This is a genomic window from Thermus sp. 2.9, assembly GCF_000794385.1.
Classification (GTDB): Bacteria; Deinococcota; Deinococci; order Deinococcales; family Thermaceae; genus Thermus; species Thermus thalpophilus.
In genome coordinates this window covers 1-111,061 of the sequence record NZ_JTJB01000034.1, presented here as the reverse complement: position 1 = coordinate 111,061, position 111,061 = coordinate 1, and the positions used below count along the sequence as shown (strand labels likewise).

The window sequence follows — 111,061 nt, the reverse complement described above, 5'->3', positions numbered from 1 at the left end:
GGTGATGCCCATGGCGGCGAAGACCACGGCGAAGGGCTCCTCCTTCTCCCCTTCCCCGGAGAGGTCGGGGCGCACCGTGGCCTGGCGGGCGATCTGGGCGGCGATCTCGTTGGCGGGGAGGCCCGAGCCGGAGAAGATGGGAAGCTTCTGCCCCCGCACCAGGGTGTTCATCACGTCAATGGTGGAGATGCCGGTCTGGATGAACTCTTCCGGCTTCCTGCGGGCCACGGGGTTCAGGGGAAGGCCCACGATGGGAAGCCGCTTCTCCGGGGTGATGGGGGGCAGGCCGTCAATGGGCTTGCCGATACCGTTGAAGCGGCGCCCCAGCATCTCCTTGGAAACCCCAAGCCGGGCCACGTCCTCCACCAGGCTCACCGTGGTGGTGGCCAGGTCCAGGCCCGTGGTCTCCTCAAACACCTGGATGACGGCATACTCCTCGGAAACCTCAATCACCTGCCCGCCGCGCACCCGGCCCGAGCCGTCCTTGATGTCCACGATGGCGCCGTAGGCCAGGTCCTTGGCGTTCTCCACGAAGAGCAGGGGCCCGGAGATATAGGTGACGCCGGTGTACTCCTTCTTCAAGAGGTCCATCTTCCCTCCCTAGGCCAGGGCCTTGAAGGCCCCTTCAATCTCCTTCATGGCTTCCTCAAAGTAGCGGGGGAACTCCTCCTCGCTCACGTAGCGGGCGCGGCCGATGCGCTCAATGACGGGAAGCCCCAGGATCTCGTCCATGCTCACGCCCCGGCGGATGGCGGCCTCGGCCTCCTTGTAAAAGGTGAGGATCATCTTCATGATGCCGTAGGCCTTCCGCATGGAGCAGTAGGCGTCCACCTCGTGGTAGGCGTTTTGCTGCAGGAAGTCCTCGCGGATGATCCGACCCACCTCAATCACCAAACGCTCGGCGTCCTGCAGGGCGTCGGGCCCCACCAGCTGGACGATCTCCTGTAGCCCCGCTTCCCGTTGCAGAAGCTCGGAGATGGCGTCGCGGAGCTCGGGGTAGTCGGGGGCCACGTTCTCCCGGTACCAGGGGTCCAGGGCACCGGTGAAGAGGGAGTAGGAGCCGTTCCAGTTGATGGCGGGGAAGTGGCGGCGGAAGGCCAAGGACGCGTCCAGCCGCCAGAAGGCGCCCACGATGCGCAGGGTGGACTGGGTCACGGGCTCGGACATGTCGCCGCCCGGCGGGGAAACCGCCCCCACGATGGTCACCGCCCCCTCCTCGCCCCCCAAGGTCACCACCTTACCCGAGCGCTCGTAGAAGGCGGCCAAGCGGGCGGCCAGGTACGGGGGGTAGCCCTCCTCCGCGGGCATCTCCTCCAGGCGGCTGGAGATCTCCCGCAAAGCCTCGGCCCAGCGGCTGGTGGAGTCGGCCATGAGGGCCACGGAGAAGCCCTGGTCGCGGAAGTACTCGGCGATGGTCACCCCCACGTAAATGCTCGCCTCGCGGGCGGCCACGGGCATGTTGGAGGTGTTGGCGATGAGCACCGTGCGGTGCATGAGGGGGCCCCCCGTCTTGGGGTCGGTGAGCTCGGGGAACTCCACCAAGACGTCCGTCATCTCGTTGCCCCGCTCCCCGCACCCCACGTAGACCACCACGTCGGCGTTGGACCACTTGGCCAGGGACTGCTGGGTCACGGTCTTCCCGCTGCCGAAGGGTCCAGGGATGGCGGCGGTGCCCCCCATGGCCACGGGGAAGAGGACGTCCAGGATGCGCATCCCCGTGAGGAAGGGGGTGTTGGGGTCAAGCTTCCGCTGCACGGGACGCGCCCGGCGCACCGGCCAGGTGTGGTACATCTTGAGCTCGGTGCCGTCCTCGAGGACCACCACCGGCTCCTCCACGGTGTACTCCCCGGCGGGCTTCACCTCCTTCACCCGGCCCTTCACGTCCGGGGGCACCAGGATCTTGTGGGTGAAGGCGAACTCGGGCACGGTCCCCAGGACCATGCCCCCCTTCACCTCGTCCCCGGGCTTAACCCGAGGGGTCCAGGCCCACTTCTTCTCCCGGTCCAGGGCGTGGACCACCACGCCCCGGGTGATGTAAATCCCCGTCTTCTCCCGAATGCGCTCCAGGGGGCGCTGGATGCCGTCGTAGATGCCGTTGAGCATCCCCGGACCCAGCTCCACCGCCAAGGGAAGCCCGGTGGAAACCACGGGCTCCCCCACCTTGAGGCCCGAGGTGTCCTCGTAGACCTGGACGAAGGCGGTATCCCCATCCAGGCGGATGATCTCCCCCACCAGGCCCTCGTTGCCCACCTTGCAGATGTCGTACATGCGGGCCCCGAGCATGCCCTTGGCGATCACCGCCGGGCCCGCGATCTTTTCAATCACGCCTTGGATCATCTTCCCTCCATCCTACAACTTGATGTCAAAGCCGATGGTGCGCCGCACCAGCTCGCGCATGTAGCCTTCCACGTCGGGGTTTTGGAAAGCCTCCTTCAGGCCCGCCATGGGCAGGAGGACCGGGAGGTCCTTCCCCCGCATGAGGCGCTCCACCGCCTTTTCCGGCTCCGGCAAGAGGCCTTGGTCCACCGCCACCAGGGCGTAGCCCCCTTGCCCCACCAGCCTTTCCAAGAGGGCCTTGGCCTCCTCCGCGCTTTGGGCGGCGTAGGCCTCCAAACCCGCCAGCCGGAAGCCCTGGGCCGCCTCGGCGTCGGCGATCACGGCGATCCTCATGCGCAGGCCACCTCCTCCTCCACCTGGGCCCGGGGCAGGCCGAAGTAGGCCCGCCGGGCCAAGAGCCTAAGCCGCATGGCCTCCCACTCCCGCTCCTTCACGTAGGCCAGAACGAGCCCCGCCCCCAAGGGGTCGGAGGCCCCCTTCTTGGCCTCCTTAAGGAGGACGCACCTTAGGCGCTTTTCCACCTCCTTCAGGTTCCGCGCCCCGGCCAAGGGAGCGAAGGGGGTGCCGGCAAGCTCATCCAAAACGGCGTAATCCCCCTCCAAAAGGCGGGCGAAGCGAACGCGGTCTAAAAAGCGCCCGCCCCGGATGAAAAGCCCCTCCGGGGCCACCCCCTGCCCCTGGAGCTTGAAGGCGGTGCGCAGGTTCTCGGCGTCCACCTCCAGGGCCAGGTAGTCCCGCAGGAAGGACGCTTCCAGGGCCTTGGCGGTCTTGGCCACGTCCTCGTAAAAGCGCTTGGCCAAGAGGGCCTCCACCCGGGCCAGGTCCTGGGTTTCCCGCAGCACCGCCCGCAGGGCCCGGGCTAAGGGGTGGCCGGGGACGGAGAGGACCTGGGCCATGCCGGGAAGGTCCTGGGCCTCGTAGGCCTGGCGCCAAAGAGCCTCCCTGAGCGTGCCCGGCAGGAGGAGGACCTCCTCAAAGGGGCGGCCCGTGGCCTTGGCCCTCAAGATAGCCTGCAGGTTGGTGAGGTCGTTGCGCAGGAGGAGGAGGCGCACCGCCTCCCGGGCCTCCCCGGTGACCAGGCCCGGCAAGTCCCCCACGAGCCGGGCCAGGGTACGCCCCACCGCCCGGTCCACGTCGGGTAGGCTCTGCCCCGTGAGCTCCGCCCCGTAGACGCTTTCGGAAAGGAGGCGGAGGAACTCGGGGTAGGCCAGGTCCAAGGCCTCCTGGAAGAAGCTCTCCTTGAGAAGGCTCTGCCGCCTGGCCCGCACCCGGGCGTTTAGGTAGGCGAAGTCATCCGCCATGGCCTAGCCCCACAGCACCGCGGCCACCTTGGCGGAAAGGGCGTCCCACGCCCGCTCCAGGCGGCCTTCCAGGGTGTTTTCCACCTGGGTCTTGCCCTCCTTCCCAAGGGCCCGCACCCCAAGCGGCAAAGCGGGGTCGGCCCGAAGCTCCAGGCCCCGCTCCCGGGCTAGAGGCTCCAGGTGGGGCAGGTTGTCCGGGTGGGAGGCGAGGGCCGCAGGCTCTGTCAAGGCGGAAAGCGCCTCCAGGGCGAGCTTCCTCAGGACCTCCGGCCACTCGGGCTTTTCCGGCAGGCCCGCCAAGGCCTCCCGCACCTTGGCCTTCACCGCCTCCAGCACCTCCCCCTTGGCCTCGGCCCGGGCGGTGGCGAGGAGGAGCTCCCCGGCGCTTTCCGCCCGGCGCAAGGCGGCTTGGTACTGCGCCTCGAGGGCCCGCCGCCTTGCGGCCAAAAGGGCCTCCGCCTTGGCCTCCGCCTCCTTGCGCAGGGCCTCCGCCTTGGCCTTGGCCTCTTCCAAGAGGGTGCGGATCTCCGCCTCCACCTCCTGGCTCAAAATGGCTTCCAGTTTAGACATCTTCCCTCCTTGGGAAAAAGCCCTGCCCCTTTTGGGGCAGGGCCCAAGAAGCCCCTTAGAGCTTGCCGTTCAGGATGAAGGCGATGAGGAGGCCGAAGATCACCAGGGTTTCGGGCAGGAGAAGGAAGATCAGGGCGGTACCGAAGTTGCCCCGGTCCTCGGCGATGGCCCCCACGCCGGCGGCCCCGATGCGGGCCTGGGCCACGCCCGTGCCCAAGGCGGCTAGGCCCACGGCGAGCCCCATGCCCACGGCGATGAGGCCCCGGTCCAAGCCCCCGGAGGCCGCCGCCTCCTCCGCCGCCAAAGCCAACGCGCCGAACACCGCCACCAGAACCAGAACGAGAAGCTTCTTCATCTCTTTCCCTCCCTTTACTGCGTCTCGCGGACGCTTTTGAACGGCCGGTAAGGCCTGCCGTTCTCCTCGTAGAAACCGAACTTGGTGAAGAACTCCACCCAGATGAGACGGATGGGCTGAAGCATGTGCCCCAGGGTGGTGAGGAGGAGGATTAAGAGGTGCAACACCCCCGCCACCGCGATGCCCAAAAGCGCCCCCACGAGGCCCATCCGCTCCGCCATGGCGAAGCCCACATCGGTGAGGAGGCCCGCCAGGATGCCGCCCGCGGCCCCCACGGCGTAGATACGGATGTGGGAGAGGATGTGCCCCGCCTGGGTGAAGATCTCCGGGATCATGAGCCAAATGCGGCTCATGAGGACGGCCAAGAAGAAGACGCCAAAACCGGCGTACATGAGGCCCGCAAGCCACCCCGCCTGCAGGTTGCCCAGGTAGGAGGCGGCCAGGGCGAGAATGCCCACAAGCCCGCCCAAATACCCCACCCCCTCCCAGAAGTGGGCCATGTGGCGGTGCTTGAGGCCCAGGTACGCCCTAAGGATGAGCCCCCAGAAGACCATGAGCACGCCAAAGGCCACGGAGAGGAGGATGAGGAGGTTGGCGGTCTTGGCGGTGTCAATCCGGGGAATGAGGATGGGGATGAGGCCGGGGTGCTCCGGGGTGCCGAAGACCCCCAGGTGCTCCAGGAAGGTGCCGAAGAACTCCCCGTAAACCACGCCCCAAAGGACGGTCCAGAAGACCATCCAGTTCAAGATGTAGACCAGCTTGCCGATCACCTGGGGCTTGAGCCGAAGGGCGAAGAGGTCAATGACCAAGGGCTCGTTCCGCTTTACGAAACCGGAAAGCCAGCGCCCCAGGAGGAGGAAGAGGAGGGCGTAGCCAATGTCCCCCACGATCATCCCAAACCAGAAGGGGAAAAAGATGGGGACCACGGGGGTGGGGTCAATGGAGCCGTACTTGGGCGTGTTGAGGAAGCTCACCAAAAGCTCAAAGGGCTTCACCCAAGGGGGGTTGTCCAGGGTCACGGGAACGCGGTCCGCCTCGTGGTGCTCGTCCACCGGTTCAAAAGCATAGACCACGCCCTCCTTGTGGCGGGCCAAAGCCTCCTCCACCTTGGGCTTGGCCTTCACCGGCACGTAGCCCAAAAGGGCGAAGCCGAAGCGGCCCGAGGCCAGCTCCTCCAGGGCCTTGAGCCGGGCCACCTCGTCCTTGGCCCGGGTCCAGAGGCTTTGCAGGGTGGAGGTGGCCTCCTTGGCCAGCTTGGCCAGGCTCTGGCGCACCTCGGACAGCTCCCTGGGGGCCGCCTCCGCCCGCTCCTTGAGCCGCTTGGCGGCCTGGGAAAGGGGAAGCTCCCCCAAGGCCCCGGGAAGGCGAAGCTCCGCCACCCCCGCCCGGGACAAGGCGGCCTTGGCCGCCTCCAGGTCCCGACGGTGAACCACAAGGAGGGCGGCAAGCCCCTTGGCGTAGGGCTCATGGGCCAGGAGGAAGCGGTCTTCCAGGGCCTTCTTAAGCGCCTCCTCCACCAGGGGAAGCTCCTTTCCCGTAAGGAGGAAGGGGACCACCCGGAGGAAGGGGCTTTGGTCCAGGCCCTGGGCCAAAGCGGCGAGCTTTTCCAAGGGCTCCAGGTAGGCCTGGGCCAGGGCGAGCTCCTCCTCCAACTCCTGCTTTTGTCGGGAAAGCCCCTCGGCGTGGCCCTGGATGGGGGCAAGGGCCTTCTCCGCCGCCTCGAGGCCCTCCGGAAAGGGCCTGGAAGGCGCCGCCTCCTGGCCCAGAAGGGTGAGGGTGTGCTCGGCCCCCGCCGCCACCCCTTCCCAGCGCCTCAGCTCCTCCCTTTCCTCGGGGGAGAGCTTGTACTCGCCAAGCTCCGCCACCCTCAGGGTTTCCAGGTGCACCACCCCCGCCTGCTGCAGGCTCTGGAGAAGCTCCTTGGCCCGGCCCTTAGGCCCGGCTAGGACCAGCTTCTCCATGGGGGCGATCACGGCAAGACCTCCCGGAGCACCAAGGCCACCGCCTCCTCCAGGCGGGCCTGTCCCTTTTCCTTCACCGCCTGGGCCTCGGCCTCGGCCTGCTTGCGGTACCGGGCCAGGAGGGCCTCGGTTTCCCTGGCCTCCTTCTCCTTAAACTCCCCTTCCAGGGCCTTGGCCTTGGCCTCCGCCTCCTCCAGGAGGGCCTTGGCCTCGCCCTCCGCCCGCTTCAGGAAGTCTTCGGCCTCCCTCTTGGCGGCCTCGAGGCGGGCAAGGAGCTCCCTCTCCTTCTCCGCTAGGGTCTTGATAAGTCCCAGGCCTCCCATCGCCCCTCCTTATGTGAAAAGATGCGCAAAGTGCGCCCGCCGGTCATGATACCGGCCGCGGGGGCAAGCGTCAACCAACCCCGCCTAAGTATACTGAAGCGGTGAGGATTCTCGTCAACGAACGCGGGGCCGCCCGCCTTCTTTCCCGCCACCTATGGGTCTTCCGCCGCGACGTGCTCTCGGGCCCGGATGCGCCGGGCCTTTACCCCGTCTACTGGGGCAAGCGCTTTTTGGCCCTAGCCCTCTACAACCCGCAAAGCGACCTCGCGGTGCGGGCCTACCGCTTCCGCCCGGCGGAAGACCCGGTGAAGGCCCTCTTGGATAACCTGGACACCGCCCTCCGCCGCCGCCTGCCCCACCTAGAGGGCGAGCCCGAAGGCGGCTTCCGCCTGGCCCACGCCGAGGGGGACTTCCTGCCCGGGCTGGTGGTGGACTACTACGCCGGCCACGTCGTGGTCCAGGCCACGGCCCACGCCTGGGAAGGCCTTCTGCCCCAGGTGGCGGAAAGGCTTAAGCCCCTGGCAAAAAGCGTCCTGGCCAAGAACGACGCCAAGAGCCGGGAGCTAGAGGGGCTACCCCTTTACGTCCGCCCCCTCCTCGGCCCGGTACCCGAGCGGGTGGCGGTGCGGGAAGGAGGGGTGCGCTACCTGGTGGACCTCCTGGAGGGGCAGAAGACGGGGGCCTACCTGGACCAGCGGGAAAACCGCATCCTCATGGAGCGCTTCCGGGGAGAGCGGGCTTTGGACGTCTTCAGCTACGCCGGGGGCTTCGGCCTGCACCTGGCCTTGGGCTTCCGGGAGGTGATCAGCGTGGACAGCTCCAAGGACGCCCTGCAGCGGGCCGAGGAGAACGCCCGCCTAAACGGCCTAAACCTCAAGACGGTGGAGGCCAACGCCTTTGACTACCTAAGAAGCCTGGAAAAGGCGGGGGAGCGGTTTGACCTCATCGTCCTGGACCCCCCGGCCTTCGCCAAGGGCAAGAAGGACGTGGAGCGGGCCTACCGGGCCTACAAGGAGGTGAACCTCAGGGCCATCAAGCTCCTGAAGGAGGGGGGGATCTTGGCCACGGCGAGCTGCAGCCACCACCTCACCGAGCCCCTCTTTTACGAGATGCTCCGGGAAGCCGCCCAGGACGCCCACCGCAGCCTGCGGGTTTTGGAGAAGCGAGGCCAGGGCTTTGACCACCCCGTCCTCCTCAACCACCCGGAGACCCACTACCTGAAGTTCGCCCTTCTAGAAGTGCTCTAAGGCGCTCCGCCAGGGCCTCGGGCTCGGATAGGGGCAAGGGAAGCCTCTCCCCGTTGGCCAAGAGGAGGAAAAGGGCACGTCTCCCCCTCGCCAAAGGCCCGGCGGGCCAAAAGCCCACCTCCACCCCCTCCACCTGCGCCAAGGGCACGGCCCGGGCCAAGCCCAAGGGTGGCTTCAGGATGAGGCGCCCCGGGTACAAGTAGGCCCGCCACCCAAGGCGAAGCCGCCACCAAGGGTAAAGGCAAAGCCAAACCCACCCCGGGGCCTCCCCCAGGGCCCAAAGCCCCGCCAGAAGCCCCACCCCTCCATAGAAGGCAAGGGGGGAAAGCTCGGCGAAGGCCGCTTCCCAAAGGGGCTTTTCCCCCACGGCCTAGCCCTCCTGGTGGAGCCTGGCGTAAAGCGGGGAAAGGTCTTCCGGGCGGAAGCGGGCGGTGTAGTTCTTGGGCGGCACCGGCTCCTCATAGAAGAAGGCGGGCAGGCGGTCGTCCTCGTGGGTGAAGCCCGCTTGGTGGTTGAAGCGGTGTTCCAGGCGCAAAACCCCCTCCCCAAGCTCCCGCCAGAAGCCCGGGCCCAAGCGGGTGCCCAAGGCGGCGTTCACGCTCTCCACGATGAAGGCCACCTCCTTGTTGGTGACGCTCCCCCCGAAGACGCAAAGCCCCAGGCTGTCGTTGGCGGCGGCGTTGACCTGGGCTTGGTAGCTGGCCTCGAGGATCTCCTCGGGCTTCATGGCCCGGGTTTCCAGCCGGGGCGCGTTCCCGGCGGTGTGGTCCGCCCCTTGGGCGGTGACCATCATGGTGATGCCCGTGGCCTCCACCACCCTTGGGTCGTAAGCGCTGATGGCCTGGCGCTTAATCACGGGAACCCTTCGCACCCCCAAGGCCTCCCCAAGCCGGGCCGTGCCCTGGGCGAGAAGCCGCGCCTCCTCGCTTGGGGTGTAGAGGGACTTTAGTTTGGCTTCCATGAAGGCGTAGTCCCCCCAGTCCGCCAGGCCCTTTTCCATGTAAAGGGCGAGGCTCGCCCCCGTCTCAATGGTGTCAATCCCCAGGTCGTTGGCCAGGCGGTTGAGCCGGGCGAGCTGGTCCGGGTCGGTAAGGCCGCAGTTGGTGCCCAGGAGGCCGATGGTCTCGTACTCCAGAGGGGAAACCACCTCCTCCCCCTTCTCGTCCACGATGACGTTGGAGCACTGGATCACGCACCCCGGCATGCAGGCGTGGGTGTGCTTGCCCCCCCGGGACTTGTTCAGGGGGGCGATGTGCTGCCCGCCCATGCGGAATTCCTCCGGGGGAGCCAGGCGCCCCTGGCGGAAGTTCCTCACGGGAAGCCCGCCGAAGGCGTTTTGGAAGTCCGCCATGCCCATGGTGCCGATGGCGTTGTAAAACTGCATGACCAAGGGGTCTTCCCGCAGGAGCTGGGCGTAACGGCGCACCCCCTCCAGGACCTTGGGCTTGTCAAAGACCTCCACCTTCCCCGGCACCTCCACCACGATGGCCTTCACCCGCTTGGACCCCATCACCGCCCCCACACCCCCCCGGGCGGCGAGGCGGGAAGGGCGCCCATCTGTGTCGGAAAAGGCGATGCCGGATAAGAGCCCTAAATACTCCCCCACCGGCCCCAGAAGGGCGAAGGCGATCTTCCGGCCGTAGGCGGCGAAAAGCCGCTTCGCCGCCTCAAAGTTTCCCAGGCCCAAAAGCCCCTCCGCCGGGTCAAAGAAGACCTCCCCTTCCTTGGTGAGGCGCACCACCACCCACTCGGGGCTTTGGCCCTCGAGGACCAGGTGGGCCACCCTCATCTGCCCCAAGGCGTAGCCGAAGGTCCCGCCCCCGTTGGCCTCCTTGATGCCCAGGGTGAGGGGGCTCCGGGTGCCCACGCTGGTGCGGTTGGCGTTGGAAAACCCCGTGCCCGCCAGGGGACCGATGGCGAAGACCAGGGGGTTTTCCGGGGATAAGGGGTCAAAGCGGTAGGCCTCCCGCTCCCAAAGGAGGTGGGCCGTGCGGTAGCGCCCGCCCCAGGCCACCGCTTCGGGTGGGATCTCTTCCCAATGGGCCTTTTTCGCCGCCAGGTCAAGCCGTATAGACCGCCACATACTCACCTCCGCCTCTTAAGGAGAGTCTACACACAAGGCCTTTTGCCCCGCTCTAACGCCCCCACGTTTCAGCGCCTTACACACCCGAGCCCAAAGGCGGGGTAGGCTAAAGGGGTGGAGAAGGACCTCCTAGACCTCCTCGGCCAGCACCTGGTGTGGCGCATCGGGCGCGCGGAAGAGGAGGACGTGCTCATCGTGCGGGTGGGCCTGGCCTCGGCCACGCCCCGGTTCCGCGAGCTTCCCCGGCTCCTCAACGTCCCCGACGCCGAGGTTTCCCGCCTCCTCAAGGAAGGCCGGGTGCGGGTGGAGTGGGTGGAAGGATGAAGGCCAGGCTCCAGCTTCACCTAAACGGCAGCCTGCCCCAAGGACTTCCCCTGGAGGTGCATCTTCACGGCCGTGAGCTCCGAGGGGTGCTGCGCCAGGAAAACCCCGTGCTGGGGGAGCTGGTCCTCCCCTTCGCCAGCCGGCTGGAGGGCGAGCGCCTCATGGCCCTGCCCCTACCTCCCCCTTCCTTGCGGGTGGAGGGCCAGGCGCACCGGGTTCAGGAGGGATGGGAACTGGAGCTGGAGCTCACCTTGGTTCTGCCCGAGGGAAGGAGCTGGGGCGAAAAGGCCTTCGCCAAAATCTTGGAAGCCCTATTCCACCGCTACTTAGAACGTGCCCTTTCCCCCCAAGCCCCTTCTCCGGTATAGTGCCTTCTAAAGGAGGTGCCTATGCTGGAGATCCGTTACCTGGGCCACTCGGCGGTCTGGCTTTCCGACGGCAAGACCAAGGTGGTCATAGACCCTTTCCTCACGGGAAACCCCCTGGCGGCGGCCTCCGTGGCGGAGGTCCAAGCCGACCTCATCCTGGTAACCCACGCCCACGGGGACCACTTCGGGGACGCCGTGGCCCTTTCCAAGAAGGGCGGGGTGGTGGTCTCCACCTTTGAGATCGCCACCTACGCCGAAAAGCACGGGGCCAAGAGCATCCCCATGAACATCGGGGGCACCCACCGCTTTGAAGGGGGCTGGCTAAAGTGGACCCCCGCCTGGCACTCCTCCAGCTTCCCCGACGGCACCTACGGGGGCATGCCCATGGGGGTCATCCTGGAGCTTGGCGGCAAGCGCATCTACCACGCCGGGGACACCGCCCTCTTCTCGGACATGCGCCTCATCGGGGAGGTGGGCCTGGACCTCGCCTTCTTACCCATCGGGGATCACTTCACCATGGGGCCGGAGGACGCCTTAAAGGCCCTAGACCTCCTCAAACCCAAAAAGGTGGTGCCCATCCACTACAACACCTTCCCCCCCATACGGCAAGATGGGGAGGCCTTCGCCCAGAAGGCCGGGGAGCGGGGGGTGGAGGGGCACGCCCTGAAGCCGGGAGGGGTCTTGGTCCTTGAGTAGCTTGAAGCGCAAGGACTTTCGCCTCCTCATGCTCCTGGGCCTGGGCCAGACGGCCCAAGTCTACCTGGCCGAGGCCCCGAGCCTGGGGAAGGTGGCCCTGAAGCTCCCCAAGAAGGAGGTGCGCCAAAACCCCAAGCTGGCGGAGCGCTTCGCCCGGGAGGTGACCCTATCCCTCTCCCTCAAGCACCCCCACCTGGTGCGGGGCCTGGCGGGGGTGCCCTTGGGGGAGGAGGCCTTCTTGGCCCTGGAGTACTTGGAGGAAGGCACCTTGGAGGAGCGCCTCCACCGGGACCCCCTGCCCCGGGAGGAAGCGGTGAAGGCGCTTTTGGAGGTGGGAGAAGCCCTTTTATATCTTCACGAGAAGGGCTTTCTGCACCAGGACGTGAAGCCCTCCAACGTCTTTATTGACGGGGGCCACTACAAGCTGGGGGACCTCGGCACGTTACGCTCCTTGGTGGAGGGCAGCCCCGAGTACGCCGGAAGCCCGCACTACCTGGCCCCAGAGCTCTTTTTGGGAGCCCTGCCGAGCCCGAAAAGCGAAGCCTACGCCTTCGGCGTCATGGCCTACGAGCTCCTCACCGGCAAGCGGCCTTTTCGGGGGGAAAGCCTGGAAGAGCTCCGCCAGGCCCACCTCCTCCTCCCCCCGCCCCCCACGAGCCTACCCCCAAGGCTGGACAAGGCCCTCAGGCGCCTCCTCGCCAAGCGCCCGGAAGAACGCCTGGACCTCAAGGGCTTCCTGGAGGTGCTCCGCCACCCCCAGGGCCCGCCCACGGAGCCCCAGGAGCCCAAGAAACCCAAGCGCTTTCCCTTTTGGAGGAAGTGATGGAACCGGTCTGGTACCCCGAAGAGGAAGCCCGAAACACCCGGCTTTACCGGTTCATGGAGGCCCTGGGCTTCCATGACTACGAGGCCTTCTACCGCTACAGCGTGGAGGAGGCGGAGGATTTCTACCACCAGTTCTTGGGCCACTTGGGCGTGCCCTGGCGCAGGCCCTACAGCAAGGTCATTGAGGGAGGCTTCCCCTTCCCCCGCTTTTTCGTAGGGGGAAGGCTCAACCTGGTGGAGGCAGCCCTGCGCCACCCGGAGGACCGCCCAGCCCTCCTCCACGAAACGGAGGACGGTCAGGTGCGCGCCCTCACCTACGGGGAGCTTAGGAGGGAGGTGGCCCGGGTGGCGGCGGGGCTTAGGGCGCTCGGGGTGGGCCGGGGGGAGCGGGTGGGCATCTGGATGCCCATGGGCCTCGAGGCCGCCACCCTCCTCCTCGCCACTGCCTGGCTCGGGGCCATCGCCGTCCCCATCTTCTCCGGCTACGCCGCCGAGGCCGCCGCCATCCGCCTAAAAGACGCCGAGGCTAGGCTCCTCGCCGTCCAAGACGGCTTCCTGCGGCGGGGAAGGAGGGTGGAGCTCCTCGGGGAAGCCCGCAAGGCCTTAGCCCTTTCGGGCACGGAAGGCCTTTTGGTGGTGCGGCGCTTGGGCCTTCCCTTAGTGGCAGGGGAGGTGGACTACGCCGCCCTGGGGGGCGAAACCTCCCCTCCGGAGGAAATGGAAAGCATGGACCCCTTCATGCTCATCTACACCTCCGGGACCACGGGCCGGCCCAAGGGCACGGTGCACTACCACGCGGGCTTCCCCCTCAAGGCCGCCTTGGACATGGCCCTCCTCTTTGACCTCAAGGAGGAGGACCGCCTCTTCTGGTTCACCGACCTAGGTTGGATGATGGGGCCTTGGGCCATCCTGGGGGGGCTCATCCTGGGGGGCACGGGCTTCCTCTACGACGGCGCCCCCGACCACCCTGGCCCCGAGAGGCTTTGGCGGATGGTGGAGGCCCACCGCCTCACCCACCTGGGCCTCTCCCCCACCCTGGTGCGGGCCCTCATCCCCTTTGGGGAAGCCCCCGTGCGGGCCCACGACCTCTCCTCCCTCCGGGTCCTGGGCTCCACGGGAGAGCCCTGGAACCTCGAGCCCTATCTTTGGTTCTTCCGGGTGGTGGGGGAGGAAAAACGGCCCATCGTCAACTACTCCGGGGGAACGGAGGTTTCGGGGGGCATCCTGGGGAACGTCCTCCTGAAGCCCATCAAACCCATGGGGTTCAACACCGCCGTGCCCGGCATGAAGGCCGCGGTTTTGGACGAGGCGGGCAGGCCCGTGCGGGACCAAGTGGGGGAGCTCGCCGTCCTCGCCCCCTGGCCCGGGATGACCAAGGGCTTCTGGCGGGACGAAGCCCGCTACCTGGACGCCTACTTCGCCAAGGTGCCCGGGGTGTGGGTCCACGGGGACTTCGCCCTTTTGGACGAGGAGGGGCACTTCTTCATCCTGGGCCGAAGCGACGACACCCTAAAGGTGGCGGGCAAGCGGGTGGGCCCGGCGGAGGTGGAAACGGCGGCCTTGGGCCACCCCGCCCTGAAGGAAGCGGCCGCCATCGGGGTGCCGGACCCGGTCAAGGGGGAGGCCATCGTGCTCTTCGCCGTCCTCAAGCCGGGGGTGGAGGCAAGCCCCGCCCTCGCCGAGGCGGTGGCGGAGAAGGTGGCCGAGGCCCTGGGTAAACCCTTAAGGCCCGAGCGGGTCCTCTTTGTGCCCGACCTTCCCAAAACCCGCAACGCTAAGGTGATGCGCCGGGTGGTGCGGGCCGCTTACCTGGGCCAAGACCCCGGGGACCTCTCCGCCCTGGAAAACCCGGAGGCGGTGGAGGCCATCCGCCAAGCGGCCCATGGTGGCTAGGCTACGGCTCCCCGGCCGCCAGCCGTTCCCTTCCTCTTTGAGCCCCACCGACGCCGCACGGGCCGGGACGGCACCGACTACCCCAGGGTGGTCTACGAGCTCGGGGCGCTTAAGCAGGGCCAGGATCCTCCTGGAGCGCGGGACCCCCAGGCGGACTCTACGGAGGCTCAAGCCCCTCTACTTCCGCTTGCAAAAGGCTTGGAAAGGACATCCCGAAGGGGCAGGCCCAGAAGAAAGCCCACCAGGACAAAAAGCCCAACCCCCGCTCCCCCGCCCAGGACAAGGGGCCCTAGGGCGGCTAGGGGATCCTCCACCCGGACCAAGAGCCCGGGCAAAGCGGCTACAAACCCCGCCAGGTAGACCTTTCCCAGATAATGGGGCAGGAAGCCAACCCTCACCCCTTCCCGCGCGAGAAGCCGAAGGTAAAGGGCAAGGCCAAACCACCCCGCCAGGGCGGTGGCCAGGTTGAGGGCGAAAAGCCCGGCGTCCCTCAGGAGCCAGTAGCCCAAGGTGTTGGCGAGGAACACCAGGGCGCTCGCCCCCACCGCCTGCCGCACCCGCCCCAGGGCGTAAAGGCCCCGGAGCAGAAAGGTGTTCACCCCCCAAGGAAGCACCGCCAAGCCCATGGCGGCGAGGACCTGGGCGCTGTAGGCCCGGTTCTCCGGGGTAAGGGGCCCGAAGAGGCCGAAAAGAAGCACCACCACATAGGGCGCCAACCCCAGGAAGAGCCCCCCCGCCAGGGCGAGGAGGAGGGAGAAGCGCTTGAGGGGTCTTTCCAGGAACCGGGCGAGCTCCTCCCCCTTTAGGGCGCTCATCCGGGGAAAGTAGGCGATGGCCGGGCTCGTGGCCAAAAGGCCCAAGGCCATCTGGAACACCACCTCGGCGTTGTAAAAGCCCGTCACCGCCGCCGGAGGGTAGCGGGTGAGGATGTTGGTGAGAACCAGGTTCAAGAACTGCCGCAAGGAGGTGGTGAAGGCGAAGGGTCCAATGCGAAGAAGCGCCGTGGCGAAGGCCGGGTGCCAACGCCACTCCAGGCGAAGCCCCTTTAGGAAGGGAAGCTGAACCGCCGCCTGCAAAAGCCCCCCCAGGGCCACGGAAAGGCCCAAAAAGGTGGGGTCCCCAGGGAAGAGGGCCATGAGGCCGATGGCGGCCAGGTTGAAGGCGATGGGGCCTAAGGCGTAGGGCAGGAAGCGCTCCTCCGCCTGTAAGAGGGCGGAGAAAAGGGCGGCCATGGAGATGCCGAGGAGAAAGGGCAGGAGGAGCCGGGTGAGGTGGACCACCTGGGCGAAGGCCTCTTCCTCCCGCAGGTGGCTTCCCTCCGCCACCAAAAGCCCCACCGCCCAGGGGGCGAGAAGGTAACCGAGGCCCAAAACGAGGAGGTTCACCCCCAAGAGGAAGGCGGCGAAGCGGCGGGCGAAGGACCTGGCCTCGGCCTCGGGCAAATTTTTCAGGATGGGGATTAGGGCGTTTTGCACCGCCCCTTCCGCCAAAAGCTCCCTGAGGAGGTTCGGCACCCGGTAGGCCACGTTGAAGGCGTCCTTTAGGGCGTCCGGGTAAAGGGCGTTGAAGACCGCCTGGCGCAGGAGGCCCAAGACCCTCGAGGCCAAGGTGCCCCCCATGACCAGGAGGACCTTACGCAGCATTGCCCTCCAGAACCTCCTGGAAGACCTCTATGAAATTCGCCTGGTTCACCACGGTGAGGCCGTGCAGGGCGGAAAGCTCCTTGGCCCTGGCCTTGTCCATGCCCAGGAGGACCAAGAAGCTTTCCCGGGCGGAAAGGCCCAGCACCTTCTTGAGCCCGGCGTACTTGGCGATGTGGGCTTGGAAGTCCCCAGTTTTGGCCTCAAACCAATACACCCGCTCCCCCACCCGCACCAGGACGTCCAGCTCCATGGCCTCGCCCCCCGGGAGGGTCACCTGGTAGCCCACCGCCACCTCGTGGGGCAGGTTCTTGGAACGGAGGAGCTTCCGAAGCCGCTCGGCCACGTAGCGCTCCAGCCAACCCCCGGTGAGGAAGTTCTGCACCCAGCCCTCGGTGCTGGCCTTAGCCCGGATACGCCGCTCCTCGCTCTTGTAGTGGTAGCTGGTGAGGAGGGCGTACTGCTTGAGCAGGGTGCAAAACTGGGTGGAGTTGGCGATCTCCTCCTGGCTCGCCTCCGCCAAGGAAAGCTCAAACTGGCGCTTGGTGGATAGGCTCTGCTTCAGGCGCTCATAAAGCTTTTCCAGGCTGGGGTAGCGGTCCCCCAGGAAGAGGGACAGCCGGGTCAGGACCTTCTCCTTCTCCTCGTCCTCCTCGGGCTTCTTCACCACCTGGATGCCGAGCCCTTTGAGCCACTCCTCCACCGAGGTGAGGCGTTTGGCCTTCGGCGTCTCCTGGGGCTTCGGGGGTTCTTGAGGTTTGGGCGGCTCTTGCGGCTTGGCAGGGGCTTGCGGCTCGCGCAAAAGCCGCCACATCTCCCCCGCCAGGGCGAAGAACCGGGCCCGCACGGGGTCTACCTCTTCCTCCAAACCGGGCGGGGTGAGCCCGGAACGCAAGGCCTGTAGGAGCCAAGCCTCCAAGGCTTCCCGCAGGGCCTCCCGGGCGGCCTCGAGGTGGGAAGCCTCCACCTTCAGCCCAAGCTCCGGGAGCTCCGCCAAAAAGCGCCCCGGGCCCAAGAGGTCGTACCGGGCCTGGGCCATGGTCCTTTCCAGAAAGCGGGTGAGAACGCCCACGGGCCTTAGCATAAAGGAAGGCCCCTCTTCCGGGGCCAAAGGTGGTGCCGGGGACGGGACTCGAACCCGTACGGGGGTAACCCCCCAGCGGATTTTAAGTCCGCAGCGTCTACCGTTCCGCCACCCCGGCGGGCGAAGTCCATCCTACTCAAAAAGGGGCGTCCCCGCCAAGCCGCAGGGTGAGGTGGGCGCCAAGCACCGCCTCCCCCGAGATGCGGTGGGGCACGCCTAAGGCTTCCCCTAGGGCCTTGGCCAAGAGGCCAGGGCCGTTTTCCAGCACCTCTGTGCGGGCCGGGGCCAGGTCCACCGGGTGGCGAAGCACCCTCAAGCCCAAGGCGTGGAGGCTTTCCTGTGCCCTTTCCGCTAAGGCCTCTTGCCCCGGGCCGTAGACCAAGGCCACCAGCTTGCCGCTCAAGGAAGCTTCCGCCTCCTGGGCCTCCCCCGCAAAGTAGAGGGCGAGAAGCTGCCGCATGGCCCCCTCGTCCACCTCCCACCCACCCCCGAAGCGCCCGGGAAGGAGGAGGCTAACGAGTTCGGGCCGCTTCATGGCGAAGCCCAGGATGGCCCCCCGCTCCCCTCGGGAAAGGTCCGTCTGCACATAAGGCTCCACCGCCGCCACCACCCGGGGCAAGCGGAGGAGGCCCTTTGGGGAGAGGAGCTCCTCCTTTAGGGCGTGGAAGAAGGCCTGCTGCCGTTGCACCCGGCCGATGTCGCCTAGGGCGTCCTTGCGGAAGCGCAGGTACCCTTCCACCTGCACCCCGTTAAGCACCTGGCAGCCGGGCTCCAGGTCAATGGAAAGCCCAGCGGCGGTGTCCCGGTAGCGCATGGGCTTTTCCACGCACACCCGCACCCCCCCTAGGGCATCCACGCCCCGGCGCAGCGCCTCGGTGCTCACCACCAGGTAGCGCTCAGGCCGCACCCCGGTGAGGTGTGCCACCGCCTCCTTCATGAGCTCCGGCCCCCCCAAGGGGCTATAGGCGTTGATCTTGTGCCAGCCGTAGCCGGGCACGTTCACCCAAGTGTCCCGGGGAATGGAAAGGACCACCACCCGGTGGGCCAAGGGGTCCAGCCGCACCAGGAGGACCGTGTCCGCCAGGCCCCGGAAGCGCTCGGGCGCGCGCCTGTGGTAGCCGGAATACTCGGGGCTAGAGCCGTAGACGAGGAGGGTGAGGGGCTCCTCTAGACCCGCCGGGGAGGGCAAAGCCCCCTGGCGCGCCACTGGGCCCAAAAGGGGGTAAACCCAGTAGAAAAGCGCCGCAAGAAGCCCCAAGAGAAGGACGAGTAGGAAGCGCCGCACAAAGGCCTAGTGTACACCCCGCCCGGTGAGGCGGATTAAGGGAAGCAGTGGGTGAGGTCCGCCATCACCCGGTCCGCCCGCACCAGGCCGAAGCCGTACTCATCATCTCGGCCCGAGGGTCCAAGGTCTTCAGCGGTGGCGGTGAGGCACTGGTAAACCTGGTCCGGGGTGGGCCACACCTTGCGTTCGCTGGCGTACTTGCTCATGTAAAGCGCCACCACCCCGGCCACAATCGGGCTGGCGAAGGAGGTGCCGCTTCCAAAGCCGTAGCCATTGTTGGGAAGTAGAACCGTTACCCTCTCCCCTGGCGCCACCAGGTCCAGCTCGGGACCGTAGTTGGAAAAGTAAGATTTACTCTTGTCGTTGCTTACCGAGCCAACAGCGATGACGGAGGGTGAGGAAGCGGGATAAAGCACACCGTCAATGCCGTCGTTCCCCGCCGCCGCCACCAGGACCACACCCTGGGCCCTAGCAGCGCTTAGGGACTGCTCCAGCACGGGGTCACTACCAGGAGCGCCCAACGAGAGGTTGATCACCTTGGCACCCAGCTGAACCGCTAAGTCCACGGCCTCCCTCACATAGGCGGTGCTCATGAGCCCGTCGCTGGACCTCGCCACCTTCAGGGGCAGGAGCTTCCCCCGCCAGGTAACCCCAGCCATGCCCAGGGCATTGTTGGTCTCCGCCCCGATCACCGAGGCCACCGCTAGGCCATGCCCCCGGTCTTGGGATGCTATGTCGTCCGTGGGATCTTGGTCGTTGTCAGCCACATCCAGGCAACCTTGAGGACGATACCACCTGCTACCCATGTCTTTGTGAGGGAGATACCCGGTATCCACCACAGCCAAAATCAGGTCGGGGTCCCCCGTGCTATTTGCCCAAGCGGCCTCGAGGCCCACAAGCCCGCTAAGCTGGGGCTTCTGGTAAGGGGCGTACAAGGGGTCGTTGGGAGGAAGCGCCAAGGGCTCGTAAATGTAGTTCGGCTGCACCCACCGGGCCCCCGCCCGCAGGAGGGCCTCCGCCTTAGCCCGTTCCCATCCTGGAGGCACCCGCACATGTAGAAAGCCCCCTTGGAATACCTTCAAGGGGACCACGCCTTCCACCCGGTTGGCTAAACCCTGGGGCGTAAAGCCCTCGGCAAAGACCAAAAGCTCCCCGGGCACGTGAGGTGCGGAGAAGTCGCCCAAACCCCGCGGCACCTGGAACCCCGCCCCCACTCCCTGGGCCTGGAGGGACTGGCCGGTGGCCTGCGGCGTACAGGTGGCTTGGGAAGGAGGAGAGGAAGATGGCGGAGGGTTCTGCACGCAGGCCGATAAGAAGAACGCACCCAAAACCAGTCCCCAAAACCCTCGCTTCATAGGCCCCACTATACCGCCCGCCCATCCGGAACGCCTTAAGCCTCCCCTAAGGTTTCCACCACCCGCGCCGCCAACTTCTCCAGGAAGCCAAAGAACATGGGCCCGTAGTGGGCGAGCTCGTCCCCGTCCGTGGCCGCAACGGGGAAGTCCCACCCCCGCTCCCGCGCCAGGGCCCGGGCCTTCTCTAGGGGGTTCCTACCCCACGGCTTGGGCTCGTAGAGGAAGAGGTCAGGCTTGCGCCGGGCCACCTCCTCCAGGTCGGGGGCGAAGTAGGCCTGGGGAACGTCCAGGAAGATGGGCTCCAGGCCCAGGTGCAAAAGGGCTTGGGCGATGTAGCTTCCCCGCCCCACGGTGATGGGCCCGCCCAGGTCCATCTCAAAGTAAACCCTTAGGCGAAACCGCCCCTTGAGGGCGGCGTAGCGGACCGAAAGCTCGTGGGCCAAGGCCACCGCCTTTTCCTCCAGGTCCAAGAGGTGGCCCAAGGTGGAAAGGTTCTCCAGGATGCCGTAAGGGCTTGTGGGCAGAGGCACGGCGTAGACGGGAAAGCCCGCTTCCTTAAGCTTGACTGCCTGCTCCCGCTGCACCCCGGTGGAGAGGAGGACCAGGTCGGGCTCTAGGCTCCTCAGAAGCTCCAGCCGGGTCTTGGTGTAGGAGGCCACCACGGGCAGGGAAAGGACCTGGGCCGGGCGGTGGCAGAAGGCGCTCCGGCCCACGAGCCTCTCCCCCACCCCCAGGGCGAAGAGGGCGTCCGTGAGGTTGGGGGCCAGGCTCACGATGCGCGCAAAGCGGTCGGGTAGCTCCAGTGGCCCTAAGAGCTCGTGGAAAAGCCTCATCGCCTAAGGTCCAAGGAGCGGGCGTGGCCCTCGAGGCCCTCCGCCCGAGCGAGCACCGCCCCCTTGGCGGAAAGCTCCCTCACCGCCTTCTCCCCTAGCCCTATCACGGGGATCACCTTGAGGAAGTCCCGCACGCTAAGCCCCCCCTGGAAGCGTGCGGTGCCGGAGGTGGGCATCACGTGGCTCGGCCCGGCGATGTAGTCCCCCAGGGCCTCGGGGCTTCCCTCCCCCAGGAAGACCCCGCCGGCGTTTTGCACCTTGCCGAGCCAAGGAAGGGGGTCGGCCAGGGCCAGGCAGAGGTGCTCGGGGGCGTAAAGGTTGGCGAGCTCAAAAGCCTCCTCCAGGTCCCGGGTGAGGACGAGCCCCCCCCGCTCCAGGGCCCTTCGGGCGGTCTCCGCCCGGGGAAGGTCGGAAAGTTGCCGGTAAAGCTCCGCCTCCACCCGCTCCAAAAGGGCCTGCTCCGGGGAAAGAAGCCAGGGCTCGGAATCGGGGCCATGCTCCGCCTGGGCCAGGAGGTCGGCGGCGAGGAGCCGGGGAGAGGCGGAGCCGTCCGCCACGATCATGGTCTCCGTGGGGCCGGCGAGGCCATCCAGGCCCACCACCCCGTAGACCAGGCGCTTGGCCGCCACCACGTAGGCGTTCCCCGGCCCCACGATCTTGTCCACCCGGGGTATGCGCCCCGTGCCGTAGGCCAAGGCGCCGATGGCCTGGGCCCCGCCCATGGCGAAAAGCCGGTCCGCCCCCGCCACCCAGGCGGCGGCCAGCACCCCGGGATGGACCTTGGGGGGGCTCGCCACGATCACCTCCGCCACCCCCGCCACCTTGGCGGGCACCACGGCCATGAGGAGGCTGGAAAGAAGCGGGGCGCTCCCCCCGGGAACGTAGACCCCCACCCGGGAAAGGGGCCGCACCAGCTGGCCCAAAACCCCCGCCTCCTCCGCCCGCAAAAACCCTCCCCGGGCCTCCTCGCGGTAGAAGGCCTCTATGCGCTCCCTTGGCGGGTCTCCAAGGCGTCCCTTAAGCTCGGCGTCCAGGTCGTCGTAAGCCTCGCGCCAGGCCTTCTTGGGGGATCTCCTCCACGGGGTGGCCGTCCAGGTCCAGGCTCAAGCGGTCCAAGGCGGCGTCCCCCTCCTCCCGGACCGCTCGGAGGATGCCCCGGACGATCTCCTCCACCGTGGGGTCAAAGGAAAGCCCCCGGCAGGCGAAGCGCTCCCGTACCTCCTCGGCGCGGTAGATCATGGCTCCACTATACCCAGCGGCGGCGCCTTTTCGCCTCCTCCACCCCCTCCAGCACCGCCTCAAACACGTGGTCCCCCACCTGCTGGGCCAGGCGCACGGGTAGCCCCTCTTCCAGCTGCACCAGGCTTAGGCCCGGGCGCAGGCGGAAGTGCTGGCGAAGCCGCCCTTCCGCCTCGAGGTCCGAAAGCCGCTCCACGTAGACCCGCCCCCCTGGCATGGGAAAGCGGGCCACCTCCCCCGGCACCAGGAACAGCCGGGGAAGGTAGAGGACCAGGGAAAGGGGGTCGTGGTAGGGGACCAGGTAGGGCAGAGCCACGCTTTCCTTGCCCTGGCTCACCAGGACCACCCCTTCCTCCTCCAGGCGCTCCACGGTGAAGACCCTGGCCTCCCGCCCCTCCACTCGCTCGGCGAAGTAGCGGGAAAAGCCCTCGGGGTCGGTTTCCGTCTGCCAGCGAAGGCGGGTTTTGGGTAGGGGAAGGGTTAGCTCGGCGGTCAAAACAGCCCGCACCCCTTCCTCCCCCGGGCGCACCTCCAGCCGCCCTTCCCCCGCGGGCTCCCCGGCGAAGAAGTAGCGGTAGCGAAAGAGGGCTGGGCGCTCGGTCATGACCTTAGCGTACCTTGATGGTGAGGGGTGGGCCCGGGACCTCCAGAAGGTAGTCCACGGGGTCGCGTCCCGGCACCCGGATGCGCAGGCGGTAGACGCCTTTTTGGTCAAACTCCACCCGCCCCGGGGCCACCAACAGGAGCTGCCCCGGGGCGAGGCGGGAACCAGGGGGGGCCTCCAGGAGGAAGACCTCCGCCTTTTCCGTGGCGGGTTCCGTGCGAAACTCCATCACGTAAGCCCTTTCCGCCCCCCCACGGGGACGGAAGAGGAGAACCCCCGCCAACGCCACCAGCAGAAGCAGGGCAAGGAGCAAAAACCCTCGCCGGGAAGAGGGCTTTGGCGGCTCCACCACGGGGAAGGGGGGCTCTTCCCGCTCCTCTATGCGGATCACCTTGGGGCGGCTCGCCGGGGGCTCTTGCCCGCTTTCCGCTCCGTTCGCCTTTGGCACCGCCTCTTCCCCGGCCTTCTCCCCTTCCGGCTCCACGGGGAGGCGCTTGCGCCCCTGGGGGTCGGGCTCGTGCGGCGGCTCTGGGGACGGGGAGGGCCCAGGCTCCTGGAGAAGGGCGCCCAACCCCACCTCCTTCCGCCTTAGCCGCTCCAGGGTTTCCCGCAAGGGAAACTCGGCATAGCGCTCCCCCAAAAGCGCCTGGGCCAGGGCCACCAAAGCCTCTTCCGGCGCTCCCGCCAACGCCTCCATCCCCGCTCCGCCGAGCCAGATGCGCTTGCCCTTGACCAAGAAGAGCTCCGGGGGCGGGGCCAGGGAAACCCCTTTTTCCTCCAGGGCGAGGAGAAGCCGCGCCACCTCCTTGAGCCAGTGGGCGGCCCGCTCCGGGTCCGCCACCCCCAGGTACTGGGAAAGGGGCACCGCCCCCAGGGGCCACTCCAAGACCCACACCTCCGGAAGGACCTCTAGAACCGGCAAAAGCCCCTCCCCCACCACGGGGTTTCCCTTGGCTCCTTGGATGACCATCACCGGCATGCCGGTGCGGGTGTCCTGTCCCTCGTAAACGGTAAGGGCACCAATACGGGCGAGAATACGCCTCAGCCAATACGCGCCCAAAACCTCCATCCCCCCAAGTATACGCACCCTCCCGTGAGGAGGCTTATAATCTGCCAAAGAAGGACGGGCCTTTGGCCGGAAAGGAGCGGGGATGGAGTTCAAGATCACGCTGACCACGGAGGAGATCGTTCGGGGCTTGAAGCACTACCGCCGCATCGCCAAGCAGGACGTCCTCCGGGCGCCGGAAACGCCCAACCCGGAGGTCTTCCGCCGCCACGCCGAGGCGCGCCGCGAGGTTTACGCCAAGCTGGCGGAGGTGGCGGAGGCCGAGGGGCCGGAGGCGGTGGTCCAGTACGCCCTGGAGCTCTACAAGTCCCTGCCCTTCGTCACCGGCACCCCGGAGGACGCCTATCCCGAGATCAAGGGCCAGGAGAACGCCCTGGAAAACTTCTTCCTCATGATCGGCCTGGACCCCAAGATCCGGCGCGAGGCGCGCAAGGCCCGTAAGTCCCTGCAATGACCCTGGAACTCCTCCGGGCCCAAGCCCAGGCCTGCACCGCCTGCCGGCTGGCGGAGGGCCGCACCCAGGTGGTCTTCGGCGAGGGCAACCCCGACGCCCAGCTCATGATCGTGGGGGAAGGCCCCGGGGAAGAGGAGGACAGGACGGGCCGTCCCTTCGTGGGCAAGGCGGGGCAGCTTCTAAACCGCATCCTCGAGGCCGCCGGCATCCGCCGGGAGGAGATCTACATCACCAACATCGTCAAGTGCCGCCCCCCGGGCAACCGCGCCCCCCTGCCGGACGAGGCCAAGATCTGCACGGACAAGTGGCTCTTAAAGCAGATTGAGCTCATCGCCCCCCAGATCATCGTCCCCTTGGGGGCGGTGGCGGCGGAGTTCTTCTTGGGGGAAAAGGTTTCCATCACCAAGGTGCGGGGCCAGTGGTACGCGTGGCACGGCATCAAGGTCTTCCCCATGTTCCACCCCGCCTACCTCCTCAGGAACCCAAGCCGCGCCCCGGGGAGCCCCAAGCACCTCACCTGGCTGGACATCCAGGAGGTGAAGCGGGCCCTGGACGCCCTCCCCCCCAAGGAGCGCCGGCAGATCAAGGCGGTGAGCCAGGAGCCCCTGCTATAGAATGTTCCCCGCCTCCGAGCCCGGCGAGACCCCCTGGGCCTTCCGGGCCGGGCCTTAGGGCCCCGGGGTGGTGGGGGCAACCCCGCCGCCTGCCGCGGTGGCAAAGGAGGTGGTACATGGCCTTTTTGCTATGGCTCCTTTTTGGTTTGGCGGGCGCCTTGGCCCAGAGCGTGCGGGTGGTGGCGGCAAGCGATCTCACCTACGCCCTGCCTGAGATCGCCCGGGTCTTTGAAGCCCAACACCCCGGCACCAAGGTTCTCCTCTCCTTTGGCTCTTCGGGCAAGCTGTACACCCAGCTCACCCCAGGGCCTCGAGGCGGACCTCTTCTTCTCCGCGGAAAGCCTTTACCCCAAGCTCCTGGAGGAAAGGGGCCTGGCGGAGCCCGGCACCCGCCGCATATACGCCCTGGGCCGTCTCGCCCTCTGGCTAGACCGGAAACTCGGCCTAGACCCCAAGCCCGAGGCCTTGAAAGACCCAAGGGTGACCCAGCTCGCCCTGGCCAACCCCGTCCATGCACCCTATGGCCGGGCGGCCCTCACCCTTTTGGAACGCTACGGCCTCCTGCGGCGAAAGGATCTCACCCTACCCGGAACCGACAAGCCCTTCCGAGCCCTTTCCTGGGCGGAGATCCCTTGGGAACGCCTCACCCAGGGGGTGGAGGCCTACTGGGACACCGCTCCCCTCGCCCGGGGTAAGCCCCGCTTCCAGTTCGTCTACGGGGAAAACATCGCCCACGCCGCCCAGCTCGCCACCTCCGCCACCGGGGCGGGGATTTTGGCCCTCCCCCTGGTGCTCCACGAAAGCCTCGCCCAAAGCGGGGTCTACTGGGTGGCCCCCTGGGGGAGCCACCTGGCCCTGGAGCAAAGCTACGTGGTCCTCAAGGGGCGGGCCAGGCCCGAGGTCCTGGCCTTCCACCGCTTCGTGGCAAGCCCGGAGGGAAGGGCCATCCTGAAGCGGTACGGCTTCCTGCTTCCCGGAGAGTAATGCCCGAGCCCGAGTTCTTCCTAGCCCTTCGCCTTTCCCTCCTGGTGGCCTCCTTGAGCGCGGTGCTTCTGCTCCTTTTGGGAACCCCTCTTGCCTGGGCCCTCGCCTTCCGGGACTTCCCGGGAAAGGCGCTTCTGGAGGCGGTCTTCCTCCTTCCCCTCGTCCTTCCCCCCACGGTCCTCGGCTTTTACCTCCTCCTCTTCCTGGGCCCCGAGGGGCCTTGGACCAAGCTCATTGGGGTCTCCTGGGCCTTCCGCCTGGAAGGGCTTCTTTTCGCCAGCGTCCTCTTCAGCCTGCCCTTCGCCCTCACCGCCTACCGGGAAGCCTTCTTAAGCCTGGACCGGGACCTCCTGGAGGTGGCCCGCACCCTGGGGGTGCCCCGGCGCAAGGCCTACGCCCGGGTGGTCTTTCCCCTGGTCTGGCCCGGCCTCCTATCCGGCACCCTCTTGGCCTTCGCCCACACCCTGGGGGAGTTCGGGGTGGTGCTCATGGTGGGGGGTTCCATCCCCGGGAAAACCCAGATGGTGAGCATCTACCTCTACGACCTGGTCCAGGCCCTGCGCTTCGCCGAGGCGGCCAAGGCCTCCTCCTTCCTCCTCCTCCTTAGCCTCCTCATCCTGGTTTCGGTACGCCTTTTGGAAGGGAGGTGGCGGGCGTGGAGGTCCACTACCGGGTGAGGCGACCCATCCGCCTCGAGGCCCGCTTCCGGGTTCAAGGCTTCACCCTGCTCCTCGGGGAAAGCGGCGTCGGCAAGACCACCCTCCTTAAGGCCCTGGCGGGCCTCCTCCCCGCGGAGGGCACGCCCTACGGGGGCCTTCCCCCGGAAAAGCGGCCCATCGGCTACCTGCCCCAGGACCTGGCCCTCTTCCCCCACATGACCGCCTGGGAAAACGTGGCCTTTCCCCTTCACGGGAAGGACGCCAAGGCCAAGGCCCTGGCCCTCCTGGAGCGGGTGGGGCTTCTGGACCACGCCCACAAGCGCCCTAGGGCCCTATCCGGGGGGCAGAAGCAGCGGGTGGCCCTGGCCCGGGCCCTGGCCCGAAGCCCGGAAGTCCTCCTCTTGGACGAGCCCACCAGCGCCCTGGACCCCCTCACCAAGGACCAGGTGCTGGCGGAACTCATCGCCCTCATCCGCCAAGAGGGCCTCCCCGCCCTGGCGGTGAGCCACGACCCGGCCTTGGCGGGGATGGCGGACTGGCTGGTGGTGCTGGGGCGGGGGCGGGTGCTCCAGGAAGGCCCCCCGGATGAGGTGATGGCCGCCCCCGGAAGCGTGGAGGTGGCGCGGCTTCTCGGCTACCAAAACCTCTTCCCCGCCCGGGTGGTGGAAGGGGGGGTGGTGGTGGAGGGGGTCTTCCTGCGGCTTCCCCTCCCCCCCTGGGCCAGGCCGGGAAGGAGGGCTTGGCTTGGGGTGCGGGCGGAGGAAGTGATCGTGGTGCGGGAGGACCGCCCCCTCCCGCGGAAAACGTGCTGGAGGGCGTCCTAGAAAGCCTGCACCCCCAGGGCCTGACCTACCGGGGGCGCTTCCTCGGGCCCATTCCCCTGGTACTCCTCCTGCCCCGGCACGTGCAGGAAAGGCTCCGCCTGAAGCCGGGCCAAGCCATCCGGGTGGCCTTGAAGCCCCGCTACCTGCACCTGATGCCGGGCGAGGCGGAGGAGGTCCGGGAGGGCTAAGCCGAACTTGTTGAGAAGCCCCTTGAGGTAGAAGCGGGCCCGGTGCCGGGGCGCCCCCAAGGCCTGGGCCAAGGCCCCCACCTCGGGGGGCACCCCTTGGCCCAAGGCCCAAAGGGCCGCCCTTTCCCCCGGCAAAAGCCCAAGGCCCACTCGCCCCCTAAGCCCCTCGGCCAGGGTCTCGGGCCGATCCTGCCGGGTGAGGAAGGCATAGCGCTTCGGGTCGTAGGCCCGAAGGCCGAAGGGCGTGGGCCAGAGGAGAACCTCCCCCTGGGCCACGTGGTCCAAGTCCGCCAAGGCCAATCCTTCTCCCTCCTTCCAAGCAACCCGCCAACCGGCTTTGCGAAGCGCCTCCGCCACCAAGGCGTAAAGCGCCAGGTTTTGCGTGAACACCACCGCTTGCATGCACCCTCCTTTCCACCCGAGGTCCGAAACGCCCTTTGCCGGACTAGACCTGGGGGAAAGGAGGGGCCCGCGGGCTCTGGACCTGGGGAAGGGGGGCGGGGTGGCCTGGGGCCGCCACAGGACGCACCCGGCCCAGCGCCAGGGGCTGGGGCGAGGCAGGGGCCTCCACCACCGGGCCGCCCGGGGCCACCTGAAGGCCGCACAGGGGGGAGTGCTCCACCTCCACCTTTTCCCCGGGGCTTTGGCAGAGGTCAAGGCGAAGCCCCGGGTTTTGCACCTGCATGAGGTAAAGCTGCAGGGCCACCCCGGTGGAGGCGGTGAGGGCAAGGAGGACGTAGAGGAAGACGAGAACTCCCCTCCCCTTCCCGGTCATGAGAAGAGGATAGCACCCAAGGCCCCTACGCCGTAAAGTGGAAGGGTATGGCCGTCCGGGGCACCAAGGACCTTTTCGGCAAGGAGCTTAGGCTCCACCAACACATCGTCGCCACCGCCCGGCGGGTCCTCGAGGCGGCGGGGGCCTTAGAGCTCATCACCCCCGTCCTGGAGGAAACCCAGGTTTTTGAAAAGGGGGTGGGGGCCGCCACGGACATCGTGCGCAAGGAGATGTTCACCTTCCAGGACCGGGGAGGGCGCTCCCTCACCCTGCGCCCCGAGGGCACCGCCGCCATGGTGCGGGCCTATCTGGAGCACGGGATGAAGGTCTGGCCCCAACCCGTGCGGCTTTGGATGGCGGGCCCCATGTTCCGGGCGGAAAGGCCCCAGAAGGGGCGCTACCGCCAGTTCCACCAGGTGAACTACGAGGCGCTGGGCTCGGAAAGCCCCATCTTGGACGCCGAGGCCATCGTGCTCCTCTACGAAAGCCTCAAGGAGTTGGGCCTAAGGCGCCTCTCCGTGAAGCTTTCCTCCGTGGGGGACCCGGAGGACCGGGCCCGCTACAACGCTTACCTGCGGGAGGTTCTGGCCCCCCACCGGGAGGCCCTCTCCGAGGACTCCAAGGAGCGCCTGGAACTCAACCCCATGCGCATCCTGGACTCCAAGAGCGAAAAGGACCAGGCCCTTTTGCGGGAGCTCCAGGTGAAGCCCATGCTGGACTTCCTGGGGGAAGCCGCCAGGGCCCACCTCCAAGCGGTGGAGCGCCACCTAAGCCGGCTTGGCGTGCCCTACGAGCTGGAGCCCGCCCTGGTGCGGGGCCTGGACTACTACGTGCGCACCGCCTTTGAGGTGCACCACGCGGAGATCGGGGCCCAGTCCGCCCTGGGGGGCGGGGGCCGGTACGACGGCCTTTCCGAGCTGCTGGGGGGGCCGAAGGTGCCGGGGGTGGGCTTCGCCTTCGGCGTGGAGCGGGTGGCCTTGGCCCTCGAGGCCGAGGGCTATGGCCTTCCCGAGGAAAGGGGCCCTGAACTCTACCTCATCCCCCTCACGGAGGAGGCGGTGGCGGAAGCCTTCTACCTGGCGGAGCGCCTGAGGCCCAGGCTTAAGGTGGAGTACGCCCTAACCCCCAAAAAGCCGGGCAAGGGCGTGGAGGAGGCCTTGAAGCGGGGCGCCCTCTTTGCGGGCTTCCTGGGCGAGGACGAGCTAAGGGCGGAAGAGGTGACCCTGAAGCGCCTCGCCACCGGGGAGCAGGTGCGGCTTCTCCAGGCGGAAGCCCTGGGCTTCCTCCTCGCCGCCTTGGCATGAGAACTTGGTAAGCTTGGGGGGATTATGCGCCGCACCCACTACGCCGGAAGCCTTAGGGAAGAGCACGCGGGGCAGGAGGTGGTCCTGGAGGGCTGGGTGAACCGCCGCCGGGACCTGGGGGGCCTCATCTTTTTGGACCTCCGGGACCGGGAGGGCCTGGTTCAGCTGGTGGCCCACCCGGATAGCCCCGCCTACGCCACCGCCGAACGGGTGCGCTCGGAGTGGGTGGTGCGGGCCAAGGGCCGGGTGCGCCTCCGCCCGGAGCCCAACCCCCGCCTGCCCACGGGCAAGGTGGAGGTGGAGCTGGAAGGCCTCGAGGTCTTAGCGGAGGCCAAAACCCCGCCCTTCCCCGTGGACGCCGGCTGGCGGGGGGAGGAGGAAAGGGAAGCCTCCGAGGAGCTCCGCCTCAAGTACCGCTACTTAGACCTAAGGCGCAAGCGGATGCAGGAGAACCTGCGCCTGCGCCACCGGATCATCAAGGCCATCTGGGACTTCCTGGACCGAGAAGGCTTCATCCAGGTGGAAACCCCCTTCCTCACCAAGAGCACCCCGGAAGGGGCCCGGGACTTCCTCGTCCCCTACCGCCAGAAGCCCGGCCTCTTCTACGCCCTGCCCCAGTCCCCCCAGCTCTTCAAGCAGATGCTCATGGTGGCGGGGTTTGACCGCTACTTCCAGATCGCCCGCTGCTTCCGCGACGAGGACCTCCGGGCGGACCGCCAACCCGACTTCACCCAGCTGGACCTGGAGATGAGCTTCGTGGAAGTGGAGGACGTCCTCGCCCTAAACGAGCGCCTAATGGCCCACGTCTTCCGCGAGGCCTTGGGCGTGGAGCTCCCCCTCCCCTTCCCCCGCCTCACCTACCAGGAGGCCATGGAGCGCTACGGCTCGGACAAGCCCGACCTGCGCTTTGGCCTGGAGCTTAAGGAGGTGGGGCCCATGCTCCGGGAAAGCGCCTTCCAGGTCTTCCAGCAGGCGGAAAGCGTGAAGGCCCTCGCCGTTCCCAAGGCCCTTTCCCGAAAGGAGATCGCCGAGCTGGAGGAGCTGGCCAAGCGTCACGGGGCGGGGGGTCTCGCCTTCGCCCGGGTGGAGGAGGGAGGCTTCTCTGGGGGCGTGGCCAAGTTCCTGGAGCCCGTGCGGGAAGCCCTGCTCCAGGCCACGGGGGCCAAGCCGGGGGAAACCCTCCTCCTGGTGGCGGCAAGCCGCAAGGTGGCGGCGGAGGCCCTGGGCCAGGTGCGCTTGGCCCTGGCCGAGCTTTTGCCCTTGCCCCGGGAGGGCTTCCGCTTCCTTTGGGTGGTGGACTTCCCCCTCCTGGAATGGGACGAGGAACGGGGCGGCTGGACCTACATGCACCACCCCTTCACCAGCCCCCACCCCGAGGACCTGCCCCTTTTGGACACGGAGCCGGGCCGGGTGAGGGCCCTGGCCTACGACCTGGTCCTGAACGGGGTGGAGGTGGGGGGCGGGTCCATCCGCATCCACGACCCCGCCCTGCAGGCCAAGATGTTCGCCCTCCTGGGCATCGGCGAGGAGGAGCAGAAGGAGAAGTTCGGGTTTTTCCTCGAGGCCCTCACCTACGGGGCCCCGCCCCACGGCGGCATCGCCTGGGGCCTGGACCGCCTCCTAGCCCTCATGACGGGAAGCCCCTCCATCCGCGAGGTCATCGCCTTCCCCAAGAACAAGGAGGGCAAAGACCCCTTGACCGGGGCCCCGAGCCCCGTGCCCGAGGAGCAGCTCCGCGAGCTCGGCCTCATGGTGATCCGCCATGACTAGGATCCCTTACGTTCTCGTGGACGCCTTCGCCCCCGCCCCGGGGGCGGGCAACCGGGTAGCCATCGTCCTGGACGCCCGGGGCATGGGCCCGGAGGAGATGCGAAGGGTGGCGAGCCGGTTCGCCGAGGCGGAAACCGCCTTCCTCACGGAAGCCCAGGGCCACGTCTTCGCCGTGCGCTTCTTCACCCCGGGGGGCGAGGTGGAGTTTTCCGGCCACGCGGCGGTGGCCTTAGGCCTGGCCCTGGTGCGCTTGGGCCTCGCCCCAGAGGGGACCGAGCGCCTCATCCTCCACACCCCCGCCGAGGCGCTCCCGGTGGAGATCGTCTACGAGGCGGGGGAGCCCAAGAAGGCCTGGGTGCGGGGGCCAAGCCCCCGCTTCCGCGACCTGCCCCCCTTCCAGGCCCTCAAGGAGGTCCTGGAGGCCTTGGGCTCCGACGAGCGTTACCTGCACCGGGGCCTGCCCTACGGGGTGGCCTACACCGGGCTATGGAGCCTCTTTGTGCCCCTGGTGGCCCCGGGGGTGGTGGACGCCTTGGAGCCGGACATGGCCCTTTTGGCCGAGGTTTCCCGCCGCCTAGAGGTGGCCACGGTCCACGCCTACGCCCCCATGGGGCCGCGGAGCTTTTACGCCCGGGACTTCGCCCCCCTTTTGGGCATCCCCGAGGACCCGGTGACGGGCTCGGCCAACGCCGCCTTGGGGGCGCTTCTGGCCCGGGCCGGGGTGGTGCCCAAGCGGGAAGGGAGGGTCTACCTTTCCATTTACCAAGGCCACCGCCTGGGGAACCCGGGGGTGGTGGAGGTGGAGGTGGCGTATAGCCCCACGGGCGTGCCCCTTGCGGTGCGCATCGGGGGGGAAGCGGCCATTGTGGCCTCGGGCGAGCTGTAGATGGTACGCCTTTGCTTCGTGGACGTGGACGGCACCCTGGTGGGGAAGGAGGGGGTGCCCGGGTGCGTCTGGCCGGCGGTGGAAGCGGCCAAGGCCAGGGGCGTGCGCCTCGCCCTCCTCACGGGGCGGCCGGGGCGGGGGGAGGCGCTTCGCCTGGCCAGGCGGCTTGACCCCGAAGGCCTTCACGTTTTTGAGTCGGGGGCGGTGGTCCTCTCCCTCACCCAAGACCCCCACGAGCCCGGGGCGCGGCCCTTTTTCGTGGCACCCCTGCCCGAGGAGGCGGCCAAGGAGGTGGTGCGCCTCGCCCGGAGGCTTTCCCTGCCCTTGGAGGGCTACACCGCCGACGGGGGTTTCTTTGTGGAAGGGGATAGTCCCCTCCTGGAGGCCCACCAAAGGCTCTTGGGCCTCGAGGCGGAAGGGGCCGACCTCCTGAGGCTACAAAGCCCCTTGGTGCGCCTGCAAGTGCTGGCGGACCCCAAAGCCCCCCTGGGCGCCCTTTTGGACGCCCTACCCCAGGAGCTTTCCGCCCACGTGGCCGAAAGCCCCAAAATGCCCGGGGTGCGCTTCGTCTCCCTCACCCAGAAAGGGGTGGGCAAGCTCTTTGGGGCCCGGCTGGTGGCGGAGGCCCACGGGCTAGACTTGAGGCAGTGCGCCATGGTGGGGGACGGAGAGAACGACCTGGAAGTGATCCAAAGCGTGGGCCTCGGCATCGCCATGGGCAACGCCCCCTTAAGCGTGAAGCGGGCGGCCAAAAAGGTGGTGGCCCCGGTGGAGGCCTGCGGGCTAGCGGAAGCCCTGGCCGCCCTCGGGTAAACTCCAGGGCGTATGCGGGTCTTCGTTGACGAGATCGCCAAGCATAGCGGCCAGGAGGTGGAGCTAAGGGGTTGGCTCTACCAGAAGCGCTCCAAGGGCAAGATCCACTTCCTGGTCCTTCGGGACGGCACCGGTTTCCTCCAGGCCACGGTGGTCAAAGGGGAGGTGCCGGAGGAGGTCTTCGCCCAGGCGGACCGCCTGCCCCAGGAAACCGCCCTGAAGGTCTACGGCCTGGTGCGGGAAGACCCCAGGGCCCCGGGGGGATATGAGCTCGCGGTGAGGGACTTGGAGGTGGTGAGCCTTCCCCAAGGGGAGTACCCCATCGGCCCCAAGGAGCACGGCATTGACTTCCTCATGGACCACCGCCACCTCTGGCTCCGCCACCGCCGCCCCTTCGCCGTGATGCGCATCCGGGACGAGCTGGAGCGGGCCATTCACGACTTTTTTGCCGAACGGGGTTTCTTGCGCTTTGATGCCCCCATCCTCACCCCAAGCGCCGTGGAGGGCACCACGGAGCTCTTTGAGGTGGAGCTTTTCGACGGGGAAAAGGCCTACCTCTCCCAGTCCGGCCAGCTCTACGCCGAAGCCGGGGCCCTGGCCTACGCCAAGGTCTACACCTTCGGTCCCACCTTTCGCGCCGAGCGCTCCAAGACGAGGCGCCACCTCTTGGAGTTCTGGATGGTGGAACCCGAGGTGGCCTTCATGACCCACGAGGAGAACATGGCCCTCCAGGAGGAGCTGGTGAGCCACCTGGTGGCCCGGGTGCTGGACCGGCGCGCCCGGGAGCTGGAGATGCTCGGTCGCAACCCCAAGGCCCTCGAGCCCGCCGCCCAAGGAAACTACCCCCGCCTCACCTATAAGGAGGCGGTGGCCCTGGTGAACCGCTTGCACCAGGAGGACCCGGAGGTGCCCCCCCTCCCCTACGGCGAGGACCTCGGCGCCCCCCACGAGGCCGCCCTAAGCCGCCAGTTTGACCGCCCCGTCTTCGTGGAGCGCTACCCCGCCCGCATCAAGGCCTTTTACATGGAACCGGATCCCGAGGACCCCGAACTCGTCCTCAACGATGACCTTCTGGCCCCCGAGGGCTACGGGGAGATCATCGGGGGAAGCCAGAGGATCCACGACCTGGAACTCCTAAGGCGGAAGATCCGGGAGTTCGGCCTTCCCGAGGAGGTTTACGGGTGGTACCTGGACCTCCGCCGCTTCGGGAGCGTGCCCCATTCGGGCTTCGGGCTCGGCCTGGAGCGCACCGTGGCCTGGATCTGCGGCCTGGCCCACGTGCGGGAAGCCATCCCCTTTCCCCGGATGTATACCCGTATGCGGCCCTAGAGGCCAGCGAGTTCCAAGAAGTAGCGGTGAATGCGCAGGTCCGGGGTGAGCTCGGGGTGGAAGGCGCTGGCAAGGATCTTTCCCTGCCGCACCAAGACGGGGAGGCCTTGGAGTTCCGCCAGCACCTCCACCCCCTCCCCCAGCCGGCGGAAGACCGGGGCGCGGATGAAGACCCCGTGGAAGGGCTCGGAAAAGCCCCGGATGAAGAGGTCCTCTTCAAAGCTCTCCACCTGGCGGCCAAAAGCGTTCCGCTCCACCGCCACGTCCAAGACACCCAGGCGGGGTTGCTCGGGGTAGCCTAGGATCTCCCGGGCAAGCCAGATGGCCCCGGCGCAGGTGCCAAAAACCGCCAGGCTCCCCTCCGCCACCCGTTGCCGCACGGCCTCCTCGAGGCCATACTCCCGGGCCAGCTTGCCGATGGTGGTGGACTCGCCCCCAGGCACGATGAGGGCTTTTAGGCCCTCTAAGTGCTCGGGCTTGCGCACCTCCTTGGCCTCCACCCCAAGCCGCCTGAGGGCCTCCTTGTGCTCGCGGAAATCGCCTTGTAGGGCCAAAACGCCAACCACGCCCCTCATCCTGGCCCTAGGCGGTGGGCCTGTCAAGCGCCGTGCGCACCAGGAAGAAGCCCAGGGCCCCGGCCACCAAGGAGGCCCCAAGGACCCCCACCTTGGCCTGGTCCAGCATCTCTTTAGAAAAGGCCAAGCCGGCGATAAAGAGGGCCATGGTGAAGCCAAAGGCCAGATCGAGCCACCCCCTACACCCGTGCCCAGAGGAGCCTGAGGCTATTCAGGGTCACCAGGAACAGGGCCCCGTTGTCGGCCAAGACGGCGGGCCAAAGCCCCGTAAGCCCCAGGAGGGTGCTCAGGAGGAAAACCCCCTTAAGGCCCACCGCCAGGGCGATGTTTTGCCGCACCACGGCCATGGTCATGCGGCTTAAGCGGAAGGCTCGAGGCAGGGCGTCCAGTCCCAACAGGCCCACATCCGCCGCCCGCAAGGCCGCCTCCGTCCCCTCCACCACCGCCAGGCCCACGGTGGCCCGGGCCAGGGCGGGGGCGTCGTTCACCCCATCCCCCACCATGGCCACCCCGCCTTCCTGGGCCAACGCCTCCACCACCCGAAGCTTGTCCAAGGGGGAAAGCCCTGCCCTAATCTCTTCAGGCTTTAGCCCTAGGGCCTTGCCCAGGGCCAAAGCCGCCTCCTCCCGATCCCCCGTGAGGAGGTGAAGCCTTAGGCCCAGGGCGCGCAGCGCCCGTAAGGCCGCCTGGGCCTCTTCCTTAGGCGTGTCTTGGAAGGCAAAAACGGCCAAGGCCCTCGTCCCTTCCACCAGGAGGGAAAGGCTATGGCCTTCTTGGGCCAGCTCCCGCACCACCTCCGCCACCTCCTTGGGGAGGGGCACCGCCTCGGGGCGCACGAGCCCCACCTCCCTCCCCTCCACCCAGGCGAAGGCACCCAAGCCGGGCTCCGTCCGGTGTCCTTCGGCCAAGGGTGCCCTCACCTCCGGCGCGGCCTCCCGCACCGCCCGGGCCAGGGGATGGCTCGACCCCTCGGCCACCGCCTTGGCCAGGGCCAAGGCCTCCTCCTCACTTATCCCAAGGGGCACCACCCGCACCAGCCGGGGCCGGCCGAGGGTTAGGGTACCCGTCTTGTCCAGGGCCAGGTGGCGCACCGAGGCCAGCCGCTCCAGGGCCGCCCCGCTTTTGAAGAGCACCCCTGCCCGGGCACCCCGGGCCACCCCGGCGGCGATGGCCGCGGGCACCGACACCACCAGGGCGCAGGGGCAGGCGATGAGGAGGAGGGCCAAGGCCTTGTAGAGGTGGCCCAGGAAATCCCCCTGAAAAAGGGGAAGCACCAAGGCCACAAAGCCCGCCAAGAGGAGGACGGCGGGGGTGTAGCGGCGGCTGAAGGCGTCCACCACCCGCTCCGCCTGGCTCTTTTTAAGCAAGGCCTCCTCGGCAAGGCGCTCCATCTCCGCCAGGAAGCCCGCCTGGGGGTGGCGCTCCAACTGGAGCACCAGGCTCCTCGGTCACCAGGCTACCCCCAGGACCCAGTCCCCCGGGCCCTTGGCTGGGGGAGAGCCTCCCCGGTGAAGGCGCTTTCCTCCACCAAGGCCTCCCCCTGGAGCACCCGGCCGTCGGCGGGTACCCGCTCCCCGGGGGGTACCCGCACCCGGTCCCCCACCCGCAGGGCCTCGAGGGGCACCTCCTCCACCCCCATCGCCCCCAGGCGGTAGACCCGCCGGGGCAAAAGCTCCCCCAGGGCGAAAAGCGCCCCCCGGGCCTGGGCCACAGCGTAGGCCTCCAACACCTCCCCCACCAGGAACAGGAAGACCACCACCGCCGCCTCCGCCTGGGCGCCGATGGCCAAAGCCCCCAGGGTGGCCACGCTCACCAGGGTCTGGATGCTAAAAGGGTTCTGCCGGAAAGAGCGGAGGGCCCGCCGGAAGAGCGGGAAGACCCCCACCAAGGCCGCCAGGGTGTAGGCCAAGGCCCCCAGCTGGGGCAGGAGCTGGGAGAACCCAAAGGCCCCCAGGAGAAGCCCACCGGAGGCCAAAGCCCAGCGCCAGGGCCCAGGTAACCCCCCTTTCTCCTTCCCTTCCGGACGGAGGCGGTACCCCAGAGCATTCTCCTCCCCTTCCGGACGGAGGCGGTACCCCAGAGCAGAAAGGGCCCGGGCGGCCTCCTCCTCCGCCTGGGGGACCTCCAGTTGGAGGTAGGCCTTGCCGCTTTGGAAGCTCACCTCCGCCTTGACCACCCCAGGGACCCGGTTCAGGGCATCTTCCACCTTCCTGGCGCAATCGGCGCAGTCCATGCCCTCCACACGAAAAACGCGCACCTTAGGAGCCTCCATGCCCCTAGGGTAGCATCATTTGAGCTAATGGTCAAGTGTTTTCTTCTGCGTGCTCCAAGGCCAGCTCCAACAGGCGGGCCACATGGGCGTCGGCCAGGCGGTAGTAGACCTGCTTCCCCTCCCGGCGGAAGGCCACCAGCCGGGCCTGGCGCAAGCGCCTGAGCTGGTGGCTCACCGCAGAAACAGAAACCCCCGCCAAAAGGGCCAGGTCGCACACGCAAAGCTCCCCCGCCGCCTTCAGGGCGAGGAGGAGGCGCATGCGGGTGGGGTCAGAAAGGGCTTTGAGGAGGAGGGTGGCCTCCTGCAAAACCTCCTCCTTGGGCAAGGCGGCGCGGGCCACCTCCACCCGCTCGGGGTGGACCTCGTAGACCCCGCAAACCGCCCGGGCCATGCCCTCACCAGCCCCGCTTGGCAAGCCGCTCCTCCTCCTTGAGCTGGTCCAGGTTGATGCCCACCATGGGCTCACCCAGGTCCTCGGAAACCTCGGCCAGCACCTCGGGATCGTTGTAATGGGTCACCGCCCGCACGATGGCCCGGGCCCGCTTCTTGGGGTCCCCGGACTTGAAGATGCCCGAACCCACGAAGACCCCGTCCATGCCCAGGTGCATCATGAGGGCGGCGTCCGCGGGGGTGGCGATGCCGCCGGCGGCGAAGTTCACCACGGGAAGCCGGCCGTGCTCGTGGACCCACTTCACAAGCTCATAGGGAGCCCCGATCTCCTTGGCGTAGGCCACGAGCTCGTCCTCCCGGAGGGACTGGACGTAGCGGATCTGCTTCCACATGGTGCGGGCGTGGCGCACCGCCTCCACCACGTTGCCCGTGCCCGCCTCCCCTTTGGTGCGGATCATGGCCGCTCCCTCAGCGATGCGCCTTAAGGCCTCCCCCAGGTCCCGGGCCCCGTTCACGAAGGGCACCTTGAACTTCCATTTGTCAATGTGGTGTTCCTCGTCCGCGGGGGTAAGGACCTCGGACTCGTCAATGAAGTCCACCCCGATGGCCTCGAGGATCATCGCCTCCACGAAGTGCCCGATGCGCACCTTGGCCATCACGGGGATGGACACCGCGGCCATGATCTCCTTGATAACCTTGGGGTCGGACATGCGGGCCACGCCCCCCTGGGCGCGGATGTCGGCGGGGACCCGCTCTAAGGCCATCACCGCCACCGCCCCCGCCTCCTCGGCGATCACCGCCTGCTCCGGGGTGGTCACGTCCATGATCACCCCGCCCTTGAACATCTCGGCGAAGCCCGTCTTGATCTGGAAGGTTCCCTTCTCCATCCCGCCCTCCATCCTCCAGCTTACCGCCTGCGGGGTCAAGCAACCTTCGCCACAAAGCCGGGGGCCCCACGCCCCCGGCTCGGAAAGCCCTGCCTTAGGGCAGGTAGCTCAAGGGGTTGCGCGCCACCCCGCCCACCCGCACCTCAAAGTGCAGGTGGGGCCCCGTGGACCAACCCGTGGAGCCCACGTAGCCGATGACCTCCCCCGCCTCCACCCACTCCCCGGGCCGCACGGCGATGCGGGACATGTGGGCGTAAAGGGTTTCCACCCCGCCCCCGTGGTCCAAGATCACGTGGAAGCCGTAGCCCACGGAACTCCAGCCCGCCACCTCCACCTGGCCGCTCTTGGCGGCCACGATGGGGGTGCCGTAGGGAGCCGCCAGGTCTATGCCCGTGTGGTAGCGCTGGAAGGCCCCCCGCTGGCCGAAGTAGGTGGTGATGCGGAAGCCCGAAAGGGGCCAGCGCATCCCCCCCTCCTGGTAGCTCACCCGGCGCACCTGGGGCCTCGCCACCTGGGCTTGTTGCCGCCGCGCCTGGGCCTGGGCCAAGGCCTGTTGCCTCCTCCTTTCCTCCGCCAGGCGCCTAAGCTCTTCCTGGCGGCGCCGCTCCGCCTCGAGGCGGGCTCGCCGCTCCGCCTCCTGCTTGGCCAGAAGGTTCTGGTAGGTGGTCTTGGCCTGGATGCCGGGCAGGAGGACCAGGTCCCCAGGCCTCAGCTCCGCCGGGTTTTCCACCCCGTTGGCCTTGGCCACCTTCACCGGGGAAAGCCCAAAGCGGCTCGCCAGGTCCACGAGGGTTTCCCCCTCGCCCAAGGTGAGCAGGAGCCCTTTGGCCCCCCTGGGCACGTAAAGCACGCTCCCCGCCACCAGGCGGTCCAGGCTCTCCAGGGAAGGGTTGGCGGAAACCAGGTCCAAAACGCTCACGCCAAAGCGGCTGGCGATGCCCGCCAAGGTGTCCCCGGGGCGGACCCGGTACGCCTCCACCCCCGGGGGCACCCTAGGGGGCCTCTCCTCCCCCGCCACCAGGGGAATGAGGAGCCTTTCTCCCACCTGGAGCCGATGGTCCTGAAGCCCGCTGGACCACAGGATGTGCCGGGGGTCCACCCCATAGCGGCTGGCGATGCCCGCCAAGGTGTCCCCAGGGCGCACCTCGTAAACCACCCACCCCTTCCGCGCCGAAGGCCCCACCTCCACCTGGGCCTCGGGGAGAGGAACGGGGCTGAGGGGCTTGAAGGAAAGGGCCAAGGCGGGAACCGCAAGAACACAGCAAGCTACCCATATTCCCCGCAACACGCACCTCCCAAAAACCCGCAAACCCCAACCTCGGTCGGGATTATACCAACCCCCATCCCCGAAAGCGCAAGGGGCAAAGGTCTTGGGGGGCGGGTTTTCCCGCCCCCCAAGAGGAAAAACCGCCTAACGGGCCGCCAGGGAGGCCAAGAACTCCTTGTTGCTCTTGGTGCGGCCCAAGCGGGCGAGGAGCATCTCCATGGCCTCGGCGGGGTCCATGTCCGCCAGGACCTTGCGCAAAAGCCACATCTTGTGCACCACCTCCTCGCCCAAAAGGAGCTCCTCCCGCCTCGTCCCCGACTTCAGGATGTCTATGGCCGGGAAGATGCGGCGCTCCTCGAGGCGGCGGGAGAGGTGAAGCTCCATGTTGCCCGTGCCCTTGAACTCCTCAAAGATCACGTCGTCCATCCGGCTTCCCGTCTCCACCAAGGCGGTGGCCAAAATGGTGAGGCTTCCCCCACCCCGGATGTTCCGCGCCGCCCCCAGGAAGCGCTTGGGGAAGTAAAGGGCGGCAGAATCCAGACCGCCCGAAAGCGTCCGCCCCGTGGGCGGGGTCACCAGGTTGTTGGCCCGGGCCAGGCGGGTGATGGAGTCCAGGAGGATCATCACGTGCCCCCCTTCCTCCACGATGCGCTTGGCCCGCTCGTGGACGAACTCCGCCACGCGGATGTGGTTCTGGGGCGGCTCGTCAAAGGTGCTGGCGATGACCTCGGCCCCCTGGACGCTTTCCCGGAAGTCCGTGACCTCCTCCGGGCGCTCGTCAATGAGGAGGACGATGACCTTGATGTCGGGCTCGTTCTTGAGAACGGCGTTGGCGATCTTCTTGAGGAGGGTGGTCTTCCCCGCCTTGGGGGGGGCCACGATGAGGCCCCTTTGGCCCCTGCCGATGGGGGCGAGGAGGTCAATCACCCGGGTGGAAAGCTCGTCCGGGGTGGTTTCCAGCCGGATCTGCCGGTCGGGGAACTGGGGGATGAGCTCGTCAAAGCGGGGGCGGTTCTTGGCGGCCTCGGGGTCCAGGTCGTTCACCGCCTCCACCTTGAGCAGGGTGCCGTAGCGCTCGTTCTCCCGGGGCGGCCGCACCCGGCCCACGATGTAATCCCCGCTTCTTAGGGCGTACTGGCGGATGAGCCCGGCGGATACGATGGCCACCCGGGACTCGAGGTTGTACAGGTTTTCCGTCAAGAAGCCGTAGCCGTCCGGGCTGATCTCCAGGTAACCCTTGACCAACTGCAGGCCCTCCCCTTGGGTCTGCCGCTCCAGGAGGGCCATGATCAGCTGGTCCTTCTTCATGCGCTTGTAGTTCTCAATCCCCGCCTCCTGGGCCAGGAGGTGCAGCTCGGGCAGGATCTTGCTGGCCAGCTCCTGGTAGGTAAGCGGGGTTTCAGGGGTTTCCGCTCTTCTCCTCATGGCTTAACCTTCTCCCAATCCTCCATAAAGCGCTTCAGGCCGATTTCCGTTAGGGGGTGCTTCAGAAGCTGCTTGAAGACGGCGTGGGGCATGGTGGCGATGTCCGCCCCCAAAAGGGCGGCTTCCGTCACATGGCGGGGATGGCGGATGGAGGCGGCGATGACCTTCACGGGCAGGTCCTGCACCTGGATCATCTCCACGATCTCCCGCAAAAGCTCCCCCCCGTCCCAGGAGATGTCGTCCACCCGGCCGAGGAAGGGGCTCACGTAGGCCGCCCCGGCCCTGGCTGCCAAAAGGGCCTGGTTGGCGGAGAAGATGAGGGTCATGTTCACCCGGATCCCCTCGGCGGAAAGGCGCTTGCAGGCCTTGAGGCCCTCCTCGGTGGTGGGAAGCTTCACCACGATGCTCTGGTGGATGGCGGCCAGGCGCCTGCCCTCCGCCACCATGGCCTCGGCCTCCAAGGCCGTCACCTCCGCGGAAACCGGGCCCCCTGCGGCCTCGGCCACCGCGCGCAGGTGCTCCGCTAGGCCCTCCCAGCTCAGGCGCTCCCCCCGGGCGGCGAACTCCTTGGCCACCAGGGTGGGGTTGGTGGTGACCCCCGAGAGGACCCCCCAAGCGGCGATCTCCCGTATTTCCTCCAGATTGGCAGTATCCAGGTAAAGCTCCATGACGCGCTCCTTGTGTGCGGGAAAAGGACCGGCTTAGCCTGAGTCTAGCAGACCTCTTCGGGGCGTTGTCAAGGGAGGGGAAAGGCTGCTAGCATGGCCTTAGCCGCCAACGGGGGATTTTACCCCAGGGGGCACAGGTTGTAAAGGCGAGGATGGGGAGAGTACCCCTTCCCAATAGCCCAAAGCGAGCCGGGGAGGGTGGGAGCCCGGCGGTGCGGGAAGGCGGGAAGATCACCCCGGAGCCGCGGGAGGAAAGGGGGCATCCCCGAGTAATGCCCGCCGGGTGGCGCCCGTGATCGCGCCCTAACGAGGGCCTGGGAGGCTTCTCCCAGGAAGCGCGGTGGTACCGCGGAAGCCTAAGCGCTTTCGTCCGCGCCTTGGGGCGCGGGCGTTTTGTTGGGAGGTGGGCATGTTCAAGGAAGTGGGCGAACCGAACTTTCCGGCGCTGGAAGAGGAAATCCTGGCCTTCTGGAAGCGGGAGAAAATCTTTGAAAAGAGCGTGGAAAACCGCAAGGGCGGGCCCCGCTTCACCGTCTACGAAGGCCCACCCACCGCCAACGGCATGCCCCACGTGGGCCACGCCCAGGCCCGAAGCTACAAGGACCTCTTCCCCCGCTACAAGACCATGCGGGGCTACTACGTGCCCCGGAGGGCGGGCTGGGACACCCACGGGCTTCCCGTGGAGCTGGAGGTGGAAAAGAAGCTGGGCCTCAAGAGCAAGCGGGAGATTGAGGCCTACGGGATTGAGCGCTTCAACCAAGCCTGCCGGGAGTCCGTCTTCACCTACGAGAAGGAGTGGGAGGCCTTCACCGAGCGCCTCGCCTACTGGGTGGACCTAAAGGGGGCTTACGCCACCCTCCAACCCACCTACATTGAGAGCATCTGGTGGAGCCTCAAAAACCTCTTTGACCGGGGGCTCCTCTACCGGGACCACAAGGTGGTGCCCTACTGCCCCCGCTGCGGTACCCCCCTCTCCTCCCACGAGGTGGCCCTGGGCTACAAGGAGATCCAAGACCCCTCCATCTACGTGCGCCTCCCCTTGCAGGAACCTGCCCGGCTTGGCCTTTCCCAAGCGAGCCTCCTCGTTTGGACCACCACCCCCTGGACCCTACCCGGGAACGTGGCGGCGGCGGTCCACCCCGAGTTCACCTACGCCGCCTTCCAGGTGGGGGAGGAGGCCCTGATCCTGGAAGAAGGCCTGGGCCGGAAGCTCCTCGGGGAGGAAACCCCCATCCTCAAAACCTTCTTGGGCAAGGAGCTGGAGGGCCTGGCCTACACCCCCCCTTACCCCCAAGGGGTGGAAAAGGGGTACTTCGTGGTCCTGGCGGAGTACGTGAGCCGGGAAGACGGCACGGGCATCGTCCACCAGGCCCCCGCCTTCGGCGCCGAGGACCTGGAGACGGCCAGGGCCTACGGCCTCCCCCTTTTGAAAACCGTGGACGAGGAGGGGAAGCTCCTGGTGGAACCCTTCAAGGGCCTCTTCTTCCGCGAGGCCAACCGGGCCATCCTCAAGGACCTGAGAGCCCGGGGCCTTCTTTTCAAGGAGGAGCCCTACCTGCACAACTACCCCCACTGCTGGCGTTGCTCCACTCCCCTCATGTACTACGCCACGGAAACCTGGTTCATCCAAAACACCCGCTTTAAGGAGGCGCTTCTCCAGAAGAACCAGGAGATCAACTGGGTTCCCCCCCACATCAAGGAGGGGCGGTACGGGGAGTGGCTCAGGAACCTGGTGGACTGGGCCCTAAGCCGCAACCGCTACTGGGGCACGCCCTTGCCCATCTGGGTCTGTGAGGCCTGCGGCAAGGAGGAGGCCATCGGGAGCTTCGCCGAGCTCCGCAAGCGGGCCACCAGCCCCCTTCCCGAGCCCTTTGACCCCCACCGGCCCTATGTGGACCGGGTGGAGCTCGCTTGCGCCTGCGGGGGCACCATGCGGCGGGTGCCCTACGTGATTGACGTCTGGTACGACTCCGGGGCCATGCCCTTCGCCTCCTTGCACTACCCCTTTGAGCGAGAGGAGGAGTTCAAGGAAAGCTTCCCCGCCGACTTCATCTCCGAGGGCATTGACCAGACCCGGGGCTGGTTCAACTCCCTCCACCAACTCGGGGTCATGCTCTTCGGCTCCATCGCCTTTAAAAACGTGATCTGCCACGGCCTCATCCTGGACGAGAAGGGGCAGAAGATGTCCAAGTCCAAGGGGAACGTGGTGGACCCCTGGGACATCCTCCGGGAGTTCGGGGCCGACGCCCTGAGGTGGTACATCTACGTTTCCGCCCCGCCCGAGGCCGACCGCCGCTTTGGCCCCAACCTGGTGCGGGAGACGGTGCGGGACTATTTCCTCACCCTGTGGAACGTGTATAGCTTCTTCGTCACCTACGCCAACCTGGACCGCCCGGACCTCACAAACCCGCCCCCGCCCGAGGCCCGCCCCGAGATGGACCGCTGGCTTCTGGCTCGGCTCCAGGAACTGAAGCACCGGGTGACGGAGGCCCTCGAGGCCTACGACCCCACCACCTCCAGCCGCGCCATCCGGGACTTCGTGGTGGAGGACCTCTCCCAGTGGTACGTGCGCCGGAACCGCCGCCGCTTCTGGAAGAACGAGGACGCCCTGGACCGGGAAGCGGCCTACGCCACCTTGTACGAGGCCCTCCTCACCGTGGCCAAGCTCACCGCCCCCTTCACCCCTTATTTGGCCGAGGAGCTCTGGCAAAACCTGGCGCGGAGCGTGGACCCCATGGCGCCAGAAAGCGTTCACCTCACGGACTGGCCCGAGGTGGAGGAGGCCCTTTGGGACCGGGAGCTCGTGGCCAAGATGCGGGCGGTCCTCAAGGTGGTGGAACTCGCCCGCGCTGCCCGGGCGAGAAGCGGGGTGAAGACCCGCATGCCCCTTCCCCTCCTCCTCGTCACCGCCCCCACCCCCTTGGAGCGGGAAGGCCTCAAGCACTTCGCTGAGGAAATCGCCGAGGAGCTCAACGTCAAGGAGGTGCGGGTTCTGGAGCCGGGGGAGGAGGTGCTTACCCACCGGGTCCTCCCGAACCTAAAGGCCCTGGGCCCCAAGTACGGCAGGCTCGTCCCCAAGATCCGGGAAGCCCTGGAGCGGGAGGGAAATCGGGTGGCCGCCCTGGCCCTCAAGGGCGAGGCCATCCCCCTCGAGGTGGAGGGCGCAACCCTCACCCTCCTGCCCGAGGAGGTCCTCCTCGAGGCCCAGGCCCCCCAAGGGTACGAGGCCCTGGAGAAGGAGGGGTACGTGGCGGCGCTAAAGGTGGAGGTGACCGAGGCGCTTCGCCTGGAAGGCCTCGCCCGCGACCTCATCCGCCACCTGCAACAGGCCCGCAAGGAGATGGGCCTCAAGGTTTCCGACCGGATCCGCGTGGGATACGAGGCGGAAGGCCCCTACCGAACGGCTTTAGAACAGCACGGGGCCTGGATCGCCGAGGAGGTCCTGGCCCGGGAGTTTGGGGAAGGGCTATTCCCGGGGCACACCACCGAACTGGCGGACGAGGAGGGCAGGGTACGCTTTAGCCTGGAGCGCCTGGGCTGAGGGTGTCCCCCGGGGGCGGGAGTGGTATAGTACCCCCCGTGCAGGACCTAAGAAGCCTCCTTGCGCCCTTGGGGCTTGACGCCCTCTACATCACCCGGCCGGAGAACGTCCGCTACCTTTCCGGCTTCCCCCACCCGGAAGACGCCCAGGTCCTCATCGCCGAGGAAGGGGCCTTCCTCCTCACCGACCCCCGCTACCCCGAGGCGGAACGGGAAAGCCGCATCCCCGCCAAGGTCCTTCGGCGGGAGGAGAAGGAAGCCCTCCTCCAGGGCCTAAAGGGGCGGGTGGGCTTTGAGGCGGAACACCTCCCCTACGCCGCCTTGGAGCGCCTCCGGGAGCTCTCCCCGGCGGAATGGGTGCCCACCAAGGGGGTGGTGGAGCGCCTCAGGCTCAAGAAAACGCCGGAAGAAGTGGCCGCCATCCAGAGAGCCCAAGCCTTGGCGGAGGAAGCCCTGGCCCACGCCCTCTCCCTCCTCAAGCCGGGGGTGGAGGAGCGGGAGGTGGCCTTGGAGCTGGAGTTTTTCCTAAGGCGGCGGGGGGCCGAGGGCGTGGCCTTCCCCCCCATCGTGGCCTCGGGGGTGCGGGGGGCCCTTCCCCACGCCGGGGCCTCGGAAAAGCGCCTGGAGGCGGGGGAGCTCGTCACCCTGGACCTTGGGGCCAAGGTGGCGGGGTACCACTCGGACATGACCCGCACCGTGGCCCTGGGCAGGGTGGAGGGCGAGCTCAAGCGCGCCTTCCAGGCGGTGCTTTCCGCCCTGGAGCGGGCCTTGGAAGCCTTAGGCCCTGGCCGCACCGGCAAGGCAATAGACGCCCTGGCCCGGGAGGAGCTTGGGCGCTTTGGCCTGGACCGCTACTTCGTCCACTCCTTGGGCCACGGGGTAGGGCTTGCCGTGCACGAGGGACCCGCCCTTTCCCCTTACACCGAGGAGGTCCTGGAGCCAGGCATGGTGGTCACGGTGGAGCCAGGGGTTTACCTCCCGGGGGTGGGCGGCGTGCGGATTGAGGAGCTCGTCCTCATCACCGAGGACGGGATTGAGCTTCTTTCCCGCCACCCTCGAGGCTGGCAGGAGGTCTAGGTGCGGGTTCTTCCCTTGGCCTTTCTCCTCCTCCCCGCCCTGGCCCAGACCTACACCGTGCAAAAGGGGGACACCCTCTTCCGCATCGCCAAGGCCCACGGCCTCAGCGTGGCGGAGCTCAAGCGGCTAAACGGCCTCTCCTCCGACCTCATCCACCCCGGGCAGGTGCTCCGTTTAAGCGCCAAGGAAACCCCTCCGGGCCACCCCTACCAAGAGGGCCTCGCCGTCTGGTATGGCCCCGGCTTCCACGGCAAGCGCACGGCGAGCGGGGAAATCTACGACATGCACGCCCTCACCGCCGCCCACCCCACCCTTCCCTTCGGCACAAGGGTGCGGGTGACCAACCTCAAAAACGGGCGGAGCGTGGTGGTGCGCATCAACGACCGCGGCCCCTTCGGCGGACGGTACATCATTGACCTCTCCTACGCCGCCGCCAAGGCCATTGGGGCGCTCTCCGCCACCCGGGTACGGCTGGAGGTGCTCCCATGAGGCGCTACGGGTTCCACCTCTCCATCGCCGGGAAAAAGGGAGTGGCGGGGGCGGTGGAGGAGGCCATGTCCCTGGGGCTCTCCTGCTTCCAGATCTTCGCCAAAAGCCCAAGGTCCTGGAAAACCCGCACCCTCTCCCCCGGCGAGGTGGAAGCCTTCCGAGCCCTGAAGGAGATGGCGGACCTTCCCGCCGTGATCCACGCCTCCTACCTGGTGAACCTAGGGGCCGAGGGGGAGCTTTGGGAAAAGAGCGTGATGAGCCTGGCAGACGACCTGGAAAAGGCCCGTCTCCTGGGGGTGGAGTACGTGGTGGTCCACCCCGGCTCCGGGGACCCCAAGCGGGTGAAGGAAGGTGCGCTTAGAGCCCTCCGCCTGGCCGGGGTCAAGGACCGCCCCACCCTCCTCCTAGAAAACACCGCCGGGGGCGGGGAGAAGGTGGGGATGAAGTTTGAGGAGCTGGCGTGGCTCATCGCCGACACCCCCTTAGGGGTCTGCCTGGACACCTGCCACGCCTTCGCCGCCGGCTACGACGTGCGGGAAAATCCTGAGGGCGTTCTCACCCTCTTGGACCGGGCCGTGGGCCTGGACCGGGTGCCCGTGGTCCACCTGAACGACTCCGTGGGGGGGCTAGGCCGCCATGTAGACCACCACGCCCACCTCCTTCAGGGGGAAATCGGCGAAGGGCTAAAGGGCGTCTTCCTAGACCCCCGGCTAGAAGGCCGCCTCTTCCTTCTGGAAACCCCAAGGAGCCCGGAAGAAGACGCCCGGAACCTTAAGGTCCTCCGCGCCTGGCTAGAGGAGGCCCCCGCCCAAAAGGAGGCGTAAAGCGGAAACCGCCATGACCAAAAGGCCCAGCTTGAACGCCCGCTCCTCCCCGCTCAACACCCCAAGCCCCGCCCCCAGAAGGGCTAAGGGCAGGACCATCCAGTTGAGCCAACCCAAAAGGGGCAGGAGGGCGGGAAAGAGGAGGAGCAAGGCCAAGACCACGAGGACCAGGCTCAGGACCCGCATGGGGGAAGTTTAGCCGAAGAAAAACACGAAAAACACCCGCCGCGCCCAGCGCAAGACCTCCTGCACCGGTCCCCGGAGCACGGTGAGGAGGAGGAGAAAGGAAAGCCAGGCGTACTGCTCCAGCCGCCAAAGAAGGGGGTGCCAGGAAAGGGGCAGGAGGCTTTGCAGGATCTTGGACCCGTCCAAAGGCGGGATGGGCAGGAGGTTGAAGACCGCCAGGACCAGGTTGATGGAGCTGGCGTAAAAAGAGGCCAGCGCCAAGACCCCCACCACCCCACCCCCCTCCCCCCGGAAGGCCAGGGCCACCGCCCAAGGGTCTAGAGCAAAAAACCCTCGCACCAAGAGGGCAAAGAGCACGGCGAGGAAAAGGTTTAGGACGATTCCCGCCACCGAAACCACGAAAAGGCCGAACCGGTAAGCGCGAAAGGCCACGGGGTTTATGGGCACCGGTTTGGCCCAACCAAAGCCCACCAGAAGGAGGAGCAGGGTGCCCCAGGGATCCAGGTGCTTTAAGGGATTCAGGGTGAGCCGGCCCAAGCGTTCGGCCGTGGGGTCCCCAAAGCGGAAGGCGGCGTAGGCGTGCCCCCACTCGTGCAGGGCGAGGCTTAGGAGGAGGGCAAAAAAGGCCAGGAAAAAGGCCAGGGGGTCTTGCTCCAGCAGGGCAATCATAAGCCAAGCGCCCGGTAGAGGGTGCCCAGGAGGCCCCCAAGCCCCTGGACCACCGCGCCCGTCACCCCGGTGTAGGAGAGGACTAAGAAGACGAGGATAAAGCCCAGGGGCCCGTAGCCAGCCAGCTGGTCCAAAAACCGCCGCGCCTCCGGCCCGCCCACGGCGTAAAGGGCCTTGGCCCCGTCCAAGGGCGGTACGGGAAAAAGATAGATGGCGGCGTGAAGGAGCATTAGCTGTTCCCCCACCATGAAACCCTCGCCAAAAGGGTACGGGAGGAAGCGGGCCAAAAGCCCGTATAGGAAAGCGGCCACAAAAAAGCCCAAGGGCCCCATGAGGGCTACCCAAGCTCCCTTCCGCCCGGGAAGCCCCGTGGGCACGAAGCGGGGCCAGCCGAAGCCCAAAAGGACCAGGAGGACCAGGCCCAAGGGCTCGAGGTGAACCCGGGGGTCCAGGGAAAGAAAGCCGTAGCGCCTGGGGGCCACCTCCCCGTAGCGGTGGGCGAGCCAGGCCTGGAAGAGGTTGTGGAGCATGAGGCCCAAGGCCCCCAGGAGGAAGGCCAAAACGAAAACCGGCGGGTCGTTAAGGAGCGGAAAGAGTCCCATCCCCCACCAGTTTACGGGCAAGCTCAAGCTCCTCCTCAAAGGTCTTTACCTCGCCCCGGGCCCGGGCCTCCGCCACCCGGCGGAGGATCTCCCCCACCTTGGGCCCTGGCTTCAAGCCAAGCTCCAAAAGGTCCCGGCCCCGGAGGATCCTGGGCCTTTGCAAAAGCCACTGGGCCCGCTCGGGAAAGAGGGCAAGGAAGGCGCCCTTTAGGGGTTCCTTGGCCAAAGCCTCCCGCTCCACCTCCTCCCCCCGCCCGGCCCGTAGGAGGAGGGAAAGCCCTTCCTGGACCCGCTTGGGAAGGCCCAGGGTCTCCGCCCGGGCCAGGGGTTCTTCTTGGAAATAAAGGAGGACGAGAAGCCTGCTTTCCACCAGGTGGCGCTCCTGATCCTCCTCCGGCGAAGGGCGAAGCCTCCCAAAGGGCTCCTCCGGAGGCAGGGCAAGCCCGTAAAGGGGCTTCAGGGCGCTGAGCCCTTCCAGAAGGGCCAGGGCTTGGTAAAAGGTCTCCTCCTTTAGGGTGAGGAGGAGCTCGTCCTTTAGGCGGCTTCGGCTCGCCGTCTTGAGCACCTCGGGCAACAGGGCCGGGGGCAAGGCCTTTAGGGCCTCCTCGGCGAAACGGAAGGAAAGCCTCGCCGCAAGGCGCGCCCCCCGCACGATGCGGCTTGGGTCTTCCACGAAGGAAAGGGGGTGGAGGGGGCGGAGGAGGCGGGCCTCCAGGTCCTTTAGCCCCCCATACGGGTCCAAAAGCTCCCCGGTGGCCAGGGAAAGGGCCATGGCGTTCACCGTGTAGTCCCGCCGCTCCAGGTCCTTCGCGATGGGGGCCGGGCGCACCTGGGGCAGCGCCCCGGGATAGGGGTAGACCTCCTCCCGGCTTTCCGCCAGGTCCACCACCAGGCCGAAGGGAAGCCGCACCCGTCCCGTCCCAAAGGCGTAGTGAAGGGCGAAGCTTCCCCCAAAGCGCTCCACCAAGAAACGGGCCACCGCCTCCACCCGGGCCCCCGGCTCCAGGACCAGGTCTATGTCCGGCCCCGAGCGCAGCAAAAGGGCGTCCCGCACCGCCCCTCCCACCAGGTAGAGACCTTGGGGAAAGGCCTCCTTGAGGGCCAGCAAAACCCGTCGGGCCCCCTCGGGCAGGGCTTCCAAAATCCTCTCCCCAAGGGGCTTTTCCTCCCCACCGCCCCCCATGGGCCGCTTGCGGTAAAGGTCCGTGCGGGTGAAGATGCCAAGGAGCCGCCATCCCTCCCCCACCCGCCCGCCCACCAACACCCGCCCCCCACCCTCCTTCAGGTACGGCAACACCTGCGAAAGGGGCGTTTGCGGGGGTAGGACCACGGCCCGGGCCAAAAACCCCTCCACGGGGTGGTCCCCCAGGCCCAGACGCTCCGCCTTTTTTAGGTCCCGCCGTCGGGCTAAGCCCAAGACCCTCACCCCTTCCCCCCCGGGCACCACCACGGGCATGGCCCCGTAGCCCCTCTCCTCCAAAAGGCGGAGGGCCTCCCTCACCGAGGTGGGGGCTAGGGTTTCCACGGGGGCGGTCATGGCCTCGCCCAGGGTGGGCTCCGGCTCCAGGTACCGGAGAAGGCTTTGGAGGAGGCGCCGCACCGCCCCCTTAACCCCCCGCACCCGGGCGAAGGCCGCCCGGGGATGCCCCCCGCCCCCCACCTCCCCCAACCAGTGGGCCACGTCCAGCCGGGCCTTGCTCCGGGCGATGAGGAGGGTTTCCTTCCCCAGGCGGAGCACCAGGAGCACCCCTTCCGCCTCGTGGAGGTCCAAGAGGGTGTGGGCCAAGGGAGCCAGGGCGGGCACGTACCCCTCCTCCTTGGCCTCCGCCACGAGGAGGCGGAAGCCCTCCCTTTCCACCACCCGGGCGCTCCTAAGGAGGGCCTTTAAGACGCTTCGGGCCTCCTCGGAGAGGTGGGGCCTAACCCACTCCCTCACCCGCCAAGCCTCCGCCCCCATCTCCAGAAGAAGCCGCCCCGCCTCCAGATCCAGGGCCGTGGTGGACGGGAAGCTAAACCCCCCCGTGTCCTCCCACACCCCGGCGTAGGCCAAGGTGGCCTCCAAGGGGGTGAGGCTGAGCCCCCGCTCCAGGAGGAGGGGAAGGAGAAGGCTAACCGTGGCCCCCACCGCCTGCACCCTCCCCCCCACGGCGGGCACGTCCCCCGGGGCCTTGGGGTGGTGGTCAAAGACCAGGAAGGGAACCTTCCCCACCAAGGCCTTGAAGGGCCCGATGCGCTCGGGGCGGGCGTTGTCCACCAGGACCACCTCGGACACCTTGTCCAGGGAGATCTCGGCGGCGGGCACCAGGTCCAAGCGGTCCTCCAGAAGGGGCGCGAGGTCCTTCAGGGGACCCTCGAGGCCCCCCACCAGGGCGAGGAGGCTTCCCGGGAAAAGCTTCCCCGCCAGGACCATGGAGCCCAGGGCATCAAAGTCCAGGTTCTCGTGGGCCACCACCACCCGCACGCCTTTAAGATTACTTGACGCTAGGAATGGGCCTTGCTAGACTCAAGGTCGGCGCTTGGAGAGGTGCCCGAGCGGCTGAAGGGACACGACTGGAAATCGTGTAGGCGGGCTTAAACCTGCCTCGCGGGTTCGAATCCCGCCCTCTCCGCCACAAACCCCGGCCCCAAGGCCGGGGTTTTAGCTTCGGAAAAGCTCTCTCAGGAACACAAAAAGACTTGCAAACAACCAGAAGGTCAGGGCCGCCACCGCACCATACCGCAAAGGTGGATGCTTTGAGGGCTCCTTAGGCGTTTGCGCAGGTTGCAGGAGCACGAGGCTCGAGGCCATGGTTTCCTCCGCCAATGCGTCCAAGGCCTTATCCTCCTGATAGCCCTTCAACTGCCGAAGCCGAAGTTCCATGAGCGAGACCATGGTACCAAGTCGCTGGCGCAAAGAGGGATCGCGGTCCTCCTGAGCCAACACCCGAAGGGCCTGCTCCAAATCCCGCACCCCTCGGTAGAGGACCATCTCCTCGCCGCGAAGGTAGCCTTGCCAAAAGGCCCTTACCTTCTCCTTTAGCCTTTTCTTGACGAGCTCATAGGCCTCGAGGGCTCTCCTTCGCGCCCCCTCAGGAGTCCGCCCATAACCGGATACGCGTACCAGCCCATTCTGAAATGCCGCATCAAACCCCTCGCCGCTGGCTAGGGAAGCCTTAACCCAATCCGACCACGGAAACAAAACCGGATGGGGAAAAAGCCAACCCCCAGCCTCTTGCCACAAGATCCTTGTTTCTAAAAACGCCTTCTCTGCATTTTCACTTTCACCACTAATCCGAAACACCACCTCGCTAACGTAGCGGGGCGGTAAAAGGGTACTAGCCCATCCCACCAACGCTCCTAGCACTAAACCGCCCCCTAAGAGCCAGCGCCAACTTCGCCGCAAGGCCCTAAGGAGGTCCAAAAGCGTCACCTCCGGCTCACCATTCATACCTAACTCTCAACGCGCCCCGAAGCCAGTTCCAATGACCCAAAGGGTTTTCACAAGTATCCGAAGGTCCAGCCAAAAGGAGAGATGCTTGATGTAGTAAAGGTCATAGCTAAGCTTTACCTGAGTCCCCTCCACCCCTTCCGCGTATCCCTGCTGCACCTGGGCCCACCCCGTAAGCCCCGGGCGCACGGCATGGCGTAAAGGATAAAGAGGGATCTCCTTGGCGTACACCTCCGCCAATACCCGTTGTTCCGGCCTTGGGCCGATCAAGTTCATGTCTCCCTTTACCACATTCCAGAACTGGGGCAACTCGTCCAAGCGGTAGCGCCGCAAAAACCGGCCCAATGGGGTTATCCGGGTTTCCTCCGCCCCAGCATACACCCCTTCCCGTGGCGCACCCCGCATGGTGCGAAACTTGTAAGCCCTAAAAGGGCGCCCACCCAACCCCACACGTTCCTGAGCAAAGATCACGGGCCGCCCAAGGTCCAAATAGACCAAGAGGGCCACCACGAGCCCCAAGATAAGGAGCAGGGGGGAGCAAACCAAGACCAAACCCACTTCCCATACCCGCTTGAACCAAGGGTAAAGCCCTCGGTCCGTCTCTGCCAGGGCCATGAGCCCCTCGTTGAAGTTCGGTCCTAAGGGCACCCTGCCCGTGTACCCTTCGTACACACTCGCCGCATGAAGGATGGGTATACCCCTTAAGGAAGCCTCCGCTAAAAGGGGTAAGGCCTTCGGATCCAGGTGGTGGAGGTCCGCCACCACTCCTTCCACCTCATCCAAATAAGCCATAGGCAAGAGCCCCTCCTTAAGATGAACCTGCAGCCAGTCTGCCACCCCACCGGGGATCAAGGCAAGCCGCACGGGAGGTATGCGGTTTAAGTAGAACATCAAGAGGGGAAAGGCAGCCAGGGTAGCCCCTAGGAGATAAGCCCGGGAGTAGTAAAGTCTGCCTAGAGCCAAGACCGCCACTAAAAGAAGAGTAAAGAGGAAAAGGTTAAAAGCAGCCAGGCCCCAGGACTCTTTCCCGGGATAGCGGGCCATTCGGTCCGTGGCGAAAAAAGCCAGGAGGTGAGCCAAGGCGGTGAGGAACACCAGCGTACTCACCTCTACCCCCCACGGGGGTAAGCCGAAGAAGAAAACGCCCGCCAAAAGCGCAGGAAGTAAGCCCAGGGCGAGCCAGGGACTGGGCCAATTCCTGGGTTTGATAAGCCTGTAGGGCAACCTTAACTCCAACACGCCCATAGCCTCCATGCTACCCTATAGGTCCCTGAAAAGGGGATGAACGCCTTGCTCCCAGTTCCTCGTAGGCTGCCCAAACCTCGCGAAGCATCCTATCCAGGGTGAAGTGGGCCTCATACCTCCTCCGCCCCTCCCCCCCTAGCGCAACCCTCAGGCCTGGATCCTGAAGTAACAGGGCAAGGCGTTCCCGTAGAAGCACTATATCTCCCCGGGGTACCAGGAAACCTGTCCTGCCCTCTAGCACAGCCTCCCGCACACCCCCCACATCGCTCGCCACCACGGGAAGCCCAGCCCGCATAGCTTCTAGCACCGAAAGGGGTAATCCCTCCCAATTAGAAGCTAGGACAAAAACCTGGGCGTCGGCCAGGATCCGGTCCACATCCAACCGCTTCCCAAGGAAACGAACCCGCTCCCCCAAACCCAAACGTTCCGCCAAGGCCTGTACCTCAGGCAAAAGAGGCCCTTGGCCCACCAGGTCTAAGTACCAAGGAAGCTCCCTTAACCCCGCAAGGGCCTTCAGCACGAGAGCGTGGTCTTTTGGGGGAGCAAACCGCCCCACCATGACAATCCTGGGCGGATCGCGGGCCGGATCAGCCCGCAAAAGGGTGTCCGGAACCCCGTTCCACACGACCCGAATTCTCTCTGGGGGAACCACCCGGTAGCGCAGGGCAAGCTCCCGGTCTCTCTCGGACACAGCCAGGACCAGGTCCCCGGCTCGGCCCGCCAAGCGCTCCAAGGTGAGCGCCAAAGTCCTCCGCGCGGGGCCCACTCCATCGGTAAACGCCCATCCATGGGCAGTAAAGACACTTTTTACCCCTAGCCTCCTCGCCGCAAGCCGGCCTAGGAAACCCGCCTTGGAGGAGTGGGCGTGAACCAAATCAGGGCGCAACCTCCCAATTAACTCCGTTACCTCCCTAAGCCCCCGCCAATCCGAGCTAGGCTTTATAGGTTGAACCATGTGGCGAAGAAGGTAAGTCTTCACCCCGAGTTCTTGGGCAGCCTTCACCAAGAAATCTTCGCGGTCCTGCCCTACAGCCAGATGAAGATCGGCCTTGCCCCGAAAAGCTCTAAGGAGTTCCAGAAGGTGCATCTGGGCTCCCCCCGGCTCGGCTCGGGTGATGAGGTAGAGTATCCGCACCGCTTCCTCCCAATCGCACCGCCGCATAGATTATAAGAGCACCCCACACCAAGAGCCGAAGGCGGGTGTTAGCCCCAAGGTTGTCGCTGAAAATCCCTATTCCAAAGCCTAAGATCAGCGCGAATAGGAGCAAGAGTTCCGGCGGTCCCGGGTTCCTTAGGTGACGAAGGCCTAGCAACCAAACCGCCACAAGGGGCCATATATAGATAACCTCTAGAAAGGCGATCGCTTCCATCAGCCCGTCCACCTGCCATGGAAAAGGACCCAGGAACACCGTAGCCGAGCTATATAGCCAGCCAAGTAAAAAACGAAAAGGATGGGTGGGGTCCAATTCTATCCCCAAGGAACTTCCCCCTATCCCATACACTTCCGCACGGAAACGCGCTAATCGTTCGGGGCTAAGGAGCGGGCTTAGGTACTTCCAACCGAAAGGCCCCCACCCAAGAAGCCAGGGAATAACAAGAAAGAGTACACCCAGCACTACCAAATTTCTAAGCCCGGTTCCCCGAAAAAGAATGTATAAACCTAAGGCTCCTACTAGCGCTAAGGCAACATAAGGACGAAAGAACCACAGAAGGGCCACCACCATGCCAAGGCCTAAATAATAGGCTACACAAGGATTTGTGACCAATCTTATAATCAAATAGAGTCCCAGGAACCCGAGAAGCCATACAGAAGCATCTTTTAAAAGCTGAGTGCTGTAAAATACAGCAGACGGGTACAAGCTTAAAAATAGCCCTGCCACGTTGCCTGGGCGAAATAACGACCACCTGGGCTGTTTTGTCACGGTTAGCCGTTCGGCAATACAAACAGCAATCCCTACCCCCAAAGCGCCAGCAAGAACATTTATAAGTTTGCCAAAGAATAAGCTCGGACCCCAAACATGAAAGAGAACAGCGAGAATTAGCGGGTATAGATTTGGCAATGAAGGTACCGCTTCACCGTTGAGAAGCCGAAGAGATATTTCGTAGTATAAGCGATCGTCATGTCCTGAAAATAAGGGATTAAAGCCACCCAACCCAACATCTGTAGAATAGAAGTGCGTCACGACCAACGCAATAAAGCGAACTCCAAAAGCCACCACGAACCAAGCCCAACAAAGAAAAGATACATCATCACCCCTCTTTTTCAGACACGCTTTCTCAAAAATCATAAAGCCCCCAAACTCTTTTCACTTATGCCACCGCCATGCTGCCCTTAAATTATCGCTTTGGATCGAAGCAGCTTAAGGTATAAATTCTCCCACTCTTTTATCACTTTCTCAAAAGAAAACGCTTCCTCAACCCAACGCCGACCGCGTGCACCCATGTCCTCTCTTTCAGTAGGTGTTAACATCATTAGTCGGTACATAGCCCTAGCCAAAGCCGGGGCATCTCCCGGAGGAACTAAAAAACCGCTAACACCATCACGTACTACCTCTGGATTGCCACCCACTTTTGTTGCCACAACCGGCAAACCACTCGCATGGGCCTCAAGAAGAACCATTGGCATCCCTTCCCAAGCCGAAGACATTACATAGGCATCCGCCATATTCATCAGCTCGGGCACATCGCTACGAGAACCAAGAAGAAAGACCTTATCTTCCAACCTGTGCTTTGCAATAAGCCTCCTGAGTACTCCTTCCAAGCTGCCTTGACCTACGATTAAGAGGCTGTCGTAAAAGTCCTCCACGGCCAGCTACGCGGCCCTAGCCAGCCGCTTCACCAACAAGCGTAGCATGCCCAGATACACCCAGGCCTCGCTCACCCGAGGGTTAGCTTCGTAGTCCTTGGCAAGCCGCCGATTCCGCCCAAGCCAGGCGAAGGTCCGCTCCACCACCCACCGCTTGGGCAAGGGCTTGAACCCCCTCTCCCGCGGAAGCTCCGGCGCCTCCTCCCCCTCCCGCACCCAGACCCCACGCACCCCCGCGTAGGGACGGGCCACCACCTCAAGCTCCAGCCCCAGGGAAGAAGCGAGCCCCTTGAGGCCCCTGTACCCCCAGTCCACAAAGAGCTTCCGCACCCTTGGCCAAAGGGAGAGGTCCATCCCCAGGAGCAAGGCCTCCCCACCCCGCTTATCGTGCTCGTTGGCCGGGTGCACGAAGGCCTTCAGCAAGCGACCCCCCGTGTCCGTCAAGATTTGGCGCTTTCTCCCCTTGACCTTTTTCGCCCCGTCGTGCCCTCGGGGCCCCCTTTTTCCGTGGTCTTGACGGACTGGCTATCCATCACCAGAGCGCTGGGCGAAGCTTGCCTCCCTTCTCGCTCCCGGTCCTGGCGGGCCAGGGCTTGGACGGCCTTCTCCCAAATGCCTTCCTTCTGCCACTTGCGGAAGTAGTGGTAGACGGTGGACCAGTGGGGCAAGTCATGGGGCATAGCCCGCCACTTGATGCCGTTTTCCAGGACGTAAAGGATGGCGTTAACGATTTCTCTCCTCGGCACCTTGGCGGGTCGGCCGCCGGGCTTGGGGGCTGGGATGAGGGGCTCCAGGAGGGCCCACTCCGCATCGCTGAGGTCGCTGGGGTAAGATCGTCTAGAGCTCATCCCTCAAGAATACCACCCTTTTACGACAGCCTCTAAGAGAGTAACCCTCTGTTCATTAACTAACAAGTCATTAACCAGCAAAGAGAATGCTTCTAGGAGAGTAGGGTAGTCCTTCGCTTCCTCCAACCTGCCCACTGCAAGCCAGACGAATTCCCCCTCCTCAAGAGCCAACTCGCGGCGTTTAACCTGTCTTGTAGCCACTCGAGGAGCAAGCGCTGGGTATCAACTCCGTTAGGAATATAGGTGGCCTTTTCCGGCCTTACAGCCTTGCGTTGTAAAAAACGCCTCATGCTATTTTGTGATACAAATGTGGTTGCATCGGCTAACCGATCTGTTAATCGGTAAGCTAAATGTGTGCTGGCCTCGTTCTTGAAAAAGCGGCCAATCTCCAGAGTGCTATGCACCGTGGAAATCAAGACAGGAACAGGGGCTAGAAGGCGTGTTATGCGGGCCAACAGGTTAGCATGTACCATATGGCTATGAATCACATGGGAACCAAAATGGCGAATTATGCCCGCCAACTTTGACACTCCCCGAGGATCCGGGCAGCCCCTTACCATGTTAAGCGAATGCACGTAGACCCCCGCTTCCTTTAAGACATCAGCGTATGCTGCGGGAGGTAGCATAGACACTACAACCACTTCCCACCCCCGCTGCCTCAAGCGAATAGCAAGTTGCACCAGCTGATTTTCTGCCCCACCTTGGGCTAAACCAGTGGTTACTTTAAGCAAGCGCATGTTGCCATCTTCCACTAGCAAACCTATCTAGTTGCCCAGAAGCACCTCTTCATAATTAGCTACTATTTTTTCCAAAGAAAAGCGCTCTTCAACCGAGGCCCTCATTCTATTTACCTCCTCCTCACTTCGGAAGTTATACAAGGCCTTAGCCAAAGCCTTAGCAAGCTCTTCCTCATTTCCAACAGGCACCAAGTAACCCCATCTGCCATCCTCCAAAATTTCCCTCGGACCGTACGGACAATCTGTGGCAACAATTTCTTTCCCCAAAACCATTGCTTCTATCAGAACTGTCGGGAGAGCCTCCCACCTTGAGCTTAAGGCGACAACCTTAGCCAGACGCATAAAGGGATATGGGTTATTAACAAAGCCAATAAGAGAAACGTCCGTCTCGACACCCAGCTCATGAACAAGTTCCTGTAGCTTAGCACGTTCCGCCCCTTCTCCCAAGATCACCAGCCGCGCCTTGTGCTTTCTACGCAGCCGAGCAAAAGCCTTGATAAGTAGATAAAAATCTTTTTCTTCAACCAGACGACCAACACCAAGAACTACTGGGGGTTCGCCAGGTTTAAACCAGGGGTGATCCAGAAATTCTTGGCTTTTCCTCAAAATCTCCTCAACGCTTATTGGATTATAAATAACCTTAACCTTATCTGCGTCTAATCCAAAATTTTCTATCAGCTCCTGAGCAACCCCCTCCGAAACTGCAACCACTGCGTCAGCCTTACGATAAAGAAGCCGGATTAAAGAAGGGACCATCCTCTCACGAAGAGTTCTAGCCCCACGAAGACTTGGGATCACAGCAGTGTGTTCTGCAACCACAATGCGTATAGGAAGCCCAAATACGGTTTTCGCAAGCAAGGCTATAATATTGCTATGACTTAAAGCAGAAAGCAAGACGTCAACTTTCTCTCTAACTAAATACTTCCCAAGTGGTATCAAGGCTTTCAGCACTCGGGATGCTTTCAAGTCAACTAACCTCAATCCTTCCGGAAAATCGGATAGAAATACCCCTTTAGCTGAAGCCAAAACGAGGTCTACCTGATAACCCCGCTGCACTAACCCCTGCCCTAAGGTCAAGGTAACTCGCTCCGCGCCTCCCCCATCTAAGCTAGGAAGAAAAACGGCGATTCTTCTAGTCATCGCACTTCTTTCCTCTCAACTCAGACAATTCTACCAAGACGCCCCCAGATACCGTCCCACAGGCCTCTAACCCGATAAAAACAACGCTCCATATAGTTTTTCTCAAAAAGTACGTCACCCAACATCCATCTCACCGTGTAGACCAAATAAACTAGCCGCTCCAGATATCGGCGAAAGGGGGGAAACAAACCTAGCATCACCCAAGTATTTCTTGTACTATAATAATACTTCCAAGCAGGTTGTTTAGGACGGATGCTCGTCCAACCAAACCGCTTGACTTTGAAAAACTCACCTCCATACTCGTGGAACACAACTGCACAAGGGGTCCATAGCGTGCGCATCCCCTGCAAATGAACTCGCAAGAAATACTCCCAATCATCTGCCCAAATAAAAAACTCAACTCTGGGAAAACCTACGCTTTCAACAACCCGCCGACTTATCAAGGGCCCCACAAAAGAAACCAACTGCACGGGGACAGCATACCTCGCATCTTTCAAGATAAAAGGAACCCGTAGGGGTCTATAACCCAAAAAGTAGTTACCTGCTCCATAAACAACACCCGCCCTGTTCACGAGACCAGGTGCCACAACATCCGCTTCTTCTGAAAAGAGAAGCAGTTCTTCCAATGCGGTCCTACTCGGCAAAGCATCATCATCCATCAACCACATCCACTCGTATCCGAGCTCATACGCCCGCTTCATTCCCTCGTGGAAGCCCCCAGCCCCGCCCTGGTTTTCAGGAGCCTCAAGACCTCCACCTGCGAGAACTCCTCCCGGAGCATATCCGCCGTCCCGTCCGTGGAGGCGTTGTCCACCACCAAGATGTGGTCCACGGGCCGAGTCTGGGCAAGCACCGCCCGCAGGCACTCCCTTAGAAGCTCCTTACGGTTATGCGTGACGATCACCGCGCAGACCCTATCCACGCGCCACCTCCTCAAAAAGCTTCAGAGCCCTGGCCACCGCCTGGTCCATGTTGTAGTAGCGGTAGTCCCCCAGACGCCCGGCAAAGTATACCCCCTTGAGCTTCTTCGCCTCCTCCAAGTAAAGCTGGTACCGCGCCTCGTTTTCCTCCTTGGGCACTGGGTAGTAGGGCTCGTTCCGCCCAGGCTCGTAGCCTTCGGGGTACTCGTAGCACAGGGTGGTGTGGGGCAGGTAGGCCTGCCCCGTGAGGTGCTTGAACTCCGTCACCCGGGTGTAGGCGTGCTCGTTGGGGTAGTTCAACGTACCCACCTCCTGGGCCCAAGGTATCGGCTGCCCCTCTAGTCGGAACCGCAGAGAGCGGTACGGCAAGGGTCCATGAAGGTAGCCGAAGAACTCGTCTATGGGCCCGGTGTAAATGAGGTACCGGTACCGCACCTCCCCCTCCACCTCCCGCCAGTCCGCTTGAAGGAGGACCTTGATGTTGGGGTGGGAGAGCATCCGCCGGAAGAGCGCCGTGTACCCCTCCTTGGGCATGGCTTGGTAGGTGTCCTGGAAGTAGCGGGTGTCGTAGCTCACCAAAACCGGCACCCGCGCCGTCACCGAGGGAGAAAGCTCCTCCGGCCGCATTCCCCACTGCTTTAAGGTGTACCCTTCAAAGACGTTCCGGTACACGTAGTCCGCCAAGAACCGCAAATCGGGGTCTTCCTCCTCCCTCAGGCGCAGGATGGGCACCCGGGCCCCGTAGCCAAACCGGGCCATAAGCTTCTCCTCTAGCCGGTCCGCCACCCGCTCAGAGAAGAGGGCCCGCAGGGAGGCCAGGCTGAAGGGCAGGGGGATCTCCTTCCCCTCCACCACCGCCCGCACCCGGTGGAAGTAGGGCCGCCACTCGGTAAAGCGGGAGAGGTACTCAAAGACCTTCCTGCTCTGCGTGTGGAAGATGTGGGGGCCGTAGCGGTGTACCAAAACACCCCGTTCGTCGTGCTCGTCGTAGGCGTTACCCCCGATGTGGCCCCTGCGGTCCACCACCAAAACCCGCTTACCAAGTTCACTGGCGATCCGCTCCGCCAAGGTGGCGCCGGTAAAGCCTGCACCCACGATTAGGTAGTCCACCCTCACCGGGCCACCTCCCAGGGTAGGCGCCCCAATCTATGAAGGTACCAGACCATCCCCCCCGTCACAAAGGCCTCCACCAAGACCACCGCCCAGGCAAGCCCCGAAGCACCCCCTAGGTGGCTAAGCGCCGTGGCCAAGAGGAGGTTTAGAAACCCCGCGACCACAATGATGGCGTTGAAGGCCCGGTCCATCTTCCAGGCCAGCATCCACTGGAGGCCTAGGAGACTGGAGGCCGCAATCAGGGGAAGGAGAAGCACTAGGATGCGCATGATCGGCACCGCTCCCTCATAGCCCGGCCCCAAAAGGATGTGCACCACCCATGGGCTTACAAACCAAAGGAAGAAAGCTCCGCCCATGGCAAAACCCACCATGAGGGCAAAGACCAGCGTGGCCATCCTACCCGCGCCCCGGGTGTCCCGGCCCACCTCGTGGGAAAACCGTGGAAAAAAGGCCCGGTTGAATGGCTCCACCATCCCCAAAACCGCCTTGGTAAGCCGCTCCGCACCCGCGTACAGCCCCACCTGAGAAGGGGACGCAAAGAAGCTAAGAATCAAAGGGTTCGCTGCCGTATAGAGGCTCACAGCCACCCGAAAGGAAAAAAGGTCCTTACCCATAGCCAAGAACAACAAACCCTCCCTCAGGGAGGGCCGCCGCAAAGGAATGTGGCGGGAAAGCCAAAAGAACCCCAAACCACTCGCCGCCAAAGCCCCCACTCCGTTCAAAAAAAGGGGTAGGTATGCCTGCTCGGGAGCCCGAACGAGGAGGAAAACCCCCATGGTGGCCAACCCGCGGGTAAGGACCTCCAAAAGGGCCACTTCCCGCATCCGCTCCAACCCCTGGAAAACCCACAGCGGGCTCAGGCCCCAGGCGGCAGCCCAAAAGAAGGCAGAAAAGACCACATCCTCCCGACCGCGAAGGACAGGCAGGTAAAGCGCTGTCAAGGCAAGCAAAAAGGCGGGAAGGAGGAGAAAAAGCTTGGCCGCCAAAACCCCTGAAAAAATGCGGGCTAAGGCTCCCGGGTCCTCTCGGTGCCGCGCCACCTCCCGGGTGCCCGAAAAGGAAAAGCCGTACTCCACCAAAAGTTGCAAATAAAGCGCCATAGACTGCCCCACCGCTAAAAGCCCAAACCCTTGTGGCCCCAAAGTGCGGGTCAAGTAAGGAAGGGTGAGCAAGGGGAAAAGATAATTGGCACCCTGAACCAAGTAAAGGTAAAGGAGGTTTCTTCCCACCCGGGAGTAACGGATGAAGCTTAGAACCTTGCCCACATATCTACTCCTTTCCACACCACAACCTCACGAAAGTAGGAAAATGGCTTCCCGACAGTTCCTTCCGCTAGATGGACCCAGGTTGCCTCCCCAGGTTAGGTAGCCGGCACCGGTCATCGCCCTGCGCCTCATGGCTTCCCCATCCTTATGGCGGATGGCCCTCGAGGCCCCCCACCCTCCATATCTTAAGCCCCTACACCCCCAAGCCAAACGCCCGCACCGCCACCCCCGCCGCCTCCAAAGCCGCCCGCACCGCCTGGGCCACCTGGGGGGCGTTGGGGTTATCCCCATGAATGCAAAGGGTGTCCGCCCGCACCGCCACCTCTCCTCCGTCCAGGGCCTCCACCTTCCCTTCCAGGACCATGCGCACCGCCCGCCGGGCCGCCTCCCTTGGGTCGGTGATCCAGGAGCCCGGAAGGGAGCGGGGGGCAAGCTGACCGTTCTTGAGATAGGCCCGCTCGGGGAAGGCCTCGAGGACCACCCTAAGCCCGGCGCGCCTCGCCTCCTCCTCGTAGACCGTCCCGGGGAGGACCACGAGGGGCACCTCCGGGTCAAAGGCCCGCACCGCCTCGGCGATGGCCCGGGCCGTCTCCCGGTCCCGGCAAGCCTTGAGGTAAAGGGCCCCGTGGGGCTTCACGTGGTGGAGGGGAAGCCCCTCCGCCTTCAGGAAGGCGTAAAGGGCCCCGATCTGGTAAAGCACGTCGGCGTAGACCTCCTCCGGGCCCAAGGCCATCTCCCGCCGGCCAAACCCCACCAGGTCGGGGAAGCCGGGGTGGGCCCCCACCGCCACCCCATGGGCCTTGGCCAGGGCCACCGCCTCCCGCATGCGCAAAGGGCTTCCCCCGTGGAAGCCGCAGGCCAGGTTCACCGAGGTCACCAAGGGGAAAAGCTCCCGGTCGTGCCCGTAGGTATAGACCCCGTAGGACTCCCCCGCGTCCGCGTTCAGGTCCACCCAACGCCCCATACCCCTAGGGTATCAAGGGGGGTAGCCAAGCGCCCCTAAGACCGCCTTCACCCGCTCCGCCCAAAGCTCCTCCCGGGAATACACCACCTGGACCCGCTCGTGGACATTCCGGTCCACAGGCGCCAGGGCCAAAAGGGCGTGGAAGGGTTGGAGGAGCCCCAGGGGAAGACCGCCCCCGGCGTAGAGGAGGAGGTCGGACCGCAAGGCCAGGGCCTCCACCTCCTCCCGCCTCAAGGCCACGTGTCCCCGGGCCCTTTGCGGCAGGCGGGCGAGGAAGGCGTCCCCTTCGGCGAAGCTCGGCGCCGCCACGGAAACCTGGGCCAAGGGGCGGAGGAAGGGGGCCAAGGAGGGGCGCAAGGGGCCAAGCCAAAGCGCCTTGGCCCCGGGAAAGTGGGCGGCTAGGAAGCGCTCCAAGGCCACCCCCTCCGTGTACTGGCCCACGGGTCCCCCCACCCCCACGGCCACCAGGTCCACCAGGCCCGCCATCTCCGCCTCCGCCTCCAGGCGCATCCCCTCCGGGGGGGGAAGGCCCTCCGCCAGGACCATCCCGGCAAGCCCCAGGGGCACAAGGCAGGGGAGGAGGGCCCAGGTGTTCTCCGCCTCCACGGGGTAGGGGAAAAGGGGCAGGCGCAAGGACGCCACCTCCGCCACCAACGGGTCAAAGAAGGCGGCATTCCCCCGGTGGAGGAAGGGCAAGGGGCGGGTCTTGTGGTAAGGGGGCCACACGGGCCACCTCCTAGGCGGGGCGCAGGTCGGCGTACTTGAGGGAAAGGCGCTTAAGCCCCACCCCCTCAAAGTGCACCGTCACCTCGTCCCCCGAGGCCGCCACCACCGTGCCCGGGCCGAAGCGGGGGTGGACCACCTTCTCCCCCCCCTTGAAGGCCCCGGGCTTGGGCCGGTGCGACGGAGGGACGGGCCTTGGGCTTCGGTAGGGGTCGTACTCCTGGTAGAGACCTTCTTCCACCTCCTCCAGGAAGCGGCTTGGCCGGGTGGCCTCCAGGCGGCCGTAGACCTCCCGCTCCTCGGCGTAGGAGAGGTAAAGCCTTTCCTGGGCCCGGGTCACCCCCACGTAGAAGAGGCGGCGCTCCTCCTCCAGGGCCTCGAGGGTGTTCAGGGAGTTCCGGTGGGGCAGAAGCCCCTCCTCCACCCCCACGAGGAACACCACGGGGAACTCCAGACCCTTGGCGTTGTGGAGCGTCATGAGGAAAACCTTCCCCTCCGCCCCCGCCGGCTCCTCCGCCCGGGCGGTGAGGGCCACCTTATCCAGGAAGTCCAGGAGGCTTTCCGCCTCCTTGGCCGCCCGCAGGAGCTCCTCCACGTTCTCCAGGCGGTCCTCGTGGTCCTCGGGGTAGGCCTCCCTGAGGTAGGCGGGGTAGTCGGTGGCCTGAAGGAGATGGCGGAAAAAGGCCTCCGCGGGGCCAAAGGCCAGGTCCATGAGCTCTTCCATCAAGGCCACGAAGTGGCGCACGGGCTCGGGGCGGGGTAGAAGCTCCGCCCGCTTCAGGGCCTCAAAGAGGGGAAGGCCCTTCTCCTGGGCCAGGCGGGCCACCTTCTCCACCGTGGCCGGGCCGATGCCCCGGGGCGGGGTGTTCAGGATGCGCTTCAGGCTCACGCTGTCCAGGGGGTTCAGGGCCAGGCGGGCGTAGGCCAGGAGGTCCTTCACCTCCGCCCGCTCAAAGAAGCCCACCCCGCCCACCACCCGCGCCCCAACGCCCCGGCCCGCCAAAGCCTGCTCCAGGAGGCGGCTTTGGGCGTTGGTGCGGTAGAGGACGGCGATGCGGTCAAAAGGGGGCCCCAGGCGCAGGATCTCCTCCGCCACGAAGCGGGCCTCCTCCCGGGCGTCCTTGGCCCGGAAAAGCCGCACGGGCTCCCCGCCCCGCTTCACCGGGCGCAGGGTCTTTTCCAGGCGCAGGGCGTTTTTGACGATCACGGCGTTGGCGAAGCGCAAGATGGCCTCGGTGGAGCGGTAGTTCTCCTCCAGGCGGTAGACCTTGGCCCCGGGGAAGTCTGCCGTGAACTGGAGGATGTTCTTGATGTCCGCCGCCCGGAAGGAGTAGATGCCCTGGTCCGGGTCCCCCACGGCCATGAGGTTGGCCTCCTCCCCGGCCAGGAGCTTGGTGAAGCGGTACTGCACGGGGTTTGTGTCCTGGTACTCGTCCACGTGGATGAAGCGGGCCCGCTTGCGCACCCGGGCGAGCACCTCCTGGTCCTCCTCCAAAAGCCTCAGGGCGTAAAGGAGGATGTCCCCGAAGTCCAAGGCCCCTTGGGCCTTTAGGGCCTCCTGGTAGCGGAAAAAGACGTCCAAAAGCCTCCTCCGGGAAAGTCCGGCGTAGTACTCGGGAAGTTCCGCCAAGAGGGCCTCGGGCGGCTCTCCTCGGTTTTTGGCCCGGTCCAAGAGGGCCTTGATGGGCCCCGGCTTGGCGGAAAGGCCGAGCTCCTTCAGGACCTCCTTGAGGAGGGCGGTCTGGTCGTCCTCGTCGTAGACCACGAAGCCCGGCTTCAGGCCCACCCGCTCCCCGTACACGCGGAGGATGCGCAAGGCGGCGGCGTGGAAGGTGGAAACCCAGACCTCCCCCGCCCCCCTCACCATGCCCTTGAGCCGCTCCCGCATCTCCTCCGCCGCCTTGTTGGTGAAGGTGACCGCCAGAATCTCCGTGGGGTAGACGCCCCGGTGGGCGATGAGGTAGGCCACCCGGTGGACCACGGTGCGGGTCTTGCCGCTCCCAGCCCCCGCCACCACCAAGGCGGGGCCTTGGAAGTGGAGGACCGCCTGGCGCTGGGCCTCGTTCAAGGAGGAGAGGAGGGCCTCGTCCACGGGGTGGAGTCTACCACGCGGTAGACTCTAGGACATGGAGCTTCGTCCCACGCAGGAGGGCTTCTTGGGCGAACTCGCCCGGGACTTCACCTTCGCCACTTTGGCACGCTTGGCGGCGGGGTTTGGCGAGCGACTGAAGGAGGAAGGCATAGGACGGGTTGTGGTGGGCCACGACGCCCGCTTCCTGGCCCGGGAGATGGCGGAGGAGGCGGCGGGGGTGCTTTCCGCCTTGGGCCTGGAGACCTTCCTCCTTCCCGGGCCTTCTCCCCTTCCCCTTTTCGGCTTCGCCTTGGAGAGGCAGGAGGCGGCGGGGCTTTACCTCACCGCCGGGCGCAGGCCCGCCCGCTTCCAGGGGGTCAAGCTCCGCCTGGGGCCCGGAAAACCCCTTCCCGGGGAGGCGGTGCCCTTCCTAACCCCCCCGGAGGCCCGGGGGCGCTTCGCCCCCCTGGAGGTCAAGAAGGCTTATATGGGGCACCTGGCGCAAAGCGCCGGAGAGGTGCCCAAGAAAAAGGGCGTGGTCTACCTGGACGCCATGGGGGGAGCGGGAGGCGGGGTCTTGCCCGGGGTGTGGAGGCTCCTTGGCCTCGAGGCGGAACTCCGGGAACTCCACCCCCTCCCCCACCCCCTCTTCTACGGGGTGGACCCAGACCCAAAGCCGGAACACCTAAAAACCCTCCAGGTCCTCCTCAAGGCCCAAGAGCCCCCCACCCTGGGCCTGGCCCTGGACGGGGACGCCTGCCGCCTAAGGGTCTACCTCCCCGGCGGGGAGCCCTTGGGGGACGAGGCCACCCTGGGGCACCTGAAGGAAGTTCTGGGCGGTAAGGCGGTGGAAGGGGACGGGGAAGGGGGCTTCCGCTTCCCCTGGCACCTTAAGGAACCCGACCCCTTCCTCGCCGCCCTCCTCCTCCTGGGGGCCCTCCTATGAAGGAGATCCTGCCCGGGGTCTTCCTCCTGCCCGTGCCCATCCCCTACCCCTTGAAGGCGGTGAACCTCTACCTCCTCCGGGGGGACGGGGAGGTGGCCCTTCTGGACACCGCCTTGGACACCCGCACCGCCCGGGGAAGCCTGGAGCTTTATTTGGCGGAGCTCGGCCTTTGCTTCCAGGACATCAAGACGGTGCTCCTCACCCACCACCACCCCGACCACTATGGGCTTTCCGGTTTCTTTGAAGGGCTTGGGGCCCGGGTCTTCCTCCACGAGGAGGAGCTCGGCCGGGGCCACCGCTTCTGGCTCGTCCCGGAGGCCTTTGAGGAAGCCTCCTGGCGGCTTTTCCGGGAGCACGGCACCCCCGAGGAGGCCCTTCTGGGCATCCGGGAAACCATGGCCAAAACCCGCGAGAGGGTCCACCCGCCGCAAAACCCCGTGCCCCTTAGGGACAGGGAGGTCCTGGAGGTGGGGGGGAGAAGGCTTCGGGTCCTCTGGACCCCGGGCCACGCCGACGGGCACGTGGCCTTTTACCTGGAGGAAGAGGGGGTGCTTTTGGCGGGGGACGCCCTTTTGGACCACGTCTCCCCCAACGTGGGCCTTTGGGCCTACACCCGGGAAAACCCCCTAAAGGACTTCCTGGACTCCCTCAAGCGCCTGGCCGAACTCCCCGCCCAGGTGGCCCACACGGGGCACTTCGGCCCCATCCGGGACGTTCGGAAGCGGGCCAAGGAGCTTCTCGCCCACCACGAGGAGCGTCTGCAAAGCCTCCTGGCCCACCTGGAAGGCCCCAAGAACGCTTGGGAGCTTTCCCTGCTCCTCTTCCCCCAGGATTTGGACGCCGCCGGGCGCCGCTTCGCCTTCGCCGAAACCCTGGCCCACCTGGAGTACCTGCGGGCGGAGGGCCTGGTGGGCCGGGAAGGCCCCCCCTACCGCTACTTCCGGGTCTAGGGCCCCTTGCCCGGATGGGGAACGGGGGGTAAACTTTGACCCGGTTCAAGGAGGTGCCATGCATCCTTGGTACGCACACTACGATCCTGGGGTCCCCAAGGAGGCCCCCGCGCCCCGGCTTTTGACCGAGGCCCTGCGGGAAAACGCCCGCCGCTACCCAGACAAGGTGGCCTTGGCGTTCCTGGGGCGAAGTATTTCCTACGCCGCCTTGTGGCGGGAGGTGGAGGCCTTCGCCAAGGGCCTGCAGGAGGCGGGGGTGAAGCCGGGGGACCGGGTGGCCATCATGCTCCCCAACTCCCCCCAGTTCGTGGTGGCCTTCTTCGGCGCCCTCCTGGCGGGGGGCGTGGCGGTGAACACCAACCCCATGTACACCCCCCGGGAGCTCAGGCACCAGCTTCAGGACTCCGGGGCCAAGGCCTTGGTCATCCTGGACCAGCTCCTTCCCCGCTACCAAGAGGTGAAGGAAGAAGTTCCCGTGCGCATCCTGGTGCGCACGGGCATCCAGGACTACCTCCCTTTTCCCAAGAACCTCCTCTACCCCCTCCTGCTCAAGCGCAAGGGGCAGTGGCCCAAAACCCTCGAGGGCATCCCCTGGCGGCGCTTCCTCAAGTCCGGCACCCCCAACCCCGTGCCCCTTAACCTGGACGACCTGGCCCTTTTGCAGTACACCGGGGGCACCACCGGGGTGGCCAAGGGGGCCATGCTCACCCACCGGAACCTCTCCGCCAACGCCCTGCAGGTGCGCTCCTGGATCCCCGACTTCCGGGAAGGGGAGGAGGTGGTCTTGGGGGCCATCCCCTTCTTCCACGTCTACGGCATGACCGTGGCCATGAACCTGGCCCTCCTGGGGGCGGCCAAGCTGGTCCTCCTCCCCCGCCCCGAGATCGGGCCCATCGTGGAGGCCATTGAGAAGCACCAGGTAAGCCTTTTCCCGGGGGTGCCCACCCTGTACGTGGCCTTCAACAACTTCCCCGGGATTGAGAAGCGGAACTTAAGAAGCGTCCGGGCCTGCATCTCCGGCTCCGCCCCCTTGCCCCTCGAGGTGGCGGAGCGCTTCATGGCCCTCACCGGGGCCAAGCTGGTGGAGGGCTACGGCCTCACCGAGGCCAGCCCCGTGACCCACTGCAACCCCCTCCACGGCCCGAGAAAGCTCGGGAGCGTGGGCCTCCCCTTCCCGGGGGTGGAGGCGAAGGTGGTGGACGCGGAGGGGCGGGAGGTGCCCCCGGGCGAGGTGGGCGAGCTCATCGTCAAGGGCCCCAACGTCATGAAAGGCTACTGGAACCGCCCCGAGGAAACCCAAAAGGCCCTCAGGGACGGCTGGCTCTACACCGGCGACATGGCCCGCATGGACGAAGACGGCTACTTCTACATCGTGGACCGCAAAAAGGACTTGATCATCGCCGGGGGCTACAACATCTACCCCCGCGAGGTGGAAGAGGTCCTCTACCAGCACGAAGCCGTCCAGGAGGCCGCCGTGGTGGGCGTCCCCGACCCCTACCGCGGCGAGACCGTGGCCGCCTTCCTCGTCCTAAAACCCGAGTACAGGGGCAAGGTGACGGAAAAGGATATTGAGGCCTTCTGCCGCCAAAACCTCGCCGCCTACAAGGTGCCCCGCATCATCGCCTTCCGCGATAGCCTCCCCAAGTCCAGCGTGGGGAAGATCCTCAAGCGGGAACTCACCAAGGAGGTGGGGCAAAGGCGGTAGAATAGGAAAATGGGCAAAGTCTACAAGAAGGTGGAGCTGGTGGGGACGAGCGGGGAAGGCCTCGAGGGCGCCATCCAAACCGCCTTGGAGCGGGCGCAGAAAACCCTTCGTCACCTGGACTGGTTTGAGGTCAAGGAGATCCGGGGCACCATCGGCCCGGAGGGGGTGAAGGAGTACCAGGTGGTGTTGGAGGTGGGGTTCCGCCTGGAGGAATAGCCACCTTCCTTCCGAAAGCGCCACCTCCTTTACACGCCTCCGCTCAAGGGATAGGCTAAAGGTAAGGGGGGTGAAGGGGTATGAGCGCCACCGGTCTGGAGGTCTTTGACGCCACCCTCCACAAAACCCACACCTGGCTCAAGGCCATCATGGAGGAGCTGGGCACGGAGGACCGTCACCGGGCTTACATGGCCCTTCGGGCCGTCCTCCACGCCCTCCGGGACCGCCTGCCCGTGGAGGAGGTGGCCCAGCTCGGGGCGCAACTCCCTATGCTCATCCGGGGCATCTACTACGAGGGCTGGGACCCCACGGGTAAACCCCTTAAGGAGCGGCACAAGGAGGAGTTCCTGGCCCACGTGGCCCGGGAGCTCAAAACCCCTTCCGGGGTGGCGGTGGACCCGGAAGGAGCGGCCCGGGCGGTGTTCAAGGTCCTGCGGCAAAAGGTGTCGGAGGGCGAGATCCAGGACGTGCGCCAGCTCCTGCCCAAGGAGCTCCGCGAGCTTTGGCCGGCAAGCTAGTCCAGGACGAAGCGGTCTTCCGTCTCGTGCAGGCGCACCCGGTGGACGATCCGCTGGTCCTGGGACCCGTTGGGCTCGGTCATGGCCACCACGGTGACGTAGGGGCGCAAGGGGCTCTTTAGGACCTTCTTGGTGAGGGTTTCCTCCACCTGGAAGATCCCCGCCGAGTTGTTCATGGTCACCTGGATCTCCACCGGGACCTTTTCGCCCTTCAGGATCCGCACCTCGTCCACCGCCAGGGCGCTGATGGAGTGGATGTCTATGCTCCCCAGGGCGAAGGCCTTCCGCCCCCGGCCCTTGGTGATGTCCGTGCCGTCCGCCACCGCGGTGATGCCCGCCTCTATGGTGAGGGGCTCGGGGGAGAGGTCGTGGCTGTAGATGCTGTGGAGCATGAGGGCCCGGAGGGCGGTGCGCTGCTCGGGGTCGGGGTAGATCCTCTCCAGGATGCGGTTCAGGATGGGGAGGGCCAGGCTCACCCCGAAGGCCTCGTGGTGGTCCCGGTGCACCTGGTTGCCCAGGTCGTGGAGCATGGTGGAGAGGAGGACCACCACGTAGGCGTCCTCCAGATCCCCCGCCCCCGACTCAAGGGTGTCCAGCCGCACCCCCGCCTCGGCCAGAAGGCCCAAAATGGCCACGCCCGCCGCCCCGGTGAGGAGGGCGTGGACCCGGCCGTGGTCGTTGTAGCCCAGCTTGCGCATGGTGATGTAGTTGGCCATGTTCCAACCGGCCCGGGCCTCCGGGTCCTGGATCAGGAGCTCGTAGGCCCTAAGGGCCTTGGGAAAGGGCTTCAGGCGCTCCCGGATGGCCTGGTCGGCCTCGGCGTAGAGCTTGGCCTTGGGGCTAGCTACGTGGACCACGCGTTCTCCCGTCATGCGCACCCCTCACCTTACACCGGGCCCTGGCGAGGGAAAGGAACTCACTCCCCCTTGAACTCCGGCGCCCGCTTTTCCAGGAAGGCCCTCACCCCCTCCTTCATGTCCTCGGTGGCGGCGGCGTAGCCGAAGAGGTCCGCCTCAATCTCCAAGGCCTCCGCCAGGTCTAGCCCCTCGCCCCGCACCACGCTCTCCTTGGCCAGGGCCAGGGCGATGGGGGCGTTTTTGAGGATCTTCTGGGCGAGCTTCTTGGCCTCCTCCAGGGCGTCCTCCCCCACCCGGTTGACGAGGCCCAGCATGAGGGCCTCCTCCGCCTCCACGTGCCGCCCGGTGAAGATGAGGTCCAAGGCCCGCCCCCGGCCGATGAGGCGGGGCAGGCGCTGGGTGCCCCCAAAGCCGGGGATGAGCCCGAGACCCACCTCGGGAAGGCCGAGCTTGGCCCCCTTGGCCGCCACCCGGAGGTCGCACGCCAGGGCCAGCTCCAGCCCGCCCCCCAGGGCGTAGCCGTGGATGGCGGCGATGGTGGGGATGGGCAAAGCGGCGATCTCGGCGAAGACCTGCTGGCCCAAAAGGGCGTACTCCCGGGCCATGAAGGGATCCTTGAGGGCGGCGATCTCCTTGAGGTCCGCCCCGGCGGCGAAGGCCCTTCCCTCCCCCGTGAAGATGGCCACCCGGGCCTCGGGGTCTTGGTGGATCACCTCCGCCACCTGGGCGAGCTCCTCCAAGACCTCGCGGGAAAGGGCGTTTAGGGCCTCGGGCCGCCTTAGGGTCACCAGGGCGATGTTCCCCTCCACCTCGTAGGAGAGGTGCTGGAACTCGGGGATCTCCAGGATGAACTCGTGCTCGTGCTCGTGGTCCATGCTACACCTCCAAAAGGGCGAGAAGCGCCACCTCCACCATGCGCCGGATGCCTTCCTGGAGCACCTCGGCAGGCGCCAGCTCGGGGTCGCCGATGCGGTTGGAAACCGCCAGGATGGCCCCCGCCTTCACCCCCCGCATCCGGCCCAGGAGGAAGAGGGCGCTCGCCTCCATCTCAAAGGCCAAAACCCCAAAGCGGCTCCAGGCGCGGGCCGCCTCGAGGGTGGTGGCGTAAAAGGCGTCCTCCGTGGCCACCAGGCCCACGTGGTGGGGGTAGTCCCGCTCCTCCGCCTTGGCCCAAAGGGCGCGGAAGAGGAAGGGGTCGGGCACGGGGGCGTAGGGAAGCCCCCCGAGGTACTGGCGGGTAGCTCCGTCCAAGGGCACCGCCCCCTGGGGGATGACCAGGTCCCCCGGGGCCAAGGCGTTGTCCACCGCCCCGCAGGTGCCCACCCGCAGGAGGACCCGGGCCCCAAGCTGGATGAGCTCCTCCGCCACGATGCTGGCGGAGGGAGCCCCCATCCCCGTGGTCTGCACGGAAACGGGCACCCCCCGGTAGCGCCCGGTGTAGCCCAAAAGCCCCCGGTGGGTGTTGTAAACCACGGGGTCTTCCAAGAAGGTTTTGGCGATCCATTCCGCCCGGCCGGGGTCCCCGGGGAGGAGAACCCTTTGCGCCACGTCCCCCGGTTTGCCCCGCACGTGGATGGGACTCATACCGCCTAAGGATACTACAGCCTGAGGGCGGGAAGCCCTTCCACCAGGCCCTCGTCGTGGGTGGCCAGGACCAAGGCGGCGCCCACCTCCTGGCAAAGCGCCCGCATGAGGGCGAGGACCTCCCGGGCCTGGCGGCGGTCCAGGCTCGCCGTGGGCTCGTCCGCCAGGAGGAGCCTAGGCCTCGGGTAAAGGGCCCGGGCCACCGCCACCCGCTGGCGCTCCCCCCCGGAAAGCCTTTGGGGAAGAAAGCCCGCCCGCGCCCCAAGCCCCAGGCGCTCCAAAAGGGCAAAGGCCCAAGCCCGGTCCACCCGTCCCACCAGGTACCCGGGGGCGAGGACGTTCTCCAAGGCGGTGAGCTCGGGCAAAAGGAAGTGGTGCTGGAAAACGAGGCCCAAAAAGCGAAGCCGGCGCCGGGCCAGGGCCTCCTCCCTAAGGCCCCGGATGGGCGTTCCCTCCCACAGGACCTCCCCCTCCTGCAAGGGAAGAAGCCCGGCAAGGAGGTGGAGAAGGGTGGTTTTGCCACTTCCCGAGGGCCCAAGCACAGCGAGGGCCTCCCCGGGTTCCAACCGGAAGGAGAGCCCTTGGAAAAGAGGGCCGTTGGCGTAGGCGAAGCCGAGGTTTTGGACCTCGAGGACCGGGCGCACCCTCTCATCCTCTAGGCAAAAGATGAAGGCTCGGTTAGAGTAGGACCGATGCGGGGAAGCCCCTTGTTCCAGGACCTGACGCCGGAGGAGGCAGCGCTCGCCCGCTCCTACTTCCAGCCCCTTTTCTTCCCCCAAGGGAAGACCATCTTCCAACAGGGGGACCTGGGCCAGGCCTTATACCTGGTGGAGGCGGGGCGGGTGCGGCTTTACCGCACCCACCTGGGGGGGCAGGAGAAGACCCTAGGCTTTCTGGGCCCCGGGGAGGTCTTCGGGGAGATGAGCCTCCTGGACGGGGGGGAACGGAGCGCCAGCGCCGAGGCGGAGGAGGACGCCCAGGTCCTCGCCCTCTACCGGGAGAGCTACTTCGCCCTTATCCGCCGGCTGCCCCTATTGGCCCACAACCTCGCCCGCATCCTGGCCCGAAGGCTACGGGAGCTCAACGTGGAGATGGACCTCTTGGCCTTTGAGGAGGCGCAAAGCCGGGTGGCCTACGCCCTCCTCAAGCTCCACCGCCAAGGGCACGGGCCCCGCTTCCGCCTGCGCCACCAGGACCTGGCTGCCCTGGCGGGGGCGAGCCGGGAAACGGTGACCCGGGTCCTGCACAGCCTGCAGGAGAAGGGGATCCTGTCCTTGGCCCCAGGGCAGGTGGAGGTGAAGGACTTCCGGCTTCTGGAAGAGGTGGCCTTCGGCCTGGTCTAGGGGAGGTGTGCCTTGCGCCTCAGGGTGGACGTTCTTCCCAGCGAAGGGGTGGTGTACCCCGATGTGGTCCTGGTGGTGGACGTGATCCGGGCCACCACCACCGCCGCCTGCCTCCTGGAGGCGGGGGCGGAGGCGCTTTACCTGGTGGATAGCCTCGAGGCGGCCCGGGCCTTTAAGGACGAGGACGTGGTCCTGGCGGGGGAGGTGGGGGGCTGAAGCCTCCCGGGTTTGACCTGGGCAACTCCCCCCGGGAAGCCCTGGAAGCCCCCGTGGGGGGCAAGGTGGTGGTCATGAGCACCACCAACGGCACCAAGGCGGCCCACGCCGCCGCCAAGACCGCCAAGCACGTCCTCCTGGCCTCCCTCTACAACGCCCATGCCGCCGCCCGGCTGGCCAAGGAGCTCGCCACGGAGGAGGTGGCCATCCTCTGCGCCGGTAAAGAGGGGCGGGCCGGGCTGGACGACCTTTACACCGCCGGGGTCCTCTCGGAGTACCTGGGCCTTTTGGGAGAGGTGGAGCCCGAGGACGGGGCCCGCATCGCCCTGGCCGTGAAGCGGGCCTACCAGGACCCCTTGGAGGCCCTAAGCCTCTCCGCCGCCGCCTTGGCCCTGAAGGGGGTGGGCCTGGAGGGGGACGTCCCCTTTTGCGCCCAGGTGGCCAAAAGCGCCGCCGTGCCCCTCCTTTCCGGGAGGGTGGGGGAAGCCCTCATCTTCAAGCGGGCCTACTGAAGGCCCTCCTCGGCCAAAAGTTCGTGGAAGCGCCTTATGGCGGCGATGCCCTTTTCCAGGTTGATGAGGTCAAACTTCTCGTTGGGGGCGTGCAGGTTGTCGTCGTTAAGCCCCAGGCCCAAGAGGACGATGGGGGCGCCCAGGGCCTCCTGAAGCTCCGCCACCACGGGGATCGTCCCCCCTTCCCGGGCGTAGACGGGGGGCCTGCCCCAGACCTCCGCCAAGGCCCGGGCCATGAGGCGCATGGGGGGGCTAAAGGGATCGGTGAGGACGGGCTTCCCCCCGTGGAGGCGGCGCACCTCCAGGCGGTACCCGGGGGGAAGGATCTCCTCGAGGTAGGCCTCGGTCCGATCCGCCACCTCCTCGGGGTCTTGGTCCGGCACCAGGCGCATGGAAAGCTTCATCCCCGCCTCCTTGGGGATCACCGTCTTGGAGCCTTCCCCTTGGTAGCCGCCCCACACGCCGTTGGGGTCCAGGGTGGGCCTGGCCCAAAGCCGCTCCAAAGGGGTGTAGCCCTCCTCCCCCGGGAGGACCTCCACCCCGAGCTCCCCCTTCAGGGCCTCCTCGTCCAAGGAGGGCCAAAGGCGCTTTTCCTCCTCGGACACGGGCCGCACCTTCTCGTAGAAGCCCGGGATCTGCACCTTCCCCGTCCCTTCGTCCTTGAGGCGGGCGAGGAGCCAACCCAGGGCCTGGATGGGGTTGGGCGCCACCCCGCCGAAGGCCCCGGAGTGCAGGTCCCGCCGGGCCCCCTTTAGGCGCACCTCCAGGTAGCAAAGCCCCCTCAGGCCATAGGTGAGGGTGGGGGTTTCGGGGGCGAACATGGCCCCGTCGGAAACCAGCACCACGTCCGCCCGGAGCTTTTCCCGGTTCTGCCGCACGAAGGGGAGGAGGTGGGGGCTTCCGATCTCCTCCTCCCCCTCCACCAGGAACTTGACGTTGGTCCGGGCGGTGAGGCCCTCCAGGGCGGCCACGTGGGCCCAAAGCTGCCCCTTGTCGTCGGATGCGCCCCGGGCGTAGATCCGGCCATCCCGCACCACCGGGGAAAAGGGCGGGGTTTCCCAAAGCTCCAGGGGGTCCTCCGGCTGGACATCGTAGTGGCCGTAGACCAAGACGGTGGGGGCCTCCTCGTCCACCACCCGCTCGGCGTAGAGGATGGGATGGAGGGGGGTTTCGTGGAGCTCGGCGGCAAAGCCTAGGGCCTGAAGGCGCTCCTTAAGCCAAAAGGCAGCCCGCCGCACCTCCTCCTTGCGGGCGGGGTCGGTGGATACCGAAGGGATGGAAAGGAACTCCAGTAGGGGGTCAAGGGTCTTCACGCCCCCATGCTACCCTCTTCCGCCAAGGCCTTGCCCTCCTCCAGGAGGAGAAGCCGAAGCCGCGCCACCTCGGCTTCAAAGCGGGCTTGGAGGGCCTCCAGCTCGGCCCTGAGCCGCATGATCTCCTCCACCCCCGCCAAATTCACCCCAAGCTCCTGCGTCAAGCGGCGGATCTCCCTTAGCTTCTCAATGTCCCGCTCCGAGTAAAGCCGCGTCTTACCCCCAGACCGCTTCGGCTTGATGAGCCCCTTCCGCTCATAAAGCCTCAGGGTCTGCGGGTGCATCTCCACCAACTCCGCCGCCACGCTGATCACGTACACGGGGCGGTCCTTGTCCGTGACCCTGTCCATGGCCTTAAGCTCCCCCTGCTAAACCACTCTAACCCTTTTCATTATACGCCCCCTGAAAACCCCAGGCGCAAGGAGGCGCCCTGGGCCGCCGCCCTCACCCGGGGGGCGAGGCGGCGGGCAGCCTCCAGGGAAAGCCGGCTGGCCGGGGCGGAAAGGGAAATGGCCGCCACCACCTCCCCCGTGGGGCCGAAGACGGGGGCGGCCACGCACCGTACCCCCAGTTCCTTCTCCTCGTTGTCCAGGGCATAGCCCTGGGCCCGCACCTCCTTGAGCTCCAAGAGGAGCTCCTCGAGGCGGGTTTTGGTGTGGGGGGTGAAGGGGGTGAGGCGTAGGCCCTCCGGCACCCCCCTGTAGGCCAAAAACACCTTCCCCACCCCGGTGGCGTGGAGGGGAGCCCGGCTCCCCGGGGCGGTGAAAAGGCGCACGAGCTGCCTTCCCTCCACCTGGTCCAGGTAGAGGGCCTCCCCGTCCATGGGCACCGCCAGGTTCACGCTCTCCCCCGTTTCCGCCGCCAAGGCCTCCATCTCGGGGCGCGCCGCCGAGAGGAGGCCGGGCCTGGGGTAGGCCTGGCCCACGGCGAAGGCCTTGGGCCCCACCCGGTACACGCCCCCCTCCTCCACGGCGAAGCCTCGGCGCACCAGGGTCTGGAGAAGGCGGTAAAGGGTGCTTTTGGATAGCCCCGTGGCCTCGGCCAGGGCGGAAAGCCCCGCCTCCCTGGCCTCCGCCAAGGCCTCCAGTACAAGAAGCCCCTTCTCTAGGGTTTTGACCTCGCTCGCGCCCTTTTCCCTCGGTCTCGGCATGGCGCCTTAGGGTAGCACGGCCTCGCCAGTTTTTCAAGATACGAAAAAACATTCCGTCTATTGACAAACCCGCCCCGGTCCCCGTAAGCTCAGGCCACCATGAAGGGCGTGGAGATCACCAAGGACCATCCCCTCCTGGGGGAAGTGCTCACGGAAGAGGCCTTGCGGTTCGTGGTGGCCCTGCACCGGGAGTTCAACCCGGTGCGCAAGGCGCTCCTTTCCCGCCGGCACGAGCTTTGGGAGCGGTACAAGGCCGGGGAGAAGCCCGACTTCCTTCAGGAAACCGCCTTCGTCCGGGGCGGGGACTGGCGGGTGGCCGAGGCCCCCCCGGACCTTCTGGACCGCCGGGTGGAGATCACCGGCCCCGTGGACCGCAAGATGATCATCAACGCCCTGAACTCCGGGGCCAAGGTCTTCATGGCGGACTTTGAGGACGCCCTTTCCCCCACCTGGGACAACGTGATCCGGGGGCAGAAGAACCTTTACGACGCCGTGCGCCGCCAGATTGACTTCGTCTCCCCCGAGGGCAAGGAGTACCGGCTTAAGGAGAAGACCGCCACCTTGGTGGTGCGCCCCCGGGGCTGGCACCTGGTGGAAAAGCACGTGCGGGTGGACGGGGAGCCCATCTCGGCGAGCCTCTTTGACTTCGGGCTCTACTTCTTCCACAACGCCCACGAGCTCCTAAGGCGGGGAAGCGGGCCCTACTTCTACCTGCCCAAGATGGAAAGCCACCTCGAGGCCCGCATCTGGAACGAGGTCTTCAACTTCGCCCAGGACTACCTGAAGATCCCCCGGGGCACCATCCGGGCCACGGTGCTCATAGAGACCATCCTGGCGGCCTTTGAGATGGAGGAGATCCTTTACGAGCTGAAGGAGCACGCCGCCGGGCTCAACGCCGGGCGCTGGGACTACATCTTCAGCTGCATCAAGAAGTTCGCCACCACCGCCCCCATCTTCCCCGACCGGGCCCAGGTGACCATGACCGTGCCCTTCATGAAGGCCTACACCGAGCTCCTGGTGAGGTCCTGCCACATCCACGAGGCCCACGCCATCGGCGGCATGGCCGCCTTCATCCCAAGCCGCAAGGACCCCGAGGTGAACGAGCGGGCCTTCCAGCAGGTGCGGGCGGACAAGGAGCGGGAGGCCTCCCAGGGCTTTGACGGCACCTGGGTGGCCCACCCCGACCTGGTGCCCGTGGCCCAAGAGGTCTTTGACCGCCACCTGGGGGACAAACCCCACCAGAAGCACGTGAAGCGCCTGGACGTCCAGGTGCGGGCGGAGGACCTCCTCAACTTTGAGGTCCCCGGGGGGAAGGTGACGGAGGCGGGGCTTAGGAACAACATCTCCGTGGCCCTGCAGTACCTGAACCAGTGGCTCCTCGGCAACGGGGCCGCCGCCATCTTCAACCTCATGGAGGACGCCGCCACCGCCGAGATTAGCCGGGCGCAGCTTTGGCAGTGGGTCCACCGGGAGGCCAAGCTGGAAGACGGCCGCGCCGTGACCCCCGAGCTCTACCGGAAGGTGAAGGAGGAGGAGCTCGCCAAGCTCGGGGGGCGGGAAAAAGAGCGCTACAAGGAGGCGGAAGAAATCCTGGACAAGCTGGTCCTCTCCGAGGAGTTCATAGAGTTCCTCACCCTGGTGGCCTACGAGTACCTTGACTAACGGCCAAAGGGCCAAGGGGAGGGCGGGCGGGACTTCCCCCCGCCTTCTGCCCTAAAGTGGGAGGAAAGGAGGAAGGCCGTGGGCTTTCTGGAAGAACTCAAGGCCCTTTTGCCCGGCAGGGTCCTCACCCATGAGGCGGCCCTCGCCCCCTACGAGTCCGACGCCCTCACCGCCTACCGCAAGCGCCCCTTGGCGGTGGTCCTGCCCGAGGGCAAGGAGGAGGTGGTGGCGGTGGTGCGGCTTTGCCACCGCCACGGCGTCCCCTTCGTGGCCCGGGGAAGCGGCACGAGCCTCAGCGGGGGATCCTTGCCCGTGGAGGGGGGGATCGTCCTCGCCCTAAACCGCATGAACCGCATCCTGCGCCTGGACCCCAAGGCCCGGATCGCCGTGGTGGAGCCCGGGGTGGTGAACCTGGAGGTTTCCCGCCAGGCGGCCCCCTTCGGCCTCTACTACGCCCCAGACCCCAGCAGCCAACCCGTCTCCACCATCGGCGGCAACGTGGCCTTCAACTCCGGGGGGGCCCACTGCCTGAAGTACGGGATGACGGCGAACCACGTCCTGGGCCTCGAGGTGGTGACCCCGGAGGGGGAGGTGGTGCGCCTCGGGGGGGAAAGCCTAGAGGGGGTGGGACCCGACCTCCACGGCTTCTTCGTGGGCACGGAGGGGCTTTTGGGGGTGGCGGTGGAGATCACCTTAAGGCTCCTTCCCAAGCCCGAGGCCTACCACACCCTCCTCGCCGCTTACAGGAGCCTAGAGGAGGCGGGGAACGCCGTGAGCCTGGTGATCCGGCGGGGGCTTCTGCCCGGGGCCATGGAGATCATGGACCGCCTGGCCATAGAGGCGGCGGAAAAGGCGGTGAGGGCGGGCTACCCGGAGGCGGAGGCCCTCCTCATCGTGGAGCTGGAAGGCCCCAAGGAGGAGGTGGCGGAGGAGGCCCAGGTCTTGGAGGAGGTGATCCGGGAAAGCGGGGCCTACGCCGTGCGGGTGGCGGGGAGCGAGGCGGAGCGCCAGGCCATCTGGAAGGGGCGCAAGGCGGCCTTCAGCGCCGTGGGCCGGCTTTCCCCCGACTACCTTGTCCAGGACGGGGTGGTGCCGCGAAGCCGACTGGGAGAGGCCCTGAGGGAGATCCAAAGGCTCTCCCAGGCCCACGGGCTCAGGGTGGCCAACGTCTTCCACGCCGGGGACGGGAACCTACATCCCTTGGTCCTCTACGACGGCAAGAAGCCCGAGGAGCTGGAAAGGGCGGAGGCCCTGGCTGGGGAGATCCTCAGGCTCTGCGTGCGCCTTGGGGGCTCCCTCACGGGGGAGCACGGCATCGGGGTGGAGAAGAAGGCCTACATGCCGGAGATGTTCGCCCCGGAGGACCTCCTGGCCATGGAACGGGTGAAGCGGGCCCTAGACCCCAAGGGCCTCGCCAACCGGGGCAAGGTCCTCCCGGAGGTGGTCCATGGAGGTTAGGGCGAGCACCCTGGGGGAGGTGGTGGAGGCGGTGCGGGCCTACCCCCGCTTGAGGCCCAAAGGCGGGGGGACCAAGCCCGCCCTCTCCGCCCCCCGGGAGGGGGAGGTGGGCCTGAACCTTTCGGGGCTTTCCGGCATCCTGGAGTACACCCCGGAGGAGTTCGTCTTCACCGCCTGGGCCGGGACCCCCATCGCCGAGGTGGAGGAGGCCCTAAGGGCCCACGGGCAGTACCTTCCCTTCCACCCGCCCCTGAAGGGGAAGGGGGCCACCCTGGGGGGCACGGTGGCGGCGGGGCTTTCCGGGCCCTTGCGCCACCGCTATGGGGGCCTTAGGGACTTCCTCCTGGGGGTGCGCTTCGTGGACGGGGAGGGAAGGGTGGTGCGGGGTGGGGGCAAGGTGGTGAAAAACGCCGCCGGCTTCCCCTTCCACCGCCTCATGGTGGGCTCCTTGGGGGCTTTTGGCGTCATGGTGGAGCTCTCCTTCAAGGTCTTCCCCTACCCTAGGGCCACGAGGACCCTCCGGGCGAAGATGCCAAGCCTAAACGAGGCCCTTTCCGCCCTGGAAAGGCTACGCCTCCTCCCCCTGGACCTCTTGGCCCTGGACCTCGTCCCCCCCGCCACCCTGGAGCTCCGCCTGGGGGGGTTTCCCAAAAGCCTAAAGGCCCGTCTTGAAGGCCTAAAAGCCCTCCTGGCCCAGGGGGGGGCCCAAACGGAGGTCCTGGAGGAGGACGGGGCCCACTGGGAGGAGGTGCGGGACCTCCGCTTTTTGGAGGGAAGCCCCATCTGGGTGAAGGTGCCGGCCAAGCCCCAGGAGGTGGCGCGGCTGGAGGGGCTTCCCCTGGGGCCCCGGCGCTACCTGGACGGCGGAGAGGTCCTCTACGCCGGCACGGGCCCCGAAGGGCTAGAGGCCCTAAGGCGCGCGGGGCTTCCCCACCTGGTCCTCAAAGGGGCGGAAGACCCCCTTTACCCACCGCCCCCTGAAGCCTTCTTCACCAAGCTGAAACGGGCCCTGGACCCACGGGGCTGCTTTCCCTTAGGGTGAGAGCATGCAGCACCGCATTCCCGTGGAAGCCTTGGGCCAGGAAGGGGAGGTGATGGCCCACGCCATTGAGGCCTGCGTCCACTGCGGCTTCTGCCTCCCCACCTGCCCCACCTACGTGGTCCTCCAGGAGGAGATGGACTCCCCCCGGGGGCGGATCTTCCTCATGAAGGAGGTCCTGGAAGGGGCCCTGCCCCTGGAGGAGGCCCTTCCCTACCTGGACCGGTGCCTGGCCTGCCAGGCCTGCGTCACCGCCTGCCCGAGCGGGGTGCCCTACGGCGAGCTCATCGCCACCTTCCGCCTCCACACGGAGGAGAAGCGCCACCGCTACCCCCTGGAAAGGGTCTACCGCCTGGCCCTCCTCCGCACCCTTCCCCACCCAGAGCGCTTCCGGCCCCTGGCGGAACTCGCCACCCGGCTCAAGCCCCTCTTAAAGCCCCTTCCCCTCCCCAAGCCCCTCAAGGCGCCCTTGGACCTCCTCCCCGAGCGCCTTCCCACGGAAGCCCCCTACCTAGAGATCTACCCCGCCAAGGGGGAAAGGAAGGCCCGGGTGGGGCTCCTTTTGGGGTGCGCCCAAAGGGTGCTCAGGCCCTCCATCAACCAGGCCACCATAAGGGTTCTCCAGGAAAACGGGGTTGAGGTGGTGGTGGCCCGGGAGCAGGCCTGCTGTGGGGCCTTAAACCTACACGCTGGGGACAAGGAGGGGGCAAGGGCCCTGGCCCGAAAGAACCTAAAGGCCTTCCAAGATGTGGACTACGTGGTCAGCAACGCCGCCGGCTGCGGCTCGGGGATGAAGGAGTACCCCCTCCTCTTCCTGGGGGAGCCCGAGGAGGAGGCGGCCCGGGCCTTGGCGGCCAAGGTAAAGGACCTCACCGTCCTCCTGGACGAGCTCGGCTTCACCCCGCCCCCACCCCCCAGAACCCCCCTCAGGGTGGTCTACCACGACGCCTGCCACCTGGCCCACGCCCAAGGGGTGCGGGAGGCCCCCAGGAGGCTCTTAAGGGCAGCGGGCCTCGAGGTCCTGGAGCCCAAGGAGTGGGAGCTCTGTTGCGGGTCCGCCGGCACCTACAACCTCTTCCAACCGGAAATCGCCGAGGCCCTGGGCCGGCGCAAGGCGGAAAACCTTAAGGCCACGGAGCCCCACCTGGTGGTCACGGGCAACATCGGCTGCCTCACCCAGATCAGCGCCTACCTCCAAGGCATCCCCGCGCTCCACACGGCGGAGCTCCTCGCCCTCCTCTACGAGGGGAAGGACCCCTTAAGCGGGGAGAAGCAGGGGACCAGGCTTTGACAAGTGGGCGCGGGATGGAAGCCCTCCTGAAGGAAGCCTTCCACCAGGCCCTGAAGGCCACGGACCCCTACCGCCTCACCCTAAGGGCCCTTCCCCCCTTCCGGCCCGACCTGGTCCTCGCCGTGGGCAAAGCGGCGGCCCCCATGCTCCGGGCGGCCCTGGACCGGTATGGGGAGGTCCCCTACCACCTCACCCTGCCCCAGGGGCAAGACCCCTTGGGCCTGAAGGCGGTCTTCGCCCGCCACCCCGTGCCCGATGGGGAAAGCGTCCGGGCGGCGGAAGAGGTCCTGAGCCTCCTGAAGGCCCTATCCCCCAAGGCCAAGGTCCTCGCCCTCCTCTCGGGGGGCGGGAGCGCCCTTTGGTGCGCTCCTTTAGGGATAAGCCTCCCGGAAAAGCAGGCCCTCACCCAGGCCCTCCTGCGAAGCGGGGCGAGCATCCAGGAGATCAACGCCGTGCGCAAGCACCTCTCCCGCATCAAGGGGGGCCGGGCCCTCCTCGCCACAAAGGCCAAGGTCCACGCCCTCCTCCTCTCCGACGTCCCGGGGGACGACCCCAGCGTCATCGCCTCCGGGCCCTTCCACCCCGATCCCACCACCTACGCCGAGGCCCTGGCTGTCCTGGACCGCTACGGTCTCGCCTTCCCCGAAGCCCGGGAAGTGCTGGAGGCGGGGGCCAAGGGAAGGCTTCCGGAAACCCTCAAGCCCCAAGACCCCGCGCTAAGGCGCCTCACCTGGCGCCTGGTGGGGGCGAACCTCCACCTCCTCCGGGCGGCCCAGGCCTTCCTGCGGCGGGAGGGGCACCGGGCTGTGGTCCTCTCCGACCGCTTCGGGGGGGAGGCCCGGGCCCTGGCCCGCTTCCACGCCGAGCTTGCGGAAACCATCCGGAGCCACGGGGTGCCCTTTCGCAAGCCCCTCTTCCTCCTTTCGGGGGGCGAGGCCCAGGTGCGGGTGATGGGAAAGGGCAAGGGGGGGCGGAACCTGGAGTTCCTCCTCGCCCTCTACGTCCACCTGGAGCGCCCCCTCTACGCCCTGGCCGCGGACTCGGACGGCCTGGACGGGAATAGCGGGGCGGCGGGGGCCCTCCTCACCCCTGAGGTCTGGGAAAAGGGCCTGGACCCCAGGCCCTTCCTGGAGGAGAACGATGGCCTGGGCTTTTTCCATCAAGTGGGCACCCTCTTGGTCACCGGCCCCACGGGCACGAACCTGAACGATTTCCGCCTTCTCCTGGTAGACTGAAGGGGTTGACGAGCCTCTACGTCCACGTCCCCTTCTGCCCCACCCTCTGCCCCTACTGCGACTTCCACGTGGTGCGCCGGGGGCCCGGGTGGGTGGAGGCCTACCTGAAGCGCCTAAGGGAGGAAGCCGCCCTCCTCCACGCCCGCTACCCCCATCCCCTCAAGACCCTCTACCTGGGCGGGGGCACCCCGAGCTACCTGCGGGACCGGGAGCTGGTGGCCCTCTTCCAGGCCCTCCCCTGGCCCCTGGCGGAAGGGGCGGAGGTGACCCTCGAGGCCAACCCCGGCACCCTGAACCCCGCCCGCCTTCGGCTCCTAAAGGAGCTTGGGGTGAACCGCCTCTCCTTAGGGGTGCAGAGCTTCCAGGAGGCGGTCCTCCGCTTTCTCGGGCGGGCCCACGGCCGCAAGGGTGCCCTAAGGGCGGTGGAGATGGCCCTAGAAGCGGGCTTTCGCGTCTCCCTAGACCTCATCCTGGGCCTGCCCATGCAGGAGGTGGAAAAAGACTTAAAGGAGGCAGCCTCCTTAGGCGTGGGGCACGTGTCCGCCTACACCTTGCAGGTGGAGGAGGGAACCCCCTTCGCCCTTCTCGGCCTAAAGGAGGACCCCGAGCGGGAGGCCTGGGCCATGGAGCGGGCCGAGGCCATCCTTGGGGAAGCGGGCCTAGAGCGCTACGAGGTCTCCAACTTCGCCCGCAAGGGGGAAGAGGCCCAGCACAACCTGGTCTACTGGCGGGCCGGCTTGTGGCTCGCCCTGGGGCCCGCCGCCACGGGGCAGTACCCGGGGGAGGGCCCGGCTTACGCCCTGCGGCGCACCAACCCCCCCCTCCCCCGCTGGCTCGCCGGGGAAGCCCCCAAGGAGGAGGCCATCTCCCCCCTGGAGCACGCCAAGGAAAGCCTCATGCTGGGCCTAAGGCTGAAGGAGGGGGTGGACCTGGCCGAGGTGGAGGCGCGAAGCGGCCTTTCCCTCTTCCCCCTCCTCAGGGGAAAAGCCCAGGAGCTGGCCGAAGCGGGGCTCCTCCAGCTGGAGGGCACGCGGCTCCGCCCCACCCCAAAGACCTTTTCCCTCCTCCATCCGGTCATCCTCGCCCTCTGGGAAGCCCTTGAAGACCACGCAGGGGCGGGCTAAACTTTGACCAAGTCTAAGGAGGTGGCCCATGGACCTAAAGGCCTTGGCGGAACAGGTGGCCCAAGCCCAGCCCTTCACCCAGCACCTGGGGGCGGAGGTGGTGCGGGTGGAGGTGGGGATGGTGGAGTTCGCCCTGAAGGTGCGGCCCGAGTTCTACCAGCACCTCGGGGTGGTCCACGGCGGGGTCATCAGCGCCCTCTTGGATAACGCCCTCACCTTCGCCGGCGGGCTTGCCCTGGGCCCCCAGGTCCTCACCGTGGAGTTCAAGGTGAACTTCCTCCGCCCCGCCAAGGGGGGAAGGCTTCGGGCCGTGGGCCGGGTGGTCCATGCCGGCAAGCGCCTCGCCGTGGTGCAAGGGGAGGCCTACAGCGAGGAGCCTGAGCCACAGCTCATCGCCCTGGCCCAGGGGACCATCAGCCAGGTCTAGGCCAGGGCCAGGGCTTCCCGGGCCCGGTCCGCCAGGGCGAAGAAGCGCTCCTTGGTGAGGGGGATCTTCCCCGTCACCAGGCCCTTGCCGGGCTCGTAGTGGGCGTGGAGGTGGATGTGGGCCCGGGGCAGGCGAAGGCCGATGCGCTTGAGCTTGGCGTGCCGGGGGGAAACGTCGGCCAAGAGGAAGGGCTCCCCCAAGGCGTCGGAGAGGGAGGCCGTCATGATGGTGGTAGGAAGGTCATAGGGCCTTTCCATGCGGTAGATGAAATCGGGAAAGTCCGCCTCCTTTTCAAAGCGAACCCCCTTTTCCTCGGCGTACTCCCGCATCCAGGAAAGGAGCTCCACCCAAGCCTGGTATAGCTCGCGTTCGTGAGCGGCGCTCATGGCCCGAGTATACCCCGAAGCCCTCCGCAAGCGCCCAAGGGAAAACCCCCGGGTTGCCCCAGGGGTTTGGCCTGGTGGGCGCGAGTGGACTTGAACCACCGACCCCTACCGTGTCAAGGTAGTGCTCTGGCCACCTGAGCTACGCGCCCGCGCTTTTGGAGGCGCCGGCCGGATTCGAACCGGCGAATGGAGGTTTTGCAGACCTCTGCCTTACCACTTGGCTACGGCGCCAAGCCGTAAGGTAGCTTAGCACGAGGCCAGGAGGAGTGTCAAGAAAGCCCATAACCAAGGGAAAGGTGTTATGATGCCAGGCAATGAGCGAGGTCTTCGTGCGCCTCAAGCGGGGGCGGTGGCCCTTCTCCAAGGGGCTATTGGTGGAGGCGCTCCTGCCCTTGGGAGTGCCCCTCGAGGCCGCCCAGGCCCTGGCCCACACGGTGGAGGAGCGGCTCAAGGCGGAAGGCTATAAAGAGGTGACCCCCCGTCGCCTCCGCCAGGTGTTTTTGGAGGAAGTGGCCAAGGTCCTGGGCCAGGAGGCGGCGGAGACCCTGGCCCGCAAGACCCTCCCCTTTGAGGAGATCCTGGTCCTGGCGGGCCATCGGCGCCGCCCCTTCTCTAAGGGGCTTCTGGCGCGAAGCCTGGAGGAGGCGGGGCTTTCCCTCAAGGAAGCCCACGAGCTTGCCAAAAGGGTGGAAGAACGCCTGCGGGATGAGGGCATTAAGCAGATCTCCGCCCGCCGCCTGGAGGAGGTGGTGGCGCAGGAGGTGGGCCGGATCAAGGGCCAGGCGGCCAAACGGCGCTACCTGGAGCGGCGGGCCTTCGCCGGGGAGCTTTTTGTAGAGGAAGAGGGCGGTGAACCCCGCATGCCCTTTTCCAAGGGCATCCTGGCCCAGTCCCTCATGGGCATCGGCCTTTCCCCCGAGCAAGCCTACCGCCTGGCCCGGGAGATTGAAGGAACGCTTAGGCGGGCGGGCATCCAGGTCATCCGGCGCCCGGAGCTCCGGGAACGGGTCTACCAAGCCTTGCTCAAGGAAGCGGGGGAGGAGGTGGCCCGGCGTTACCTCCTCCTAAGGCACCTACGCCGGAGCGCCCGCCCGGTGCACATCCTTATTGGGGGGGTGACGGGGGTGGGCAAAAGCGTCCTGGCCTCGGCCTTGGCCTACCGCCTGGGCATCACCCACATCGTCCCCTCGGACGCCGTGCGGGAGGTCTTCCGCGCCTCCTTGTCCAAAGACCTCCTCCCCACCCTGCACCTTTCCACCTTTGAGGCCTGGAAGGCCCTCATGCCCGAGCTTTCCCAGGAAAGCCACGAGGCCAGGGTCCTGAGGGGCTTCCTGGACCAGGTGGCCCGGGTGGCGGTGGGCCTTAGGGCCATCCAGGAAAGGAGCGCCTTGGAGGGCACCTCCATCGTCTTGGAAGGGGTGCACGTGGTGCCACGCTACCTGGAACATCCCTACCAGGACCGGGTCCTCACCGTGCCCATGCTGGTCTATTTGCAGGACGAAAAGCTCCACCAAGACCGCTTCCACCTGCGGGACAAGGAAACGGGCCACGCTCGGCCCAAGGGCAAGTACTTGGCCCACTTCGCCGAGATCCGCCTCATCCAAGACCACCTCCTCCGCTGGGCCCAGGAGGAGGGCGTCCCCACCATCCCCGGGGAGGACCTGGACGAGGCGGTGGAAAAGGCCTTTGAGGTGCTGGTGGCCTACCTCGAGGCCCGGGGCCAAGCGGAGGTGGGCCGTGCTTGAGGCTTTGGCCTTCGCCGTGCTCCTGGCCCTGGCCTTCCGCCTGGAAAGGCGCCTGCCCCTTTGGGTTTTGGGAATCTGGCTAAACCTGCTCTTCTTCGTCTACCAAAACGAGCTGGGCTCGGGCTGGCTTGCCTACCTCCGGGGCCTTGGGGCGGGGCTCTTCCTGGCGGCGGGCTACGGGAGGCCGGACCTGGCCTGGGCCCTCACCCCCTGGCCCCTCCTCCTCTACCTGCGGCTGGATGTGCGGGAGTTCCTCCTCTACCTCCCCACCTTGGGGGAGGGGATGCTCCTGGGAAGCCTCCTTTACCTAGCGGGCTTCCGCAAGCGGTAAAGGAGGTAAGGAAGCCCCACCCCCAAAAGCCCCCCCAGGAGGAAAGGCCAAGGGTGGCCAAAGAGGAGCTGGAGGAGGAAAAGCACCCCGTAAAGCCCCAGGAAGAAGGGCACGGGGAAGGGCTTTTCCCCGTACGCCACCCCCATGGTGCCCACGAAGAGGCCCACGGCCAGGGCCATCCCCTCCTGGTTCGGGCGCAGGAGGAGAAAGTAGACGTAAAGGGCCACGCCCAAAAGGGCCAAGGACTGGGAGAGGCGGGTGGGGTTCATTCCCGGACGAGGCGGCGGACCAAAAGCTGGGAGAGGGCCAGGGCCACCCCACCCCAGGCCACCTGCGGCTCCCGCCCCAAAAAGCCCATCACCGCCGAGAACACCCCCGCCGCCAGGAAGTAGGGCACGTACTTGGGGTTCACGGTGAGGCCCAGGATGAAGGCCACCAAAAACCCCGCCACCCCCGGGGGCAGGCTCGCCCCCAGGGCCAGGAAGAGGAGCATGAGGGCGATGGTGATGGCCCCCGCCAGGTAGTAGGCCCCGGGGAAGGGCTCCGGCACCTTTTTGCGCGCGCGCTTGGCCTCCGGCATACCCGAAGCCTACCAAAGGCCCGCGGCTTTCGCCACCGCCTCGAGGCGGGCGGGCACCGGGGGGTCAAGCCGGGCCACCCGCTCCGCGGTGGCGGGGTCCTTGAGGCCGTGGCCGGTGAGGGTGAGGACCACGGTGCTTCCCGGCTCTAGGCGGCCTTCCCGAAGGAGCTTCCACACCCCGGCCATGGCCGCGGCGCTGGCCGGCTCGCAGAATAGGCCCTCCTCCTCCGCCAGGTAGCGGTAGGCGGCCAGGATCTCCTCGTCCGTCACCGCCTCTATGACCCCTCCCGACTCCTCCTTGGCCCGCACCGCCCCCTGCCAGCTCGCCGGGTTGCCGATGCGGATGGCGGTGGCCAGGGTCTCGGGCTTCTCCACCGGCCGGCCCAGGACCAAGGGGGCCGCCCCCGCCGCCTGGAAGCCCAGCATCTTGGGAAGCTTTTTGGCCTTGCCCAGGGCGCGGTATTCCTTATACCCCTGCCAGTGGGCGGTGATGTTCCCAGCGTTGCCCACGGGAAGGGCGTGGTAGTGGGGGGCATCCCCAAGCTCGTCCACCACCTCAAAGGCCAGGGTCTTCTGGCCCTCCAGCCGGAAGGGGTTCACGGAGTTCACCAGGGCCACGGGGTAGCGCTCCGTGAGCTCCCGGGTGAGGCGGAGGGCCGCGTCAAAGTTGCCCTCCACCTGGACGATGCGGGCCCCGTGGACCAGGCTCTGGGCCACCTTGCCCAAGGCCACGTACCCCGCGGGCAGGACCACGATGGCCTTAATCCCCGCCCGGGCGGCGTAGGCGGCGGCCGAGGCGGCGGTGTTCCCGGTGCTGGCGCAGGCGATGGCCTCCGCCCCCGCCTCCACCGCCTTGGCCACCGCCAGGGTCATGCCCCGGTCCTTGAAGCTTCCCGTGGGGTTTAGGCCCTCGTACTTGGCGAAAAGCTGGATGCCCCGCTCCCGGGCCTCCTTGGGGCCCTTGAGGGGAACTAGGGGGGTGGAGCCCTCCAGGAGGCTGATCACCGGCGTCTTCTCCGAGACGGGCAGGTGGGCCCGGTAGCGCTCAATGAGGGGAAGGCGCATGGGGATATGCTCCCAGGGAGGAGGCTACCGGGTCAAGACCTCGGGAAAGGGGCTCCCCTCCGCCAAGGGCGGCTTGGCCCGGGGGGCGGGCAGGTGCCCCGGGGCCCCGGAAAGGAGGCGGAGGAGGTCGGCGAAGAGCCCGCTGGCCGTGGCCCCGCCCCCCGCCCCGGGGCCGGTGACAAAGACCTCCCCCAGGGGCCGGGTCTTCACCCAAAGGGCGTTCCCCCGGGCTTGGGCTAAGGGGTGGTCCAGGGGAAGGAGGCTTGGGGCCACCCTTGCCCGCCACCTTCCCCCTTCCCCGTAGAGGCTTGCCAGGAGGCGCACCCGCTTGCCCTGGGCCGCCGCCTCCTGGAGGAGCCCAGGGGTGAGGCGGGCGATGCCCCGGGCCTCCACCGCCCCAAAGGGGAAGGCGGGGTCCACCAGGAGGCGGGCCAGGAGGGTGAGCTTGTGGGCGGCGTCTATTCCCTCCACGTCCAAGGTGGGGTCGGCCTCGGCGTAGCCCAGGCGCTGGGCCTCGGCCAGGGCCTCGGCGTAGGTGCGCCCCTTTTCCATCTCCTGGAGGATGTAAAGGGTGGTGCCGTTCAGGATGCCGTGGAGCTCCAGGACCTCGCTTCCCCTAAGGGTTTCCACAAAGGAGAGGGCGGGGGTGCCCGCCATGACGCTGGCCTCGTGGTAGATGAGGCCCTCCTCGGCGAAGGGGCGGAGGGCCTCCCAGGCCTCCGCCAGGAGGGCCTTGTTGGCGGTGATGAGGGGAACGCCCGCCTCCAGGGCGGGGAGGAGGAGCTTTAGGGGCGCCTCCACCCCCCCGAGGGCCTCCACCACCACGTCGGCTTCCAAAAGGTCAAAGGGCTCCACCCGGAGGAGTTCTTCCGGGATGGCCCTCGGCTTCTTGGGGTGCCGCACCAAGACCCCCAGGAAGCGGGGAGCGAAGCCCAAGGCGGCCAGCTCCTCCCGCCGCTCCTGGACCAAGGCGTAAAAGGCGCTTCCCACGGTGCCGCCCCCAAGGAGGGCGAGGTTGAGCCGTTCCATGGAAGGGATTATAGGCTAAGGGGGTGGAGGCCAAGGCCCTTCTGGAGGAGGCGGCCCGGGCGCGGGGCCTGGGGGTGGCCTGGGCTCCCCTTTCGCCTTCGGAAGCGGCCAAGGCCCGCTTCCAGGCCTGGCTGGAAGGGGGCCGGCACGGGGGGATGGCCTACTTGGAACGGCGGGTGGAGGAGCGCTTTGACCCCCGGCGCCGCTTTCCCGAGGCCCGAAGCGCCCTCCTCCTCTTCGCCCCCTACGCCTACCCTGACCCCGGGAAGCCCCCAGGGGGCCTCCGGGTGGGCCGGGTGGCCCGCTATGCCTGGACGCGGGACTACCACCTCGCTTTGGGGGAGGAGCTTGGGCGCCTCGAGGCGGTGGCGGAGGACCTTGGGGTGTGGGCCAAGGGGTACGTGGACCACGGGCCCCTTTCCGAGCGCACCTTAGCCGCCTGCTCGGGGGCGGGCTGGATCGGCAGAAGCGGCTACTTCCTCTCCCAGGCCTTTGGGGTCCACGCCTTCTTGGCCGTCCTCCTCACCTCCTTGGAGGTGGAGCCCCCGCCCCTCCACCCCAACCGCTGCGGCCGCTGCGCCCGCTGCCTTCCCGCCTGCCCCACGGGGGCCCTCCTGGGGGACGGCACCCTGGACGCCCGGCTTTGCGTGAGCTACCTGACCATTGAGCACAAGGGCTTCATTCCCCCCTCCCTCTGGCCCGGGATCGGGGACTGGCTCTTCGGCTGCGACCTCTGCGGGGAGGCCTGCCCCTGGGAGCGGTTCGGAAGGGCGTGGCCCGGCTTCCGCCCGGAGCCCGAGCTGGCCCACCCGGACCTTTGGGACTTCTTCCGCCTCTCCCACCGGGCCTTCCAAAGGAAGTACGCCGGAACCGCCTTCCTGCGGGCGGGAAGGCCCCGGCTGGCCCGCAACGCCCTCATCGTCCTCTCCAACCTGGGCCTGGGGGAAGACCTCATGGCGGAGGCGGCGCTGGACCCAAGCCCCCTGGTGCGCCGCACCGCCCTCCACGCCCTCTTCCGGGCGGGAAGGCCCATAGAGGGCTTCTTCAAAGACCCCGACCCCGAGGTGCGGCGGGACGCCCAAGCCCTAGTGGAAGCGCCCGGTGCGGTAGACCTTTTCCAGGGCGGGGGGCAGGCCCCAGGCCCGGAGGTCAAAGAGGACGGGGCCCAGGTCGTAGGGGACCTTGAGGAAGCGGGCCTCGAGGGTGTCCGTGTCCAGGAGGAGGGCGTCGGCCCCGGATTCCCCAGAGAGGCTTAGCCCCACGCTCCCGGGGTCCGCCACGAGCCCCGCCCCCACCCGCCGGGCGAGGGGCAGGTGGCGCCCGCCCAAAAGGAGGACCTTGGCGCTAAAGCGCTCCAGGAGGGCTAAGAACTCCCGGGCCGGGCCCAGGAGGTCCAGGTGCTCCTCCGGGCGGCCCGGCTTGCCGTGGAAGGCCACGAGGCGGGTCGCCCCATAGGTCCTCCGGTGGGAAAGGCGCAGGGAGCGGAGGTAGGCGAGCTCCCTTTCCCCCAGCTGGCTTCGCGTCCAGGCCAAGGTAGCTTTGCCCAGGCCCTCGGGAACGGCGCCATCCACGGGATAGGCCACCCTTAGGTCCCAGGCCCCGGCGATGGCGGGAAACCCCTCCTGCATGAGGCGGCGCACCACCTGCCTTGGATGGGGCCCGTAGCCCACCATGTCCCCCAGGACCAAAACCTCGTCCACCCCCTCGGCCCTTAGGGCCTCCAGGGCGGCCTCGAGGGCGGGCAGGTTGGCGTGGATATCGGAAAGAACCCCGAGGCGCATGGGACCATTCTGCCATAGCCCCGCCTGGTCAATCTCACAAACGAACCTTATGGTGGAAGGGTGCGCCCCTTCCTCCTGGGCCTTGCCCTCGCCCTTACCCTCCCCCCCTTCCCCTTGGGCTTTCTGGCCCCCTTGCCCTTAGCCTTCCTGCTCCGGGGGGGCTTCCGGGAAGGCTTCCTGGCCGGGGTGGGGTTCTGGGGTCTCCACCTCCTCTGGCTTCCCCAAAGCTTCGCCAGCCTCTTCGGCCCCCTGGGGGCGCTTCCCTTTTTGCCCCTGGTCCTGGTGAAGGCCCTTTCCTTCGGCCTCCTCTTCGCCCTCACCCCCTCGCCCCTCATGCGGGTGGGGGGGTGGGTGGTGCTGGAGTGGCTCACGGAGCAAGGGGAGCTGGCCTTCCCCTGGGGGTTTTTGGGCTACGCCCTGGTGGAAGCCCCGGGCCGGGTCCTGGCGAGCCTGGGCGGGGTCTATTTCCTCTCCCTCCTGGTCCTCCTCGCCGCCTACGGGCTTGCCCGGAGGCACCTATGGGCCCTCCTCCCCTGGGCCCTCCTTTGGTTTTTGCCCTTGCCCAAGGTGGCGGGGACGCAAAAAGCCCTCCTGGTCCAGGGCAACCTCAACCCCTTGTGGGATCCTCAAGGGGAGTTGGACGAAAGCGTTTACCTCCGCCTCACGGGAGAAGGCCTCGCCCAAAAGGGGGCGGACCTCATCGTCTGGCCGGAAACCGCGGTGTGGCGCATCCCTCCTTCCGTGGACGCCCTCCTCCAAGGCCGCCCCCTCCTCACCGGGCTCAACCTCTTCGGCCCCAACCGGGCGGTGCTCTACCAAGGGGGAGGGATCCTGGCCCACTACGACAAGACCCGGCTGGTCCCCTTCGGGGAGCGGTTCCCCTTCCGGGAAGTTCTGGGTGGGGCCTACGGCTTCTTCTTCCGCGCCTTCGGCCTGGGGGAGCTGGCCGACCGCACCCCCGGGAAGCGGGTGGCCCCCTTGGGGCCTTATGGGGTCTTCATCTGCTACGAGTCCGCCTTCCCCTCCGTGGCCCTGGCCCTCGCCCGGGAGGGGGCTAAGGTCCTCGTTCTCCTCACCAACGACGCCTGGTACGGCCCCTCCTTCGGCGGCAGGCAGCACTTCGCCATGGGAAGGCTTAGGGCGGTGGAAACGGGCCTTTGGCTCCTAAGGGCGGGGAACGACGGCGTCACCGCCAGCGTGGACCCCTTCGGCCGGGTGGTGGCGGCCATCCCCCCGCACCAGGAGGGCTTCCTCCTCGCCCCTTACGCCCTTAAGGAGGGCAAAACCCCTTACGTACGCCTTGGGGATTGGGCGGTGGCCCTGGCGTTGACCATTTTCCTCCTTGGCCTTATCCTTAGGGTGCGTCTGCCGGGGTGGCGGAACAGGTAGACGCGGCAGACTCAAAATCTGTTGCCCGATGAGGGCGTGCGGGTTCGAGTCCCGCCCCCGGCACCAAAGGCCCCCCCAAGGGGCCTTTAGTCCTTTTCCCACAAGGCCAACACCCAATCCGCCTCCAGGTGGAGGCGGGGCGGGCTTCCCAAAGCCCGGCGGAAGAGGTCCTCCAGGGCCTCCGGGGAGAGGCGCCGGGCCAAGGGGGGGCCCACCGCCTCCTCCCGGTGGGGCCACTCCAGCACCGCCACCCGCCGGGCCACCCTCGCCGCCTCCCTTAGGGCGGGAAGGGGGTCTAGGTGGTGGAGGGAGAGGCCGAAGAAGGCCAGGTCAAAGCTCCCCTCGGGAAAGGGAAGGCTTTCCGCCCTTCCCTCCACGAACCGCGCCCCCTTCACCTTGGCCCGGGCCACCTCCAGGCGGTCCGCCCGCGGGTCCAGGCCCACGGCGAAAAGCCCAAGCCGGGCGAAGGCCTCGGCGAAGACCCCGGTGCCGGTGCCGATGTCCAGGGCGCTTTTGGCCTCCATGCCCTCCAGGGCCTTTTGGGCGATGGCCAAAGGGGGAAAGCGGCGAAGCCGCTCCTCCTGGCGGAAGGGGTCCCGGGCCTCGCAGGCGTTGGTGAGGAGGGCCCACAAGACCACAGCCCCCTCCTCCGCCGCCCTCCGGAAGGCCTCCCGCAGGGCCGCGAAAACCTTGTCCTCCTCCCCGGAAAGCTCCGTATGGGTGGGGAAGACCCGGTGGTCCACCCCGCTTCCCTCTAAGGCCTGCAGGGCCTTCTCCACCGCGCGGTAGTCCCCCTGGAGAAGGGGGTAGAGGGCAAAGAGGGCCTTCACCGCCACCTCCCCAAGTATAGGGCAGGGCGGTTCCCTGCCCGCCGCCCTGCCCGGTCCGCCTCCGCGTAAGGGGGTTCGGCCTCCGGGGCCAGGTGGACCACCCCCCCTTCCGCCTCGGGGGGGCCCAGGAGGGCCAACAGGTCCTCCCGGGCGAGGAAGCGGGCGTGGGTCCAGGGGCGGACCCCCCTTTCCCCCAGGCGGCGGTAGAAGGCAGCCCAAGGGGAGAGGGCCTCGAGGATCCCCACCACCAGGGCCCCGCCCCGCCTCAGGACCCGCCTGGCCTCGGCCAGGGCCCGCTCTACGTCCACCACGAACTCCAGGGTGGTGAAGAGGAGGACCACGTCAAAGGCCCCGTCGGGAAAGGGCAAGGCCTCCCCATGGGCGGCCACCCACTCCACCCCGGCGGTCCGCCGCATCCCCACCCGGCGCATGGCCGCCGAGGGCTCCACCCCCACCTTCCTGGGGTAGGGAAGGCGCCTGAGCCAGTAGCCCGTCCCCGCCCCCACCTCCAGGAGACTTTCCCCAGGGGGAAGAAAGGCCCATAGCGCCCGCTCCTCCTCGGCAATGGCGTAGGCCCCCAAAGGGGTCTCGTACCAAGCCTCGTAGGCCTCCGCCAAGCCCTGGAAGGGATCCTCCACGCCCTCAGTCTAACCGGAGGACCACGCCCTCGTCCGGGCGCAGGAGAAGGCGCTCCCCCACCCCTTCTTCCCGGTCCAGGTGGGTGGAGAGGACCACCCGCCCCCCTCGAGGCAGGACCAGGGCCCGCTCCTTGTCCGTGAAGTTCAGGGCCACGATCCAACCCTCCCCCCTCAGGTAGGCGTAAACGCCCCCTTGGGCGACGTAGGTGCGGTAGGCCCCATAGAGGAGCTCCGGGTCCTTCCTTAAGGCGATGAGGCGGCGCACCAGGTGGAGCATGGAGCGGGGGTCCTTTTCCTGGGCGGCCACGTTTCGGGTCTTCCAGTCGGGGTTCAGGGGAAGCCAGGGCTCCGTGGTGGAAAAACCGGCGTAGGGGGAGTCGTCCCAGGGCATGGGGGTGCGCTCGGGGTCGCGGCCCGGGGGAAGGCCATGCTCCCCCTTGCGCCCCTTTTGCCTTAAAGCGGCCGGGTCCTGCACCTTCTCGGGGGGGATCTCCCCGTTGGGGAGGGCGAGCTCGTCCCCGTAGTACCAGGTGGGGGTGCCCCGCAGGGTGAAGAGGAGCATGGCCGCCACCCTGGCCTGGGCCTCCCCCAGGCGGGAGGCGAGGCGGGGCTGGTCGTGGTTGCCGAGGACCCAGTTGGGCCAGTCCGCGGGCCTGAGGAGGCTCTCGTACTCCTCCACGATGCGGGCGATGTTCTCAGGGCGCCAGTCGGGAAGGCCCCGGAAGATCAGGTGGAAGTTGAAGGGCAGGTGGCAACCCGCCTGGTAGTAGCGCACCAGCTGGGGATAGGGCAGGTAGATCTCCCCCACCATGATCCGCTCCCGCCCCGGGGTGGAAAACTCGTCCAGCACGTAGCGCATCTCCCGCACGTAGGCGTAGGTCTCCGGCTGGTCCTCGGTGTAGAGGTGGAGGTGCCGCCCCCGGTCCCACATGCCCGGGCGCCAGTCGGGATTGCCGGGCTCGTCCCGCAGGAGGAGGTCCTCGGCCAAAAGCCAAAGGGTGTCCACCCGGAACCCATCCACTCCCCGCCGGAGCCAAAAGCGCATCACCTCGTAGATGGCCTCCCGCACCTCGGGGTTGCGCCAGTTGAGGTCGGGCTGCTCCGGGAGGAACTGGTGGAGGTAATACTGGCCCGTGGCCTCGTCCAGGGTCCAGGCGGGGCCACCGAAAAAGCTCTGCCAGTTGTTGGGGGGGCCCCCATCCGGGGCAGGGTCAGCCCAGACGTACCAGTCCCGCTTGGGGCTATTCCGGGAGGCGCGGGACTCCAAGAACCACGGGTGCTCGTTGGAGGTGTGGTTGGGCACCAGGTCAACGAGGACCCTAATCCCCAGGGCGTGGGCCTCCTGCAGGAGGCGGTCAAAGTCCTGAAGGCTCCCGAAGATGGGATCCACCTGGCAGTGGTCGGCCACATCGTAGCCGAAGTCCCGCATGGGGCTTTTGTAGAAGGGAGAAAGCCAGATGGCCTCCACCCCCAGGGACTTGAGGTAGGGAAGCCGCCGCCTCACGCCCTCCAGATCCCCGATGCCATCGCCGTCCGTGTCCTGAAAGCTCCGGGGGTAAACCTGGTAGATCACCGCCTCTTTCCACCACATGCCCCCAGTCTATTCCCCCCGGCCCAGGGGTGGAAGGGCTTCCAGCCCCTCACCCCTCGCAGGGCGGGAAGCGGGGCACCCACCGCCCCTCCACCGGGGCGAGCCAGCTGGCCAGGGGCCGGGCCCAGCAGCCGCCCTTCCCGTAGAGGGCTTGGTAGGCCACCAGCTCCTCCGTTTCCGAGCGGCGGGGCAGGAAAAGGACCCGGTAAAGCCCTCCCTTGTGGCGGCGGTGAAGCCCTGGCTCAACCGGCACGGGTGGGCTCCGCGTGGGGGTGGAAGACCGCCTCCTCGGGCAGGAGCCTCCGCTTCTTGGCCTTGCGGTAGACCGCCTCCCACATGCGGCAGAAGGAGCAGACCGCCCCCGTGGTGGGGTAGCCGCAGCGCTGGCACTCCCTCAGGGCCACCTCCCCTTCCCCCTGAAGGCGAGGTTGGACCTTTTCTAGAAAGCCCTCGAGGAAGCGGAGCTTAGCCCCCGGCATCTCCTTCTCCACCAGGTTCAAGGCCTCCTTGTAGAGGAGGCTTTTGGCCCCCTTGGCGTTGGGGCACTCCTCGTGCAGGTAGCGGATGCCCCGGAGGAGGGTGTAGGAGAGGACCTCCCGCTCGCTAAAGCGGTAGAAGGGCTTGACCCGGGCGGCGAGGCCGGGCTTCTCCGGGAGGACCGGCCCTTGGCGGACCAGGGCGTCCTCCTGGGGGTTTAGGAGGTTGCCGAAGAGGACCGCCGCCTCGTCGTCCAGGTTGTGGCCCGTGGCCACGGCGCGGAAGCCTCCCTCCACCGCCACCTGGTTCAGGATGTAGCGCTTGGAAAGGCCGCAGGCGGAGCAGGCCACCCGCCCGGAGAGCTGGGCAAGCTCCGGCACCCCGAAGCCATAGGCCTCTTTGAGGTCCACCACCAGAAGCGGGAGGCCCCTTTCCCGGGCGAAGGCCTCCGTGACCTCGAGGCTCCGCCGGGAATACTCCCCGATGCCGAGCTCAATGTGGAGCCCCACCGCCTGGTAGCCCAGGCGGCTCAGCACATCCCACAGGGCCAAGGAGTCCTTCCCCCCGGAAACCGCCACCAAGACCCGCTCCCCCGGCGAAAGCATCTTGTGGCGGCGGATGGCCTTTTCCGTTTCCTTCACGAACCAGTCCAGGTAGTGCGCCTTGCAAAGGGCAAACCCCCGGGAGCGCACCTCCACCTGGGCCTTTTCCCCGCAAACCTTGCAGACCACCCTAGCCTCCCGAGATGGCAGAGAGCACCTCTATTCGCTCCTCGTCCCCCACCACCTGGTCCAGGGTGAGGAGCTCCTCTTCGCGGATGGCCACCACCGTCTCCGGGTTGAGGCCAAGTTCCAAAAGAACTTCCTTCAGGGGCCGGTTTCCCCGGACCTCCACCTCCTTGCGCTCGGGCAGGCGCAAAACCACCTTCACCCCGCTAGTCTAGCAGGTAGGGGGAGACAAGCTCTGTGAGCCGCTCCAGGGTCAGGCGGTTGCGCTTCACAATCTCCGGCCTGCGGGGGATTTCCGGGTAAGGCGCCTCCGGGTCGTGGAGGGTGGGGGTAAGGGGCCGCCCAAGCCGCTCCTCCCAAGCCTTTAGCCACCCCTCGGGCAGGCGCTCCGGCAAGGGCAGGCCGTGGAAGACGTGGTAAAGAAGGGTCCAGACCCGCACCGCCCCGTCCAGGCTATACCCACCCCCCAGGGTGATGAGGACCCGCCCCCCCGTGTAGGCCTCGGCGTACTCCAGGATCAGGCGGAAAAGCCTCTCATAGGCCCGGGTGGTGAGGAGGAGGTCCGCCAAGGGGTCAAGGTAGTGGGCGTCCGCCCCTGCCTGCACCACCAGGACGTCGGGCCGGAAGGCCCGCAAGGCCCAGGGCACCAGGGTTTCAAAGACCTCGAGGTAGCTTTCGTCCTCCGTGAAGGGCTCCAGGGGAAGGTTGAGCTTCCTCCCCACCCCTTCCCCCCGGCCCACCTCGTGCACGTGCCCGGTGCCGGGGAAGAGGTAGCGGCCGGACTCGTGGAGGCTTAGGGTGAGGACCTCCTTCTCCTCGTAGTGGATCCACTGCACCCCGTCCCCGTGGTGGACGTCAATGTCCAGGTAAGCCACCCTCAGCCCAGCCCGGGTCAGGTGGCGGATGGCCACGGAAAGGTCGTTGTACACGCAAAACCCCGAGGCCCGGTCGTACTGGGCGTGGTGCAGGCCGCCCCCCAGTTGCAAAACCCGCTTTTCCCCGGCGAGGATGCGCCGCGCCCCCTCGAGGGTCCCCCCCACCAAGACCCTTGCCGCCCGTTCCATGCCGGGGAAGACGGGGGTGTCCCCCGTGCCCAGGCCGTAGTGCTCCAGATCCGGCACCCTTTCCCCTCGGCTTGCCGCCTCCACCCGCCTCACCAGGCGCTCCGAGTGGACGGTAAGCACCTCCTCCCGGGTGGCCTCGGGAGGAAAAAGGGGCGCCCGCCACACCCCCAGGGCCTGGAGGAGGGAGGTGAGCATCTCCAGCCGCACCGGGGAGAAGGGGTGATCCGGGCCGAAGTTGTAAAGGCGGTACTCGTCCCGGTAGATCACCATGGCTTCTTGGGCGGCCAAAGCACGTCAAACCCTTCCCGCCTCAGGCCCTCCGCCAGGAGGTGGGTTTCCAAGGTGTTCACCCGCACCACCGCCCGCACGAAGTCCCCGTCCTCCGGGTAAGAAAGGAGGGAGTGGATGTTCACCCCCCGCCCCGCCAAGTACCCCGTGAGCCGGGCGAGCTCCCCCACCCGATCGGGCAGCCGCACCTCCAGCCGCCCCGAGGGCTCCGTGACCCCGGTGAGCTTCAAGAGGGCATCCAGCAGGTCTATGCCGGTGACGATCCCCACGAGTCCGCCGTCCTCCAAAACGGGCAAGGAGCCGATCTTCCGCTCCCGCATCACCCGGGCCGCCTCCTCCACGGGGTCCAAGGGGTGGGCGGTGACCACCTCCTTGGTCATGACCTCCTCCACCCTGGCGCAGGTGGGACATGGCCCCTTAGGGTTCAGGTGGCTCGTGGCCAGGCGAATGTCCCGGTCGGTGATGATGCCAAGAAGCCGCCCTCCCGCCACCACGGGCAGGTGGCGGATGCCCCGTTCTAAAAGCAGGCGGTACGCCTCCTCCAGCGTGGCCTCCGGCCCCACCGTGACCACGGGGGAGCGCATCACGTCTTTGACCAGCATGAAAAGAGTATACCCCCCCACGAAGGGGGGTATCCTACCCGCCACACCCTTTAAAGAATGTCGTCCCGGATGCAGGCCTTGTAGTGGCCCGGGGCCACCTCCTTGAGTTCGGGCACGGTGTGGGCGCACTCGGGGAGGGCGTAGCGGCAACGGGTGCGGAAGACGCACCCCGAAGGGGGGTTGATGGGGGAAGGAATATCCCCCTGGAGCACAATGCGCTCCCGCTTCACCGTGGGGTCAGGAATGGGCACCGCCGAGAGCAAGGCCTCGGTGTAGGGGTGCTTGGGGTTGCGGTAGAGCTCCCGCGAAGAAGCGATCTCCATCACCTTGCCCAGGTACATCACCGCCACCCGGTCGGAGATGTACTCCACCACCGCCAGGTCGTGGGCGATGAAGAGCAGGGTGAGGCCCAGCTCCTCCTTCAGGTCCTGGAGAAGGTTCACCACCTGGGCCTGGATGGACACGTCCAGGGCGGAAACCGGCTCGTCCGCCACGATGAACTCCGGTGCCACCGCCAGGGCCCGGGCGATGCCGATGCGTTGCCTCTGCCCCCCGGAAAACTCGTGGGGGTAGCGGCGCATGTGATCGGGAGAAAGCCCCACGAGCTTTAGGAGCTCCGCCACCCGCTCGGTCCGCTCCTGGGGCGTCTTGCCAATCCCGTGGATCACTAGGGGCTCGGCGATGATGTCCCCCACCGTCATCCGCGGGTTCAGGGAGCTAAAGGGGTCTTGGAAGATGATCTGCATCCGGCGGCGGTAGGGCCTTAGCTTGTCCTTGGGCAGCTCGGTGATGTCCTCCCCGTCAAAAAGGATCCTTCCCCCCGTGGGCTCAATGAGGCGCAACAGGGTGCGGCCCACCGTGGTCTTGCCGCTCCCCGACTCCCCCACCAGCCCCAACACCTCCCCCCGCCTTATGGCGAAGGAAACCCCGTCCACCGCCTTGACGCTCCCCACCACCCGGGAAAGCACCCCGCCCCGGATGGGAAAGTGCTTCTTGAGGTCCTTGACCTCCAGCAGGACCCCGCTCATGCCCTAACCTCCCGGATCTCCCGCCAGCGCACGCACCGCACCTGCCGCCCGTCCCCCACTTCCTCCAAGGGCGGCACCTCCCGGTCGCAAAGCCCCTCCACGTAGTGCTTGCACCGGGGGTGGAAGGCGCAACCAGAAGGCAGGTAAAGCGGGTTCGGCACGTTCCCAGGAATGGCCTCCAACCGCTCCTTGCGCTCCGCCGCAAGGTCCAGCCGGGGCACCGAGTGGAGAAGCCCCCGGGTGTACGGGTGGAGCGGTTCCCTGAAAAGCGGCACCACGTCCGCCTGCTCCACCGCCCGCCCCGCGTACATCACCACCACCCGGTCCGCCATCTCCGCCACCACCCCCAGGTTGTGGGTGATGAAGAGAATGCTCATCCCGATCTCCTCCTGAAGCTTCTTCATCAGCTCCAGGATCTGCGCCTGGATGGTCACGTCCAAGGCGGTGGTGGGCTCGTCGGCGATGAGAAGCGAAGGGTTGCAGGAAAGCGCCATGGCGATCATCACCCGCTGCCGCATCCCCCCGGACATCTGGTGGGGGTAGTTGGCAAGCCGCTTCTTGGGCTCAGGAATCCCCACCAGGTCCAGCATGTGGGCGGCGAGCTCCATGGCCTCCCTCCGGCTTTTCCCCTGGTGGAGCATGATGGCCTCGGCGATCTGGTCCCCCACCGTGTACACCGGGTTCAAGGACGTCATGGGTTCCTGGAAGATCATGGCGATGTCGTTACCCCGGATGCGCCGCATCTCCGCCTCGGAGAGCTTGGTGAGGTCCCGCACCTGGCCGTCCTTCCCCCGGAAGAGGATCTCCCCGCCCACAATCCGCCCCGGGGGCGTGGGAATGAGCCGCATGATGGCCAAGGAAGTCACGCTCTTCCCCGAGCCCGACTCCCCCACCACCGCCAGGGTCTCCCCTTTGTCCACGTGGAAGGACACCCCGTCCACCGCCTTCACCACGCCATCGTCCGTGAAGAAGTGGACCTTAAGGTCTCTCACCTCCAGCAGCCGCTTGTCGTCCATGCGCACTCCTTCGGGCACTGCCCTTAAAACACCTCACCCGTTATACGCCATGCCCGGTCAAAAGAGAAGAGCCTACCGCCTCCTCCTTGGGTCCAAGGCGTCCCGGAGCCCATCCCCCAGGAAGTTCCACGAAAGCACAGCCAGGAAGATGAAAAACCCAGGCCAAAGCACCCAAGGGCGGTCGGTAAAGGAAGCGAAGCCGCCCTGTTGCGCCGCCTGGAGCAGGAGCCCCCAACTGGTGTACGGCTCCGTAACCCCAAGGCCTAAGAAGGAAAGCCCGCTTTCTCCCAGGATAAAGCCGGGGATGGTGAGGGATAGGCTCACGATCACGTAGCTCGCCGTGGCGGGAAGAACATGCCGGGCGATGATGCGACCATCCGAAGCCCCCAAGGCCCGGGCCGCTTGCACGTAGTCCATCTCCCGCACGGAAAGCACGATGCCCCGCACCACCCGGGCCAACCCCCCCCAGCCGATGAAGCCCAAAAGCCCCACCACCAGGTAGAAGGTGAACAAGGGATCGATTTTCGTGGGAAACACCGCCCGCAAGGAGATCAGGAGGAAAAGGCTTGGGATGGCGGCGATGATCTCCACCGTGCGCATGATGAGGTCATCGGGATCAATCCGCAAAGGCTCCCGGAAGACCCGGCGCAGGATGAGGACAACCGCACCCACCCCAAGGAGGAGCACCACCCCGTCCACCAGGAAGGACAACGCATCCCGCCCCGGGCTCAAGCGGGCGAAGGACCAGGCTAAAAACACGGCACCCCCCGCCACCCCAAGCCACAAGGCGAGGCTCAAAGGCCCCAAGAACCACCCCACCCCCCGCCAGGCCTTGGGGGGCAGAGAAAGGGCAAAGGGCCTTCCGGAAAAATAGCCGGCGATGCCCCCGAGCAAAAGCCCCAGGGCGAAGGAGACCAAGGCGGAAAGGATGCCGATGGTCAAGGAAACCTGGCCGCCGTAGACCACCCGGCTAAAGAGGTCGCGGCCGAAGTTGTCCGTGCCCATCAGGAAAATCTTCCCCGGGGCATCCACCCCAAAAAGCCGCAGATCGGAACGGAAGACCTTGAAAAGGGTGTAGGGCTGATCCGGGGTGCGGACGAAAAAGCGGATGTAAAACTTCCCCTGGGAAGGGTCCTCCTCGTAACGGGGTTGGAGGGTGACGGGGTCTATGGTCCGGCGGGTGGCGTAGACAAAGGGACGGGTAAGCCGCCCCGTCTCGGGGTCCACGAAGTGGATGCGGGTGGGAGGGTGGTTACCCTTCGGGGGGTAAAGCTCGTAGTAGTTGGGATCGTAGGGGCTAAAGAAACCGGCGAAAGCGGCCATCAGGTAGAGCACCAGGAGGATCCGCCCGCCCCAGACCGCCAAGCGATGGCGGCGGAACTGGCGAAGAGCCAAGGCTAAGCCAGTGGAAGGCGCCGCGCGTTCCACAAGACCCCCCTATTCATAGCGGATCCTTGGGTCCACCCAGGCCAAAAGCAGGTCGGAAATCAGGTTGCCGATCATAAGGAGCACCAGGCTCACGGTGAGGAAACCGGCGATGACGTAAAGGTCCTGATTGGCGATGGCGTCTAAGAAGAACGGCGTAATGCCCGGCCAGGCCATGACCACCTCCACAAACCCCGCCCCGGAGATGAGGCTTGGCAGGAGCCCACCCAGGGTGGCCACAAAAGGGATAACGGCGTTGCGGAAGGCGTGCTTGTACAGGACCACCCGCTCGGAAAGCCCCTTGGCCCGAGCGGTGCGGATAAAGTCCTGGGACAGCACCTCCAGCATCTGCCCCCGCATGAGCCGGGAAAGCCCAGCGATGTCGTTGGCCACAGCCACCAGGATGGGCACCACCGCATGCCAAGCGATGTCCAGAAGTTGGCGCAAAGGGGGCATCTGCTCAAAGCCGCTGGAGGTCATCCCAGAAACGGGGAACACCTGCACCCCTGTGCGAAACTTGATCTGCAAAAGCACATAGATGGCGATGAGGGCCAGGAAGAAGCTGGGCACGGAAAGCCCCACATAAGCCAAGAAGGACAAAAGCCGATCCCCAAAGGAATACTGCCGCACAGCCCCGTAGACCCCAATGGGGATGGCCACCAGGTAAAGGAGAAGTGTGGAGGGAATAACGATCACCATGGAGTTCACCACCCGGGGCCAGATCACCTCCAGCACCGGGGCTTGGTAGGCGAAGGAATAGCCCAGGTTGAGGTGCAGGAGGTTATTCATCCAAAGGAGGTACTGCTCGTAAACGGGGCGGTCCAGGCCGAACTGGGCGCGAAGCCTGGCGATGGTCTCGGGGGTGACCTTGGGGTCTAGCTCCAGCTGGGTCAGGTAGTCCCCCGGGGCCATTTGGATGATGAGGAAGGCGAGAAAGGTGGCCCCGAAAAAGGTGGGGATCAGGTAGAGGATGCGGCGAAGGACGTAGGCGGTCATGGGTTTTCCAAAGGACCCCCGGGGCCTTTGGCCCCGGGGGACGCCACGGTTAGCTCATTTCTTGATGAAGGTAAGCTCCAGCTCCCGCTGGCCCCAGATGGCGCTGATGATGGCATCCGGGTGCTCCCCGCCCAGGCGGTTGTTCCAAGCGGGGTGGTAGTTGGGCCCAGCGATGTAGATGACGGGAAGGAGCTGGGCCTCAATCTCCTGCATGCGGTAGCCGATCTCCTGCCGCTTTTTAAAGTCCAACTCGGTGCGGCCGCGGGAGTAAAGGGCCTCTAGCTGGGTTTCCCGGGGATCCAGGCACTGGCCCGACTTGTTCCACATGTGCAGGTTGCCCTTGCAGGGCACCACGTTGGAGCCAAAGGGCCAGTCCAGGTCCCCGCCCGAGAGGCCGATGATGATGGCGTCAAAGGGCCGGTCGGGCCCGGAGGAGAGGAGCTGCCCCACCAGGGTGTTGAAGTCAATGGCGGTGAAGTTGACCTTCACCCCCACCTTCTTGGCCTCGTCCACGATGAGCTTGGCGATCTGCTCCCGCTGGGCGTTGCCGGCGTTGGTGGCGAGGTTGAACTCCAGCCTCCGGCCCTTGCTGTCCACCAGGTACCCCTCCCGGTCCTTCCGGGTGAAGCCGAGCTCAGCGAGGAGCTTGGCCGCCTGCTGCGGGTTGTACTCGTACTTGGGCACCTTGGGGTTCACCCACTGGGTGAGCACCGGGTAGACGCTGGAGTACATGGGGGTGCCCAGACCGCCGTAGACGATCTCCACCACCGCCTGGCGGTTCACGATGTGGCTCATGGCCCGGCGGAACTTTTCGGAGCGGAAGAGGCTTTGCTTGAAGGGATCGGAGGCTTTGTTCCAGTTGAAGACCATGAACTGGCTGCTGGCCACCGGGGAGGCGTTCACCTTGATGGTGGCGTCCAGACGGCCCTGCTGGATGGCCTGGCGGATCTGGGAGATGTGGTCCACGGTGGAGGGAGCCATCAGGTCAATATTGCCCGCCAGGAACTCCGCCAGCTGGGCGTTGGTGTCCTTGACGATCTTGATCTCGTAGCGGTCCAGGTAGGGCAAGGGGTTCCCCGCCTCGTCCTTGTTCCACTCCCCAAAGGCCGGGTTGCGCTTCAGCACCAAGCGCTCGCCCGGACGGTAGCTTTCCACAAGCCAAGGCCCCGCCGAAACGATGTTTTCGGGCTTCTCGTTAAGCGTCCACATCTTCTTGATGCCCTCGGCCCCTTCTTTCTGGTAGACCGGCCCAAAGATGTGGGCGGGCCAGGGGGTGAATTCAGCCACGAAAAAGGCGGTGGCGTCGGGCCGCGGGTAAGTGAAGCGGAGGGTGTAGTCGTCAATCTTCCGAAGGGTAATGGGCTTCCCGTCAATGAAGAAGGAATCGTAGCTGTTGGAGCCCACCGCCTTGTCGGTGTGGATGCGCCAGGTCATGATCCAGTCGTCCGCGGTGATGGGGCGGCCGTCGGACCACTTCATGCCCCGGCGGATTTTAAAGGTGATTTCCAGCTTGTTGGGGCTGATGCTGAAGGACTCCGCCATGTAGGGAATCCAGTCCCCGGTGGTGGGGTCGCGCCGCACCAGGCCATAGGGAGAGATAGTGTCCGGAACGTTTGTCGCCTCGGCGGTGATGAAGGGGTTGAAGGTGCGGAAATCAGAGGTCACCGCCGCCCGTAGGGTGCCGCCCCGCTTGACCTCGGAGGGCTTGGCCACGGTCCACCTCTGGGGCCAGACAAAGGTCTGGGCGCTGGCCACGCCAGCCAAGGCGATAAGGCCTGCCATCCACACCAGGGCTCTTCTCATATTCTCGCCTCCTCTTGCCTTACGGCGCTAAGGCTACAGGTTCCGTTTAGCCCCTGTCAAGCACGCTTGACCAGCGGGGGGGTTCGTGAAAAAATCCCCTGCATAAGGAGGCGGCCATGAAAGCGGTGGTCATGGAGGCAAGAGGCGGCCCGGAGGTGCTCAAGGTGGCGGAGGTGCCTACACCCGAGCCAGGGCCCAAGGAGGTGCGCTTACGGGTGAAGGCGGCGGCCCTCAACCACCTAGACGTCTGGGTGCGCAAGGGGGTGGCGAGCCCCAAGCTGCCCCTCCCCCACGTGCTGGGCGCAGACGCCAGCGGGGTGGTGGACGCGGTGGGCCCAGGGGTCACGGCCTTCGCGCCGGGGGACGAAGTGGTGGTGAACCCCGGCCTTTCCTGCGGCCACTGCGAGCGGTGCCTGGCAGGGGAGGATAACCTTTGCCCAAAGTACGAGATCCTGGGGGAGCACCGCTGGGGGGCGTACGCCGAGTACCTGGTGGTGCCCGAGGCGAACCTCCTCAAAAAACCCCAAAACCTCTCCTTTGAGGAGGCGGCGGCCATTCCCCTCACCTTCCTCACCGCCTGGCAGATGGTGGTGGACAAGCTCCAGGTCCGCCCCGGGGAGGATGTGCTCGTCATGGCGGCGGGAAGCGGGGTGAGTGTGGCCGCCATCCAGATCGCCAAGCTCCACGGGGCTCGAGTCATCGCCACGGCGGGTTCCGAGGAAAAGCTCAGGAAAGCCCGGGAACTGGGGGCGGACGAGGCGGTGAACTACACCCACCCCGAGTGGTTTAAGGAGGTGCGCCGCCTCACCGGGGGCAAGGGGGCGGACAAGGTGGTGGACCATACCGGCGCCCTTTACTTTGAAGGGGTGATCAAGGCCACGGCCAACGGCGGACGCATCGCCATCGCCGGGGCCTCCTCGGGGTACGAGGGGACCTTACCCTTCGCCCACGTGTTTTTCCGCCAGCTTTCCATTTTGGGGTCTACCATGGCCTCTAAAAGCCGCCTTTTCCCCATCCTCCGCTTCGTGGAAGCGGGCAAGCTGAAGGCCGTGGTGGGCCAGGTCTTGCCCCTGGAGGAGGCCGCGGAGGGACACCGGCTCCTGGAGGAGCGGCGGGTCTTTGGCAAGGTAGTCCTCCAGGTAGGCTAAGGGACCGCCTGGGAGGTTCCGACCTAGAATGGCGGGCAGGGAGGCGTTTATGGAGCACACAGACGTGATCATCATCGGCGCGGGACCAGCAGGGCTTTTTGCGGGCTTTTACGTGGGCATGCGGGGGCTTTCCTTCCGCTTTGTAGATCCATTGCCGGAACCCGGGGGGCAGCTTACCGCACTATACCCGGAAAAGTACATCTACGATGTGGCGGGCTTTCCCAAGGTGTACGCCAAGGACTTAGTGAAGGGCCTTGTGGAGCAGGTGGCCCCCTTTAGCCCCATCTACAACCTAGGGGAACGGGCCGAGACCTTGGAGAGGGAAGGGAATGTCTTCAAGGTTACCACCTCCTTGGGCCAGACTTATACCGCCAAGGCGGTCATCATCGCTGCAGGGGTGGGGGCGTTTGAGCCCAGGCGCCTCGGCGCCCCGGGGGAGAAGGAGCTTGAGGGCAAAGGGGTGTATTACGCGGTGAAAACCAAGGCGGAGTTCCAAGGGAAGCGGGTCCTCATCGTGGGCGGGGGGGATAGCGCCGTGGACTGGGCCCTCAACCTCTTGGAGACCGCCAAGGAGATCACCCTCATCCACCGCAGGCCCCAGTTCCGGGCCCACGAGGCCAGCGTGAAGGAGCTTTTCCAAGCAGCGGAGGAAGGAAGGCTCACCGTGCTCACCCCTTACGAGGTGCGGCGGATAGAAGGGGGAGCTTGGGTAAAGAAGGCGGTGATCTTCCACAACCAAACCCAGGAGGAAAAGGAGTTAGAGGTGGACGCCGTACTTATCCTAGCGGGTTACCTCACCAAGCTGGGGCCCTTGGCCAACTGGGGCCTAGCGTTGGAGAAAAACAAGATCAAGGTGGACACCACCATGGCCACCAGCATCCCCGGGGTTTACGCCTGCGGGGACATTGTCACCTACCCAGGGAAGCTTCCCCTCATTGTCCTGGGGTTTGGTGAGGCCGCCATCGCCGCCAACCACGCCGCCGCCTACGCCAACCCGGCCCTCAAGGTGAACCCGGGGCACTCTTCAGAAAAGGCGGAGGAGAAATCCCCCGCCTGAAGCCTCCTCCCCCCAGGGCCACCCCTGGGGGGCGCTTTTGCCCTATCATGGGGGCATATGCGGGTTGCCCTCTTCATTGATGGTTCCTACATGTACCTGGCGGCCAAGCGCCTCGGGTGGAACGTGGATCACCGGCGGGTGCTCACCCAGTTCGCCACGCCGGAGCAACTTTACAACGCCTTTTATTACGTGCCCATCACCGACCCGGAGGACGAGCGTCAGCAGCGCTTCATTGACGCCCTGGTCTTTATGGGCTATACGGTGCGAAGCCGCTTGACCCGGGGGGAGGCCCGGTTTGAGGCCATGATCGCCACGGATCTTCTCACCACCGCCCCCCGCTGGGACCGGGCCATCGTGGCCAGCGGCTCGGGGGACTTGGCCCACACCTTCGCCGCCCTCCGCGCCATGGGCAAGGAGGTCCACCTCCTGGGCCTCCACGAGCTCGCCGACCTGGAGCTCCGCAACCAGGCGGACCGCTTCCTTAACCTGCCCGAGTGGCGGGAAGTGCTGGAAAGAACCCTGGGGGGCCGGCGCACCTACGTGGGCTATCCCGTGGAGGCCACGGTGGAGGTACCCCCCGCCACGGTGGAGGAAGGCAAGCCCTAAAAGGGCCATGCCCTTCGGTCCTTGGCTCATCTTGGCCTTGGCAGGCCTACTTTTTTTCGCCCTACCCAACTTCCCCGAACCCACCCCTTCCCCCAACCTTCGGGCCCTTCTCCCCTACCCTAAGGCGGTTCGGGAAAGGCTTGTGGCCCTGCATCTGCAAAACAAGGCGAGCCTGCACCTCGTTCTGGGGGAAAAGGCGGCCCGGGCCTACGACCGCCTGTTGCGCCTGGAACTGAGCAACCAACGGGCGGGAAAGCGATCCGCCTTCAGCAGTCCGGAGGAAGCCCTTTTTGCCGCTCAGCGGTGGGTAGAAGCCATCGGCCAGGCCCAACGCCAGCGGAGGGTAGACCTCGGTGGCCTCCCCACCGCTCCCCACCACGTCCTGCCCCACGCCCAGGAGATCCGGGCGGCGGCGGGGGCTTTGCGCATCCCTGCGGGCGTGCTGGCGGCCATCGTGGACAACGAGCAGTACGGCGGGGACAAGGCCCTGGGGCTTTCCCGGGGGGTGCGGGAGGCGGCGGACGCCCTCGCCCAGGACTTAGCGTCGCTGCAGGGGCAGGCCCCTTTTAGCCGCACCTTGGGCCTGGCCCAGATGAGCTGGGAAGACGCCCTCAAGCAGGAGGAAAGGCTTAGGCGCTTTGGGGCTTGGGACCCCTCGAGGCCCTTCCCCCGCACGGAGGCGGAGGCACGGGCCGCTTTGGAGGAACCCTACCTCAACCTCCTCTTCACCGCCAGCCGACTGAGGGGCTATTTCAACGCCATTTTGGGCCTTTCCCCCGAGGACACGCGGGTCCTCGAGGACCCCTGGCTTTACTACCTAGGCCCCGCCTGGCACAACTACCCCCTGCGGGCGCAGAACCTGGAAACCTGGGAAGATAGCTTCCACGGCTTCTTTAAAGGGCTCCTCTACCAAGTGGTCCTCGAGGGATACTGGCACCTGGAAGGCCAGACCCTCGTTCCCCTAAAGGTTTTTGGCCCAGGAACCGAGGCCCTCCCAAGCGCTAACCCGCCCCGCTTTTTCCCCTAGATCCGCTCCATCCAAGGAAGGGGCTCCCCCGGGGGCAGGACCGGCCAACGCCCCTCGCCCATGTGCCGCAAGATGGCCTCCACTGCCCTTTCCGCCTCCTCCACCCAAGCGCGCGGGTAAAGGTGCCGCTTGGCCAAAAACTCCTCCCGGTCAAACACCTGGCAGGCGTGATCCGCCCGGCACTTCACGTCCAGCTCCAAGTCGTACTGGCGGAAGGCCTTCCCCGTCCACTCCGCCGGGGTCTGCACGTTCCAGTAGTATTCCAAGACCTTGCCTTGGCGAACGTCGGGGCCCCCGGAGTACCAGGCCCCGGGAAAGAAGGCCACGTAGGCATCGTGGTCCAGGACAAGGGACCTTCCCTTGGCCACGTGGTGGAAGACCCCACCCTGGGGCAAGAGGGTGAGCACGCCCTCCGGCCGCACCTCCACCACCCGGGCCTCCCAATGGTAGTGAAGGGCCTCTTCCGGGTACTTCCAAAACTCCACCCGGACCCACTCCCCTGGGGCGAGGGGCCAGCTCACCGCCTGGTGCTGATGCCCAAGACCTTGTACAGGGCGCAGAAGCCGGTGATGGCCGTGAAGAGGAGGACCACGGCCACGATCCCCAAAATCCAGTTCCAAGGAGAAGCGGACTGGAAGGCGAAGTAGAAGAGAACCAGGGCCAAAACGAAGCGGATGACCCTGTCGGTGGTGCTCTCGTTCACCATCATGCCTTTCACCTCCGCTTTAAAGTTTAACCCAAGTTGCTACCTATCCCCTGGATCTGA

The 111,061-nt window shown here is 66.4% G+C and carries 107 protein-coding genes, 5 tRNA genes, 8 pseudogenes and 1 riboswitch (1 of these 121 cut by a window edge); of the genes and pseudogenes, 44 read left to right on the top strand and 76 right to left on the bottom strand.

Annotation, left to right across the window (positions count from 1 at the left end):
• The 8 genes in view from QT17_RS08480 to QT17_RS08445 are tightly spaced (at most 55 nt apart) and all read right to left on the bottom strand, a layout consistent with a single transcriptional unit that may run on beyond the window.
• Window positions 1-591, bottom strand: the beginning of a protein-coding gene (locus QT17_RS08480) for a V-type ATP synthase subunit B (protein WP_039459007.1). The gene continues 846 nt to the left of window position 1, outside the view; only the first 591 of its 1,437 coding nucleotides appear in the window; the start codon lies at window positions 589-591; its stop codon lies off the left edge, out of view.
• A gap of 9 nt (window positions 592-600) precedes the next feature.
• Window positions 601-2,337, bottom strand: a complete 1,737-nt coding sequence (locus QT17_RS08475; RefSeq protein WP_039459006.1) for a V-type ATP synthase subunit A — start codon at window positions 2,335-2,337, stop codon at window positions 601-603.
• A gap of 12 nt (window positions 2,338-2,349) precedes the next feature.
• Window positions 2,350-2,664: a V-type ATP synthase subunit F gene (gene atpF / locus QT17_RS08470; protein ID WP_200883391.1), complete on the bottom strand. Its 315-nt coding sequence runs from the start codon at window positions 2,662-2,664 to the stop codon at window positions 2,350-2,352.
• Between the two features lie 2 nt (window positions 2,665-2,666).
• Window positions 2,667-3,638, bottom strand: a complete 972-nt coding sequence (locus QT17_RS08465) for a V-type ATPase subunit (RefSeq protein WP_039459001.1) — start codon at window positions 3,636-3,638, stop codon at window positions 2,667-2,669.
• Window positions 3,639-3,641: 3 nt separating this feature from the next.
• The gene (locus QT17_RS08460; RefSeq protein WP_039458998.1) at window positions 3,642-4,208 is read right to left on the bottom strand and encodes a V-type ATP synthase subunit E; all 567 of its coding nucleotides are present in this window, start codon (window positions 4,206-4,208) and stop codon (window positions 3,642-3,644) included.
• 55 nt (window positions 4,209-4,263) lie between these two features.
• Complete coding sequence (locus QT17_RS08455) at window positions 4,264-4,563, bottom strand: F0F1 ATP synthase subunit C (RefSeq protein WP_003046223.1); 300 nt, start codon at window positions 4,561-4,563, stop codon at window positions 4,264-4,266.
• A gap of 14 nt (window positions 4,564-4,577) precedes the next feature.
• A complete protein-coding gene (locus QT17_RS08450; RefSeq protein WP_039458990.1) occupies window positions 4,578-6,536 on the bottom strand; it encodes a V-type ATP synthase subunit I in 1,959 nt (652 codons plus the stop codon).
• Window positions 6,533-6,847, bottom strand: coding sequence for a V-type ATPase subunit subunit G family protein (locus QT17_RS08445; RefSeq protein WP_039458987.1), 315 nt, complete (start codon window positions 6,845-6,847; stop codon window positions 6,533-6,535). The genes QT17_RS08450 and QT17_RS08445 overlap by 4 nt, the downstream gene beginning before the upstream one ends.
• A 101-nt stretch (window positions 6,848-6,948) precedes the next feature.
• On the opposite strand from QT17_RS08445, the gene QT17_RS08440 reads away from it, so the two are divergent.
• Window positions 6,949-8,094 (top strand): class I SAM-dependent rRNA methyltransferase, encoded by a 1,146-nt coding sequence (locus QT17_RS08440; RefSeq protein ID WP_039458985.1) that lies wholly within the window; start codon window positions 6,949-6,951, stop codon window positions 8,092-8,094.
• On the opposite strand, the gene QT17_RS08435 is transcribed toward QT17_RS08440, so the two are convergent.
• Window positions 8,042-8,461, bottom strand: a complete 420-nt coding sequence (locus QT17_RS08435; RefSeq protein WP_039458983.1) for a hypothetical protein — start codon at window positions 8,459-8,461, stop codon at window positions 8,042-8,044. The genes QT17_RS08440 and QT17_RS08435 overlap by 53 nt on opposite strands.
• A gap of 3 nt (window positions 8,462-8,464) precedes the next feature.
• A complete protein-coding gene (locus QT17_RS08430; RefSeq protein ID WP_039458980.1) occupies window positions 8,465-10,177 on the bottom strand; it encodes an aldehyde ferredoxin oxidoreductase C-terminal domain-containing protein in 1,713 nt (570 codons plus the stop codon).
• A gap of 114 nt (window positions 10,178-10,291) precedes the next feature.
• On the opposite strand from QT17_RS08430, the gene QT17_RS08425 reads away from it, so the two are divergent.
• The 5 genes from QT17_RS08425 to QT17_RS08405 are packed head-to-tail and all read left to right on the top strand — an operon-like array spanning window position 10,292 to window position 14,283.
• The gene (locus tag QT17_RS08425; RefSeq protein WP_039458978.1) at window positions 10,292-10,501 is read left to right on the top strand and encodes a DUF3248 domain-containing protein; all 210 of its coding nucleotides are present in this window, start codon (window positions 10,292-10,294) and stop codon (window positions 10,499-10,501) included.
• On the top strand, window positions 10,498-10,869 hold the full coding sequence (locus tag QT17_RS08420; protein WP_039458975.1) for a DUF3809 family protein: 372 nt from the start codon (window positions 10,498-10,500) through the stop codon (window positions 10,867-10,869). Before QT17_RS08425 ends, QT17_RS08420 begins: the two co-directional genes overlap by 4 nt.
• A gap of 21 nt (window positions 10,870-10,890) precedes the next feature.
• Window positions 10,891-11,565 (top strand): metal-dependent hydrolase, encoded by a 675-nt coding sequence (locus QT17_RS08415; RefSeq protein WP_039458972.1) that lies wholly within the window; start codon window positions 10,891-10,893, stop codon window positions 11,563-11,565.
• Entirely contained in the window at window positions 11,558-12,388 is an 831-nt protein-coding gene (locus QT17_RS08410) for a serine/threonine-protein kinase (protein ID WP_039458970.1), read from the top strand. The genes QT17_RS08415 and QT17_RS08410 overlap by 8 nt, the downstream gene beginning before the upstream one ends.
• Window positions 12,388-14,283: an AMP-binding protein gene (locus QT17_RS08405; RefSeq protein WP_039458968.1), complete on the top strand. Its 1,896-nt coding sequence runs from the start codon at window positions 12,388-12,390 to the stop codon at window positions 14,281-14,283. The genes QT17_RS08410 and QT17_RS08405 overlap by 1 nt, the downstream gene beginning before the upstream one ends.
• Before the next feature lie 167 nt (window positions 14,284-14,450).
• Here QT17_RS08405 and murJ read toward each other — a convergent pair whose 3' ends face one another.
• From murJ to QT17_RS08360, 9 genes and pseudogenes are all read right to left on the bottom strand, one after another.
• The gene (murJ, locus tag QT17_RS08400) at window positions 14,451-15,926 is read right to left on the bottom strand and encodes a murein biosynthesis integral membrane protein MurJ (protein ID WP_039458967.1); all 1,476 of its coding nucleotides are present in this window, start codon (window positions 15,924-15,926) and stop codon (window positions 14,451-14,453) included.
• Complete coding sequence (locus QT17_RS08395) at window positions 15,916-17,007, bottom strand: DUF1887 family protein (protein ID WP_039458965.1); 1,092 nt, start codon at window positions 17,005-17,007, stop codon at window positions 15,916-15,918. Before QT17_RS08395 ends, murJ begins: the two co-directional genes overlap by 11 nt.
• 30 nt (window positions 17,008-17,037) lie before the next feature.
• Window positions 17,038-17,125 (bottom strand) — tRNA-Leu (locus QT17_RS08390).
• 18 nt (window positions 17,126-17,143) lie between these two features.
• Entirely contained in the window at window positions 17,144-18,292 is a 1,149-nt protein-coding gene (locus tag QT17_RS08385) for an LCP family protein (protein ID WP_039458963.1), read from the bottom strand.
• 35 nt (window positions 18,293-18,327) lie between these two features.
• The gene (locus QT17_RS08380; protein WP_369792379.1) at window positions 18,328-19,488 is read right to left on the bottom strand and encodes a S8 family serine peptidase; all 1,161 of its coding nucleotides are present in this window, start codon (window positions 19,486-19,488) and stop codon (window positions 18,328-18,330) included.
• Between the two features lie 194 nt (window positions 19,489-19,682).
• Window positions 19,683-20,480, bottom strand: coding sequence for a helical backbone metal receptor (locus QT17_RS08375; RefSeq protein ID WP_039458960.1), 798 nt, complete (start codon window positions 20,478-20,480; stop codon window positions 19,683-19,685).
• Window positions 20,477-21,719, bottom strand: a pseudogene (gene hisD, locus QT17_RS08370) (histidinol dehydrogenase). The gene QT17_RS08375 and the pseudogene hisD overlap by 4 nt, the downstream one beginning before the upstream one ends.
• A gap of 7 nt (window positions 21,720-21,726) precedes the next feature.
• Entirely contained in the window at window positions 21,727-22,323 is a 597-nt protein-coding gene (locus QT17_RS08365) for a hypothetical protein (protein ID WP_039458956.1), read from the bottom strand.
• Window positions 22,324-22,327: 4 nt separating this feature from the next.
• Window positions 22,328-23,392 carry a hypothetical protein gene (locus QT17_RS08360; RefSeq protein WP_039458953.1) on the bottom strand — a complete coding sequence of 355 codons (1,065 nt, stop codon included), beginning with the start codon at window positions 23,390-23,392 and terminating at the stop codon, window positions 22,328-22,330.
• An 82-nt stretch (window positions 23,393-23,474) separates the two neighbouring features.
• Between QT17_RS08360 and QT17_RS08355 the strand changes: the two genes are divergently transcribed.
• From QT17_RS08355 to QT17_RS08335, 5 genes and pseudogenes are all read left to right on the top strand, one after another.
• The gene (locus tag QT17_RS08355; protein ID WP_039458950.1) at window positions 23,475-23,843 is read left to right on the top strand and encodes a hypothetical protein; all 369 of its coding nucleotides are present in this window, start codon (window positions 23,475-23,477) and stop codon (window positions 23,841-23,843) included.
• The gene (locus tag QT17_RS08350; protein ID WP_039458948.1) at window positions 23,840-24,457 is read left to right on the top strand and encodes a uracil-DNA glycosylase; all 618 of its coding nucleotides are present in this window, start codon (window positions 23,840-23,842) and stop codon (window positions 24,455-24,457) included. The genes QT17_RS08355 and QT17_RS08350 overlap by 4 nt, the downstream gene beginning before the upstream one ends.
• Window positions 24,458-24,582: riboswitch (molybdenum cofactor riboswitch) on the top strand.
• Window positions 24,574-25,441 (top strand): annotated as a pseudogene (gene modA, locus QT17_RS08345) (molybdate ABC transporter substrate-binding protein). (Overlaps the previous riboswitch by 9 nt.)
• On the top strand, window positions 25,441-26,118 hold the full coding sequence (gene modB, locus QT17_RS08340; protein ID WP_039458946.1) for a molybdate ABC transporter permease subunit: 678 nt from the start codon (window positions 25,441-25,443) through the stop codon (window positions 26,116-26,118). The pseudogene modA and the gene modB overlap by 1 nt, the downstream one beginning before the upstream one ends.
• A pseudogene (locus QT17_RS08335) lies at window positions 26,088-27,112 on the top strand (ABC transporter ATP-binding protein). Before modB ends, QT17_RS08335 begins: the two are co-directional and overlap by 31 nt.
• A gap of 445 nt (window positions 27,113-27,557) precedes the next feature.
• Here QT17_RS08335 and QT17_RS08330 read toward each other — a convergent pair.
• Window positions 27,558-27,887: a hypothetical protein gene (locus QT17_RS08330; RefSeq protein WP_039458943.1), complete on the bottom strand. Its 330-nt coding sequence runs from the start codon at window positions 27,885-27,887 to the stop codon at window positions 27,558-27,560.
• A gap of 47 nt (window positions 27,888-27,934) precedes the next feature.
• Between QT17_RS08330 and hisS the strand changes: the two genes are divergently transcribed.
• The 5 genes from hisS to asnS are packed head-to-tail and all read left to right on the top strand — an operon-like array spanning window position 27,935 to window position 33,989.
• Window positions 27,935-29,191 (top strand): histidine--tRNA ligase, encoded by a 1,257-nt coding sequence (gene hisS, locus QT17_RS08325; RefSeq protein WP_039458940.1) that lies wholly within the window; start codon window positions 27,935-27,937, stop codon window positions 29,189-29,191.
• 24 nt (window positions 29,192-29,215) lie between these two features.
• Window positions 29,216-30,961, top strand: coding sequence for an aspartate--tRNA ligase (gene aspS / locus QT17_RS08320; protein ID WP_039458937.1), 1,746 nt, complete (start codon window positions 29,216-29,218; stop codon window positions 30,959-30,961).
• Entirely contained in the window at window positions 30,954-31,847 is an 894-nt protein-coding gene (locus tag QT17_RS08315) for a PhzF family phenazine biosynthesis protein (protein ID WP_039458935.1), read from the top strand. The genes aspS and QT17_RS08315 overlap by 8 nt, the downstream gene beginning before the upstream one ends.
• Entirely contained in the window at window positions 31,848-32,660 is an 813-nt protein-coding gene (locus QT17_RS08310) for an HAD family hydrolase (protein ID WP_039458932.1), read from the top strand.
• Between the two features lie 12 nt (window positions 32,661-32,672).
• Complete coding sequence (asnS, locus tag QT17_RS08305; protein ID WP_039458929.1) at window positions 32,673-33,989, top strand: asparagine--tRNA ligase; 1,317 nt, start codon at window positions 32,673-32,675, stop codon at window positions 33,987-33,989.
• Here the strand turns inward: asnS and pdxT are convergent.
• From pdxT to fsa, 8 genes and pseudogenes are all read right to left on the bottom strand, one after another.
• On the bottom strand, window positions 33,986-34,564 hold the full coding sequence (gene pdxT / locus QT17_RS08300) for a pyridoxal 5'-phosphate synthase glutaminase subunit PdxT (RefSeq protein ID WP_039458926.1): 579 nt from the start codon (window positions 34,562-34,564) through the stop codon (window positions 33,986-33,988). The genes asnS and pdxT overlap by 4 nt on opposite strands.
• A 7-nt stretch (window positions 34,565-34,571) precedes the next feature.
• On the bottom strand, window positions 34,572-34,712 hold the full coding sequence (locus QT17_RS13380; protein WP_235283848.1) for a Na+/H+ antiporter NhaA: 141 nt from the start codon (window positions 34,710-34,712) through the stop codon (window positions 34,572-34,574).
• Window positions 34,713-34,743: 31 nt separating this feature from the next.
• A pseudogene (locus QT17_RS08295) lies at window positions 34,744-36,836 on the bottom strand (heavy metal translocating P-type ATPase).
• 31 nt (window positions 36,837-36,867) lie between these two features.
• Window positions 36,868-37,251, bottom strand: coding sequence for a helix-turn-helix transcriptional regulator (locus tag QT17_RS08290; RefSeq protein WP_039458923.1), 384 nt, complete (start codon window positions 37,249-37,251; stop codon window positions 36,868-36,870).
• Window positions 37,232-38,113: a pyridoxal 5'-phosphate synthase lyase subunit PdxS gene (pdxS, locus tag QT17_RS08285; protein WP_039458922.1), complete on the bottom strand. Its 882-nt coding sequence runs from the start codon at window positions 38,111-38,113 to the stop codon at window positions 37,232-37,234. The genes QT17_RS08290 and pdxS overlap by 20 nt, the downstream gene beginning before the upstream one ends.
• A gap of 94 nt (window positions 38,114-38,207) precedes the next feature.
• Window positions 38,208-39,389, bottom strand: a complete 1,182-nt coding sequence (locus tag QT17_RS08280; protein WP_369792380.1) for a peptidoglycan DD-metalloendopeptidase family protein — start codon at window positions 39,387-39,389, stop codon at window positions 38,208-38,210.
• 135 nt (window positions 39,390-39,524) lie between these two features.
• On the bottom strand, window positions 39,525-40,805 hold the full coding sequence (gene rho, locus QT17_RS08275) for a transcription termination factor Rho (RefSeq protein ID WP_039458919.1): 1,281 nt from the start codon (window positions 40,803-40,805) through the stop codon (window positions 39,525-39,527).
• The gene (gene fsa, locus QT17_RS08270) at window positions 40,802-41,473 is read right to left on the bottom strand and encodes a fructose-6-phosphate aldolase (RefSeq protein WP_039458917.1); all 672 of its coding nucleotides are present in this window, start codon (window positions 41,471-41,473) and stop codon (window positions 40,802-40,804) included. Before fsa ends, rho begins: the two co-directional genes overlap by 4 nt.
• A gap of 409 nt (window positions 41,474-41,882) precedes the next feature.
• On the opposite strand from fsa, the gene ileS reads away from it, so the two are divergent.
• Genes ileS through nfo form a run of 4 tightly spaced genes read left to right on the top strand, consistent with a single transcriptional unit; the run spans window position 41,883 to window position 47,403 of the window.
• Window positions 41,883-45,014, top strand: coding sequence for an isoleucine--tRNA ligase (gene ileS / locus QT17_RS08265; RefSeq protein WP_039458914.1), 3,132 nt, complete (start codon window positions 41,883-41,885; stop codon window positions 45,012-45,014).
• A gap of 38 nt (window positions 45,015-45,052) precedes the next feature.
• A complete protein-coding gene (locus QT17_RS08260) occupies window positions 45,053-46,090 on the top strand; it encodes a Xaa-Pro peptidase family protein (protein ID WP_039458911.1) in 1,038 nt (345 codons plus the stop codon).
• Entirely contained in the window at window positions 46,091-46,579 is a 489-nt protein-coding gene (locus QT17_RS08255) for a septal ring lytic transglycosylase RlpA family protein (RefSeq protein ID WP_039458908.1), read from the top strand.
• Window positions 46,576-47,403 carry an endonuclease IV gene (gene nfo, locus QT17_RS08250; protein ID WP_039458904.1) on the top strand — a complete coding sequence of 276 codons (828 nt, stop codon included), beginning with the start codon at window positions 46,576-46,578 and terminating at the stop codon, window positions 47,401-47,403. Before QT17_RS08255 ends, nfo begins: the two co-directional genes overlap by 4 nt.
• Here nfo and QT17_RS08245 read toward each other — a convergent pair.
• Genes QT17_RS08245 through QT17_RS08230 form a run of 4 tightly spaced genes read right to left on the bottom strand, consistent with a single transcriptional unit; the run spans window position 47,371 to window position 51,321 of the window.
• Window positions 47,371-47,589 carry a hypothetical protein gene (locus QT17_RS08245; RefSeq protein WP_039458901.1) on the bottom strand — a complete coding sequence of 73 codons (219 nt, stop codon included), beginning with the start codon at window positions 47,587-47,589 and terminating at the stop codon, window positions 47,371-47,373. The genes nfo and QT17_RS08245 overlap by 33 nt on opposite strands.
• Window positions 47,590-47,598: 9 nt before the next feature.
• Window positions 47,599-48,258 (bottom strand): site-2 protease family protein, encoded by a 660-nt coding sequence (locus QT17_RS08240; RefSeq protein ID WP_039458898.1) that lies wholly within the window; start codon window positions 48,256-48,258, stop codon window positions 47,599-47,601.
• Complete coding sequence (locus tag QT17_RS08235) at window positions 48,255-48,860, bottom strand: membrane protein (RefSeq protein ID WP_039458895.1); 606 nt, start codon at window positions 48,858-48,860, stop codon at window positions 48,255-48,257. Before QT17_RS08235 ends, QT17_RS08240 begins: the two co-directional genes overlap by 4 nt.
• A complete protein-coding gene (locus tag QT17_RS08230; RefSeq protein WP_039458892.1) occupies window positions 48,838-51,321 on the bottom strand; it encodes a CBS domain-containing protein in 2,484 nt (827 codons plus the stop codon). The genes QT17_RS08235 and QT17_RS08230 overlap by 23 nt, the downstream gene beginning before the upstream one ends.
• A 57-nt stretch (window positions 51,322-51,378) precedes the next feature.
• On the opposite strand from QT17_RS08230, the gene QT17_RS08225 reads away from it, so the two are divergent.
• A tRNA-Ser gene (locus QT17_RS08225) sits at window positions 51,379-51,472 on the top strand.
• A gap of 26 nt (window positions 51,473-51,498) precedes the next feature.
• Here the strand turns inward: QT17_RS08225 and QT17_RS08220 are convergent.
• The 14 genes and pseudogenes from QT17_RS08220 to QT17_RS08170 form a co-directional block, all read right to left on the bottom strand.
• A complete protein-coding gene (locus QT17_RS08220) occupies window positions 51,499-52,143 on the bottom strand; it encodes a hypothetical protein (RefSeq protein WP_152607361.1) in 645 nt (214 codons plus the stop codon).
• A gap of 153 nt (window positions 52,144-52,296) precedes the next feature.
• Window positions 52,297-53,394 (bottom strand): sugar transferase, encoded by a 1,098-nt coding sequence (locus QT17_RS08215; protein ID WP_235283841.1) that lies wholly within the window; start codon window positions 53,392-53,394, stop codon window positions 52,297-52,299.
• A 148-nt stretch (window positions 53,395-53,542) separates the two neighbouring features.
• Window positions 53,543-54,619 carry a glycosyltransferase family 4 protein gene (locus tag QT17_RS08210; protein WP_235283837.1) on the bottom strand — a complete coding sequence of 359 codons (1,077 nt, stop codon included), beginning with the start codon at window positions 54,617-54,619 and terminating at the stop codon, window positions 53,543-53,545.
• Window positions 54,597-55,820 (bottom strand): glycosyltransferase family 39 protein, encoded by a 1,224-nt coding sequence (locus QT17_RS13375; RefSeq protein WP_081995800.1) that lies wholly within the window; start codon window positions 55,818-55,820, stop codon window positions 54,597-54,599. The genes QT17_RS08210 and QT17_RS13375 overlap by 23 nt, the downstream gene beginning before the upstream one ends.
• 44 nt (window positions 55,821-55,864) lie before the next feature.
• Complete coding sequence (locus QT17_RS13370) at window positions 55,865-56,338, bottom strand: glycosyltransferase (protein ID WP_200883389.1); 474 nt, start codon at window positions 56,336-56,338, stop codon at window positions 55,865-55,867.
• Between the two features lie 6 nt (window positions 56,339-56,344).
• Window positions 56,345-57,186 (bottom strand): IS5 family transposase gene (locus tag QT17_RS13365; protein WP_369792378.1). Its coding sequence is split into 2 segments (ribosomal slippage): window positions 56,345-56,829 and window positions 56,829-57,186, totalling 843 coding nucleotides; the frame shifts between segments, so codons are not numbered across the junction.
• Window positions 57,187-57,278: 92 nt separating this feature from the next.
• Window positions 57,279-57,923, bottom strand: coding sequence for a glycosyltransferase (locus QT17_RS15015; RefSeq protein ID WP_152607360.1), 645 nt, complete (start codon window positions 57,921-57,923; stop codon window positions 57,279-57,281).
• Window positions 57,924-57,950: 27 nt separating this feature from the next.
• A complete protein-coding gene (locus QT17_RS13355) occupies window positions 57,951-59,063 on the bottom strand; it encodes a glycosyltransferase (protein WP_081995797.1) in 1,113 nt (370 codons plus the stop codon).
• 20 nt (window positions 59,064-59,083) lie between these two features.
• A pseudogene (locus tag QT17_RS13350) lies at window positions 59,084-59,985 on the bottom strand (glycosyltransferase family 2 protein).
• Complete coding sequence (gene glf, locus QT17_RS08190; protein WP_039458879.1) at window positions 59,978-61,099, bottom strand: UDP-galactopyranose mutase; 1,122 nt, start codon at window positions 61,097-61,099, stop codon at window positions 59,978-59,980. The pseudogene QT17_RS13350 and the gene glf overlap by 8 nt, the downstream one beginning before the upstream one ends.
• Window positions 61,096-62,325, bottom strand: a complete 1,230-nt coding sequence (locus tag QT17_RS08185; RefSeq protein ID WP_235283852.1) for a flippase — start codon at window positions 62,323-62,325, stop codon at window positions 61,096-61,098. The genes glf and QT17_RS08185 overlap by 4 nt, the downstream gene beginning before the upstream one ends.
• 229 nt (window positions 62,326-62,554) lie before the next feature.
• A complete protein-coding gene (locus QT17_RS08180; RefSeq protein WP_039458873.1) occupies window positions 62,555-63,325 on the bottom strand; it encodes a LamB/YcsF family protein in 771 nt (256 codons plus the stop codon).
• Window positions 63,326-63,337: 12 nt separating this feature from the next.
• On the bottom strand, window positions 63,338-64,051 hold the full coding sequence (locus QT17_RS08175; RefSeq protein WP_039458870.1) for a hypothetical protein: 714 nt from the start codon (window positions 64,049-64,051) through the stop codon (window positions 63,338-63,340).
• 10 nt (window positions 64,052-64,061) lie between these two features.
• The gene (locus QT17_RS08170; RefSeq protein ID WP_039458868.1) at window positions 64,062-66,140 is read right to left on the bottom strand and encodes an ATP-dependent helicase; all 2,079 of its coding nucleotides are present in this window, start codon (window positions 66,138-66,140) and stop codon (window positions 64,062-64,064) included.
• A 34-nt stretch (window positions 66,141-66,174) separates the two neighbouring features.
• Between QT17_RS08170 and QT17_RS08165 the strand changes: the two genes are divergently transcribed.
• The 5 genes from QT17_RS08165 (at window position 66,175) to QT17_RS08145 (ending at window position 70,454) form a co-directional block, all read left to right on the top strand.
• Window positions 66,175-67,065: a phosphoglucomutase gene (locus QT17_RS08165; RefSeq protein ID WP_039458866.1), complete on the top strand. Its 891-nt coding sequence runs from the start codon at window positions 66,175-66,177 to the stop codon at window positions 67,063-67,065.
• Window positions 67,062-68,015, top strand: a complete 954-nt coding sequence (locus QT17_RS08160) for an MBL fold metallo-hydrolase (RefSeq protein ID WP_039458863.1) — start codon at window positions 67,062-67,064, stop codon at window positions 68,013-68,015. The genes QT17_RS08165 and QT17_RS08160 overlap by 4 nt, the downstream gene beginning before the upstream one ends.
• 58 nt (window positions 68,016-68,073) lie before the next feature.
• A complete protein-coding gene (locus QT17_RS08155) occupies window positions 68,074-69,720 on the top strand; it encodes a long-chain fatty acid--CoA ligase (protein ID WP_039458861.1) in 1,647 nt (548 codons plus the stop codon).
• A gap of 9 nt (window positions 69,721-69,729) precedes the next feature.
• Window positions 69,730-69,936, top strand: coding sequence for a dodecin (locus QT17_RS08150; RefSeq protein ID WP_039458859.1), 207 nt, complete (start codon window positions 69,730-69,732; stop codon window positions 69,934-69,936).
• An 80-nt stretch (window positions 69,937-70,016) separates the two neighbouring features.
• The gene (locus tag QT17_RS08145) at window positions 70,017-70,454 is read left to right on the top strand and encodes a DUF2267 domain-containing protein (RefSeq protein ID WP_039458855.1); all 438 of its coding nucleotides are present in this window, start codon (window positions 70,017-70,019) and stop codon (window positions 70,452-70,454) included.
• Here QT17_RS08145 and QT17_RS08140 read toward each other — a convergent pair.
• From QT17_RS08140 to QT17_RS08125, 4 genes are read right to left on the bottom strand one after another with little or no spacing between them, the layout of a single operon-like run.
• On the bottom strand, window positions 70,451-71,326 hold the full coding sequence (locus QT17_RS08140) for a phosphohydrolase (RefSeq protein ID WP_039458852.1): 876 nt from the start codon (window positions 71,324-71,326) through the stop codon (window positions 70,451-70,453). The two genes, QT17_RS08145 and QT17_RS08140, sit on opposite strands and share 4 nt — an antisense overlap.
• Window positions 71,327-71,370: 44 nt before the next feature.
• The gene (locus QT17_RS08135; protein ID WP_039458850.1) at window positions 71,371-72,186 is read right to left on the bottom strand and encodes an enoyl-CoA hydratase/isomerase family protein; all 816 of its coding nucleotides are present in this window, start codon (window positions 72,184-72,186) and stop codon (window positions 71,371-71,373) included.
• A 1-nt stretch (window position 72,187) separates the two neighbouring features.
• A complete protein-coding gene (locus tag QT17_RS08130) occupies window positions 72,188-72,895 on the bottom strand; it encodes a purine-nucleoside phosphorylase (RefSeq protein ID WP_039458846.1) in 708 nt (235 codons plus the stop codon).
• Window positions 72,896-72,909: 14 nt separating this feature from the next.
• Window positions 72,910-73,539, bottom strand: coding sequence for an ABC transporter ATP-binding protein (locus QT17_RS08125; RefSeq protein ID WP_039458843.1), 630 nt, complete (start codon window positions 73,537-73,539; stop codon window positions 72,910-72,912).
• A 48-nt stretch (window positions 73,540-73,587) separates the two neighbouring features.
• On the opposite strand from QT17_RS08125, the gene QT17_RS08120 reads away from it, so the two are divergent.
• Both QT17_RS08120 and QT17_RS08115 read left to right on the top strand, forming a co-directional pair.
• A complete protein-coding gene (locus QT17_RS08120) occupies window positions 73,588-74,238 on the top strand; it encodes a Crp/Fnr family transcriptional regulator (protein ID WP_039458841.1) in 651 nt (216 codons plus the stop codon).
• 12 nt (window positions 74,239-74,250) lie between these two features.
• Window positions 74,251-74,966, top strand: a pseudogene (locus QT17_RS08115) (2-phosphosulfolactate phosphatase).
• Here the strand turns inward: QT17_RS08115 and QT17_RS08110 are convergent.
• The 3 genes and pseudogenes from QT17_RS08110 to QT17_RS08100 form a co-directional block, all read right to left on the bottom strand.
• Complete coding sequence (locus tag QT17_RS08110; protein ID WP_039458837.1) at window positions 74,960-76,279, bottom strand: dipeptidase; 1,320 nt, start codon at window positions 76,277-76,279, stop codon at window positions 74,960-74,962. The pseudogene QT17_RS08115 and the gene QT17_RS08110 sit on opposite strands and share 7 nt — an antisense overlap.
• A pseudogene (locus QT17_RS08105) lies at window positions 76,276-76,611 on the bottom strand (heat shock protein transcriptional repressor HspR); the annotation flags it as partial. The pseudogene QT17_RS08105 and the gene QT17_RS08110, both read right to left, overlap by 4 nt.
• Before the next feature lie 59 nt (window positions 76,612-76,670).
• Entirely contained in the window at window positions 76,671-77,429 is a 759-nt protein-coding gene (locus QT17_RS08100) for an IclR family transcriptional regulator (protein WP_039458830.1), read from the bottom strand.
• Window positions 77,430-77,528: 99 nt separating this feature from the next.
• On the opposite strand from QT17_RS08100, the gene aceB reads away from it, so the two are divergent.
• From aceB to QT17_RS08065, 7 genes are all read left to right on the top strand, one after another.
• Window positions 77,529-79,091: a malate synthase A gene (gene aceB, locus QT17_RS08095; RefSeq protein ID WP_039458827.1), complete on the top strand. Its 1,563-nt coding sequence runs from the start codon at window positions 77,529-77,531 to the stop codon at window positions 79,089-79,091.
• A 78-nt stretch (window positions 79,092-79,169) separates the two neighbouring features.
• Entirely contained in the window at window positions 79,170-80,549 is a 1,380-nt protein-coding gene (locus QT17_RS08090; RefSeq protein ID WP_039458824.1) for an FAD-linked oxidase C-terminal domain-containing protein, read from the top strand.
• Window positions 80,539-81,591: an FAD-binding protein gene (locus tag QT17_RS08085; RefSeq protein WP_039458821.1), complete on the top strand. Its 1,053-nt coding sequence runs from the start codon at window positions 80,539-80,541 to the stop codon at window positions 81,589-81,591. Before QT17_RS08090 ends, QT17_RS08085 begins: the two co-directional genes overlap by 11 nt.
• A gap of 4 nt (window positions 81,592-81,595) precedes the next feature.
• Window positions 81,596-82,879: a glycolate oxidase subunit GlcF gene (gene glcF / locus QT17_RS08080; RefSeq protein ID WP_039458820.1), complete on the top strand. Its 1,284-nt coding sequence runs from the start codon at window positions 81,596-81,598 to the stop codon at window positions 82,877-82,879.
• Between the two features lie 14 nt (window positions 82,880-82,893).
• Entirely contained in the window at window positions 82,894-84,114 is a 1,221-nt protein-coding gene (locus QT17_RS08075; RefSeq protein WP_039458817.1) for a glycerate kinase, read from the top strand.
• A gap of 5 nt (window positions 84,115-84,119) precedes the next feature.
• Window positions 84,120-85,238 carry a radical SAM family heme chaperone HemW gene (gene hemW / locus QT17_RS08070; protein ID WP_039458816.1) on the top strand — a complete coding sequence of 373 codons (1,119 nt, stop codon included), beginning with the start codon at window positions 84,120-84,122 and terminating at the stop codon, window positions 85,236-85,238.
• A gap of 28 nt (window positions 85,239-85,266) precedes the next feature.
• Complete coding sequence (locus tag QT17_RS08065; protein WP_039458814.1) at window positions 85,267-85,665, top strand: PaaI family thioesterase; 399 nt, start codon at window positions 85,267-85,269, stop codon at window positions 85,663-85,665.
• Here the strand turns inward: QT17_RS08065 and QT17_RS08060 are convergent.
• The 3 genes from QT17_RS08060 to QT17_RS08050 form a co-directional block, all read right to left on the bottom strand.
• A complete protein-coding gene (locus QT17_RS08060; RefSeq protein ID WP_039458813.1) occupies window positions 85,662-86,051 on the bottom strand; it encodes an NADH-quinone oxidoreductase subunit 15 in 390 nt (129 codons plus the stop codon). The two genes, QT17_RS08065 and QT17_RS08060, sit on opposite strands and share 4 nt — an antisense overlap.
• A gap of 72 nt (window positions 86,052-86,123) precedes the next feature.
• Window positions 86,124-86,200 (bottom strand) — tRNA-Val (locus QT17_RS08055).
• A gap of 7 nt (window positions 86,201-86,207) precedes the next feature.
• A tRNA-Cys gene (locus tag QT17_RS08050) sits at window positions 86,208-86,282 on the bottom strand.
• A gap of 83 nt (window positions 86,283-86,365) precedes the next feature.
• Between QT17_RS08050 and QT17_RS08045 the strand changes: the two genes are divergently transcribed.
• Window positions 86,366-87,796: an ATP cone domain-containing protein gene (locus tag QT17_RS08045; RefSeq protein ID WP_039458812.1), complete on the top strand. Its 1,431-nt coding sequence runs from the start codon at window positions 86,366-86,368 to the stop codon at window positions 87,794-87,796.
• A complete protein-coding gene (locus QT17_RS08040) occupies window positions 87,789-88,127 on the top strand; it encodes a hypothetical protein (RefSeq protein ID WP_039458810.1) in 339 nt (112 codons plus the stop codon). The genes QT17_RS08045 and QT17_RS08040 overlap by 8 nt, the downstream gene beginning before the upstream one ends.
• Here the strand turns inward: QT17_RS08040 and QT17_RS08035 are convergent.
• From QT17_RS08035 to QT17_RS08020, 4 genes are read right to left on the bottom strand one after another with little or no spacing between them, the layout of a single operon-like run.
• Window positions 88,100-88,396 carry a hypothetical protein gene (locus QT17_RS08035; protein WP_039458809.1) on the bottom strand — a complete coding sequence of 99 codons (297 nt, stop codon included), beginning with the start codon at window positions 88,394-88,396 and terminating at the stop codon, window positions 88,100-88,102. The genes QT17_RS08040 and QT17_RS08035 overlap by 28 nt on opposite strands.
• On the bottom strand, window positions 88,393-88,707 hold the full coding sequence (locus tag QT17_RS08030) for a hypothetical protein (RefSeq protein ID WP_039458808.1): 315 nt from the start codon (window positions 88,705-88,707) through the stop codon (window positions 88,393-88,395). The genes QT17_RS08035 and QT17_RS08030 overlap by 4 nt, the downstream gene beginning before the upstream one ends.
• Before the next feature lie 9 nt (window positions 88,708-88,716).
• Window positions 88,717-89,772 carry a threonine synthase gene (thrC, locus tag QT17_RS08025; protein ID WP_039458806.1) on the bottom strand — a complete coding sequence of 352 codons (1,056 nt, stop codon included), beginning with the start codon at window positions 89,770-89,772 and terminating at the stop codon, window positions 88,717-88,719.
• 24 nt (window positions 89,773-89,796) lie between these two features.
• A complete protein-coding gene (locus tag QT17_RS08020; RefSeq protein WP_039458805.1) occupies window positions 89,797-90,801 on the bottom strand; it encodes a homoserine dehydrogenase in 1,005 nt (334 codons plus the stop codon).
• A gap of 23 nt (window positions 90,802-90,824) precedes the next feature.
• On the opposite strand from QT17_RS08020, the gene queG reads away from it, so the two are divergent.
• Window positions 90,825-92,057, top strand: a complete 1,233-nt coding sequence (queG, locus tag QT17_RS08015; protein WP_039458803.1) for a tRNA epoxyqueuosine(34) reductase QueG — start codon at window positions 90,825-90,827, stop codon at window positions 92,055-92,057.
• A gap of 9 nt (window positions 92,058-92,066) precedes the next feature.
• On the opposite strand, the pseudogene QT17_RS14430 reads toward queG, so the two are convergent.
• Window positions 92,067-92,582: pseudogene (locus QT17_RS14430) on the bottom strand (metallophosphoesterase); the annotation flags it as partial.
• 60 nt (window positions 92,583-92,642) lie between these two features.
• Between QT17_RS14430 and lnt the strand changes: the two are divergent.
• Entirely contained in the window at window positions 92,643-93,971 is a 1,329-nt protein-coding gene (gene lnt, locus QT17_RS13340) for an apolipoprotein N-acyltransferase (protein ID WP_081995795.1), read from the top strand.
• A tRNA-Leu gene (locus tag QT17_RS07995) sits at window positions 93,950-94,037 on the top strand. Before lnt ends, QT17_RS07995 begins: the two co-directional genes overlap by 22 nt.
• 20 nt (window positions 94,038-94,057) lie before the next feature.
• On the opposite strand, the gene QT17_RS07990 is transcribed toward QT17_RS07995, so the two are convergent.
• From QT17_RS07990 to QT17_RS07930, 13 genes are all read right to left on the bottom strand, one after another.
• Entirely contained in the window at window positions 94,058-94,807 is a 750-nt protein-coding gene (locus tag QT17_RS07990; RefSeq protein WP_039458792.1) for a YkoF family thiamine/hydroxymethylpyrimidine-binding protein, read from the bottom strand.
• Complete coding sequence (locus QT17_RS07985; protein WP_039458790.1) at window positions 94,798-95,439, bottom strand: class I SAM-dependent methyltransferase; 642 nt, start codon at window positions 95,437-95,439, stop codon at window positions 94,798-94,800. The genes QT17_RS07990 and QT17_RS07985 overlap by 10 nt, the downstream gene beginning before the upstream one ends.
• A gap of 4 nt (window positions 95,440-95,443) precedes the next feature.
• Window positions 95,444-97,030, bottom strand: coding sequence for an alpha-amylase family glycosyl hydrolase (locus QT17_RS07980; RefSeq protein ID WP_039458789.1), 1,587 nt, complete (start codon window positions 97,028-97,030; stop codon window positions 95,444-95,446).
• Between the two features lie 49 nt (window positions 97,031-97,079).
• Complete coding sequence (locus QT17_RS07975) at window positions 97,080-97,283, bottom strand: DUF1653 domain-containing protein (RefSeq protein WP_039458787.1); 204 nt, start codon at window positions 97,281-97,283, stop codon at window positions 97,080-97,082.
• On the bottom strand, window positions 97,273-98,238 hold the full coding sequence (locus QT17_RS07970; protein WP_039458785.1) for an ATP-binding protein: 966 nt from the start codon (window positions 98,236-98,238) through the stop codon (window positions 97,273-97,275). The genes QT17_RS07975 and QT17_RS07970 overlap by 11 nt, the downstream gene beginning before the upstream one ends.
• 1 nt (window position 98,239) lies before the next feature.
• On the bottom strand, window positions 98,240-98,437 hold the full coding sequence (locus QT17_RS07965; protein ID WP_039458783.1) for a MoaD/ThiS family protein: 198 nt from the start codon (window positions 98,435-98,437) through the stop codon (window positions 98,240-98,242).
• A gap of 4 nt (window positions 98,438-98,441) precedes the next feature.
• Window positions 98,442-99,569: an acetoin utilization protein AcuC gene (locus tag QT17_RS07960; protein WP_039458781.1), complete on the bottom strand. Its 1,128-nt coding sequence runs from the start codon at window positions 99,567-99,569 to the stop codon at window positions 98,442-98,444.
• The gene (locus QT17_RS07955; RefSeq protein ID WP_039459099.1) at window positions 99,563-100,189 is read right to left on the bottom strand and encodes a CBS and ACT domain-containing protein; all 627 of its coding nucleotides are present in this window, start codon (window positions 100,187-100,189) and stop codon (window positions 99,563-99,565) included. The genes QT17_RS07960 and QT17_RS07955 overlap by 7 nt, the downstream gene beginning before the upstream one ends.
• A gap of 50 nt (window positions 100,190-100,239) precedes the next feature.
• Window positions 100,240-101,217 (bottom strand): ABC transporter ATP-binding protein, encoded by a 978-nt coding sequence (locus tag QT17_RS07950; RefSeq protein ID WP_039458780.1) that lies wholly within the window; start codon window positions 101,215-101,217, stop codon window positions 100,240-100,242.
• Window positions 101,214-102,233 (bottom strand): ABC transporter ATP-binding protein, encoded by a 1,020-nt coding sequence (locus QT17_RS07945; protein WP_039458776.1) that lies wholly within the window; start codon window positions 102,231-102,233, stop codon window positions 101,214-101,216. Before QT17_RS07945 ends, QT17_RS07950 begins: the two co-directional genes overlap by 4 nt.
• A 72-nt stretch (window positions 102,234-102,305) precedes the next feature.
• Window positions 102,306-103,661 (bottom strand): ABC transporter permease, encoded by a 1,356-nt coding sequence (locus QT17_RS07940; RefSeq protein WP_039458773.1) that lies wholly within the window; start codon window positions 103,659-103,661, stop codon window positions 102,306-102,308.
• Between the two features lie 9 nt (window positions 103,662-103,670).
• Window positions 103,671-104,654, bottom strand: coding sequence for an ABC transporter permease (locus QT17_RS07935; protein ID WP_039458771.1), 984 nt, complete (start codon window positions 104,652-104,654; stop codon window positions 103,671-103,673).
• Between the two features lie 54 nt (window positions 104,655-104,708).
• Window positions 104,709-106,457 (bottom strand): ABC transporter substrate-binding protein, encoded by a 1,749-nt coding sequence (locus QT17_RS07930; RefSeq protein ID WP_039458769.1) that lies wholly within the window; start codon window positions 106,455-106,457, stop codon window positions 104,709-104,711.
• A 116-nt stretch (window positions 106,458-106,573) separates the two neighbouring features.
• Here QT17_RS07930 and QT17_RS07925 point away from each other — a divergent pair, with 116 nt between their 5' ends.
• Genes QT17_RS07925 through QT17_RS07910 form a run of 4 tightly spaced genes read left to right on the top strand, consistent with a single transcriptional unit; the run spans window position 106,574 to window position 110,295 of the window.
• Window positions 106,574-107,605 (top strand): zinc-binding dehydrogenase, encoded by a 1,032-nt coding sequence (locus QT17_RS07925; protein ID WP_039458765.1) that lies wholly within the window; start codon window positions 106,574-106,576, stop codon window positions 107,603-107,605.
• A 49-nt stretch (window positions 107,606-107,654) separates the two neighbouring features.
• Window positions 107,655-108,662 carry an NAD(P)/FAD-dependent oxidoreductase gene (locus tag QT17_RS07920; protein WP_039458763.1) on the top strand — a complete coding sequence of 336 codons (1,008 nt, stop codon included), beginning with the start codon at window positions 107,655-107,657 and terminating at the stop codon, window positions 108,660-108,662.
• 57 nt (window positions 108,663-108,719) lie between these two features.
• Window positions 108,720-109,268, top strand: coding sequence for an NYN domain-containing protein (locus QT17_RS07915; protein ID WP_039458760.1), 549 nt, complete (start codon window positions 108,720-108,722; stop codon window positions 109,266-109,268).
• A 7-nt stretch (window positions 109,269-109,275) separates the two neighbouring features.
• The gene (locus QT17_RS07910) at window positions 109,276-110,295 is read left to right on the top strand and encodes a hypothetical protein (RefSeq protein WP_039458758.1); all 1,020 of its coding nucleotides are present in this window, start codon (window positions 109,276-109,278) and stop codon (window positions 110,293-110,295) included.
• Here the strand turns inward: QT17_RS07910 and QT17_RS07905 are convergent.
• Window positions 110,292-110,816, bottom strand: a complete 525-nt coding sequence (locus QT17_RS07905; protein ID WP_039458753.1) for a DUF402 domain-containing protein — start codon at window positions 110,814-110,816, stop codon at window positions 110,292-110,294. The two genes, QT17_RS07910 and QT17_RS07905, sit on opposite strands and share 4 nt — an antisense overlap.
• Window positions 110,813-111,004 (bottom strand): DUF2892 domain-containing protein, encoded by a 192-nt coding sequence (locus QT17_RS07900; RefSeq protein WP_039458750.1) that lies wholly within the window; start codon window positions 111,002-111,004, stop codon window positions 110,813-110,815. The genes QT17_RS07905 and QT17_RS07900 overlap by 4 nt, the downstream gene beginning before the upstream one ends.
• Window positions 111,005-111,061 lie beyond the last annotated feature (57 nt).

Bases quoted from the DNA above. Each gene is read 5' to 3' on its own strand.
- QT17_RS08475 (WP_039459006.1), bottom strand. From the start codon at position 2,337: ATGATCCAAGGCGTGATTGAAAAGATCGCGGGCCCGGCGGTGATCGCC.
- QT17_RS08465 (WP_039459001.1), bottom strand. From the start codon at position 3,638: ATGGCGGATGACTTCGCCTACCTAAACGCCCGGGTGCGGGCCAGGCGG.
- QT17_RS08460 (WP_039458998.1), bottom strand. From the start codon at position 4,208: ATGTCTAAACTGGAAGCCATTTTGAGCCAGGAGGTGGAGGCGGAGATC.
- QT17_RS08455 (WP_003046223.1), bottom strand. From the start codon at position 4,563: ATGAAGAAGCTTCTCGTTCTGGTTCTGGTGGCGGTGTTCGGCGCGTTG.
- QT17_RS08445 (WP_039458987.1), bottom strand. From the start codon at position 6,847: ATGGGAGGCCTGGGACTTATCAAGACCCTAGCGGAGAAGGAGAGGGAG.
- QT17_RS08430 (WP_039458980.1), bottom strand. From the start codon at position 10,177: ATGTGGCGGTCTATACGGCTTGACCTGGCGGCGAAAAAGGCCCATTGG.
- QT17_RS08420 (WP_039458975.1), top strand. From the start codon at position 10,498: ATGAAGGCCAGGCTCCAGCTTCACCTAAACGGCAGCCTGCCCCAAGGA.
- QT17_RS08415 (WP_039458972.1), top strand. From the start codon at position 10,891: ATGCTGGAGATCCGTTACCTGGGCCACTCGGCGGTCTGGCTTTCCGAC.
- QT17_RS08405 (WP_039458968.1), top strand. From the start codon at position 12,388: ATGGAACCGGTCTGGTACCCCGAAGAGGAAGCCCGAAACACCCGGCTT.
- murJ (WP_039458967.1), bottom strand. From the start codon at position 15,926: ATGCTGCGTAAGGTCCTCCTGGTCATGGGGGGCACCTTGGCCTCGAGG.
- QT17_RS08395 (WP_039458965.1), bottom strand. From the start codon at position 17,007: ATGCTAAGGCCCGTGGGCGTTCTCACCCGCTTTCTGGAAAGGACCATG.
- QT17_RS08375 (WP_039458960.1), bottom strand. From the start codon at position 20,480: ATGAGGCTTTTCCACGAGCTCTTAGGGCCACTGGAGCTACCCGACCGC.
- QT17_RS08365 (WP_039458956.1), bottom strand. From the start codon at position 22,323: ATGACCGAGCGCCCAGCCCTCTTTCGCTACCGCTACTTCTTCGCCGGG.
- QT17_RS08360 (WP_039458953.1), bottom strand. From the start codon at position 23,392: ATGGAGGTTTTGGGCGCGTATTGGCTGAGGCGTATTCTCGCCCGTATT.
- QT17_RS08355 (WP_039458950.1), top strand. From the start codon at position 23,475: ATGGAGTTCAAGATCACGCTGACCACGGAGGAGATCGTTCGGGGCTTG.
- QT17_RS08350 (WP_039458948.1), top strand. From the start codon at position 23,840: ATGACCCTGGAACTCCTCCGGGCCCAAGCCCAGGCCTGCACCGCCTGC.
- modB (WP_039458946.1), top strand. From the start codon at position 25,441: ATGCCCGAGCCCGAGTTCTTCCTAGCCCTTCGCCTTTCCCTCCTGGTG.
- QT17_RS08330 (WP_039458943.1), bottom strand. From the start codon at position 27,887: ATGACCGGGAAGGGGAGGGGAGTTCTCGTCTTCCTCTACGTCCTCCTT.
- hisS (WP_039458940.1), top strand. From the start codon at position 27,935: ATGGCCGTCCGGGGCACCAAGGACCTTTTCGGCAAGGAGCTTAGGCTC.
- aspS (WP_039458937.1), top strand. From the start codon at position 29,216: ATGCGCCGCACCCACTACGCCGGAAGCCTTAGGGAAGAGCACGCGGGG.
- QT17_RS08315 (WP_039458935.1), top strand. From the start codon at position 30,954: ATGACTAGGATCCCTTACGTTCTCGTGGACGCCTTCGCCCCCGCCCCG.
- QT17_RS08310 (WP_039458932.1), top strand. From the start codon at position 31,848: ATGGTACGCCTTTGCTTCGTGGACGTGGACGGCACCCTGGTGGGGAAG.
- asnS (WP_039458929.1), top strand. From the start codon at position 32,673: ATGCGGGTCTTCGTTGACGAGATCGCCAAGCATAGCGGCCAGGAGGTG.
- pdxT (WP_039458926.1), bottom strand. From the start codon at position 34,564: ATGAGGGGCGTGGTTGGCGTTTTGGCCCTACAAGGCGATTTCCGCGAG.
- QT17_RS13380 (WP_235283848.1), bottom strand. From the start codon at position 34,712: ATGGCCCTCTTTATCGCCGGCTTGGCCTTTTCTAAAGAGATGCTGGAC.
- pdxS (WP_039458922.1), bottom strand. From the start codon at position 38,113: ATGGAGAAGGGAACCTTCCAGATCAAGACGGGCTTCGCCGAGATGTTC.
- rho (WP_039458919.1), bottom strand. From the start codon at position 40,805: ATGAGGAGAAGAGCGGAAACCCCTGAAACCCCGCTTACCTACCAGGAG.
- fsa (WP_039458917.1), bottom strand. From the start codon at position 41,473: ATGGAGCTTTACCTGGATACTGCCAATCTGGAGGAAATACGGGAGATC.
- ileS (WP_039458914.1), top strand. From the start codon at position 41,883: ATGTTCAAGGAAGTGGGCGAACCGAACTTTCCGGCGCTGGAAGAGGAA.
- nfo (WP_039458904.1), top strand. From the start codon at position 46,576: ATGAGGCGCTACGGGTTCCACCTCTCCATCGCCGGGAAAAAGGGAGTG.
- QT17_RS08245 (WP_039458901.1), bottom strand. From the start codon at position 47,589: ATGCGGGTCCTGAGCCTGGTCCTCGTGGTCTTGGCCTTGCTCCTCCTC.
- QT17_RS08240 (WP_039458898.1), bottom strand. From the start codon at position 48,258: ATGATTGCCCTGCTGGAGCAAGACCCCCTGGCCTTTTTCCTGGCCTTT.
- QT17_RS08235 (WP_039458895.1), bottom strand. From the start codon at position 48,860: ATGGGACTCTTTCCGCTCCTTAACGACCCGCCGGTTTTCGTTTTGGCC.
- QT17_RS08210 (WP_235283837.1), bottom strand. From the start codon at position 54,619: ATGCACCTTCTGGAACTCCTTAGAGCTTTTCGGGGCAAGGCCGATCTT.
- QT17_RS13375 (WP_081995800.1), bottom strand. From the start codon at position 55,820: ATGATTTTTGAGAAAGCGTGTCTGAAAAAGAGGGGTGATGATGTATCT.
- QT17_RS15015 (WP_152607360.1), bottom strand. From the start codon at position 57,923: ATGCGCTTGCTTAAAGTAACCACTGGTTTAGCCCAAGGTGGGGCAGAA.
- QT17_RS13355 (WP_081995797.1), bottom strand. From the start codon at position 59,063: ATGACTAGAAGAATCGCCGTTTTTCTTCCTAGCTTAGATGGGGGAGGC.
- QT17_RS08180 (WP_039458873.1), bottom strand. From the start codon at position 63,325: ATGGGGCGTTGGGTGGACCTGAACGCGGACGCGGGGGAGTCCTACGGG.
- QT17_RS08165 (WP_039458866.1), top strand. From the start codon at position 66,175: ATGGAGCTTCGTCCCACGCAGGAGGGCTTCTTGGGCGAACTCGCCCGG.
- QT17_RS08160 (WP_039458863.1), top strand. From the start codon at position 67,062: ATGAAGGAGATCCTGCCCGGGGTCTTCCTCCTGCCCGTGCCCATCCCC.
- QT17_RS08155 (WP_039458861.1), top strand. From the start codon at position 68,074: ATGCATCCTTGGTACGCACACTACGATCCTGGGGTCCCCAAGGAGGCC.
- QT17_RS08150 (WP_039458859.1), top strand. From the start codon at position 69,730: ATGGGCAAAGTCTACAAGAAGGTGGAGCTGGTGGGGACGAGCGGGGAA.
- QT17_RS08145 (WP_039458855.1), top strand. From the start codon at position 70,017: ATGAGCGCCACCGGTCTGGAGGTCTTTGACGCCACCCTCCACAAAACC.
- QT17_RS08140 (WP_039458852.1), bottom strand. From the start codon at position 71,326: ATGACGGGAGAACGCGTGGTCCACGTAGCTAGCCCCAAGGCCAAGCTC.
- QT17_RS08135 (WP_039458850.1), bottom strand. From the start codon at position 72,186: ATGGACCACGAGCACGAGCACGAGTTCATCCTGGAGATCCCCGAGTTC.
- QT17_RS08130 (WP_039458846.1), bottom strand. From the start codon at position 72,895: ATGAGTCCCATCCACGTGCGGGGCAAACCGGGGGACGTGGCGCAAAGG.
- QT17_RS08120 (WP_039458841.1), top strand. From the start codon at position 73,588: ATGCGGGGAAGCCCCTTGTTCCAGGACCTGACGCCGGAGGAGGCAGCG.
- QT17_RS08100 (WP_039458830.1), bottom strand. From the start codon at position 77,429: ATGCCGAGACCGAGGGAAAAGGGCGCGAGCGAGGTCAAAACCCTAGAG.
- aceB (WP_039458827.1), top strand. From the start codon at position 77,529: ATGAAGGGCGTGGAGATCACCAAGGACCATCCCCTCCTGGGGGAAGTG.
- QT17_RS08085 (WP_039458821.1), top strand. From the start codon at position 80,539: ATGGAGGTTAGGGCGAGCACCCTGGGGGAGGTGGTGGAGGCGGTGCGG.
- glcF (WP_039458820.1), top strand. From the start codon at position 81,596: ATGCAGCACCGCATTCCCGTGGAAGCCTTGGGCCAGGAAGGGGAGGTG.
- QT17_RS08075 (WP_039458817.1), top strand. From the start codon at position 82,894: ATGGAAGCCCTCCTGAAGGAAGCCTTCCACCAGGCCCTGAAGGCCACG.
- QT17_RS08065 (WP_039458814.1), top strand. From the start codon at position 85,267: ATGGACCTAAAGGCCTTGGCGGAACAGGTGGCCCAAGCCCAGCCCTTC.
- QT17_RS08060 (WP_039458813.1), bottom strand. From the start codon at position 86,051: ATGAGCGCCGCTCACGAACGCGAGCTATACCAGGCTTGGGTGGAGCTC.
- QT17_RS08045 (WP_039458812.1), top strand. From the start codon at position 86,366: ATGAGCGAGGTCTTCGTGCGCCTCAAGCGGGGGCGGTGGCCCTTCTCC.
- QT17_RS08035 (WP_039458809.1), bottom strand. From the start codon at position 88,396: ATGAACCCCACCCGCCTCTCCCAGTCCTTGGCCCTTTTGGGCGTGGCC.
- QT17_RS08030 (WP_039458808.1), bottom strand. From the start codon at position 88,707: ATGCCGGAGGCCAAGCGCGCGCGCAAAAAGGTGCCGGAGCCCTTCCCC.
- thrC (WP_039458806.1), bottom strand. From the start codon at position 89,772: ATGCGCCTTCCCCTCATTGAGCGCTACCGGGCCCACCTGCCCGTCTCG.
- QT17_RS08020 (WP_039458805.1), bottom strand. From the start codon at position 90,801: ATGGAACGGCTCAACCTCGCCCTCCTTGGGGGCGGCACCGTGGGAAGC.
- QT17_RS07980 (WP_039458789.1), bottom strand. From the start codon at position 97,030: ATGTGGTGGAAAGAGGCGGTGATCTACCAGGTTTACCCCCGGAGCTTT.
- QT17_RS07960 (WP_039458781.1), bottom strand. From the start codon at position 99,569: ATGGTGATCTACCGGGACGAGTACCGCCTTTACAACTTCGGCCCGGAT.
- QT17_RS07955 (WP_039459099.1), bottom strand. From the start codon at position 100,189: ATGCTGGTCAAAGACGTGATGCGCTCCCCCGTGGTCACGGTGGGGCCG.
- QT17_RS07950 (WP_039458780.1), bottom strand. From the start codon at position 101,217: ATGAGCGGGGTCCTGCTGGAGGTCAAGGACCTCAAGAAGCACTTTCCC.
- QT17_RS07945 (WP_039458776.1), bottom strand. From the start codon at position 102,233: ATGGACGACAAGCGGCTGCTGGAGGTGAGAGACCTTAAGGTCCACTTC.
- QT17_RS07935 (WP_039458771.1), bottom strand. From the start codon at position 104,654: ATGACCGCCTACGTCCTTCGCCGCATCCTCTACCTGATCCCCACCTTT.
- QT17_RS07930 (WP_039458769.1), bottom strand. From the start codon at position 106,457: ATGAGAAGAGCCCTGGTGTGGATGGCAGGCCTTATCGCCTTGGCTGGC.
- QT17_RS07925 (WP_039458765.1), top strand. From the start codon at position 106,574: ATGAAAGCGGTGGTCATGGAGGCAAGAGGCGGCCCGGAGGTGCTCAAG.
- QT17_RS07920 (WP_039458763.1), top strand. From the start codon at position 107,655: ATGGAGCACACAGACGTGATCATCATCGGCGCGGGACCAGCAGGGCTT.
- QT17_RS07915 (WP_039458760.1), top strand. From the start codon at position 108,720: ATGCGGGTTGCCCTCTTCATTGATGGTTCCTACATGTACCTGGCGGCC.
- QT17_RS07910 (WP_039458758.1), top strand. From the start codon at position 109,276: ATGCCCTTCGGTCCTTGGCTCATCTTGGCCTTGGCAGGCCTACTTTTT.
- QT17_RS07900 (WP_039458750.1), bottom strand. From the start codon at position 111,004: ATGATGGTGAACGAGAGCACCACCGACAGGGTCATCCGCTTCGTTTTG.